The organism is Amycolatopsis sp. NPDC089917 (assembly GCF_040684635.1).
In the GTDB taxonomy this organism is placed as follows: Bacteria; Actinomycetota; Actinomycetes; order Mycobacteriales; family Pseudonocardiaceae; genus Amycolatopsis.
In genome coordinates, this window is sequence record NZ_JBFBGL010000021.1 from 1 (window position 1) to 111,433 (window position 111,433).

At 68.5% G+C, this 111,433-nt stretch carries 109 protein-coding genes, 2 tRNA genes, 1 pseudogene and 1 riboswitch (1 of these 113 cut by a window edge); of the genes and pseudogenes, 58 read left to right on the forward strand and 54 right to left on the reverse strand.

The features are described from left to right. Positions 1–122 precede the first annotated feature (122 nt). From AB0N89_RS17255 to AB0N89_RS17280, 6 genes are read right to left on the reverse strand one after another with little or no spacing between them, the layout of a single operon-like run. Entirely contained in the window at positions 123–695 is a 573-nt protein-coding gene (locus AB0N89_RS17255; RefSeq protein WP_364205408.1) for a hypothetical protein, read from the reverse strand. Further along, the gene (locus tag AB0N89_RS17260) at positions 692–2,065 is read right to left on the reverse strand and encodes a hypothetical protein (protein ID WP_364205410.1); all 1,374 of its coding nucleotides are present in this window, start codon (positions 2,063–2,065) and stop codon (positions 692–694) included. Before AB0N89_RS17260 ends, AB0N89_RS17255 begins: the two co-directional genes overlap by 4 nt. Further along, positions 2,062–2,865 (reverse strand): ABC transporter ATP-binding protein, encoded by an 804-nt coding sequence (locus tag AB0N89_RS17265; RefSeq protein ID WP_364205600.1) that lies wholly within the window; start codon positions 2,863–2,865, stop codon positions 2,062–2,064. The genes AB0N89_RS17260 and AB0N89_RS17265 overlap by 4 nt, the downstream gene beginning before the upstream one ends. An 18-nt stretch (positions 2,866–2,883) precedes the next feature. Continuing rightward, positions 2,884–3,699 carry a zf-HC2 domain-containing protein gene (locus tag AB0N89_RS17270; RefSeq protein WP_364205412.1) on the reverse strand — a complete coding sequence of 272 codons (816 nt, stop codon included), beginning with the start codon at positions 3,697–3,699 and terminating at the stop codon, positions 2,884–2,886. After that, positions 3,696–4,238 (reverse strand): RNA polymerase sigma factor, encoded by a 543-nt coding sequence (locus AB0N89_RS17275; protein WP_364205414.1) that lies wholly within the window; start codon positions 4,236–4,238, stop codon positions 3,696–3,698. The genes AB0N89_RS17270 and AB0N89_RS17275 overlap by 4 nt, the downstream gene beginning before the upstream one ends. Positions 4,239–4,292: 54 nt before the next feature. After that, entirely contained in the window at positions 4,293–4,709 is a 417-nt protein-coding gene (locus AB0N89_RS17280; protein ID WP_364205416.1) for a helix-turn-helix domain-containing protein, read from the reverse strand. A 67-nt stretch (positions 4,710–4,776) separates the two neighbouring features. Between AB0N89_RS17280 and AB0N89_RS17285 the strand changes: the two genes are divergently transcribed. Further along, positions 4,777–5,691 carry an NADP-dependent oxidoreductase gene (locus AB0N89_RS17285; protein WP_364205417.1) on the forward strand — a complete coding sequence of 305 codons (915 nt, stop codon included), beginning with the start codon at positions 4,777–4,779 and terminating at the stop codon, positions 5,689–5,691. Here AB0N89_RS17285 and AB0N89_RS17290 read toward each other — a convergent pair. The 4 genes from AB0N89_RS17290 to AB0N89_RS17305 all read right to left on the reverse strand — a co-directional run bounded on the left by AB0N89_RS17290 (position 5,688) and on the right by AB0N89_RS17305 (position 12,197). Then, the gene (locus AB0N89_RS17290) at positions 5,688–6,608 is read right to left on the reverse strand and encodes a MazG family protein (protein WP_364205419.1); all 921 of its coding nucleotides are present in this window, start codon (positions 6,606–6,608) and stop codon (positions 5,688–5,690) included. The genes AB0N89_RS17285 and AB0N89_RS17290 overlap by 4 nt on opposite strands. Continuing rightward, positions 6,605–7,609: a hypothetical protein gene (locus AB0N89_RS17295; RefSeq protein ID WP_364205420.1), complete on the reverse strand. Its 1,005-nt coding sequence runs from the start codon at positions 7,607–7,609 to the stop codon at positions 6,605–6,607. Before AB0N89_RS17295 ends, AB0N89_RS17290 begins: the two co-directional genes overlap by 4 nt. A gap of 62 nt (positions 7,610–7,671) precedes the next feature. Next, positions 7,672–11,226 carry a transcription-repair coupling factor gene (mfd, locus tag AB0N89_RS17300; protein WP_364205602.1) on the reverse strand — a complete coding sequence of 1,185 codons (3,555 nt, stop codon included), beginning with the start codon at positions 11,224–11,226 and terminating at the stop codon, positions 7,672–7,674. Between the two features lie 56 nt (positions 11,227–11,282). Beyond that, positions 11,283–12,197, reverse strand: a complete 915-nt coding sequence (locus AB0N89_RS17305) for an LLM class flavin-dependent oxidoreductase (RefSeq protein ID WP_364205422.1) — start codon at positions 12,195–12,197, stop codon at positions 11,283–11,285. Between the two features lie 86 nt (positions 12,198–12,283). Between AB0N89_RS17305 and AB0N89_RS17310 the strand changes: the two genes are divergently transcribed. Next, positions 12,284–13,048: a helix-turn-helix transcriptional regulator gene (locus tag AB0N89_RS17310; RefSeq protein ID WP_364205424.1), complete on the forward strand. Its 765-nt coding sequence runs from the start codon at positions 12,284–12,286 to the stop codon at positions 13,046–13,048. A gap of 47 nt (positions 13,049–13,095) precedes the next feature. Then, the gene (locus AB0N89_RS17315; protein WP_364205604.1) at positions 13,096–14,280 is read left to right on the forward strand and encodes a PQQ-dependent sugar dehydrogenase; all 1,185 of its coding nucleotides are present in this window, start codon (positions 13,096–13,098) and stop codon (positions 14,278–14,280) included. On the opposite strand, the gene AB0N89_RS17320 is transcribed toward AB0N89_RS17315, so the two are convergent. Beyond that, positions 14,277–15,002, reverse strand: coding sequence for an SDR family oxidoreductase (locus tag AB0N89_RS17320; protein WP_364205426.1), 726 nt, complete (start codon positions 15,000–15,002; stop codon positions 14,277–14,279). The genes AB0N89_RS17315 and AB0N89_RS17320 overlap by 4 nt on opposite strands. Positions 15,003–15,033: 31 nt before the next feature. Here AB0N89_RS17320 and AB0N89_RS17325 point away from each other — a divergent pair, with 31 nt between their 5' ends. Beyond that, positions 15,034–15,555 (forward strand): isochorismatase family protein, encoded by a 522-nt coding sequence (locus tag AB0N89_RS17325; protein ID WP_364205427.1) that lies wholly within the window; start codon positions 15,034–15,036, stop codon positions 15,553–15,555. Positions 15,556–15,558: 3 nt separating this feature from the next. After that, the gene (locus tag AB0N89_RS17330; RefSeq protein WP_364205429.1) at positions 15,559–15,951 is read left to right on the forward strand and encodes an NUDIX domain-containing protein; all 393 of its coding nucleotides are present in this window, start codon (positions 15,559–15,561) and stop codon (positions 15,949–15,951) included. Positions 15,952–15,954: 3 nt separating this feature from the next. Here AB0N89_RS17330 and AB0N89_RS17335 read toward each other — a convergent pair whose 3' ends face one another. The 3 genes from AB0N89_RS17335 to AB0N89_RS17345 all read right to left on the reverse strand — a co-directional run bounded on the left by AB0N89_RS17335 (position 15,955) and on the right by AB0N89_RS17345 (position 18,318). Beyond that, the gene (locus AB0N89_RS17335) at positions 15,955–16,593 is read right to left on the reverse strand and encodes a hypothetical protein (protein WP_364205431.1); all 639 of its coding nucleotides are present in this window, start codon (positions 16,591–16,593) and stop codon (positions 15,955–15,957) included. A gap of 82 nt (positions 16,594–16,675) precedes the next feature. Further along, positions 16,676–17,269, reverse strand: a complete 594-nt coding sequence (locus tag AB0N89_RS17340) for a TetR/AcrR family transcriptional regulator (protein ID WP_026466989.1) — start codon at positions 17,267–17,269, stop codon at positions 16,676–16,678. A 98-nt stretch (positions 17,270–17,367) separates the two neighbouring features. Continuing rightward, complete coding sequence (locus AB0N89_RS17345; RefSeq protein ID WP_364205433.1) at positions 17,368–18,318, reverse strand: fatty acid desaturase; 951 nt, start codon at positions 18,316–18,318, stop codon at positions 17,368–17,370. 174 nt (positions 18,319–18,492) lie between these two features. Here AB0N89_RS17345 and AB0N89_RS17350 point away from each other — a divergent pair. The 5 genes from AB0N89_RS17350 to AB0N89_RS17370 all read left to right on the forward strand — a co-directional run bounded on the left by AB0N89_RS17350 (position 18,493) and on the right by AB0N89_RS17370 (position 23,863). Next, positions 18,493–18,564: transfer RNA gene (locus AB0N89_RS17350), tRNA-Gln, on the forward strand. A 43-nt stretch (positions 18,565–18,607) separates the two neighbouring features. Next, complete coding sequence (locus tag AB0N89_RS17355) at positions 18,608–20,356, forward strand: GGDEF domain-containing protein (protein WP_364205435.1); 1,749 nt, start codon at positions 18,608–18,610, stop codon at positions 20,354–20,356. Between the two features lie 44 nt (positions 20,357–20,400). Further along, complete coding sequence (gene glmU / locus AB0N89_RS17360; protein ID WP_364205437.1) at positions 20,401–21,888, forward strand: bifunctional UDP-N-acetylglucosamine diphosphorylase/glucosamine-1-phosphate N-acetyltransferase GlmU; 1,488 nt, start codon at positions 20,401–20,403, stop codon at positions 21,886–21,888. Next, positions 21,885–22,865, forward strand: a complete 981-nt coding sequence (locus AB0N89_RS17365; RefSeq protein WP_005155717.1) for a ribose-phosphate diphosphokinase — start codon at positions 21,885–21,887, stop codon at positions 22,863–22,865. Before glmU ends, AB0N89_RS17365 begins: the two co-directional genes overlap by 4 nt. Positions 22,866–22,993: 128 nt before the next feature. Further along, a complete protein-coding gene (locus tag AB0N89_RS17370; RefSeq protein ID WP_364205439.1) occupies positions 22,994–23,863 on the forward strand; it encodes a TIGR03621 family F420-dependent LLM class oxidoreductase in 870 nt (289 codons plus the stop codon). Here AB0N89_RS17370 and AB0N89_RS17375 read toward each other — a convergent pair. Both AB0N89_RS17375 and AB0N89_RS17380 read right to left on the reverse strand, forming a co-directional pair. After that, the gene (locus AB0N89_RS17375) at positions 23,857–24,474 is read right to left on the reverse strand and encodes an NAD(P)H-binding protein (protein WP_364205441.1); all 618 of its coding nucleotides are present in this window, start codon (positions 24,472–24,474) and stop codon (positions 23,857–23,859) included. The two genes, AB0N89_RS17370 and AB0N89_RS17375, sit on opposite strands and share 7 nt — an antisense overlap. Before the next feature lie 96 nt (positions 24,475–24,570). Continuing rightward, positions 24,571–25,692, reverse strand: coding sequence for a hypothetical protein (locus tag AB0N89_RS17380; RefSeq protein WP_364205443.1), 1,122 nt, complete (start codon positions 25,690–25,692; stop codon positions 24,571–24,573). A gap of 340 nt (positions 25,693–26,032) precedes the next feature. Between AB0N89_RS17380 and AB0N89_RS17385 the strand changes: the two genes are divergently transcribed. The 4 genes from AB0N89_RS17385 to AB0N89_RS17400 all read left to right on the forward strand — a co-directional run bounded on the left by AB0N89_RS17385 (position 26,033) and on the right by AB0N89_RS17400 (position 28,099). After that, entirely contained in the window at positions 26,033–26,644 is a 612-nt protein-coding gene (locus AB0N89_RS17385; RefSeq protein ID WP_364205445.1) for a 50S ribosomal protein L25/general stress protein Ctc, read from the forward strand. Between the two features lie 10 nt (positions 26,645–26,654). After that, positions 26,655–27,251 carry an aminoacyl-tRNA hydrolase gene (pth, locus tag AB0N89_RS17390; protein ID WP_364205447.1) on the forward strand — a complete coding sequence of 199 codons (597 nt, stop codon included), beginning with the start codon at positions 26,655–26,657 and terminating at the stop codon, positions 27,249–27,251. Positions 27,252–27,410: 159 nt separating this feature from the next. Then, the gene (locus AB0N89_RS17395; protein ID WP_364205449.1) at positions 27,411–27,770 is read left to right on the forward strand and encodes a DivIVA domain-containing protein; all 360 of its coding nucleotides are present in this window, start codon (positions 27,411–27,413) and stop codon (positions 27,768–27,770) included. Next, positions 27,770–28,099, forward strand: a complete 330-nt coding sequence (locus tag AB0N89_RS17400; RefSeq protein WP_364205451.1) for a DivIVA domain-containing protein — start codon at positions 27,770–27,772, stop codon at positions 28,097–28,099. The genes AB0N89_RS17395 and AB0N89_RS17400 overlap by 1 nt, the downstream gene beginning before the upstream one ends. A gap of 62 nt (positions 28,100–28,161) precedes the next feature. Here the strand turns inward: AB0N89_RS17400 and AB0N89_RS17405 are convergent, their stop codons facing one another. From AB0N89_RS17405 to rsmA, 5 genes are all read right to left on the reverse strand, one after another. Then, positions 28,162–29,853, reverse strand: coding sequence for a fatty acyl-AMP ligase (locus AB0N89_RS17405; protein WP_364205452.1), 1,692 nt, complete (start codon positions 29,851–29,853; stop codon positions 28,162–28,164). A 51-nt stretch (positions 29,854–29,904) separates the two neighbouring features. Beyond that, complete coding sequence (locus tag AB0N89_RS17410; protein WP_364205454.1) at positions 29,905–31,677, reverse strand: ABC-F family ATP-binding cassette domain-containing protein; 1,773 nt, start codon at positions 31,675–31,677, stop codon at positions 29,905–29,907. 68 nt (positions 31,678–31,745) lie between these two features. Then, positions 31,746–32,711, reverse strand: coding sequence for a 4-(cytidine 5'-diphospho)-2-C-methyl-D-erythritol kinase (locus tag AB0N89_RS17415; RefSeq protein ID WP_364205456.1), 966 nt, complete (start codon positions 32,709–32,711; stop codon positions 31,746–31,748). 122 nt (positions 32,712–32,833) lie between these two features. Next, the gene (locus AB0N89_RS17420; protein ID WP_364205458.1) at positions 32,834–33,844 is read right to left on the reverse strand and encodes an ATP-binding cassette domain-containing protein; all 1,011 of its coding nucleotides are present in this window, start codon (positions 33,842–33,844) and stop codon (positions 32,834–32,836) included. A gap of 213 nt (positions 33,845–34,057) precedes the next feature. Beyond that, positions 34,058–34,148: riboswitch (SAM riboswitch) on the reverse strand. A 247-nt stretch (positions 34,149–34,395) separates the two neighbouring features. Further along, positions 34,396–35,232: a 16S rRNA (adenine(1518)-N(6)/adenine(1519)-N(6))-dimethyltransferase RsmA gene (gene rsmA / locus AB0N89_RS17425; protein ID WP_364205460.1), complete on the reverse strand. Its 837-nt coding sequence runs from the start codon at positions 35,230–35,232 to the stop codon at positions 34,396–34,398. 191 nt (positions 35,233–35,423) lie between these two features. Between rsmA and AB0N89_RS17430 the strand changes: the two genes are divergently transcribed. Continuing rightward, on the forward strand, positions 35,424–36,449 hold the full coding sequence (locus AB0N89_RS17430; protein ID WP_364205462.1) for a DUF222 domain-containing protein: 1,026 nt from the start codon (positions 35,424–35,426) through the stop codon (positions 36,447–36,449). A 60-nt stretch (positions 36,450–36,509) separates the two neighbouring features. On the opposite strand, the gene AB0N89_RS17435 is transcribed toward AB0N89_RS17430, so the two are convergent. The 3 genes from AB0N89_RS17435 to metG form a co-directional block, all read right to left on the reverse strand. Next, positions 36,510–37,889: a transglycosylase family protein gene (locus AB0N89_RS17435; protein ID WP_364205606.1), complete on the reverse strand. Its 1,380-nt coding sequence runs from the start codon at positions 37,887–37,889 to the stop codon at positions 36,510–36,512. Positions 37,890–38,302: 413 nt separating this feature from the next. Next, entirely contained in the window at positions 38,303–39,139 is an 837-nt protein-coding gene (locus AB0N89_RS17440) for a TatD family hydrolase (RefSeq protein ID WP_364205463.1), read from the reverse strand. A 7-nt stretch (positions 39,140–39,146) separates the two neighbouring features. Next, positions 39,147–40,940 carry a methionine--tRNA ligase gene (gene metG, locus AB0N89_RS17445; protein WP_364205465.1) on the reverse strand — a complete coding sequence of 598 codons (1,794 nt, stop codon included), beginning with the start codon at positions 40,938–40,940 and terminating at the stop codon, positions 39,147–39,149. A gap of 62 nt (positions 40,941–41,002) precedes the next feature. Here metG and AB0N89_RS17450 point away from each other — a divergent pair, with 62 nt between their 5' ends. From AB0N89_RS17450 to AB0N89_RS17470, 5 genes are all read left to right on the forward strand, one after another. Then, positions 41,003–41,596: a PadR family transcriptional regulator gene (locus AB0N89_RS17450; protein WP_364205467.1), complete on the forward strand. Its 594-nt coding sequence runs from the start codon at positions 41,003–41,005 to the stop codon at positions 41,594–41,596. Positions 41,597–41,684: 88 nt separating this feature from the next. Next, positions 41,685–42,695 carry an ATP-binding cassette domain-containing protein gene (locus tag AB0N89_RS17455; RefSeq protein ID WP_364205468.1) on the forward strand — a complete coding sequence of 337 codons (1,011 nt, stop codon included), beginning with the start codon at positions 41,685–41,687 and terminating at the stop codon, positions 42,693–42,695. Next, a complete protein-coding gene (locus tag AB0N89_RS17460) occupies positions 42,685–43,449 on the forward strand; it encodes an ABC transporter permease (RefSeq protein ID WP_364205470.1) in 765 nt (254 codons plus the stop codon). The genes AB0N89_RS17455 and AB0N89_RS17460 overlap by 11 nt, the downstream gene beginning before the upstream one ends. A gap of 93 nt (positions 43,450–43,542) precedes the next feature. Next, the gene (locus tag AB0N89_RS17465; RefSeq protein ID WP_364205608.1) at positions 43,543–44,157 is read left to right on the forward strand and encodes a GH25 family lysozyme; all 615 of its coding nucleotides are present in this window, start codon (positions 43,543–43,545) and stop codon (positions 44,155–44,157) included. A 108-nt stretch (positions 44,158–44,265) separates the two neighbouring features. Continuing rightward, positions 44,266–45,543: an aminodeoxychorismate synthase component I gene (locus AB0N89_RS17470; RefSeq protein WP_364205472.1), complete on the forward strand. Its 1,278-nt coding sequence runs from the start codon at positions 44,266–44,268 to the stop codon at positions 45,541–45,543. A gap of 2 nt (positions 45,544–45,545) precedes the next feature. Here the strand turns inward: AB0N89_RS17470 and AB0N89_RS17475 are convergent, their stop codons facing one another. Further along, positions 45,546–46,505, reverse strand: a complete 960-nt coding sequence (locus AB0N89_RS17475; RefSeq protein WP_364205474.1) for a zinc-binding dehydrogenase — start codon at positions 46,503–46,505, stop codon at positions 45,546–45,548. Positions 46,506–46,604: 99 nt separating this feature from the next. Here AB0N89_RS17475 and AB0N89_RS17480 point away from each other — a divergent pair, with 99 nt between their 5' ends. Next, on the forward strand, positions 46,605–47,159 hold the full coding sequence (locus AB0N89_RS17480; protein ID WP_364205476.1) for a QsdR family transcriptional regulator: 555 nt from the start codon (positions 46,605–46,607) through the stop codon (positions 47,157–47,159). Here the strand turns inward: AB0N89_RS17480 and rsmI are convergent. Next, positions 47,156–47,992 (reverse strand): 16S rRNA (cytidine(1402)-2'-O)-methyltransferase, encoded by an 837-nt coding sequence (rsmI, locus tag AB0N89_RS17485; RefSeq protein WP_364205478.1) that lies wholly within the window; start codon positions 47,990–47,992, stop codon positions 47,156–47,158. The genes AB0N89_RS17480 and rsmI overlap by 4 nt on opposite strands. Positions 47,993–48,060: 68 nt before the next feature. Between rsmI and AB0N89_RS17490 the strand changes: the two genes are divergently transcribed. Continuing rightward, positions 48,061–49,632: a phospholipid carrier-dependent glycosyltransferase gene (locus AB0N89_RS17490; protein ID WP_364205480.1), complete on the forward strand. Its 1,572-nt coding sequence runs from the start codon at positions 48,061–48,063 to the stop codon at positions 49,630–49,632. Between the two features lie 96 nt (positions 49,633–49,728). Continuing rightward, entirely contained in the window at positions 49,729–50,289 is a 561-nt protein-coding gene (locus tag AB0N89_RS17495; protein WP_364205482.1) for a hypothetical protein, read from the forward strand. A gap of 80 nt (positions 50,290–50,369) precedes the next feature. On the opposite strand, the gene AB0N89_RS17500 is transcribed toward AB0N89_RS17495, so the two are convergent. Next, positions 50,370–52,136 (reverse strand): serine/threonine-protein kinase, encoded by a 1,767-nt coding sequence (locus AB0N89_RS17500; RefSeq protein WP_364205483.1) that lies wholly within the window; start codon positions 52,134–52,136, stop codon positions 50,370–50,372. A 146-nt stretch (positions 52,137–52,282) separates the two neighbouring features. On the opposite strand from AB0N89_RS17500, the gene AB0N89_RS17505 reads away from it, so the two are divergent. Both AB0N89_RS17505 and AB0N89_RS17510 read left to right on the forward strand, forming a co-directional pair. Then, complete coding sequence (locus tag AB0N89_RS17505) at positions 52,283–54,190, forward strand: propionyl-CoA synthetase (RefSeq protein WP_364205485.1); 1,908 nt, start codon at positions 52,283–52,285, stop codon at positions 54,188–54,190. Positions 54,191–54,299: 109 nt separating this feature from the next. Beyond that, entirely contained in the window at positions 54,300–55,880 is a 1,581-nt protein-coding gene (locus AB0N89_RS17510; RefSeq protein ID WP_364205487.1) for a family 20 glycosylhydrolase, read from the forward strand. Here the strand turns inward: AB0N89_RS17510 and AB0N89_RS17515 are convergent. Next, positions 55,862–56,473: a TetR/AcrR family transcriptional regulator gene (locus AB0N89_RS17515; protein WP_364205488.1), complete on the reverse strand. Its 612-nt coding sequence runs from the start codon at positions 56,471–56,473 to the stop codon at positions 55,862–55,864. The genes AB0N89_RS17510 and AB0N89_RS17515 overlap by 19 nt on opposite strands. Further along, positions 56,463–57,158, reverse strand: coding sequence for an MOSC domain-containing protein (locus tag AB0N89_RS17520; protein ID WP_364205492.1), 696 nt, complete (start codon positions 57,156–57,158; stop codon positions 56,463–56,465). The genes AB0N89_RS17515 and AB0N89_RS17520 overlap by 11 nt, the downstream gene beginning before the upstream one ends. Positions 57,159–57,197: 39 nt before the next feature. Here AB0N89_RS17520 and AB0N89_RS17525 point away from each other — a divergent pair, with 39 nt between their 5' ends. Continuing rightward, positions 57,198–57,770 (forward strand): TIGR03086 family metal-binding protein, encoded by a 573-nt coding sequence (locus AB0N89_RS17525; RefSeq protein WP_364205494.1) that lies wholly within the window; start codon positions 57,198–57,200, stop codon positions 57,768–57,770. Here the strand turns inward: AB0N89_RS17525 and AB0N89_RS17530 are convergent. Both AB0N89_RS17530 and AB0N89_RS17535 read right to left on the reverse strand, forming a co-directional pair. Beyond that, the gene (locus AB0N89_RS17530; RefSeq protein ID WP_364205496.1) at positions 57,724–58,107 is read right to left on the reverse strand and encodes a DUF779 domain-containing protein; all 384 of its coding nucleotides are present in this window, start codon (positions 58,105–58,107) and stop codon (positions 57,724–57,726) included. The two genes, AB0N89_RS17525 and AB0N89_RS17530, sit on opposite strands and share 47 nt — an antisense overlap. Continuing rightward, positions 58,107–59,630 (reverse strand): aldehyde dehydrogenase family protein, encoded by a 1,524-nt coding sequence (locus tag AB0N89_RS17535; RefSeq protein WP_364205498.1) that lies wholly within the window; start codon positions 59,628–59,630, stop codon positions 58,107–58,109. Before AB0N89_RS17535 ends, AB0N89_RS17530 begins: the two co-directional genes overlap by 1 nt. A 105-nt stretch (positions 59,631–59,735) precedes the next feature. Here AB0N89_RS17535 and AB0N89_RS17540 point away from each other — a divergent pair, with 105 nt between their 5' ends. From AB0N89_RS17540 to AB0N89_RS17560, 5 genes are all read left to right on the forward strand, one after another. Beyond that, positions 59,736–61,217 carry a GAF domain-containing protein gene (locus AB0N89_RS17540; RefSeq protein ID WP_364205500.1) on the forward strand — a complete coding sequence of 494 codons (1,482 nt, stop codon included), beginning with the start codon at positions 59,736–59,738 and terminating at the stop codon, positions 61,215–61,217. Positions 61,218–61,285: 68 nt separating this feature from the next. Next, entirely contained in the window at positions 61,286–62,086 is an 801-nt protein-coding gene (locus tag AB0N89_RS17545) for an SGNH/GDSL hydrolase family protein (RefSeq protein WP_364205502.1), read from the forward strand. Further along, positions 62,065–62,622 (forward strand): TetR/AcrR family transcriptional regulator, encoded by a 558-nt coding sequence (locus AB0N89_RS17550; protein ID WP_364205504.1) that lies wholly within the window; start codon positions 62,065–62,067, stop codon positions 62,620–62,622. The genes AB0N89_RS17545 and AB0N89_RS17550 overlap by 22 nt, the downstream gene beginning before the upstream one ends. Before the next feature lie 248 nt (positions 62,623–62,870). Continuing rightward, the gene (locus AB0N89_RS17555; RefSeq protein ID WP_364205505.1) at positions 62,871–64,043 is read left to right on the forward strand and encodes a histidine kinase; all 1,173 of its coding nucleotides are present in this window, start codon (positions 62,871–62,873) and stop codon (positions 64,041–64,043) included. Beyond that, positions 64,040–64,705, forward strand: coding sequence for a response regulator transcription factor (locus AB0N89_RS17560; RefSeq protein WP_364205507.1), 666 nt, complete (start codon positions 64,040–64,042; stop codon positions 64,703–64,705). The genes AB0N89_RS17555 and AB0N89_RS17560 overlap by 4 nt, the downstream gene beginning before the upstream one ends. Here the strand turns inward: AB0N89_RS17560 and AB0N89_RS17565 are convergent. Beyond that, positions 64,669–66,132, reverse strand: a complete 1,464-nt coding sequence (locus tag AB0N89_RS17565) for an NAD(P)/FAD-dependent oxidoreductase (protein WP_364205509.1) — start codon at positions 66,130–66,132, stop codon at positions 64,669–64,671. The two genes, AB0N89_RS17560 and AB0N89_RS17565, sit on opposite strands and share 37 nt — an antisense overlap. Positions 66,133–66,225: 93 nt before the next feature. Between AB0N89_RS17565 and AB0N89_RS17570 the strand changes: the two genes are divergently transcribed. From AB0N89_RS17570 to AB0N89_RS17585, 4 genes and pseudogenes are all read left to right on the forward strand, one after another. Beyond that, positions 66,226–66,960 carry a DUF2786 domain-containing protein gene (locus tag AB0N89_RS17570; RefSeq protein ID WP_364205511.1) on the forward strand — a complete coding sequence of 245 codons (735 nt, stop codon included), beginning with the start codon at positions 66,226–66,228 and terminating at the stop codon, positions 66,958–66,960. Positions 66,961–67,014: 54 nt separating this feature from the next. Next, positions 67,015–67,771: pseudogene (locus tag AB0N89_RS17575) on the forward strand (GNAT family N-acetyltransferase). 47 nt (positions 67,772–67,818) lie between these two features. After that, positions 67,819–68,544 carry a class I SAM-dependent methyltransferase gene (locus AB0N89_RS17580; protein WP_364205513.1) on the forward strand — a complete coding sequence of 242 codons (726 nt, stop codon included), beginning with the start codon at positions 67,819–67,821 and terminating at the stop codon, positions 68,542–68,544. A gap of 52 nt (positions 68,545–68,596) precedes the next feature. After that, on the forward strand, positions 68,597–70,054 hold the full coding sequence (locus AB0N89_RS17585; RefSeq protein WP_364205515.1) for an alpha/beta fold hydrolase: 1,458 nt from the start codon (positions 68,597–68,599) through the stop codon (positions 70,052–70,054). A gap of 6 nt (positions 70,055–70,060) precedes the next feature. Here AB0N89_RS17585 and AB0N89_RS17590 read toward each other — a convergent pair whose 3' ends face one another. Further along, complete coding sequence (locus AB0N89_RS17590) at positions 70,061–71,383, reverse strand: UTP--glucose-1-phosphate uridylyltransferase (RefSeq protein WP_364205516.1); 1,323 nt, start codon at positions 71,381–71,383, stop codon at positions 70,061–70,063. Positions 71,384–71,525: 142 nt separating this feature from the next. Here AB0N89_RS17590 and AB0N89_RS17595 point away from each other — a divergent pair, with 142 nt between their 5' ends. From AB0N89_RS17595 to AB0N89_RS17605, 3 genes are read left to right on the forward strand one after another with little or no spacing between them, the layout of a single operon-like run. Further along, a complete protein-coding gene (locus AB0N89_RS17595; RefSeq protein WP_364205518.1) occupies positions 71,526–72,647 on the forward strand; it encodes a radical SAM protein in 1,122 nt (373 codons plus the stop codon). 13 nt (positions 72,648–72,660) lie between these two features. After that, complete coding sequence (locus AB0N89_RS17600; protein ID WP_364205519.1) at positions 72,661–73,047, forward strand: cupin domain-containing protein; 387 nt, start codon at positions 72,661–72,663, stop codon at positions 73,045–73,047. Next, complete coding sequence (locus AB0N89_RS17605; RefSeq protein WP_364205520.1) at positions 73,028–74,017, forward strand: galactokinase family protein; 990 nt, start codon at positions 73,028–73,030, stop codon at positions 74,015–74,017. Before AB0N89_RS17600 ends, AB0N89_RS17605 begins: the two co-directional genes overlap by 20 nt. Here the strand turns inward: AB0N89_RS17605 and AB0N89_RS17610 are convergent. Beyond that, entirely contained in the window at positions 74,014–74,583 is a 570-nt protein-coding gene (locus tag AB0N89_RS17610) for a 5-formyltetrahydrofolate cyclo-ligase (protein ID WP_364205610.1), read from the reverse strand. The genes AB0N89_RS17605 and AB0N89_RS17610 overlap by 4 nt on opposite strands. A 218-nt stretch (positions 74,584–74,801) precedes the next feature. On the opposite strand from AB0N89_RS17610, the gene glp reads away from it, so the two are divergent. The 5 genes from glp (at position 74,802) to AB0N89_RS17635 (ending at position 78,971) form a co-directional block, all read left to right on the forward strand. Further along, complete coding sequence (glp, locus tag AB0N89_RS17615; protein ID WP_364205522.1) at positions 74,802–76,073, forward strand: gephyrin-like molybdotransferase Glp; 1,272 nt, start codon at positions 74,802–74,804, stop codon at positions 76,071–76,073. Continuing rightward, on the forward strand, positions 76,073–76,744 hold the full coding sequence (locus tag AB0N89_RS17620; RefSeq protein ID WP_364205524.1) for a GNAT family protein: 672 nt from the start codon (positions 76,073–76,075) through the stop codon (positions 76,742–76,744). The genes glp and AB0N89_RS17620 overlap by 1 nt, the downstream gene beginning before the upstream one ends. 161 nt (positions 76,745–76,905) lie before the next feature. Beyond that, positions 76,906–77,715 (forward strand): gephyrin-like molybdotransferase receptor GlpR, encoded by an 810-nt coding sequence (glpR, locus tag AB0N89_RS17625; RefSeq protein WP_364205526.1) that lies wholly within the window; start codon positions 76,906–76,908, stop codon positions 77,713–77,715. A 72-nt stretch (positions 77,716–77,787) separates the two neighbouring features. Then, positions 77,788–77,860 (forward strand) — tRNA-Ala (locus AB0N89_RS17630). Positions 77,861–77,999: 139 nt separating this feature from the next. Beyond that, a complete protein-coding gene (locus AB0N89_RS17635; RefSeq protein WP_364205527.1) occupies positions 78,000–78,971 on the forward strand; it encodes a hypothetical protein in 972 nt (323 codons plus the stop codon). Here the strand turns inward: AB0N89_RS17635 and AB0N89_RS17640 are convergent. Genes AB0N89_RS17640 through AB0N89_RS17655 form a run of 4 tightly spaced genes read right to left on the reverse strand, consistent with a single transcriptional unit; the run spans position 78,964 to position 81,835 of the window. After that, positions 78,964–80,193: an MFS transporter gene (locus tag AB0N89_RS17640; RefSeq protein WP_364205529.1), complete on the reverse strand. Its 1,230-nt coding sequence runs from the start codon at positions 80,191–80,193 to the stop codon at positions 78,964–78,966. The genes AB0N89_RS17635 and AB0N89_RS17640 overlap by 8 nt on opposite strands. Then, complete coding sequence (locus AB0N89_RS17645) at positions 80,190–80,537, reverse strand: VOC family protein (protein WP_364205531.1); 348 nt, start codon at positions 80,535–80,537, stop codon at positions 80,190–80,192. The genes AB0N89_RS17640 and AB0N89_RS17645 overlap by 4 nt, the downstream gene beginning before the upstream one ends. Then, positions 80,534–80,692: a CopG family transcriptional regulator gene (locus AB0N89_RS17650; protein ID WP_364205532.1), complete on the reverse strand. Its 159-nt coding sequence runs from the start codon at positions 80,690–80,692 to the stop codon at positions 80,534–80,536. The genes AB0N89_RS17645 and AB0N89_RS17650 overlap by 4 nt, the downstream gene beginning before the upstream one ends. 9 nt (positions 80,693–80,701) lie before the next feature. Beyond that, complete coding sequence (locus tag AB0N89_RS17655; RefSeq protein WP_364205534.1) at positions 80,702–81,835, reverse strand: MFS transporter; 1,134 nt, start codon at positions 81,833–81,835, stop codon at positions 80,702–80,704. Between the two features lie 77 nt (positions 81,836–81,912). Between AB0N89_RS17655 and AB0N89_RS17660 the strand changes: the two genes are divergently transcribed. Further along, positions 81,913–82,470: an XRE family transcriptional regulator gene (locus tag AB0N89_RS17660; protein ID WP_364205536.1), complete on the forward strand. Its 558-nt coding sequence runs from the start codon at positions 81,913–81,915 to the stop codon at positions 82,468–82,470. Positions 82,471–82,472: 2 nt separating this feature from the next. On the opposite strand, the gene AB0N89_RS17665 is transcribed toward AB0N89_RS17660, so the two are convergent. The 6 genes from AB0N89_RS17665 to AB0N89_RS17690 are packed head-to-tail and all read right to left on the reverse strand — an operon-like array spanning position 82,473 to position 87,744. Next, positions 82,473–82,880, reverse strand: a complete 408-nt coding sequence (locus AB0N89_RS17665) for a VOC family protein (protein ID WP_364205538.1) — start codon at positions 82,878–82,880, stop codon at positions 82,473–82,475. A gap of 58 nt (positions 82,881–82,938) precedes the next feature. Further along, positions 82,939–83,085: a hypothetical protein gene (locus AB0N89_RS17670; protein WP_191255514.1), complete on the reverse strand. Its 147-nt coding sequence runs from the start codon at positions 83,083–83,085 to the stop codon at positions 82,939–82,941. Further along, positions 83,082–83,777, reverse strand: a complete 696-nt coding sequence (locus AB0N89_RS17675; protein ID WP_364205540.1) for a TfuA-like protein — start codon at positions 83,775–83,777, stop codon at positions 83,082–83,084. Before AB0N89_RS17675 ends, AB0N89_RS17670 begins: the two co-directional genes overlap by 4 nt. Before the next feature lie 9 nt (positions 83,778–83,786). Further along, complete coding sequence (locus AB0N89_RS17680) at positions 83,787–85,139, reverse strand: YcaO-like family protein (protein WP_364205541.1); 1,353 nt, start codon at positions 85,137–85,139, stop codon at positions 83,787–83,789. Next, positions 85,136–86,116 (reverse strand): selenoneine biosynthesis selenosugar synthase SenB, encoded by a 981-nt coding sequence (gene senB, locus AB0N89_RS17685; RefSeq protein WP_364205543.1) that lies wholly within the window; start codon positions 86,114–86,116, stop codon positions 85,136–85,138. Before senB ends, AB0N89_RS17680 begins: the two co-directional genes overlap by 4 nt. Next, positions 86,113–87,744 carry a hypothetical protein gene (locus AB0N89_RS17690; RefSeq protein ID WP_364205545.1) on the reverse strand — a complete coding sequence of 544 codons (1,632 nt, stop codon included), beginning with the start codon at positions 87,742–87,744 and terminating at the stop codon, positions 86,113–86,115. Before AB0N89_RS17690 ends, senB begins: the two co-directional genes overlap by 4 nt. A gap of 197 nt (positions 87,745–87,941) precedes the next feature. On the opposite strand from AB0N89_RS17690, the gene AB0N89_RS17695 reads away from it, so the two are divergent. Next, positions 87,942–88,361 (forward strand): phosphotyrosine protein phosphatase, encoded by a 420-nt coding sequence (locus tag AB0N89_RS17695; protein ID WP_364205547.1) that lies wholly within the window; start codon positions 87,942–87,944, stop codon positions 88,359–88,361. Here AB0N89_RS17695 and AB0N89_RS17700 read toward each other — a convergent pair. Then, positions 88,351–89,088 (reverse strand): methyltransferase domain-containing protein, encoded by a 738-nt coding sequence (locus AB0N89_RS17700; protein WP_364205549.1) that lies wholly within the window; start codon positions 89,086–89,088, stop codon positions 88,351–88,353. The genes AB0N89_RS17695 and AB0N89_RS17700 overlap by 11 nt on opposite strands. Positions 89,089–89,316: 228 nt before the next feature. Between AB0N89_RS17700 and AB0N89_RS17705 the strand changes: the two genes are divergently transcribed. Genes AB0N89_RS17705 through AB0N89_RS17715 form a run of 3 tightly spaced genes read left to right on the forward strand, consistent with a single transcriptional unit; the run spans position 89,317 to position 91,584 of the window. Then, complete coding sequence (locus AB0N89_RS17705; RefSeq protein WP_364205550.1) at positions 89,317–90,327, forward strand: ATP-binding cassette domain-containing protein; 1,011 nt, start codon at positions 89,317–89,319, stop codon at positions 90,325–90,327. Then, a complete protein-coding gene (locus tag AB0N89_RS17710; RefSeq protein WP_364205552.1) occupies positions 90,324–91,184 on the forward strand; it encodes an ABC transporter permease in 861 nt (286 codons plus the stop codon). Before AB0N89_RS17705 ends, AB0N89_RS17710 begins: the two co-directional genes overlap by 4 nt. A 13-nt stretch (positions 91,185–91,197) precedes the next feature. Beyond that, on the forward strand, positions 91,198–91,584 hold the full coding sequence (locus tag AB0N89_RS17715; RefSeq protein ID WP_364205554.1) for a YciI family protein: 387 nt from the start codon (positions 91,198–91,200) through the stop codon (positions 91,582–91,584). Between the two features lie 57 nt (positions 91,585–91,641). Here AB0N89_RS17715 and AB0N89_RS17720 read toward each other — a convergent pair whose 3' ends face one another. Together AB0N89_RS17720 and AB0N89_RS17725 are read right to left on the reverse strand one after the other, a co-directional pair. Beyond that, entirely contained in the window at positions 91,642–91,929 is a 288-nt protein-coding gene (locus AB0N89_RS17720) for a DUF1905 domain-containing protein (RefSeq protein ID WP_191255523.1), read from the reverse strand. A 21-nt stretch (positions 91,930–91,950) separates the two neighbouring features. After that, positions 91,951–93,498 (reverse strand): GMC family oxidoreductase N-terminal domain-containing protein, encoded by a 1,548-nt coding sequence (locus tag AB0N89_RS17725; RefSeq protein ID WP_364205556.1) that lies wholly within the window; start codon positions 93,496–93,498, stop codon positions 91,951–91,953. 153 nt (positions 93,499–93,651) lie between these two features. Between AB0N89_RS17725 and AB0N89_RS17730 the strand changes: the two genes are divergently transcribed. Genes AB0N89_RS17730 through AB0N89_RS17740 form a run of 3 tightly spaced genes read left to right on the forward strand, consistent with a single transcriptional unit; the run spans position 93,652 to position 97,039 of the window. Continuing rightward, the gene (locus AB0N89_RS17730; RefSeq protein WP_364205558.1) at positions 93,652–95,007 is read left to right on the forward strand and encodes an aspartate aminotransferase family protein; all 1,356 of its coding nucleotides are present in this window, start codon (positions 93,652–93,654) and stop codon (positions 95,005–95,007) included. Continuing rightward, on the forward strand, positions 95,004–96,218 hold the full coding sequence (locus tag AB0N89_RS17735) for an epoxide hydrolase family protein (RefSeq protein ID WP_364205560.1): 1,215 nt from the start codon (positions 95,004–95,006) through the stop codon (positions 96,216–96,218). Before AB0N89_RS17730 ends, AB0N89_RS17735 begins: the two co-directional genes overlap by 4 nt. Then, positions 96,215–97,039 carry an alpha/beta hydrolase gene (locus AB0N89_RS17740; protein WP_364205562.1) on the forward strand — a complete coding sequence of 275 codons (825 nt, stop codon included), beginning with the start codon at positions 96,215–96,217 and terminating at the stop codon, positions 97,037–97,039. The genes AB0N89_RS17735 and AB0N89_RS17740 overlap by 4 nt, the downstream gene beginning before the upstream one ends. Positions 97,040–97,232: 193 nt before the next feature. Here AB0N89_RS17740 and AB0N89_RS17745 read toward each other — a convergent pair whose 3' ends face one another. Further along, entirely contained in the window at positions 97,233–97,628 is a 396-nt protein-coding gene (locus AB0N89_RS17745) for an SgcJ/EcaC family oxidoreductase (protein WP_364205564.1), read from the reverse strand. Further along, positions 97,625–97,963 carry a hypothetical protein gene (locus AB0N89_RS17750; protein WP_364205566.1) on the reverse strand — a complete coding sequence of 113 codons (339 nt, stop codon included), beginning with the start codon at positions 97,961–97,963 and terminating at the stop codon, positions 97,625–97,627. Before AB0N89_RS17750 ends, AB0N89_RS17745 begins: the two co-directional genes overlap by 4 nt. Before the next feature lie 191 nt (positions 97,964–98,154). On the opposite strand from AB0N89_RS17750, the gene AB0N89_RS17755 reads away from it, so the two are divergent. Next, positions 98,155–99,558, forward strand: a complete 1,404-nt coding sequence (locus AB0N89_RS17755; RefSeq protein ID WP_364205567.1) for an FAD-binding monooxygenase — start codon at positions 98,155–98,157, stop codon at positions 99,556–99,558. Positions 99,559–99,587: 29 nt separating this feature from the next. After that, on the forward strand, positions 99,588–101,042 hold the full coding sequence (locus AB0N89_RS17760) for an MFS transporter (RefSeq protein WP_364205569.1): 1,455 nt from the start codon (positions 99,588–99,590) through the stop codon (positions 101,040–101,042). A 57-nt stretch (positions 101,043–101,099) separates the two neighbouring features. Here the strand turns inward: AB0N89_RS17760 and AB0N89_RS17765 are convergent, their stop codons facing one another. Both AB0N89_RS17765 and AB0N89_RS17770 read right to left on the reverse strand, forming a co-directional pair. After that, entirely contained in the window at positions 101,100–102,671 is a 1,572-nt protein-coding gene (locus AB0N89_RS17765) for a tryptophan halogenase family protein (RefSeq protein WP_364205570.1), read from the reverse strand. Between the two features lie 193 nt (positions 102,672–102,864). Further along, the gene (locus AB0N89_RS17770; protein WP_364205572.1) at positions 102,865–103,293 is read right to left on the reverse strand and encodes an enediyne antibiotic chromoprotein; all 429 of its coding nucleotides are present in this window, start codon (positions 103,291–103,293) and stop codon (positions 102,865–102,867) included. Positions 103,294–103,589: 296 nt separating this feature from the next. On the opposite strand from AB0N89_RS17770, the gene AB0N89_RS17775 reads away from it, so the two are divergent. From AB0N89_RS17775 to AB0N89_RS17790, 4 genes are all read left to right on the forward strand, one after another. Next, on the forward strand, positions 103,590–104,432 hold the full coding sequence (locus tag AB0N89_RS17775; protein WP_364205574.1) for an alpha/beta hydrolase: 843 nt from the start codon (positions 103,590–103,592) through the stop codon (positions 104,430–104,432). 35 nt (positions 104,433–104,467) lie between these two features. Then, entirely contained in the window at positions 104,468–105,706 is a 1,239-nt protein-coding gene (locus AB0N89_RS17780) for a cytochrome P450 (RefSeq protein WP_364205576.1), read from the forward strand. Next, complete coding sequence (locus tag AB0N89_RS17785; protein ID WP_364205578.1) at positions 105,703–106,485, forward strand: SDR family NAD(P)-dependent oxidoreductase; 783 nt, start codon at positions 105,703–105,705, stop codon at positions 106,483–106,485. Before AB0N89_RS17780 ends, AB0N89_RS17785 begins: the two co-directional genes overlap by 4 nt. 118 nt (positions 106,486–106,603) lie before the next feature. Further along, positions 106,604–107,401: an alpha/beta hydrolase gene (locus AB0N89_RS17790; protein WP_364205580.1), complete on the forward strand. Its 798-nt coding sequence runs from the start codon at positions 106,604–106,606 to the stop codon at positions 107,399–107,401. 18 nt (positions 107,402–107,419) lie between these two features. Here AB0N89_RS17790 and AB0N89_RS17795 read toward each other — a convergent pair whose 3' ends face one another. The 3 genes from AB0N89_RS17795 to AB0N89_RS17805 are packed head-to-tail and all read right to left on the reverse strand — an operon-like array spanning position 107,420 to position 110,879. After that, the gene (locus AB0N89_RS17795) at positions 107,420–108,691 is read right to left on the reverse strand and encodes an aminotransferase class III-fold pyridoxal phosphate-dependent enzyme (RefSeq protein WP_364205581.1); all 1,272 of its coding nucleotides are present in this window, start codon (positions 108,689–108,691) and stop codon (positions 107,420–107,422) included. 13 nt (positions 108,692–108,704) lie between these two features. Next, on the reverse strand, positions 108,705–109,910 hold the full coding sequence (locus AB0N89_RS17800; protein ID WP_364205583.1) for a cytochrome P450: 1,206 nt from the start codon (positions 109,908–109,910) through the stop codon (positions 108,705–108,707). Between the two features lie 18 nt (positions 109,911–109,928). Then, entirely contained in the window at positions 109,929–110,879 is a 951-nt protein-coding gene (locus tag AB0N89_RS17805; protein WP_364205585.1) for a PDR/VanB family oxidoreductase, read from the reverse strand. 160 nt (positions 110,880–111,039) lie between these two features. Here AB0N89_RS17805 and AB0N89_RS17810 point away from each other — a divergent pair, with 160 nt between their 5' ends. Continuing rightward, positions 111,040–111,433: the 5' portion of a peroxidase-related enzyme gene (locus AB0N89_RS17810; RefSeq protein WP_364205587.1), read on the forward strand. It continues 170 nt past the right edge of the window; 394 of the gene's 564 nt are visible here — the first part of the coding sequence; its start codon is at positions 111,040–111,042; its stop codon lies beyond the right edge, outside the window.

A 111,433-nucleotide genomic window follows, 5' to 3' on the forward strand; every position in this document is an offset into this window, starting at 1 on the left:
CGGACCAGGACCCGCCCCCCATGTCCCGCCCAAAGCGGTCCTTTTGACCCCGGTTTGTCATTATTGGTTCGTTCCTGACGAATTTCGTCAGGAACGACCCTTTCATGACATCCGGCGTGGGGTCAGCGGCGGTTGCCGAAGACCATGTAGGTCCCGAGGCCCGCCACAGCGAGCACCACGGCGGTCCACGTGGCCGCGGCCACGTCGGTGGGCTGGAAGAGCCAGGTGATCACCAGGTGCGTGGTGTCCGTGCCCGACGTGGTGGCCCAGACCACGAACGAGACGACGAACACGAACAGCGGCAACGTCCACCCGAAGGCCCCTCCCACCAGCGCCGCGGCGATCCCGACGAGACCGAGCAGACCGCCCGCGTTCCGCAGGATGATCTCCACCGGGACCCGATCCGCCTCCCACAGCCGCGGCAGCAGCACGGCACCGACGGCGAGGCCGCCGATCAGCAGGAGATGCAGGCCACGACGAGGCACCCAGCGGATCGCGGCGGTCCGGTCGAGATCGACGTCCTGACCGCTGAGGCCGATGGCGGTCACCGCGATCGCCACCAGGAGCGCCAGGGAAACCGGGATCATCGACCAGCGGTCCCGTGCCAGGAACCAGATCACCGCCATGCTCACCGCCAGCGCCGCGAACGACACGGGCATGGCACGCGAGCGGGCGTACAGCACCGCCCATCTCATCGCGCACCGCCGAGCAGGATGTCGAGCTGGTTGCCTTGACAGGTCAGGCCCGCCTGCCGCACCGCGATGATCCGGTCGCGCTGCACATCGGCCGGAAGGGCACGGAAGATCTCCTGCTTCTGGACGACCTCGCTCTTCATCTCGTCGCTCATCCAGGAACGCTCGGGCAGCTTCCACTCGCCGAGGAACCAGCTCGACGTGATCGTCCGCGCGGCGAGTTCGTCCGAGAAGGACCTGTCGACGCCGTGGAGGGAGTAGCAGGTCGGCGTCCCGGCACCGGCGACCAGCGCCCGCGTCACGTCGTCCGGTTGCAAGAGCGAACGGACGGACCAATCCATCAGGTCCACGTAGACGGTGCCAGCGGCACGCGGCGGCACCTCTTCGTAGTCCAGCCGCCGGTCCTGCACCACGACCTTGACCGGCGGATCCGGCAGCGTTCCCATCAGCCGCAACGCTTCCTTGCCGGGCCCGGCGAGCCGGGAGAGTTCGTACTCCATCGCGCCGGGTACACAGACCGGGCCGTCACAGACCATCGCCGTCGCGCGCGAGTCGGCGACCTTGGCTTCGGCCGTGCTGCCGGGAAGAACGGGCAAGGCGATCGCGACCGCCACCAGCGCGGGGATGACCGCGAGAGCCTTCGCCCGAGTGGAGCGAACCGCCAGCAGGAGGAACCCGGTCGCGGCCAGCCCGGCCAACCAGACGCCTTGGCCGAGATCCATCCTGCCCGAAGTGGTCGTGAACGGATCGTTGACGACGTCCATCGCGGGAGCGAGCAAAGCGACCCGGAGCGGAACGGCTCCGAAGATCACGCTGCCTTCCGACCCGCCGATCTGGAACACGAGCATGGTCACGAGAGCGGCGACGGCCACCGCGGGCGCCGTCAGCGGATGCGGCAGCAACCGGCCGATCCCGAGCCCGATCCAGGCACCCGCGAGCATCGCGAGCACACCGACCACGATGATCGGCAACCAGCCGAAACTGAAGAACCCGCCGTTGAAGATCGTCTGGACGGCGCCGGCGGCGAAGACCAGTAAGTAGCCCAGCACCAGCAGGCCACCCAGCGCGCCTGCGAGTTTCGCGGACCGCTGCCACCCGGGACGCGGCATGGTCGTCATGAGTTCGGCCGTGCCGGACCGGCTGTCCCGCATGCCCTGGATGGCACCGGCGCCGATCGCGATCGGCCACAGGAACACCAGCAGGAACCGGCTCCACTGCGCGGCGAGCCCCCAATGCTCGTCCCAGGCCAGCGGTGCCCTCGTCCACGGACCACTGAATGAATACAGGAACCCGAACGCGACGACGAGGATCGCGAGAGCGGCCCACGGGGCGATGGTGCGGCGGAGTTCGATCCGCAGAATCCGCGTGTTCACCAGTTCCCCTTCCCCGGCTCGTGCCCCAGCAGGGCCGAGTACCCGCGCTCGATCGGGCTGTCCCCGACGTGTTCCGTGCTCCCCGCCGCCGCCAACTCGTCCGGAGTCCCCTGGAAGACGAGTTTCCCGCTTTCGAACAAGACGACGTCGGTGCACGCGGTCGCGACGTCCTCGACGAGGTGCGTCGACACGACCACGCAGGCGTCACGCCCCAGTTCCTGCATGAGATCCCGAAAGCGCACCCGCTGCGCCGGATCGAGTCCGGCGGTCGGCTCGTCCAGCAGGAGGACGTCCGGATCGTTCACGATCGCCTGCGCGATCCCGACCCGCCGCACCATGCCGCCGGAGAGCGTCTTCATCTTGTCGTCGGCGCGATCGGCGAGGCCGACCCGCTCGATCGAACGCTGCACCGCCCCCGGGATGTCCTCTTTGGACATTTCCTTGAGCCACGCGATGTACTCGACGAACTCGCGGACGGTGAACCGCTTGTAGTAGCCGAAATTCTGTGGCAGATAGCCGATCCGACGGCGCAGGCGGCGCTGATCGGTGAACCCCCCGACGGACTCACCGAGCAGCGCCAGCCCTCCCTCCGCCGGCCGGAGCACCGTCGCCAGTGCCCGGATCAGCGTGGTCTTCCCGGCCCCGTTCGGGCCGAGCAGACCGTGCACCCCCGTGCCGAGTTCCAGATCGAGCCCGTTCACGGCGAACTTGCGTTTGCCGACCCGGACTTTCAGGCCCTCCGCTTTGATCTGCCACGCGTAGGTCGTCGGCGCGACCTCCGCGGCCCCGACAGCTCGCATCATGTTCTCCCCTTCGTTCTATCGTTCGGTTCCGCTGAGCAGGCCGAAGGAGCTCCGCCGGAGCACCACCACGACCGCGGTCAGCGCGAAGATCACGCCCCACACCGGAAGCAAGTGAGGATCGAGTGCGGTGGCGCGTCCCCGCGAAGCCACCGCGGGCGCCAGGACCACCGCCATCCAGACCCCTGCCAGGACGTACGCCGCCCGGGTCACGCCGATCAGCCCGCCGAGCGCGAGCGTCCCGGTGGTGAAGGCCAGGCTCGGCAGGAGCCCGAGCCCGAATCCGCCGCCCGCGATCCAGCCCGCGAGGGCCTGTATCGGCAGGACGACGGCGAGGACCGCCGTCGTCCTGCGCAACACCAGGTAGAACCCGCCCCTCGGCGCGGAAGTGACCAGTTCGTAGGCGGGATCGAGCCCCTTGGACCAGGACACCGCGACCCCGAGCACCGGCAGCACCGGCGAGAAGAGCTGGACGAACGAGTAGTGCCCGCTCCAGACGAAGCCGTCCCCGTCCAGCAGGAAGCCGATCGCCGGAATCAGGATGATCATCACCAGCCATGGCAGCATCACCGGTGTCACCCAGGTGTGCAGCCGCCCGGCCCACCGGCTTCGCGACCGCCCCGGTCCCGTTTCGGCCAGTTTCGGCCCCAGCCCCGCCCAGACGTCGTTCACCAGCGCCGACACCGTCGGCGGGCTGACCACGGACAGCCTCCCCCGGCATTCCGCGCACGATTCGAGATGGGCTTCGACCGCCCAGACCTCGTCGCCCGTCAAACCGTCGTCTCCGCGGACGTAGCCGGCGAGGAGCCGCTCCGACACGTGTTCCTTGTTCACGACAGCGCCTCCCGCATCGCGATCCGAGCCCGCCTGGCGCGGGTCTTGACGGTTCCTTCCGGCAGGCCGAGCAGGACCGCGGTCTCCCGGACGGTCAGTCCGTTGAGCACCATGGCCTGCAGAACCTGCCGCAGTTCGGGAGCGAGCCGGCGCAGCGCGTCGCCGACGTGGTCGCCGACCGCTCCGGCCAGCGCCTCGTCCTCGGCCGCCGGTGAGACGGCCGCTTCCGCGACCGGCAGCGGCTGAGCGTGCTTCGCCCGGCGGCGGAAGGCGTCGACCAGCCGCCGCGCGGCGATCGTCCACAACCAGCCGACGGCGCTCCCGCCGACGGCCGAACCGGCGAACGCCCCGGCCGCGCGCCAGACCGCGAGGTACGTCTCCTGCATCACCTCGGCGACGATCTGCTCGTCGGCGCAGCGACGACGCAGGCGTACGGCCAGCCACGGCGACGTGCGGCGGTAGAGCTCCTCGAAAGCCGCGCGGTCACCTTTGGCCGTGCGGCGGACGAGCTGCTCTTCGTCCGGTTCCGTTCCCTTCACACCCGGCAAGACGTCGAGGTCGCGGAATCGGTTCTCACCTGATTGTGTTCCGCATCACAGCGGCTGCGCGGGCGTGGCCGCTTTCTCGTCGAACGCGGAGCGGGCGGCGAAGATCTGGTCGACGTTTTCGACGGCCCATTCGGCCACGGCGTTCGTCAGCTTGCCGACGTCGACGCCGAGCGGGGTGAGTCCGTACTCGACCCGCGGCGGGACGGTGGGATAGACGTCCCGGCGGATCAGTCCGTCCCGTTCCAGGGCGCGGAGTGTCTGGGTCAGCATCTTCTGCGTGATGCCGTCGAGCAGACGGCGAAGTTCGCTGAACCGCATCGGCCGCTCATAGCGCCGGATCGCGCCGAGGACGTAGAGCGCCCACTTGTTCGCGAGCACCTCGATGACCGTCCTGGATGGGCAGTCGCGGCCGTGCACGGCCACCCATTCCTCGAACAACCGCCGCTCATCGTTGGTACCCATGAGGTACCTAGATATCAGGAGAGTGCCTACTTCACAACGGGTACCGAACGCCGACATGCTTTTTCCCATGCGAAAGATCCAGCAGAACTCGTTCGGCGGGCCCGGCGTTCTTCGGCTCACCGAATCGGAAAAGCCCGTTCCGGGCGAGGGTCAGGTCCTGGTGCGTGTCCACGCCGCCGGGGTGAATCCCGCCGATTGGAAGATCCGGAACGGGCTGGTCGCCGTCGACCCGCCGCTGACCGTCGGACTCGACTTCTCGGGCGTGGTCGACTCGGCCGGGACGCGGTTCCGGCCCGGCGACGAGGTCTACGGCGTCACGTTCCCGCCGAACGGCTCGTACGCCGAGTACGTCGCGGTCGGCGAAGACGCACTCGCGCTGAAACCGAAAAGTCTCGATCACGTCGAGGCGGCCGCGCTCCCGATCGCGGCGCTGACCGCGTGGCAGCCGTTCACCAGGGTGTTCCCGGTCGGGCCGGGACACCGGGTGCTCGTCCACGCCGCGGCGGGCGGGGTCGGCCACCTCGCCGTCCAGATCGCGAAGGCCCGGGGCGCGTACGTCATCGGGACCGCCCGGGAGACGAAGCACGCGTTCCTGCGGGATCTCGGCGCGGACGAACTGATCGACTACACGACCTGCGATTTTTCAAAATCGCAGGTCATCGATGTCGTGCTGGACCCGATCTCCGGCGATTACGGCCCCCGGTCCCTGGACACGCTGAAACCGGGAGGTTCGCTGATCGACATCGTCGGGCACGGTCCGGACCGGACGGAGGTCCGGCGGAAGGCCGAAGACCTCGGCTTCCGTTTCACCGAGTTCTACGTGACGCCATCCGGATCGGATCTCGCCGAAATCGCCACTTTGGCCGACGCCGGTTCGCTACGGGTTTCGATCTCCGACGTCCTCCCTCTCGAACAGGCGGCGAAGGCGCACGAACTGAGCGAGTCCGGACGCGTCCGGGGCAAGCTCGTGCTGACGATCTAGTTCGGCCAGAACTTGCGCCAGCCGTCGGCCTCCAGCGTCGTCGGTTCGAGACCGGCGTCGCGGGCGGCCTGCTCGGCGGCGCGGATGTCCTGTGCGAACCGCTTCGCCACGGCGCGGAGCTCGCCTTCGGGATCGATGCCCGCCCGGCGAGCGGTCGCCGCCACCCGGAACAGCTGGGCCGCCGCTTCGGAGCCTTCGGGGAACAGGTCGAGCGGGATCCCGGCGCGACCGCTGCGCTGGCCGAGCTTCCCGGCCAGCGCCACGGCGGGCTGCCCGAGCGCGACGCCGTCCACGATGGATTTCCGGCTCTTCTCGGCCTGCTTCAGTTCTTCCCATTTGAGGTTCTGGTCGCCGACGGTCTCGACCCGCGGGGCATCGGCGAACACGTGCGGATGACGACCGACGAGTTTCGCGACCAGTTCGGACGCGACCTCGTCGATCCCGAACGGGTCGTTCACGTCCTCGATGGCGACGCGCGCGTGGAACAGCACCTGGAGCAGGACGTCGCCGAGCTCCTCGCGCAACGCGGCCCTGTCACCTTCTTCGATCGCGTCGAGCAGCTCGTAGGTCTCCTCGACCAGGTACTGACGCAGCGACTCGTGGGTCTGGACGGCGTCCCACGGGCACCCGCCCGGCGAACGCAGGCGGTCCATCACCTCGGCGGCCTCGACCAGCGGCGGAACGAGTGCTTCGAGCACTCGCGCGCCTGAGCTGATCAGCGCCGCGGCCGTCGGTTCCCGGCGCGAACCGGCGATGAGCACGACGTCGCGCGCCTGTGCGTCGCCGAGCGAAGGCACCCCGAAAACGTCAGGATCGACGTCGGAAGCCGCGTACACGGCATGACTGCTTCGCAAGATCGAAAGTGCCTCGGCGGGCAGTGTCGCCCCGCGGGCGATCACGACGACGGCAGCGGTCACGGGTTTTGCGGGGCGGCACCGTGCACAGGCAGCACGATGCCCTTCTTCGAAGCTTCGTTGGGCGCGAGGTCCATGCCGACAACATCCCACACGCCGTAGCGCGGGTTGACCTTGAGGTCGACCTGCTCGAGGTACGGCTGCAGGAGCCGGATACCCACTCCGGCCAGCTGCTGAGCGCTGGGCTGGGTGGCCTGATCCGACGCGACGGGCTTGTCGGCGGCCCGTTCACGCACCACGACCACGACCCACAGCGGCTGCTGCGGAGTCGGCTGGAAAGCGGCGACGGTGTTGGGTTCGAGACCGAAGAGGACGGTGGCCGCGGTCGCGGGCGACTGCAGCGCCGGCAGCTTCTGGCCGGTGCCCGCCTGCGTGTCGGAGGCTTGCTGGTCCTGCGCGATCAGTTCGGCGGCCGCGTTCGGCGAGGCGGCGAACTTCCGGGCCTTCTCGATCGCCTGCTCGCGCAGCTTGTCCGCGTCGGAGCCGGTGGCGTCGGTCGAAGAGACCGAGCTGAAATCGAAGGTGACGGTGAGCTTGTCCAGGTACTTCATCGCGAGCTGGGTCTGCAGCGCGGCGTCGACCAGGGAATCGCGGTGGTCCCGCACGCGCGCCACGAGCTGCTGGACGCTGATCGCGGGATCGTTCTGCTGGTTGGCCTCCATCGGCTTCGCCAGCGGATCGTTCTGCAACGCGTTCACGACGAGGGTTTCGTCGACCCGGATGCCTTCCCGCTGAGCGGCACGCTCGGTGAGGTCGTGGAGGATCTCCTGGCGCACGATCTCGCGGCCGACTAGGTCGAGCTTGTGCTCCTTGGCGAGCTGCTGCCCGTACGGGTGCTCGCGGACGGCCTTGTCGATCATCTGCTGCACGTGATCCACCGAAACGGTCTTGCCGTCGACGATCACCGCCGCGCCGACCTGCCCGGGTCCGGCGTTGCAGCCGGCGAGAAGGAGAGAACCGGCAAGAACCCCGACCAGCGCGCGACGGCGCCCCATGATCCGCATCACAGCGCCTACCCTCTCATACCGATCCGGCGGAGAGAACCAGGTCGTGAGTCGCGATTCGCTCACGCGACGGGTGCCGGTGACTTCATCAGATTCGTCAGCAGCTTCGCGCACCAGTCGAGAAGTTCCTCGTCCCGCAACGCCGGAGCGCCGATGCGGCCGCCTGCCGGACCTTCGGTCGGTTTCGGCACGGAAACCGTGTTCGTCACCGCCTTGTAGAGAGCCTTGGGGTACAAGCGCTTCAGCCGGACCATCTGCGAATCCGCCAGCGGCAGCGGCGCGAACCGGATCGACGTGCCCTGGACGGCGACCTCGGTGACCCCCGCCGCGCGGCAGGTGTGCCGGAACGCGGCGACGGCGAGCAGCCGCCGCACCGGGGCGGGCGGCTGGCCGTATCGGTCGATCAGTTCCTCGCGTACGGCGTCGAGCCCGGTCTGGTCCGGCGCGGCCGCGATCTTGCGGTACGCCTCCAGCCGCAGCCGCTCGCCCGGGACGTAGTCGTGCGGGATGTGCGCGTCCACTGGAAGATCCACGCGAACCTCGGCGAGCTCCTCTTCCTCCGACGTCTCCGCTCCGGCGTGCCGCCGGAACGCGTCGACCGCTTCGCCGACGAGCCGCACGTACAGATCGAAACCGACGCCCGCGATGTGCCCGGACTGCTCCGCGCCGAGGATGTTGCCCGCGCCGCGGATCTCCAGGTCCTTCATCGCGACGGCCATGCCCGCGCCCAGTTCGGTGTTCTGCGCGATGGTCGCGAGCCGGTCGTGCGCCGTCTCGGTGAGCGGGGACTCCGGCGGGTACAGGAAGTACGCGTACCCGCGCTCGCGTCCGCGCCCGACCCGGCCGCGCAGCTGGTGCAGCTGCGCCAGCCCCAGCAGGTCACCGCGTTCCACCAACAGCGTGTTGGCGTTCGAGATGTCCAGCCCGGTCTCGACGATCGTGGTGCAGACGAGCACGTCGTACTCGTTCTCCCAGAACCCCTGGATGATCTTCTCGAGTTTCTCCTCGTTCATCTGCCCGTGCGCGGTGACGACGCGCGCCTCCGGCACCAGCTCGCGAATGCGCTTCGCGGCCTTCTCGATCGAGGAAACCCTGTTGTGCACATAGAAGACCTGACCGTCGCGCAGCAGCTCGCGGCGGATCGCGGCGCCGACCTGCTTGTCGTCGTACGCGCCGACGTAGGTCAGGATCGGGTGCCTGTCCTCGGGTGGGGTCAGGATCGTGGACATCTCGCGGATCCCGGCGAGCGACATCTCCAGCGTGCGCGGGATCGGGGTCGCCGACATCGTGAGGACGTCGACGTGCGTCCGCAGCGCCTTGATGTGCTCCTTGTGCTCGACGCCGAACCGCTGCTCCTCGTCGACGATCACCAGGCCGAGGTCCTTGTACCGGATCCCGGTCTGCAGCAGGCGGTGCGTGCCGATCACGATGTCGACGTCGCCGGAGGCGAGCTGTTCGAGGATCGCGTCCGACTCGGGCCTCGAGGTGAACCGCGAAAGTCCCTTGATCTTCACCGGGAACGAACTCATCCGTTCGGTGAAGGTGTTGAGGTGCTGCTGCGCGAGCAGCGTCGTGGGCACCAGCACCGCGACCTGCTTGCCGTCCTGCACCGCCTTGAACGCCGCGCGCACCGCGATCTCCGTCTTGCCGTAGCCGACGTCGCCGCAGATGACGCGGTCCATCGGGACACCGCGTTCCATGTCCGACTTGACCTCGTCGATCGCGGCGAGCTGATCGTTGGTCTCGGTGAACTGGAAGGCGTCCTCCAGCTCGCCCTGCCACGGGGTGTCCTGCGCGAACGCGTGCCCCGGCGCGGCCTGCCGCGCGGCGTAGAGCTGCACGAGTTCGGCGGCGATCTCCTTGACCGCTTTCTTCGCCTTGGCCTTGGTGTTCTTCCAGTCCGACCCGCCGAGCTTGTTCAGCGTCGGCAGCTCTCCACCGACGTAGCGGGAGACCTCGTCGAGCTGGTCGGTCGGGACGAACAGCCGGTCTCCCGGATGCCCGCGCTTGGAGGAGGCGTACTCCAGCAGCAGGTACTCGCGCGTCGCGCCGGCGACGGTGCGCTGCACCATCTCGACGAACCGCCCGATGCCGTGCTGATCGTGCACGACGTAGTCGCCCGCCTTGAGGGCCAGCGGGTCCACGGCGTTGCGGCGCCGCGACGGCATCTTGGTACTGAAGTCCTTTGTGGACGTTCCGGCGCCGGAGCCCCGGCCGGTCAGGTCCGACTCGGACAGCACGACGAGCGCGCGCTCCGGCGAGACGAAACCGTCCGAAAGACCGCCGCACGTCACCGTCACGACGCCGGGCGTCAGCGGTCCGGTGATGCCTTCCGCGAGCGACGCGGGGACCTCGCCCGCCGACAGCTGCTCGACGGCGCGGGTCGCGGTGCCGTGCCCAGCCACGACGAGCACGGCCGTCCCGCCCGCGGCCGTGTGCGCGCGCAGGTCGGTCGTCGCGCGCTCGACCTCGCCGCGATAGTTCGGCGCGGCCTCGACCGAGACGCGATAGACGTCCGGATCGTCGCTGGCCAGCTGTGTCAGCGTCCACCAGGGGCGCTTCGTCTCTTGAGCGTGCTTCGCGATCTCCGCGAGGTCCCGGTACGCGGACGCGCCGAGGTCGATCGGCGCCTGGCCCCCCGCGGCGGCCGTGGTCCAGGAGGCTTCGAGGAACTCCTGCCCGGTGCGGACCAGGTCGGCCGCGCGGGCGCGGATCTTCTCCGGATCGGCCAGCAGGACGTGCGTGCCCTGCGGCATCGCGTCGGTCAGCAGGTCGAGCTCGCCCTCGCACAGCACGGGGATGAGCGCCTCCATGCCCTCGACGGGGATCCCGCCGGACAGCTTGGTGAGCATCTCGGTGAGCTGCGCGTCCGCCTCGTACGTCGTCGCCAGCTCGGCGGCCTTCGCGCGGACCGGGTCCGTGAGCAGCAGCTCACGGCACGGCGGCGCGCTGACGTGCCGGATCTCGCCCGGCAGCGACCGCTGGTCGGACACCGCGAACGCGCGGATCTCGCTGACCTCATCGCCCCAGAACTCGACCCGGACCGGATGCTGCGCCGTCGGCCCGAACAGGTCGAGGATGCCGCCGCGCACGGCGAACTCGCCGCGCTTCTCGACCATGTCCACCCGCGTGTACGCGAGCTCGACCAGCCTGTCCAGCAGCCCTTCGAAACTCTGCTCCTCGCCGACGACCAGGTCGATCGGCGCGAGCGAACCGAGTCCCGGAGCCATCGGCTGGATGAGGCTGCGGACGGTCGCGACGACGACCCGCAGACCGTCCTTGCCCGTCTCGAGCCGGTGCAGCACCTCCAGCCGCCGCCCGACGGTGTCCGCCCGCGGAGACAGCCGCTCGTGCGGCAGCGTCTCCCAGGACGGGAAGTCGACGACGGCGTCTTCGCCGAGGAACGACTTCAGTGAAGCTGTCAGCTCGTCGGCCTCGCGGCCGGTGGCGGTCACCGCGAGCACGGGGCGGCCGGCGCCCTCGTCCGCGGCGAGGGCGCCCGCGACCAGCTGGCGGGTGGCGATCGCGCCCTGGAGTTCGAGCACCGGGGCACCGGCCCGCTCGACGACCCCGCGAAGGGCCGGATCGGGAAGGATGGAATGAAGGAGTCCGGACAATGGAGCGTTTGTCACCGTCCCAGCCTACGTGGGGGCACCGACAGTCCGCCGCGCGATTACCCGGGCAGGGCGTCGACCACCCTCGGGAGCTGCTCGTCGAACTCGGCCGGTTCCTGCGTCGCGATGCGGATCAGCACGTGCTCGGCGCCCGCTTCCCCGTATTCGCGGAGCCTTTCGGCGACCTCGTCCCGGCTGCCCGCGATCTGCACCTGGATCTTCTCGACGAAGTCCAGCGGGACGCCGTAATTCCGCCGCGCGTAGTCCTCCAGGCGCTCGCGTGCCCGGATCGGGTCGTCTTCGATGAGCACCGTCGCGAACAGCGCGGGTGTCACAGGGCGTACGGCGGCTTCGCGGATCTTCGCGAGTCCGTCGACGTAGTCCGCGACGTCGGGCGGATACGGCAGCCAGCCGTCGTATGACCGTCCCACTCGCTTCAACGCACCGGGGGTGAACGCGGCCAGCCATACCGGCGGACCACCGGGACGGTACGGCTCCGGGTACTCCGGAAGGGTGTCGTAGTGCAGCACTTCGCCGTGGAACGGACCGCTCTTCCCGCTCCAGACGTGCCGCCACAGCGCGACGATGTCGTCGAGCCGGGCGCGGCGGCGTTCCCACGGGACGCGGGTGAAGGCGAATTCGGGTTCGCTGCGGCCCGCGAACCCCGCGCCGACGCCGAGCGTGATCCGGCCCTGGCTGAGCAGGTCGAGCGAGAGGATCGCGTTCGCGGAAAGGACCGGATCACGCAGGGCCGGGAGCAGCGCCGCAGTGCCGAGCGTGACCCGCTCGGTTCTGGCGGCAAACGCGCCGAGCACGGTCAACGGATCGATGGGCGCCTTCGCGAGCGTGTCGCCGACCCAGACCGAATCGAGGCCGAGACGTTCGGCTTCGACCGCGACGGCGACCATTCCCGGAGCGGTGCGCCCGGCGTCGAGGATGGACCGATAAGTGGGAACGACCAGACCGAATTTCATGTCGTGAGCTTCTCCGCGGCGGGGAATGGCTTCAATTCCTTCGAGGGAATAGCGGCGCCGAACGCGGCTCCGCCAAGATGACGACCATGGTTTCCGGATTCGGCCCCGCGCTCCGGGGCTGGCGCGAACGGCGGCGGCTGTCCCAGCTGGAACTGGCGATCCGGGCCGGAACCACCCAACGGCATGTGAGCTTCCTGGAGGGCGGCCGGTCGATCCCCGGCCGCGGCCTGGTGCTGCGGGTCGCCGAATCGCTCGAACTCCCGCTCCGGGAACGCAACGGCCTGCTGCTCGCGGCCGGGTTCGCGCCCGGTTTCCCCGAAACGGAACTGGGCGACCCGAAGCTGAAGCCGGTCCTCGACGGGATGCGCCGGCTGCTCGACGGGCACCGGCCCTATCCGGCCATCGTGGTCGACCGCTACGGCGTGCTCGTCGCCCGCAACGACGCGCTCGACCTGCTCTTCGAGGACGTGGCGCCGGAACTGCTGGAGGAACCGGTCAACACCCTGCGGCTCGCCCTGCATCCGCGGGGGATGGCGCCGCGGGTGCGGAACCTCGCGGATTGGGCGCGGCACATCCTGGAACGGTTGACGCAGGAGATCGCGCACGCCCCGGACGAGCGGCTCACGGCGCTGCTGGCCGAACTCGAAAGCTACGTTCCGGCGCCGGGACCGCCCGGCCCGGACCATCTCGGGTTCGCCGTGCCGATGCGCCTGTCCACTTCGGCGGGTGAACTGCGGCTGATCACGGCCATCACGACGTTCGCGACCGCCGCCGACGTCACGGTGTCGGAACTGAAGCTGGAGACCTTCCTGCCCGCCGACGCCGAAACCGCCGCGATCCTCACCGGATGACCGGTTCGTTCCTCGCGGGCGATTCGCGAGGCTGGCATGCTGATGCCATGCGCACTACCGCCGTCGTCGCGTTCGCCTCAGTGTTCTCGCTGGTCACGGCCTGTTCCGGGGCGTCGAGCGAATCGGTGCAGAGCGCACCGCCCGTCACCTCGAAGCCCGCCGTGTCGAAGCTGAAGGTCGAGCAGGTGACGGCCGGACTCGAACACGGCTGGGACGTCGGCTTCCTCCCGGACGGCAAGATCCTCGTCACCCAGCGGCCCGGCAAGCTCGCCCTGGTCGACGGCGGCACGAAACGCGACGTCACCGCCGATTTCTCCGACGTCCTCGTGCGTGGCGAAGGCGGTCTGATGGGGATGGTGATCAGCAAGGACTTCGCGACGTCGCGCGAGTTCATCACCTGCCAGACCCACAAGGAAGGCGACAACGCCGTCGACATCCGGCTGGTCACGTGGCAGCTTTCGGAGGACGACGCGAGCGCCACGAAGGTCAAGGACCTGCTGACCGGGCTGCCGGTGAACCCCAGCGGCAGGCATTCGGGCTGCCGTCCCACGTTCGGCGCGGACGGCGCGCTGCTCGTCGGGACCGGCGACACCGCCCGTCCGCAGCATCCGCAGGACCGCACGAGCCTCGGCGGCAAGGTGCTGCGGATCGACGCGAAGACCGGGAACCCGTTGCCGGACAACCCGTTCATCACGTCGGCGAATCCGAACGAACAGCGCGTGTTCACCTACGGGCATCGCAACGTCCAGGGCGTCACGGTCCGGCCGGGCACCGGGCAGGTGTTCACCGCCGAGCACGGGCCGACCATCGACGACGAGGTCAACCTGGAACGTGCCGGCGCGAACTACGGCTGGGACCCGTCCAAGGGCGGCACCGAGACGAGTTACGACGAAAGCGTCCCGATGACCGACAAGCAACGCTTCCCGGACACGGTCGGTCCTTTGTGGACAACCGGCGAGATCACCGAGGCGATCTGCGGTGCGGAGTTCCTCACCGGATCGCGGTGGGGCGCACTCGAAGGTTCGCTCGCCGTGACCGCGTTGAAGGGACAGAAACTCCTGCTGTTCCGTCTCGACAACACCGGCAAGGTCACCGAAGTGACCTTGCCGCCCGAGTTCGACGACAAGTTCGGCAGGCTGCGCGCCGTCCGGAACGGACCGGACGGCGCCCTCTACATCACGACTTCGGAAGGCGAGGACGACAAACTGCTGCGCGTCACCCTGGGCGCCTAGCGGCCCAGGTACGCGCCGCCGTTGACGTGGACGACCTGGCCGGTGACGTGCCGCGCGGCCGGGCTCGCCAGGAAGGCCACCACTTCGGCGACATCCACGGGCTCGCCGGCGCGTTTGGTCAGCGTGTTGCCGACGAGCCACGCCCGGCGCTCGTCGGACAGCTTGCCGTCGAAGAACTCGGTGTCCCCGACCAGACCGGGCGCGACGATGTTCGCGGTGATCCCGCGCGGCCCGAATTCCCTTGCCACGTCGACGTTCCACGCCTCCAGCGCGGCCTTCGCGGCACCGTAGGAACCGGCTCCGGTGCGCGCGGCGATGGAGCCGATGGTGACGATCCGCGCGCCGTCGGCGAACCGTTCCCGCAGGGCACGGGTGACCAGCACGGCACTGAACACGTTCGCGTCCAGATTGGCCTGCCAGTTCGCGGCGAACGACTTCAGGTCTTCGGCGGATCCGTTCCGGAAATCGGTGTTCCCGCCCGCGTTGTTGACCAGGACGTCGACCCGCTCCGGCAGTTCGGCCAGCGCGCGCTCCACCGCGTCCGGATCGGCCGCGTCGAACGGGACCGGGTTCGCGCCGAGCAACGTCGCGGCCTCGGTGAGGACCTGTTCGCGACGGCCGGTGATCGTCACCCGGTCGCCCTGCGCGGCGAACGCCGCCGCGACCGCGTAACCGATTCCCGTTCCGCCGCCGGTGATCACTACTTCCCTGTACTGCCCCATGCGATCAGCATAGGCACACTAGGCTCCCCTCATGACGAAGATCGACCCCGCGACGACTGCGCTCGTCCTGATCGACCTCCAGACACGGATCGTCGCCTTGGAGACCACGCCGCTCGAAGGCACCGAGGTCGTCGCGAACGCCGTTCTGCTGCGGGACGCCTTCAGCGCGGCCGGCTCACCGATCGTCCACGTGCGGGCGCACCGGCCGGGCGTCGACGAGCAGCCGCCCGGCAGCGAACTGGTCGCCGAGCTGACGCCCCGCGAAGGCGAGCACCTGATCACCAAGAACACGATCGGCGCGTTCTACGGCACCGGCCTGGACGAGCTCCTGCGCGGGCTCGGCGTGAAGACCCTGGTGCTCGGCGGGATCGCCACCGAGTACGGCGTCGAGTCGACGCTGCGGGCCGCCGTCGACCACGCCTACGAGACCATCGCCGTTTCGGACGCGATGACCGGGATCGCCGCGATCTCGCACGAATCGGCGATCACGAAGGTCTTCCCTCGGCTGGGCGAAGTGCTCACGACCGCCGAGACCGCCGCGGCACTGGGCTGAGCCGTGATCGACAAAATCGCTTGGCTGCACTTGGTGGACGGCCGGATCCTGAGCACTCGCTCGCGCGGCAAGTCCGTCTTCTACCTGCCCGGCGGGAAACGCGAACCCGGCGAAAGCGACACCGAGACGCTGGTCCGGGAGATCCGCGAGGAACTGACCGTGGAGATCACCCCGGCGACCGTCGCGTCCGCCGGGGTCTTCGAAGCGCAGGCCGACGGGCACTCGGCGGGGCTCGTGGTCCGCATGACCTGCTACACCGCCGAATTCAGCGGGACACTCGCGGCCAGCAGCGAGATCGAGGAAGTCGCGTGGCTGGGCTACGAGGACAGGGACCGGATCTCCGCGGTGGACAAGATCATCTTCGACCACCTGCGGGAGACCGGCCTCCTGCGCTGACCGCTACTTCTTGAGGTCGTCCAGGCACAGCACCCGCGTCTGCGGAAGCGTGCCGCCCGACCGCTGCCACTGGACCTTCTCGTCGGTCGACGGCACCTGGGTGCACACCGTGCTGCCGTCGACGAGGAAGGTCGCGCTCTTTTCGATGGCGAGGACCTTGTACCGCGCTGTCGCGCAGTCCGCCTTCGTGAGTTTCTTCGCCTCGACCACCCCGTCGGGCAGGCAATCGCCGACGACCGGCGCCCGCTCGCCCGGGTTCTTCAGGTCCTCCAGGCAGAGCAGGGTGCCGTCACTGGCGCCCTTCCTTCCCTGGAAGAAGTAAGCGTCGGTCGTCGGGTAGTCGTCGCATTCGGATCCGCCCGAAAGCCGAAGTCCGATTTCCGACTTGTTGTCCTGTTTTCCGACGACCTTGAAGTTCGCGTCGGGCTTTCCGCATTCGGTGTTCTTGACGCTGTCCGCCTTGTCGACGCTGCCCGTGAGACAGGCGCCGATCTCGGTGCTCGACGCCGTGAACGGATTCGCGATGAAGAACGCGACCACGGCGATGACGGCGAAGATGCCCAGGCGGATGACGGGCTTCAGCCACGTTCTCTTCTTCTGTGGCAGCAGCGGTTCCACGGCGGGCGCGGGATAGTTCTCCACGGTGTTTCCCCCAGTCGGATGATCTCTTTGGGGGACCTAGCGCTCATCGCCGGGGAAACGTTACTGCAGCGCGACGCAGATCTCAGTGCAGTCGCAGCTTGGGCTTGTGCTCCAAATTGGACAGCCCGTTCCAGGCGAGGTTGACCAGATGCGCGGCGACCTCGTCCCGCTTCGGTTTGCGGGCGTCGAGCCACCATTGCCCGGTCAGCGCGACCATCCCGACGAGCGCCTGCGCGTACAACGCGGCCAGCTTCTCGTCGTAGCCCCGCGCGGCGAACTGCTGCGCGAGGATGTGCTCGACCTGGCTGGCGATGTCGTTCAAAACCGTAGAGAACGTGCCCGTCGAACTCGCGACGGGCGAATCCCGCACCAGGATGCGGAAGCCGTCGTGCGAGTCCTCGACGTAGGAGAGCAGCGCGATCGCCGCCTGCTCCAGCATCACTCTCGGGTGTCCACCGTGGAGGGTGGACACCATCCTGTCGAGCAGGAGCTGGGTCTCGCGGTCGACGACGACGGCGTAGATGCCTTCTTTGCCGCCGAAGTGCTCATACACCACCGGTTTGGAGACGTTCGCGCGATGCGCGATCTCCTCGATGGAAGTGCCTTCGAAACCCTTCTCCGCGAAAAGGGCCCTGGCGACGTTGAGCAACTGCTGCCTGCGCTCGCTCCCCGTCATCCGCACCCGGGCCACCGGAGCGACCGGACGCGCCCCGGTGACCGCTTCACGTTTGGTTCGCCGTCTCCCCGCCATTGCAGAAGACTAACGTGACCTCGCTATTTGCTTTCGGTGGCGATACGCGCGAGACGCTGCGGGGTCGGCCAGCGCACGTCATAGGCCCAGCCGAACTTCTCGAAGATCCAGATGAGCCGCGCGGAAAGGTCGATCTGGCCGCGCTGCACGCCGTGCCGCGCCGAAGTCGGGTCGGCGTGGTGCAGGTTGTGCCACGACTCACCGAAGGAGAAGATCGCCAGCGGCCAGAAGTTGGCCGACTTGTCGCGGGCGGCGAACGGGCGCTCGCCGATCATGTGGCAGACCGAGTTGACCGACCAGGTCACGTGGTGCAGCACGCAGACGCGCACCAGCCCGGCCCAGAAGAACGCGGTCACCGCGCCCCAGAACGACCAGGTGATCAGCCCGCCCAGGATCGCGGGCAGCACCAGGGTGAGCAGGCTCCACAGCCAGAACAGGTCGTCGACCTTCTTGATGGCCGGATCCTTCAGCAGGTCCGGCGCGAACCGTTCGGCGTTGCTCTGGTCGCGGTCGAACAGCCAGCCCATGTGCGCGTGCCAGAAACCCTTGGCGATGGCGAGCGGCGAGGTGCCGAACAGCCACGGCGAATGCGGGTCGCCGTCGCGGTCGGAGAAGGCGTGGTGGCGCCGGTGGTCGGCGACCCAGGTGATCACGGGACCCTGGACGGCCATGCTGCCGGCGATCGCCATCACGACGCGCAGCCACGGCTTGGCCTTGAACGAGCCGTGCGTGAAGTACCGGTGGTACGAGACGGTGATTCCGAGTCCGCTGATCGCGTAGAAGACCACGAACAGGCCGACGTCGACCCAGGTCAGTCCCCAGCCCCAGGCGAACGGAACAGCCGCGAGCAGGGCGGCGAGCGGGAAGATGACCCCGAGGTAGACCGACAGCTGCACGGCGCTCGATCGCTGTCCGTCGGTTACCGGCTTGGGGCCCTTCGCGGGCTTCTGGGACTGGTCCAGGGTAGCCGTCATGCAGTCACTTCTTTTCTACGCGCGACCCTCGAGGGATTCCCTAAGGGTGACCTTACCTACGATGCCGTAAGTTACGGTACAGGAGGTTTCGCCCCCTGTGGAGTGCCCGCGACCGCGAGGCAACCCCCGGGCGCACGCGGAGGTCCCCGGCATGGCTATCCTGACCAGGATCGATCCGCCGTAGTGTAATCGGCAGCACTTCAGATTTTGGTTCTGACAGTTCAGGTTCGAATCCTGGCGGCGGAGCAGACGAACAGATGACCAGCGGCGTTTTCAACGGTGGGGGTGTGTGCGGCTGACCGAGGACGCGACGACCAGTGGCAGGCGGCCGGCGCTTGCGGAGATGTCCGACGCCTGGCTCTACGGTCGCGCGCGTGAACTCGGGGCGGCCATACAGCGCGTCAGCTTCGCCGAACAGCTGGACATCGTCACCAGCCTCGACGAACTCCTCGACGAGACGCAGCGCCGCGGCGAACCGCTGCTGGTCGCCCAGCTGCTGCGGTACTCCGCGATGGCCCGGCTGGTCACCCGCGGTCTCGCCGCCGAAGCCGAACCCAGGCTCGACGAGATGCTCGCGCACACCAGGCGGCACGGTCTCGCGCTGATGCGGGCCGACGCGCACGCCATGCGCGGCCGTCGCCTGGTGATCGCCAAGCAGGAGGACGCCGCCCTCACCGAGATCGCCAGGGCGCTGGCCATCCTCGACGACTCCGCCGTCCCGGACCGGCAGGTCGGCAGGCGCAACTGGGACAGGATGCTGTCCACGACCCTTGTCGACTGCTGGCTGGTGCTGAACCAGCTGGGCGTCTACGAAGCGGCCGAGGAGGCCATCGCCCGCGCCGCGCAGGCGATCCGCGACAGCGCGAGCCCGCACGAGATCGCGCTCCAGCTGATCAACCGGGTCAAGATGCTACTGGGCTGGGGCCTGCGGCTCGAACGCATCGAGCGCTACGACGAGGGAGCGGACAAGTTCCGCACCGCGGCTTCGATGGCGCAGGCCGCCGAAGGCCCGTTCACCGAGTCGCTGTTCCCGCGCAAGGCCAACCTGCCCGCGGTCGACCAGGTCGGCGTGCTCGCCGCGGCGGCCGCGCTGGCCTCGCCCGATTCGTCGCATATCGACCGGCTGAACTCGCTGCTGAACCCGGAACTGGTGTTCCCGCACGAACGCGAGATCATCGCCATCGCGCTGGCGCGATGCCTGGACAACGACGGCCGCCGCGAGGACGCGCTGCAGGTGCTCAAAGAGGTCCGCGAAGACAATGAGGACAACTCGCTGCCTTCGATGCGGTTGAACCTCGCCCGCGAGCTGGCCAGGCTCGACACCACCCCGGACTACGCGTCCGGGGCGAGCCAGTCGCTGATCGACTACGCGACCATCCTGGAAACGGAGATGTGGTCGCTGCGGGAATCGCAGATCGCCACGCTCAACGCGCGCCGGGAGCACGAACGTCTGTCCGCCGAACACGGCGCGATCACCCAGCAGGCCCTGCAGGACCCGCTCACCGGGCTGCCGAACCGGCGCGCGCTCGACGAAAAGCTCCGTTCGCTGGCGTCATCCGCGGACGCCCAGCCGCTCGCGGTCGCGCTCGTCGACCTCGACGGTTTCAAGGACGTCAACGACAAGCAGTCGCACGCCGAGGGCGACAACGTGCTCCGTGTCATCGCGAGCACGCTGCGCGACGCCCTGCGCGGCGACGACGTCGTCGCCCGATACGGCGGAGACGAGTTCATCGTGCTTCTACCTGGGGCTCCGGCATCGGCGGCGAAACAGGCGCTGGGTCGTTCTGTGAATGCCGTCGCATCTCTGCCGCACCATCTTTCGCACGGCGTCACCCTCTCCGTGGGTCTCGTCTCGCTCCGTCCGCAGGAGCGCGCGGAACAGGTCCTGGCACGCGCCGACGCGGCCATGTACCAGGCGAAACGCGGCGGCGGGAACCAGGTTTCGTCGGTGAACTCGATGGCCATCGATCCGGTGACCGGATGGCCTGGCGAGGATGCTCCGACCGACCCCGCGTGGGACTCCGAGCAGCCCACGTAGGATCAATGCCCGACAACCACCGTTGGTGAAATGTTGGGAGTGCCGTGACCGGCCCGCTGAGCACGTTGATCCTCGCCGCGGGTGAGGGCACCCGTATGCGCTCGTCCACCCCGAAGGTGCTGCACCCGATCGCCGGCCGTCCCTTGGTCGAGCACGCGGTCCGGGCGGCCGCGGGGCTGAGCCCGGAACACCTGGTCGTGGTGATCGGCCACGGCCGCGACTCGGTCGGCGCGCGGCTGGCGAAGGTCGGGGAAGCTCTCGAGCGCGAGGTCGTCACGGCGGTCCAAGAGGAACAGAAGGGCACCGGGCACGCGGTGTCGTGCGCGCTTTCGGCGCTGCCCGACGGGCTGACCGGCACCGTCGTCGTCAGCTACGGCGACGTCCCGCTGCTCGACACCGAAACGCTCGCTTCCCTGGTCGCCGAGCACACCTCCACCGGCAACGCGGTCACCGTGCTGACGGCGGTCGTCGAGAATCCGACCGGTTACGGCCGGATCATCCGCGACGAAAACGGCGTCGTCACCTCGATCGTCGAGCAGAAGGACGCCACCCCCGAACAGCACGAAATCGCCGAAATCAACTCCGGCGTCTACGCCTTCGACGCTTCCGTGCTGGTCGACGGGCTTTCGAAGCTTTCGACCGACAACGCGCAAGGCGAGCTCTACCTCACCGACGTCCTGGGCATCGCCCGCGGCGACGGCAAGGGCGTCGGCGCGCTGGTCATCGACGACCCTTGGGTGACCGAGGGTGTCAACGACCGTGTCCAGCTCTCCGTCCTCGGCGCCGAACTGAACCGCCGGATCGTCCGCGGCTGGCAGCGGGCGGGCGTCACCGTCGTCGATCCAGCGAGCACCTGGATCGACGCGGGCGTGACCTTGTCGCGCGACGTCGTCATCGAGCCCGGCGTGCAGCTGAAGGGTTCGACGTCGGTCGGCGAGGGCGCGCAGGTCGGCCCGGACAGCACGTTGGAGAACGTCTCCGTCGGCGCGGGCGCGTCGGTGGTGCGGACGCACGGTTCCGATTCAGAACTGGGCGACGGCGTGAAGGTCGGCCCGTTCACCTACCTGCGTCCCGGAACGAAGCTGGGGACCAAGGGCAAGCTCGGCGCTTTCGTCGAGACGAAGAACGCGGACATCGGCGCCGGGACGAAGGTTCCGCACCTCACCTACGTCGGTGACGCGACCATCGGCGAGAACAGCAACATCGGCTGCTCCAGCGTCTTCGTCAACTACGACGGCGTGAACAAGCACCACACCACGATCGGCTCCCATGTGCGGCTCGGCGCGGACAACACGTTCGTCGCCCCGGTGATCATCGGCGACGGCGCCTACAGTGGGGCAGGCACCGTGATCAGGCAAGACGTGCCTCCGGGCGCGCTCGCCGTGTCCACCGGGCCGCAGCGCAACATCGAAGACTGGGTGACCCGGCGCAGGCCGGGAACACCCGCGGCGGAAGCAGCTTCCGCCGCGAAGCAGGACACCACCGTTGTGTCCGATTCAGCCAAGGGAAACGACGGGGAGTCGCCAGCATGAGCTCGAAGTCCGGAACACCGAAGAAGAACCTGATGCTCTTCTCCGGGCGCGCCCACCCGGAACTCGCGGAGGAGGTGGCCAAGCACCTCAACGTGTCGGTGGTCCCGCAGACCGCGCACAACTTCGCCAACGGGGAGATCTTCGTCCGGTTCAACGAGTCGGTGCGCGGGACCGACGCGTTCGTGATCCAGAGCCACCCGGCGCCCATCAACGAGTGGGTGATGGAGCAGCTGATCATGGTGGACGCGCTCAAGCGCGCGAGCGCCAAGCGGATCACCGTGATCATGCCGTTCTACCCGTACGCGCGGCAGGACAAGAAGCACAAGGGCCGCGAGCCGATCTCCGCGCGGCTGATCGCGGACCTGTTCAAGACCGCGGGCGCCGACCGGATCATGACGGTCGACCTGCACACCGCGCAGATCCAGGGCTTCTTCGACGGTCCCGTCGACCACCTGCTCGCGCAGAACGTGCTGGCCGCGCACATCAACAAGACCTACCAGGACGAGAACATCACCGTCGTCTCGCCGGACTCGGGCCGCGTGCGGCTGGCCGAGAAGTGGGCGGCGCAGCTGGGTGACCGGCCGATCGCCTTCATCCACAAGACCCGCGACCCGGACAAGCCGAACCAGGCCGTCGCCAACCGCGTCGTCGGCAAGGTCCGCGGTCAGCTGTGCGTGCTGATCGACGACATGATCGACACCGGCGGCACGATCGTGAAGGCCACCGAGGCCCTGCTCGACGAAGGCGCGTCCGACGTCGTCATCGCCTCGACGCACGGCATCCTGTCCGACCCCGCCACCGAGCGGCTGTCGAACTGCAAGGCGCGCGAGGTGATCGTCACCAACACGCTGCCGATCCCCGAGGAGAAGCGGTTCCCCGGGCTGACCGTGCTGTCCATCGCGCCGCTGCTGGCGCAGGCTATCCAGCAGGTCTTCGAGGACGGGTCGGTCACGTCCCTCTTCGACGGCAACGCCTGATCTCAGCGAAGCAAGGGACCTTTGCTGTCACTCTCTCTCGGAGAGTGGCAGCAAAGGTCCCTTGCTTCGTTTTCGGCTGCCCGCGAAACAGCGCGCGCCGGGTCACCCGGCGTGGCTAGGTTCCGTTCATGGGGAAATTCAAGTTCGGCGTGAACCTGTGGGGCGCCGAGAACCGCGAAGACTGGGTCGCGAAATGTCTCCGTGTCGAGGCCCTCGGCTACGACGTCATTTCCGTTCCCGACCATCTCGGGACAGGACGGAACGCGCCCTTTCCGGCACTGACCATGGCCGCCGCCGTGACCCGGCGGCCGCGCGTCGGGACTCTCGTCTCCAACGTGCCCTTCTACAACTTCGCGCTCTTCGCACGCGAGGTCGCCACGACGGTGAAGATGACGGGCGACCGGCTGGACCTCGGCCTCGGCTCCGGCCACATGAAATCGGAATTCGACGAGGCCGGCCTGCCGTGGACCCCGGCCGAGAAGCGCATCGAGTACCTCGCCAAGAGCCTTGATCACCTGCGCGAACATTTAGCGGACGAAGGGATCACGCCTCCGCCGTTGCTCCTCGCGGGCAACAGCGACGGCGTGCTCTCCCTCGCCGCCCGGAAAGCCGACATCACCGGCTTCTCGGGCCTTCGCCAGGCGCCGGGGAAGTCTCCGGGCACGTTTCAGCTCGACGACGCCGAGCGCATGGACGAACGCGTGGCCTTCTTCCGCTCACAGGCGAACGGCCGGGATCCCGAATCGAACATGCTCGTCCAGCGGGTCGTCGTCACGGACGACCGGCGCGCGGCCGCCGCGGCCTGGCATGAGGAGGATCCGGACGGCCTCGACGTGGACAAATTGCTCGAAACGCCGCAGTTGCTTTTCGGAACCGTCGACGAGATCGTCCGCCAACTCCAGGAACGCCGCGAACGGTACGGCTTCTCCTACATCACCGTGTTCCAGCCGATGCTGGAAACGTTCGCGCCGATCGTGAAGGAACTGTCCGGTCAGTAAGCGACGCAGAAACGCCGGCGGCGGCGCTCCGGCTTGTCGATCTCGTCGACGAACGCGATCGCGTAGTCGGCGCCGCTGATCTTCGATCCACCGTTCTCGTCGGTCAGGAGCACGTCACCGCCGAGCCGGAACTCACCGGTCCGCTCCCCCTCGGCCCACGCGCCGAACTCGGCGGCAGGGCTGAGGTAGAACCAGTCGACGTCCTCGGGAAGCTTCCGGAACGCTTCCAGCACCTCGGCGTGCGCTCCCGCCTCACCCTTGTACTCATCCGGGAATCCGGGGGTGTCGATCAGCCGCGGGCCGTCCTCGGCCACGCGCAGGCTGCCCGCGCCGCCGACCACGCCGATCCGCGCGCCGTTGTCCTTCGCGACCCGGGCGATCGAGGGCACCGCGTCGAGCAGACCGCTCTGCCCGTGAACGGCGATGACCAGGACGTCGGCGCCCTTGGCGGCCTCGGCGAGGAAGGCCTCGTCGTAGAGCGACCCCGCTTTGGTCCCCTCGCCTTCTGCGTTCCTCGACACCGCCAGGACCTCGTGACCACGGCTACGCGCTTCCGCGGCGATCTTCCCGCCCGCGTACCCGGTTCCTCCGAACACAACCAACTTAGCCATCACGTTCTCCCTTGTTCATCGGCGACGACACCGATGCTAGGAACGCAAGATCGACTACTTCAACGTATGTAACGCACCCGTGGGTGAGCGTGCAGGTCAGCCACCCAGCGTGGCGAACTCGGACTTGAGCTTTTCGCGGAGGCCGTTCACGTCGACCGGGACCCGGACCTCGCCACGGGCCACCGGCTTCGCCTGCACCTGGTAGCTGGCGTTCCGATTCGGCAGTTTGAACTTGACCTCGCAGGACATGCTCGTCGTGGTGTCCGGCGCCGCGTTCGCGTCCGCCGTGCAGCTCTGCGCTCCGAGCGATTGGGCGGAGAAGTCGACGGTCAGCGTCAGGTGCACGGGTGTCCCGTTCACCCCGCCGATGACGGTGTTGGCGACGTCGATGGTCGCCCGGCAGGTCCCGACGAAGTCCGTGCAGTCCAGTTTGTCGCCGACCACGCTGACACTGACCTGGGTGAGCGCGTCGAACGGCTGCCCGACCCCGCCGACCGCCCCGTCCAGATCGGTCTGGAGTTTCTTGAGCGAGTCCCCGGCGAGTGGTTCGACCCGCATTTCGGCGCCGAGCGTCTTGCCGCCGGCCGCGTCGACGAGGGCAGGCGCGAAACTGACGACGCGGTGAGGCGCCGCCGTGGTCACCCGCAGCGTCCCAAGTCCGCTGCCGACGTCGTAGACCTCGGTCCCGTCCGGCAGCTTCGACCGGACCGGATCGGTCAGCCGGTTCATCGCGGACACCGCGGTCCGGAGGGTCGACGCGGCCTTGCGCGGGTTGAGCACCTCGACGGCGTTCACCGGCAGGTCCGAGCTGTCGGTGCGGACCCAGTTGGTGCCGTACTGCTCGCTGTTGCCGAGCCCGTGCGCCTTCCAGTACTCCGGCGTCGCCGAGAGGTACAGCTGCTTGTCGGCCGAAATGATCTGGATGGTCTGGCCGTCGACCGGCAGGGCGCCCTGCGCGCTGCCGTTACGGGTGATCCGGAACTGCAATTCGGAGGGGTTGCCGGAGGCATCCTTGATTGTCGACTTGTAGACAACGGCGGGAGCCTGCTCAAGCTCCTTCAACGCGCTCTCGACAGCGCCTCGCTGTTCATCGCGCCGATCCACCCGCTGCTGCTCGGCGGGCGAGATCCCCGCCGCCCCGTCGATCTCGACATCGCAACCGGCCACAAGGCAGCACAGGGCGGCGATCGCGCCGATCCTCAACCGTCGTGCCGGCATGCCGCCCCCTTCGTCTCGCGTGCGAGGAGATCACACCTTAGAAAAGGGGTCGCGCACCACCGCATCCGCGGGTCCCCGAAGCAGCTGTCACCGACTTGTCACCTGAACGAGCCACCCGGCGGGACCCTCGCGCGACCCGTTGGTCTACACTTTCCCGGTCTCGGCGAGGCGGGTTCCGTGAGCACCTGGTGCCCGACGTGATCGACGCGGCGGCTTGAGTGGCCACACGCTGTCGAGCACGCCTGTGGAATTCGCCGCCGAACACCAGAACCGCCCCGAACCATCCCCACCTCAGCATGCTTTCGCTGAACATGTTGGTGAATTGAAGGAGTGCTACACCGTGTCCGAGGTAAGCCTGTCCGTCGAGCCCCGCACCGAATTCGGCAAGGGTGCCGCGCGCCGCACGCGTCGCGCGGGCAAGATCCCCGCGGTGCTGTACGGGCACGGCTCGGACCCGCGCCACTACGCCCTGCCCGCCATCGAGTTCGCCCGCGTCGTGCGTGAGAACGGCAGCAACGCCGTCATCAGCCTCGACCTCGACGGCAAGAGCGAGCTGGCGCTGACGAAGACCATCGTCGTGCACCCGCTGAAGAACTACATCGAGCACGTCGACCTGCTGGTCGTCCGCCGCGGCGAGAAGGTCACCGTCGACGTCCCGGTCGTCGTCACCGGCACCGCCGGCCCGGGCACCCTGGTCACCACCGACCTGGACTCCCTCCAGGTCGAGGTCGAGGCGCTGCACATCCCGGAGCAGGTCGAGGTCTCGGTCGAGGGCGTCGAAGCCGGCACCCAGATCCTCGCCTCGCAGGTCACCCTGCCGAAGGGCGCCACCCTGGTCACCGACGCCGAGGCGCTGGTCGTCGCCGTCAACGAGGCGCCGTCCGAGGCTTCGCTCGAGGGTGAAGAGGGCGCTGACGAGGCGGCTGAGGCCCCCGCCGAGGACGCCGAATAAAGTCACTCGTGTGACTGAAGCAGTACTTCCCGGGGCCGGCGAGCAGATCCTGCTCGCCGGCCTCGGCAATCCAGGCCCCCAGTACGCGGGCAACCGGCACAACGTCGGCTTCATGGTGCTCGACGAACTCGCCGACCGCGTCGGCGGCAAGTTCAAGGCCCACAAGAGCGGCGCCGAAGTCCTCGAAGGCAGGCTCGCGGGACAGCGGGTGGTCCTGGTCAAACCGCGCTCGTACATGAACCTCTCGGGCGGTCCGGTCGTGGGCGCGGCCCGGTTCTACAAGATCCCTCCGGCCGGTGTCGTGGTCGTCCACGACGAGCTGGACGTCGATTTCGGCGCGCTCAAGATGAAACTGGGCGGCGGCGACAACGGCCACAACGGTCTCCGCTCGATCACCAAATCCCTGGGCACGAAGGACTACTACCGTGTCCGTTTCGGCGTCGGCCGCCCTCCGGGACGGCAGGACCCGGCGGATTTCGTGCTGAAAGATTTCTCGACGGTCGAACGCAAAGAGCTCGCTTTCGAGATCGATCGTTGCGCCGACGCCGTTGAAGCGCTTATCAGCACCGGCCTCGCCGCAGCTCAGAACACCTTCCACGCTGGGTGAACCCGCTCACATGGCGGTGCGTTACAGCTCGTCACTCGAAGGCGTTCCACCACGCCCCTGATCGAGTCGTGGAATAGCGCGAGCTCTTCCGGGGAACTCTCAAACCCGTTAGGACGGAATGCGGAGATCGCATTCCCCACCGAAACCGGAGAGAGTTTCATGTCGTTTACGGCCGAAGACATCACCGGCGCCACTTTCCCGAACGCCCCGATCGGGCGACGCGGATACGCCAAGCACGAGGTCGACGCGTTCCTGGAACGGATCGCGGACACGATCGCGGACCGGGACGACCTGACGGCCGCCGAGGTCCACCACGTCATGTTCTCGCGTCCGCTGATCGGGAAGCGCGGCTACGACGAACGCGAAGTCGACGAGTTCCTCGACAAGATAGAAGAGCAGCTTGCCCACCGGACCGGCCAGCAGGTGCTCAGCGTGCCCGGCGCGCGTGAAGAGGACCAGGCGACCGCCGAGCGCTCCGTTCCGGACCGCGCTCCCGTCGATTTCCTGCGGGAGCGCTAGTGCCGATCACCGCGTTCGAAGCGAGAACCCGGCAGTTCGACCGGGCACCGATCGGTGCCCGGGGCTATCACGAGCCCGCGGTCGACGCCTTCCTCGAACGGGTGGCCGCGACCCTCGACGGCGACGACGACCTGTCCGTTTCGGACGTCCACAACATCGCTTTCGCCAAGGCACCGCTCTCGAAGCGAGGCTACGACCCGGCAGCCGTCGACGCTTTCCTCCGGGACGTGGAGGGCACGCTGGCCGGGCTCTCCACGTCCGCCGACTACTACATCGCGCCCGCTTTGGAACACACCCACACCCGTAAGCCGCTCTGGCGACGCCGCTGACCCACGGGAGGTGCCGCGAAAAGTGCCGGGCCCGCGTTACCAGCGGGCCCGGCACTTTCGTATCAGCTGTTCGCCGCGTTCTTGGCGATCTTGTCCGCGAACTGGGTGGCGGTCGCGGCCCGCTTCACCTTGCCCGAGGGCGTCTTGGGCAGGCTTCCCGCCGGGAGCACCACCACCGCGAAAGGCCGCATGTCGACCGCGCCGCGCACCTTGGCCGCGACCTCTTTCGCCAGCGCTTTCTCCGTTTCCGGATCCCCGGCGAGTTTGGATTCGACGACGACGGCGAACCGTTCCCGGCGGCTGCCGGCGTCGATTCGCACGGCCACGGCGTTCCCCGCCCGGACGCCCTCGACCGAGGTGGCCGCCCGTTCGATATCGGTCGGGTACAGGTTCCGGCCGCCCATGATGATGACGTCCTTGCGACGGCCACAGATCACGATCATGCCGTCCACCAGGTAACCGAGGTCTCCGGTGAGCAGCCAGCCGTTCTCGTCCTGCGTCGCGAGCGGGCCGTCCATGGTCAAGTACCCCGGCGTCACGGCCTCGCCGCGCAACCGGATCTCCCCGACCTCACGCTCTCCGAGCACCGTGCCCTTGTCGTCGACGATCTCCGCTTCGAGCCCGTCGAGCGGCGGTCCGAGCACCGCGAAGGACCGGACTTCGTCGGTTCCGCGCCGCGGGTCGTCCTCGGGGACCGGCACCGCGCGGTTGTCCGCCTCCAGTGCGTCGGCTTCGACGACGTCCAGGGTCAGCCCGGTGAACAACGGCGCGAACGAAACCGCGAGCGTCGCCTCCGCCATTCCGTAAGCCGGGAAGACGCATTCGGCGGGCATCTTGAACCGTGACCCGGCCTCGACGAAAGTCTGCACGGCCGTTTCGTCGATCGGCTCGGCGCCGTTCAGCGCGATCCGCAGCTTCGAGAGGTCGTACGCCTCGTCGTCCTCGACACGGGCCATCCGCCTGCCCACGATCGCGTACGCGAAGTTCGGCGCGGCCGTGGTCGTGCCGTTGTACTTGCTGATCAGCTGCGGCCAGATCAACGGTCCCGACAGGAACTCGAGCGGCGTGATCTTGACGAGTTCGACGCCGAACGTCATCGGGACCGTCAGGAAGCCGACCATCCCCATGTCGTGGAAGGTGGGCAGCCACGAAACCATCACGTCGACGTCGAAATCGAACTCGGCGCGTTCGACCATCGCCTTGACGTTCGAATACAGGTTGCCGTAGGTGATCCGCACGGCCTTCGGATCGGCTGTCGACCCACTGGTCAGCTGCAGGAGCGCGGTGTCGGCCTCGGCCGTCGGCACGGGCTCGGCCAGCGGCTCGGCCTCGAGCAGTTCGGTGATCACCTGGAAGGCGATGCCGTGCTCGGTGAGCACCGGCCCCAGCTGGTCGAAAGGCTCACCGAGCAGGACCAGACCGGATCCGATCATCCGCAGCACGCGAACGGTGTCCTCAGCCCATTCGGCGAGGTCGGTGCGCTGGGTCGGCTGGTGCAGCATCGTCACGCTGCCACCGGCGAGCCACACCGCCTGCACCGTCGGCGCGATCAGCGACGGCGCCGCCGCCAAGACCGCCACGGCCTTGCCGGGCTCGAGCCCGGCCGTCACCAGGCCTCCGGCGACCTGCTTCGCCTGCTCGTGAATCTCGGCCCAGGTACGCCGAACCGGCTCCTTGGGCTCCCCGGTGACCATTCCCCGCTGCTGACCTCGCCCCGCCGCGGTGGCGACGAGCGTGTCCACGAACCGACTCATGCGCGTCACATTACTGTCCGCGCTGAAAGATCCGCTCGCCGTCGAGTGAACTCATTCGATCGCTTCGGAGGTCTCAAGCCATTGGGCCTCGACCTCCTCCTTCTCCGTCTCGACGGCCTTCAGCTCGGTGTTGAGCTCGATGAGCTTCGTCGGGTCGGTCGCCGCGGCGAGCAGCGCCGCGTGCAGCGTCTCTTCCTTGGCGTGCAGCTGGTCGAGCTTGCGTTCAAGACGGGACAGTTCCTTCTGCGCCGCCCGCTGTTCCGCGGCGCTCTTCTTGGGCGCCGAGGCCTGCCCGCCAGCCGGCTTCCGGTCTCCACCAGCCTTCTCGAGGCTCTTGGCGCGCCGATCCAGGTATTCGTCGATGCCGCCCGGCAGATGGGTCACCTGCCCGTCCCCGAACAAGGCGACGATGGTGTCGCAGACGCGTTCCACCAGGTACCGGTCGTGCGAAACGACGACGAGGCTGCCCGGCCACGAATCGAGCAGATCCTCCAGCTGCTGCAAGGTGTCGATGTCGAGGTCGTTCGTCGGTTCGTCGAGCAGCAGCACGTTGGGCTCGGCCATCAGGAGTCGGCACAGCTGCAGACGGCGTCGCTCACCACCGGAAAGATCCTCGACCGGCGTCCACTGCCTCGCCTGGGGGAACCCGAGCTTTTCAGCCAGCTGCGAAGCGGAAAGCTCCTGCTTGCCGAACACGACCCGTCCCGAGACCTCTTCGATCGCCTGGAGCACGCGTAGGTCACCCGGCAGATCATCGAGCTCCTGCCGCAGATGCGCGAGGCTGACCGTCTTGCCCTGGATGCGTCGTCCCGTCTCGGGGTCCTTGTCTCCGCCGAGCAGCTTGAGCAGCGTCGTCTTGCCCGACCCGTTTACGCCGACCAGGCCGATCCGGTCACCGGGTCCGATCCGCCAGGTGACGTGATCGAGCAGGGTGCGGTCGCCGACGGTCAACGTGGCGTCTTCGACCTCCAGCACGGTCTTGCCCAGCCGCCGACGGGCGAACGCCTGCAGTTCGACCGAATCACGCGGCTCCGGCACGTCGGAGATCAAGGCCTCCGCAGCCTCGACGCGGTAGCGCGGCTTCGATGTCCTGGCCTGCGGACCGCGACGCAGCCACGCGAGTTCCTTGCGCGCCAGGTTCTGTCGCTTCTCTTCGGCTGTAGCCGCCAGCCGCGCTCGCTCGGCCCGCGCGAAGATCCAGTCCGCGTAGCCACCTTCGTACTGCTCGACACGACCGTTGGTCACTTCCCAGGTCAAACTCGCGACCGTGTCGAGGAACCACCGGTCGTGGGTGACGACCACGACCGCGATCTTGCGGTTGAGCAGGTGATCCGCGAGCCAGCGCACACCTTCGACGTCGAGATGGTTGGTCGGCTCGTCGAGGACCACGAGGTCCAGCTCACCGGTGAGAGCGGCCGCCAGCGCCACCCGGCGGCGTTCGCCACCGGACAGGTTCGCCGTCGCCTTGTCGAGGCCCAGAGCAGTGACCCCCAGGCCGTCCATAATGGACCTGACACGCGCGTCAGCGGCCCACTCGTGCTCCGCGCCGTAGCGCTCCAGCACGACATCGCCCACCGTGCTGCCGTCCGGGAGCTCGGTCCGCTGAGTGACGACGGCCATCCGCAAACCACGGACTTGACTCACTCGGCCCGTATCGGGCTCGCTGATCCCAGCGAGGACCTCCAGCAGCGTCGTCTTCCCGCCCCCGTTGAGACCGACGACGCCGATGCGCTGCCCCTCCGCCACACCGAGCGAAACACCGTCGAGCAGCGGGCGCACCCCGAAGGACTTGCTCACCGACTCCAGGTTGACCAAGTTGGCCATGCCTCAGCCGATCCTTTCCCAAAAAGCTTGCACCACAACGAATTGGTCGATGTCCTTTTCGGACACCCTCACGCGTGCACCCGAGGCGGCGCCGGGCGCGGCGTGTCGTCCCCGCCTACCAGCCGAGCCCCGGGAACGGGCCCGTGCGCGACGCGAACCGTGCGACAGACCCCCGCCCCGGACAACTCCGCGGCGACCTCGACGGCCGACTGGGCGTCCGCGCACAGGAAGGCGCAGGTCGGCCCGGACCCGGACACGGCGCCGGCGAGCGCACCCGCGTTGACTCCCGCTCGCAACGTGCGTCGCAGTCCCGGACGCAACGAAACAGCGGCCGCCTGCAGGTCGTTGCCGAGTAGCAGCGCCAGCTGGCGCGGGTCACCGGACGCCAGCGCCTCGACCACCGGAGTGTGCGAACCGATCCGCGGCGGATCGCCCTCTTCCCGCAATCTGTCCAGTTCCCCGAACACCCGCGGCGTCGAAAGACCACGCTGATCGAAGGCGAGAACCCAATGGAACGTGTGCCGCGACAGGACCGGGACGAGCTGCTCGCCCCGACCGGTGCCCAACGCGGTCCCACCGTAGAGCGCGAAAGGAACGTCACTGCCGAGCTTCGCGGCGATACCCGCCAGTTCGTCCCGGGAGATGTCGAGTTTCCAAAGCGACGCGAGTCCTACCAGCGTCGCGGCCGCGTCCGCACTGCCACCGGCCATCCCGCCCGCTACCGGGATGCCCTTGCGAAGCACCACCCGGACCTTGGACTCACCGTCCGCCTTGCCGACGTGGGCCGCCAGGGCCTGTGCCGCCCTCCAGGCGAGATTGTTGGCCCCTGTCGGCACGGAGCCTTCGCCCTCGCCATAGACCTCGACACCGGGGTCTTCGGTGGCCGCGACGGTCACCTCATCGGTCAGGGAAAGCGCCTGGAACACGGTCACCAGCTCGTGGTAGCCGTCCGGGCGTACGTCACCGACCGCCAAGTGCAAGTTGACCTTGGCGGGAACCCGGACGGTTACTGGGGGCGGTACGACGGCGAGCACGACTCAAGCCTACGTGGCCGCTCCACTTACGCTGTCACCAGGAGAAAAGAGAACAGGTCGAGTCAGACACGAACGGGCCGCCCCGGACGGATTTCGTCCTGAGCGGCCCATTCTCGGAGAAATCAGGCTGCGACGCCCTGCGGTCCGCGGACCGGGTGGGTCACGTGGCCGCCGCGTTCGGCGATCCAGGCGAGGGCGGCGTCCGCGCGCTCACCACGCACACCGAGGCGGAACCGGCCGACCGGCGTGTCGCCGATCCGGGTCAGGCCGCCCCCGATGGTGGCGAGTTCGACGTCGAAGCGACCGGCTGCCTCGGGCAGCAGCGCGCCGACCGAAGCGAAACCGACGAGCACGACGTCCACCGCGCGGTCGTACTTCGAGGCCTGCGCCCGGCCGGTCTCGATCGTGGGCAGCAGCGCCTGCGCGGTCCGGCTGTTCGGGTCGGAGATCAGGTCGAGCACCGATCCGCGTTCGATGACCGCCCCGGCCTCGAGGACCGCGACGTCGTCGCACACACGACGGACGACGCCGGCGTCGGGAGTGGTGAGCAGCACGGTGACCCCGAGCTCGGCACGCGCCCGGTCGAGCACGGTCAGGACCGCGCCGGACTCTTCGGGCTGCACACCCGAGGTCGGGTCGTCGGCCAAAAGCACGGACGGCCCGGCGGCCAAGGCCTTGGCGATGGCCACTCGGCGCAGCTGCCCCTCGGACAGTTCGCCCGGTCGCTGCCCGGCTCGTGGGGTGAGCCCGACCAGGTCGAGCAGGTTGCCGACCCGGTTGCGGCGCTGCGGTCCGTCGAGGCCGAGCTGCTCGAGCGGCGACGCGATGTTGCCGGCGATGGTGCGCTCGGCGAGCAGCTCCGGCTTGGTGCTCACGACACCGACCTGGCGGCGGATCTCGCGCAGACGGCGACCGTCGAGGGTTCCGGTGTTGAGGCCGTCGAGGCGGACGACACCCCGGTCGGGGCGCTCCTGGAGCCCGATGCAACGAGCGAGGGTCGACTTGCCCGAGCCGGCCGGACCGACGACTCCGAACAGCGAGCCCGCCTGGATGTCCACGCTCACGTCGCGCAGGGCGACGACGGGATTTCCGTTGAGGGGAAAGGACTTGGACAGGTTTTCGACAGTGATCACGAAAGGCTCCATGCAAATGGGGCGCTGCTTCTTTCGAGCGCGCCAACCGTCACCGAGTGACCGTCCTGAGCGGACGGGTTTCAGAGGTAAGGGAAAAGAGACTCAGGCAGTAACGGTGGAGCGTCGACACGCACTTACCGTGCGGCGACCTTCATCGACGACACGTCGCCTGGTCAGCAGGAGCGGGTGGGTGACCCTGTTCATTAGGCACAGCCTCCATCGGTCCTGGCTGTAGCACCTGCCCTGTGGAGGGTGGTTGCTGCGACTTCGGCGAGCCAGGTCTCTCAGTCGCTCGGGATGGCTCACTGAGTAAAACCGATCCCACTGGATGAAAGCAAGCGCGTAGGCGCAGATCACACGTCTGGTCGCGTCCATCATACAGGATGAGCTGTCCATATTTTGAGACAAAGGCGGACGCATTCGTGCTACGGCGAGGCCGCTGCCTGCGAAGACAGATGTGGATCATGCAGATCCAGGAGAGGGTTACGCAGTCGTGCTGACATCCACCGGCACCGCGCTCACGCGGCGCCGGTCACACCTGCGACAGATGGTCAGCCTGCCGCGGCGGCGATCCGGGCGAACTGATGGACATCCAACTGCTCTCCACGGGTTTTGGGGTCGATACCCGCCTTTTCGAGCAACTCCCCCGCCCGTTCGGCGGAACCCGCCCATGACGCCAACGCCGCACGCAGAGTCTTCCGACGCTGCGAGAAGGCGGCATCGACCACCGCGAACAACCGCTCGCGCTCCACGGACGACACCACGTCGCCACGCTCGAAAGCGACCAGCGCGGAATCCACGTTCGGAACAGGCCAGAAGACCGCACGGGGCACCGCGGCGACCTTGCGCGCCTTGCCGTACCACGCCAGCTTGACGCTGGGCACGCCATAAGTCCGGCTTCCCGGGCCGGCCGCCATACGGTCCGCGACCTCGGTCTGGACCATTACGAGACCGCTGGTCAGCGACGGCAACTCGGCCAGCAGGTGAAGCACGACGGGCACGGCGACGTTGTACGGCAGGTTCGCGACGAGCGCGGTCGGCTGCGAGGGCAAGTCGTCCGCCGTGATCCGCAGAGCGTCCGCCCCGACGACCGTGAGCCTTTCGGCCCCGCCTCGTTCGGCCGCGGTGTTCGGCAGCCGTCCGGCCAGCACGAGATCGATTTCGACCGCGACGACCTCGGCTCCGGTCGCGAGCATCCCGAGGGTCAGCGAGCCGAGACCCGGCCCGACTTCCAGCACGACGTCACCTTCACCGATCCCCGAAAGGTCGACGATGCGGCGCACCGTATTGGGGTCGTGCACGAAATTCTGGCCGAGCTTCTTGGTCGGACGCACGTCCAGCTCGGCCGCCAGCGCCCTGATCTCCGCAGGCCCGAGCAGTTCAGTCACCCGACGATCGTAGCCAGGCCCCTCGGGCCTCGGCTGGCGGCCGCGATTCGCCCCCGTCATCCTTCCGGCGAACCCGATCCGCATCCGTTCCACTCACGGGTGATGGGCGCGGATTCGAGCCGCCGGAGCGTAATGATCATTCACCTGATCGATACCGTGCACTAGTTCGAATCTGGCCCGACAATCGAGGGATGACCAGCACAAACACCCCCAAGACCTTCCCGCTCAATCTGCCGGAAGGTGACGCCGATCTGCTTCTCGACGAATTGCAGACCCGGCTACGCGAAGGGCGGCGTCTCGCCGCCGAAGTCGGCCAGATCCTGGCCGAGATCGAGTCACGTGGTGTCCGGGAGCTCTACGGATACAACTCGACCGCCGTCTTCTACGAGCATGTGGCTCGAGTTCCCAGAGCGGAGGCGCAGAAGGTGACCAGCCGGGCGCTGGCGCTCAACTCGAGACGTGCGCGCGACGGAACATCGACTCAACCCGTCGCGCCTTTGACCGGAGTCACAGCCGCCACCGGCGTGCTGGCCGAAGCCGGCATCGACCGGATCGTCACCGTCATGAGGAGGCTGCCCGATCACGTCGCCGTGGAAGCACGGCTCGAGGCCGAGAAGGACCTCGTCGATCTCGCCAGCGTCGCGAGACCGCGCGACATCACCGTGGCCGGAACAGACCTGCTCGCACAGCACGACCCGGATGGCAGCGCCGGCGAGGACCCCGCTCCGAAACGCGAGCGAAGCGAATTCTGGTTGCGCCAGAAACGAACCGGCCGTTGGGATATGCGCGGCAACCTCGATCCGGAGACAGGCGCCCGCCTGAACGCGCTTCTGGTGCCACGGGCCTACCCATCCCTGAACGGGGAAGCCGACGTGCGCACACCGGCGGAGAGACGCGGTGACGCCTTCACCGAGATCGTCGATCTCGCGGAGAGCGGACCGGACGTCCCCTTGCCCCGCCAGGCCCCGGAACAGGGCTCGGAGCGGCCTCAGTCCACACAGCCGGTCAAGAAACCCGAAGGCGGCCCCAAGACCACCCCAGTGCGGCCGAAGAGCCACCCACGCCCGCGCAGCGGCGATGACGGCGTTCGAGAGACCGCCGTGGCCGGGCAATCCCAGAACGTGGCCCGCAGGCGGCCCACACGCTGGTGGGCGCGGCTGTCCAAACCGAGAGCCGAGACCCACGCCCAACGACCTCAGAAGCCCTTAACGGCCTGAAGGCCACCATGCGGGCGGAACCCACACGATGACCTTCAGGAAAGGAGGACTTAGCCGACGTCAGGCCTTCTTGCCGCAGTGCGGCCAAGCGCCGTAGCCACCACGGGAGTCGCGGACCTTCTCGGCGACGGCGATCTGCTGGGCCTTGCTGGCCTGGTGCGGGTACGCGGCGTACTGGTCGCCGCCGTAGGCGTCCCAGGTGCTCTTGTTGAACTGCAGGCCACCGTAGTAGCCGTTGCCGGTGTTGGCGGCCCAGTTGCCGGTCGACTCGCACTGCGCGATCCGGTCCCAGGCGCCGGCGTCACCGATGACCGGGTCGGCGGGCTTCTTCGTGCCGACCTTGGTGATCTTGGGCTTGGCCTCGGTGATGACCTCTTCCGAGACCTTCTCGCGGCCGACCTCTTTGCCGTTGCGCTTGGTGACCTTGTAGGTCACGGTCTTCTGGCCCGGGGTGCCCGGGTCCTCGACCTTGGTCTTGCCCTTTTCGAGGTCCGGGTCGTCGACCTTCTGCTCAGGCGGAGCGATTTCCTCGTTCTGCTTGACCATGGTGACGCCGGTCCGGCTGATGTGGACCTCGGCGCCGTCGACCAGCTTGACGTCGAGGCCACCGACGGCCTCGTCGTCCGGGCCGAGGGTCATCCGGAGCTCACCGAGGAATTCCTTGGTGGTGACCGAGTTGGTCTGAACCTTGTGCGGTTCGTTCGCGCCGTCGAAGACGGTGACGTTCTTGAGGGTCTTGACCTCGACGGTGGTGCCGTCGAGCGGGAGCTCGCCGTTCTGCGGCATCGAGGTCCAGGTGCCGGACTTCGCGAGATCGGAACGGCCGAGCTGGTTCAGGGCCTCGCCGAGGTTGGTGGCGCGGACCCAGGACTCCTGCTGCGGCGCGCCGTCGACGATCAGGTTCAGCTTGCGACCGCGCTCCAGCTTGATGACGCCGCCGTCGCCGACCTCGGCCTGCGGCGAGGGCGAGAGCGAGTCGTGCGCGCCGACCGAGAGGCCGGCGTCCTCGAGGACCTCGCCGACCGTGTCGCCGAAGCTGTGGACGGTCTGCTGCTTGCCGTCGATGTCGAGCGTGACGCTCTTGTTCATCGCCATCGCGGCCGCGCCGCCGCCACCGAGGGTGAGCAGCACCGCCATGACGGTTCCCTTGAGGAACCGCTTCTTCCAGACGCGGGTCGCGCTGGAGATGACCTCGTCCTTGGTCGCGGCCTTCATCGGCGCGCCCGCGGTGCGGTCCTCGGCCATCTCGTCCGGAATGACGATCGGCGGGAGCATGGTGGTCTCGGCGCTGATGAGGCGGATCAGCTCGTCGACGTCGACGTCGATCTCGGCCATCAGGGTGTCGGCGTCGGGGCCGAGCGCGGCGAGGACGTCCTGCTGCGTGATGCGCGGGTCGTCGGAGTAGTCCAGCTCGCCGTACTGAGTGTCGCGGTCGAGCACGGCAACCGAACCGGCGGAAGCGAAGGTGTTCGTCTCTGCGCCGAGGCGCGAGCCATCCTGCCTACTGCTACCAGTCACTGGGTCGTTCCCTTTCCCAAGACGTCGAAGAGCTCGACTACCGCTCCACTACGTCCTTCGTCTCGATGCGCACTTCGGCACACCTCTAGAAGTCCGACACCCGCAGCCAGCGCCATCGTCACGGTTCCAGGCCGTACCGCTCCCGGTTCCGCTTCCCCGACGTGCACTGACGTGACTGTGGGCGTAACAGCCGGAGACCGTATGAACGGGCACCGACCGGCACGATCACGGGACAGTAACGAACCTCGCCGGGTTGCGCAAACACCCCCCGGAGTGTCGTGACGTTGGTCACTCATCAGAGTGGACCATTGATGATCACTAATGTCGCAGTCCGTTCAACCGGCGGTGACTGTCGGCAAACGGAAGACCCGCTCAGCGGTCACTCGCACCGCTTCCGCCACCTCGTGGACCGCCTCGCCTCTGAGCGAGGCGATGTGACGAACGGTGTAGGCGGCGCAGTAGGGCTCGTTGGGGCGCCCACGGAACGGGTGCGGAGTCAGGAAGGGCGCGTCCGTTTCGACGAGGTATTGGTCCGCCGGAACGAGCCTGGCCGCTTCGTGGAGACCGCGGGCGTTGCGGAAACTGACCGTCCCGGCGAACGAAAGCACGTATCCCGCGTCGATGCAGCGACGGGCGACGAGTTCGTCCCCCGAGAAACAGTGGAAGACGACCTGTTCGGGCGCGCCTTCTTCTTCGAGGATCCGGAGAACGTCATCGTGGGCGTCTCGATCGTGGATCATCAATGGCTTCCCGATCCGCTTGGCGAGATCGATGTGCCACCGGAAGGCGTCCTGCTGGGCGTCGTGGGGCGAGTAGTCCCAGTAGTAGTCGAGACCGGTCTCGCCGACAGCGACCACTCTGGACTCCTTCGCGAGACTCTCCACTTCGGATTTCTCGTCCTCGCCGAAATCCTTGGTGCGTGTGGGATGGATCGCGACGGCGGCCCAGACCCGCGGGTCCCAAGTGGACGCTTGCGCGGCCCAGCGGGCGGCCGTGAGATCGTCCGCGACGGTGATCACCCGGGAAACACCGGCGCGTTCGGCGCGATCGACCATGGCTGTCACATCAGCCGCGGTGACCGCGCCGCACGCGTCGAGGTGGGTGTGCGCGTCCACCACCGAAACCGGAAGCCTGTCCGGGATCGGCGGCGGTTCCTTCTTCTCCGCACCCATCAGCTGATCATTTCGAGATCGGCGCCCATTCGGGACCGGTCTCGCCGAGTTCCGGGTCCAGCTTGGCGAACAGCGGGGTCGGCTTCTCCAGCGGCTTGCCGACCTCGATCGGCACGGACTTCCAGCGCGCCTTCTCGGTCTCGTAGTCCCCGGTGATGATGGGGTTGATCCGGCCGGGGATGTCGAGGTCTTCGACTTCCTTCAGCTCGGGCTGGGCCGCCCAGACGCCGGTGCCGCCGAGCGCCTCGTGCACCTTCTGCGCCGAGTGGGGCAGGAAGGGGGTCAGCAGCGTGTTGGCGTCCGACACGACCTGGAGAGCGGTGTGCAGAACGCTGTCGCGGCGGGCGGGGTCGTCCTTGAGCTTCCAGGGCTCCTGATCCGAGAGATACCGGTTCGCGGCGGTGACGACGCGCATGGCCTCGCTCGCCGCCGCCTTGAACCGGGACCGCTGCAGGTGGGCGCCGGCGGTGTCGAACGCCTTGCGGGAAAGCTCCTTGAGCTCCTCGTCCGCGGCCATGGGGGCGTCGGGCCGCGGGATGGCGCCGACGTTCTTGTGGGCCATCGAGATGGACCGGTTGACGAGGTTGCCCCACTCGTTGGCCAGCTCGAAGTTGGTCCGGCGGACGAACTCGTCCCAGGTGAAGTCGGTGTCCTGGGTTTCGGGACCCGCGACCGAGATAAAGTACCGCAGGGTGTCCGGGCCGAACTCGCGAAGGAAGTCGTGGACGTAGATGACCGTTCCGCGCGAAGTCGAGAACTTCGAGCCGCTCATGGTGAGGAACTCGCTGGAAACGATCTCGTCGGGCAGGTGCAGCTTGCCGTACTTGCCGGGCACGCCGCCTCGGTCACCCTCGCCGTTGTGGCCGAACAGCAGGGCGGGCCAGATCTGGGCGTGGAAGGTGATGTTGTCCTTGCCCATGAAGTAGTAGGAGCGGGCGTCCGGGTTGTTCCACCACTCCTGCCAGGCTTCCGGGTTACCGGAGCGGCGTGCCCACTCGACGCTCGCCGAGAAGTAACCGATGACCGCGTCGAACCAGACGTAGAAGCGCTTGAGCGGCTGATCGCGCCAGCCGTCCAGCGGGATCTTCACGCCCCAGTCGAGGTCGCGGGTGATCGGCCGCGGCCGCATGTCGTCGATCAGGTTCTTCGTGAAGTTGAGGACGTTCGGGCGCCAGTCGGTCTTGCTGGACAGCCATTTGCCCAGGGTCCCGACGAACGCGGTCAGGTCGAGGAAATAGTGCTCGGTCTCGACGAATTTCGGCGTTTCACCGTTGATCCGGGACTTCGGGTTGATCAGCTCGGCCGCGTCGAGCTGATTGCCGCAGTTGTCGCACTGGTCGCCGCGCGCGCCGTCGTAGCCGCAGATCGGGCACGTGCCCTCGATGTACCGGTCAGGCAGCGTGCGGCCGGTCGAGGGGCTGATCGCGCCCCGGGTCGTCTTGGGGACGACGTAGCCGTTGCGGTGCAGCGCGAGGAAGATCTGCTGCGTGACGTCGGCGTGGTTACCCGTGGTGGTGCGGGTGAACAGGTCGTAGGTGAGACCGAGTCCCTGCAGGTCCTGGCCGATCTGACGGGTGTACTTGTCGGCCGTCTGCTGGGAGGTGAGGCCTTCGTTGTCGGCCTGGACGGTGATCGGGGTGCCGTGTTCGTCGGTACCGGACACCATGAGCACCCGGTTGCCGGCCATTCGCTGGTAGCGGGAGAAGACGTCGGACGGGACGCCGAATCCGGACACGTGGCCGATGTGGCGGGGGCCGTTGGCGTAGGGCCAGGCCACCGCAGTCAACACTGGGGTGCTCATGCTTGTTTAGCCTACGGACGTCGTCCAAGGCATTGTTGTCCGGGAGAGGAACGGAGGCCTCGGTGTCCGCCACGCGTCTGCTGGTACTGGGTGTCGTGCGCATGTACGGGAAGGCCCACGGCTACCAGGTCCGGCGCGAGCTTCTCTCGTGGGCGGCCGACAAGTGGGGCAACGTCCAGCCGGGTTCGATCTATCACGCGTTGAAGAAGATGACGGCCGAAGGCCTTCTCGAACAGGTCGAGGACGCCGAAACGGGCAGCGGGCCAGACAGGACCGCGTACAGGCTGACCGAGGACGGTGAGACCGAGTTCGTCGTGCAGCTCGGCAGGGCGTTGTCGAGCGACGACGCGACCGGGTACTCGCTGTCGGCGGCGGTCACTTTCATGCCGACCCTGCCTCGCCCGCAGGTGCTGTCCCTGCTGAAACAGCAGTTGGCGAATATGGAAGCGCACGCCCAGTCGACCCACTACGCGCGCGAACACGCCGTCGATCTGGGGAAGCCGCCGCATGTGAGCGAGCTGTACCGACTATGGAGCGCGCACGCGGACGCCAACGTGTCGTGGATGCGGGATCTGATCGGCCGCCTCGAAGCAGGCGAGTACGTGATGGCGGGCGAAAGCGACGACGAAGCGGTGTTCGGCGCACCGCCCAAGTAATCAAATTTGACTACGGAACGACTCCTAGGGCACAGTGCGTCCAGCCAACTAGTCAAGTTTGAATAGTTGGCCACGGAAAGGAGTAGACATGATCAAGGCACGCGGCCTTGAGCGGCGCTTCCGCCGCAAGGGCCGCAACGGGGGCGAGGTCCACGCCGTCAAGGGCGTCGACCTCGACGTGTCGGCCGGGGAACTGGTCGGCTTCCTGGGACCGAACGGCGCGGGGAAGACCACGACCCTGCGCATGCTGACGACGCTGCTCAAGCCCACCGCCGGTGAAGCGACGGTCGGCGGCTGCGACCTGCTCGCCGACCCGCTGGGGGTGCGCCGGCGAATCGGCTACGTCGCACAGGGCGGCGGCACCGCGCCGGCGAGCAAAGTCGTCGAGGAGATCGAGTTCCAGGGACGGCTGTACCGGATGAGCAAGGCGGACGCGCTCGCGCGTGGGGCCGTCCTCGCCGAACAGCTGGATCTCGCCGGGCTCGACCAGCGGACGACGGCGACCCTGTCGGGCGGGCAGCGCCGGCGGCTCGACATCGCGCTCGGGCTGATCCATTCGCCCGGGCTCGTCTTCCTGGACGAGCCGTCGACGGGACTCGATCCGCAGAGCCGGGCGAACCTGTGGGACCACATCCGCAGGCTGCGTGACGAGCAGGGAGTCACGGTCTTCTTGACCACGCACTACCTCGACGAGGCCGACGCGCTCTCCGATCGGCTGATCGTCATCGACGACGGGAAGATCGTCGCCGAAGGCACGCCGGATTCGCTGAAGGCGAGGGTTTCCGGCGACAGCGTCGTCATCGGGGTCTCACCGGAATCCGCGGCGGAGACCGCGGAGGTCGCGGGCCGCCTCGAAGGGGCGCACGAGATGACCGTCACCGACGGCACGGTGCGGTTCCGCGTGCCGCGTGGGGACACCGCGATGCCCGAACTGCTGAGGGCGCTCGACGCACGGGACATCGCGATGACGTCCATGCAGGTGCACCGGCCGACGCTCGACGACGTTTTCCTGACCCTGACGGGCCGCAGCCTGCGCGATGCCGAAGAGGGCGCGCCTGTCGACGGCGCGACGGAGAAGGAGGCCACGCATGTTGCATGACACTTGGTTGACCTTCCGCCGGGACATGCTCGCGGCGTTGCGCAACCCGACGTGGCTCGCGATCGGCATCATGCAGCCGTTGCTGTACTTGTTCTTCTTCGGGCCGCTTCTGGTGAAGGCGCTCAACGCCCAAGGGATGTCCGATGTGGACGGCTGGATGATCTTCACTCCGGCGATCATCGCCCAGCTCGCGCTGTTCGGCAGTTCCTTCGTCGGGTTCGGGCTCCTCGCGGAGTTCCGCGCGGGCGTGGTCGAGCGGATGCGGGTCACGCCGGTGAGCCGCGTGGCGCTGTTGCTGGGCAAGGTGCTCGCCAACGCGTTGCAGACCGTCGTCCAGGCGTTGATCATCATCGCGCTGGCGTATCTGGTCTTCGACCTGAACGCGCCGTTCGGTGGTGTCGTGCTCAGCCTGGTGATCGTCTTCCTTCTGTCGATCACGTTGGCGTCGTGCTCGTACGCGCTGGCGCTGATGCTCAAGAGCGAGGACGCCTTCCCGGCTTTGCTCAACGCGGTTCTCATGCCGTTGCTGCTGCTGTCCGGAATCCTGATCCCGATCACCGCGGGCTCGGCGCCGGATTGGCTGTACACGATTTCCCGGATCAATCCGTTCCGGCATGTGGTGGATGTCGAGCGGAACAGTTTCCGCGGTGACTTCTCGATGGACGCGCTGTTCACCGGGAGCGTCGTGGTGCTGGTCATGGCGATCCTGGCCATCTGGTGGGGTTCGCGGACCTTCCAGCGCGAAAACGCCTGAGACACGCTGAACCGAAAGGTCGCCTTATGCCCGCCTCGCGGACGTAAGGTGACCTTTCGGGCGTGCTGGGGCGATATTCGAGGACAGGTGACTTTGATCGATCCGGAAGGTGAGCACGGCGTCACCCTGTCCCACCGCGAGACGGTGACGGACTGGGCGGCGGTGCGTGGCGCCGACATCCGGTTCGCCTCGGTCACGGTCAGCGAGAACACCAACTGGCGGGACGCCGCCGCGGAACGCAATCTGGCCGGCGCGCAGCATGTCGGTATCCATACCGGCGCACGGCATTACGCGCGCCCGGGCGCGGTCCACGACCAGGCCGACCATTTCGTGCGGACGGCGAGCGCGCTCGGCGCCTTCGCACCCGGTTCGCTCGCGCCCGCGCTCGAAGTGGAGGCGCCCAGCGTCGACGACCGGTTCATCAAGGCGTGGATCAAACATGTCCGGCACGCGGCGCGCGTCGAACGTGTCCTGGTGTACGCGGGGCTCGACTGCTGGACGGATCGCCTGCACCCGGACAAGTGGGCGGACAGCGAAGTCGTGCTCTGGCTGGTCCGGCACAACGAAATCCCGGGAAGGCCGGGCTGGTTCCACTCGCGGCTGGGCTTGCACCAGCACGGTTTCGGTACCGGACTGCCCGGTGTGGACGGTCCGATCGCCCAAGACGCCGTCGTCTATCCCTTCGCTCTCTCGGACGTGCTTCTGTAGTACTCGCTCTGTGACGACGGGTGTGCGCGAAGTCACCGTGTGGTCGCGGATCTCACTTTCCGCCGGGCGCGGTTGCGTTCGCGCCCATCCGGACGGAGACAATGTCGCGTGCGGTTGATGTGCCGGAGGCTGCGTACGGACGTCGGGCCCGAACGGGCGCTGGCGGCTCTTGGGGTACGCGCCGAGGCGCTCGGGCTCGCGCCACCGGCGGCGCTTTGCGGGGACTGGTTTTCCTCGCGCGCGGTCATCGCGTTGAACGCTCACTTGACTCCTGTACAGGACGTCTCCGAGGCGTTCGCGATTCCCACGCGGATGCCTGTCGTTCGTGACGCCGTGCCGGGCGCCGTCGGAGGTGGCTGGTTCGGTTACCTGGGTTACGACCTGACCGATCCCTCAGGCCGTTCCGGCGCTCTTCCTCCGGCCGCCTGGGGCTGGGTCGACCGGGTGCTGCGGCTGGACGCGGACGGTTCGTGGTGGTTCGAAGCCCTGGTTCCCGACGACGCCCCGGATCCGGTCGACGAGGTGTCCGCGACGGAATCCGCGCTCGCCGAGCTCCCTGAGGCGACGGCTTGGAATTCCGGCCCGCTGTCGCGGCCGCTTCCGTCGGAGCACTACGACGCGGTCAAGGCGTGTGTGCACGCGATCGAAGCCGGCGAGCTGTTCCAAGCGAACATCTGCACTCGCTTCAGCGGCGGATTCGCAGGCGATCCGATCGCGTTGTTCGCCGAAGGCACACGTCGCCTGCGGGCCCGCCGGGCGGCGTTCCTCGCCGGCGACTGGGGCTCGATCGTGTCGTTCTCCCCCGAACTTTTCCTTGCCCGGAATGGGCGCCACGTGCGTTCGACACCGATCAAGGGCACCCTGCCGCGGCGGAACGCGGCCGACGACCATCTCGCGCGACGACTGCGGGAATCCACCAAGGACGTCGCCGAGAACGTGATGATCACCGATCTCGTCCGCAACGACCTCGGCCGAGTGTGCGCCACCGGCAGTGTGCGCGTCCCCGAGCTTCTCGCGGTCCGGCCCGCTCCCGGGGTCTGGCATCTGGAGTCCACTGTGGAGGGATCGCTCGCCGAGGGCGTCGACGACGCGGCCCTGCTCGCGGCCACGTTCCCGCCGGGTTCGGTGACGGGCGCGCCGAAGATCCGGGCGCTGGATCTGATCGCCGAACTGGAGCCCACGGCGCGTGGTGTCTACACAGGCGCGATCGGGCTCGCGTCGCCGATCTCGGGGCTGGAACTGAACGTCGCGATCAGAACCTTCGAAATCCACGACGGCGAGATCGCACTGGGAGTCGGCGGCGGGATCACCGCCGACTCCGACAGCGAAGCGGAATGGCAGGAATGCCTGCACAAATCCGCTCCGCTGGAGCGTCTGCTCGGCTGAAGTTACTTGGTGGGATCCAGCAGGAGCTTGCCCATCGTGCCGCGCGAACGCAGGGCCTCGTGGGCGGCGCGCGCGTCGGAAAGCGCGTACTCGCCGCCGGCGACGGCGCGGACCCGACCGGCGAGCGCCAGTTCGAAAAGCTCGTCGAGCGTACGGCCGAAGACGTTTCCGGGGAGTTTGAAGGCGTGCGGCAGCCACATCCCGGCCACGGTGGTGCTGTGCCCGAGGATGTTGCGGGCTTCGATCGGCTTCGGCTGCTCGCGGCTGGCCATGCCGTAGAACGCGAGGCGGCCGAACGGCGCGAGCGCCGCGATGCTCTGGTCGGTGACGGTGCCGCCGGTCATGTCGAGCACGATGTCGACGCGCTTTCCGCCGTTCGCCTCGCGAAGCGCGTCGGTCATGTTCTCGGCGCGCGAATCGATGGCCACGTCGGCGCCGAGTTCGAGGGCGAGCGCACGCTTCTCGTCGCTGCTGGCGGTCGCGATGACCCGGCCTGCTCCCCATGCCTTGGCGAGCTGGACGGCGATGGAGCCGACTCCGCCCGCCGCCGCGTGCACGACGACGGTTTCGCCGGCTTCGAGGTGGGCGCTCTTGCGCAGCAGGAGCGAGGCGGTGGTGCCCTGGACGATGAAGGAGAGCGCGGTCAGGTCGTCGACACCGTCGGGCACGGCGAAGCTGGTGACCTCGTTCGCCACCGCGCGCTCGGCGTAGCCACCACCGCCGTTGAGCAGCGAAACGACCCGCTTGCCGTCCGCGGTGCGGCCGACGACCTCGCCGCCGGGCACGAGCGGGAGCTTGCTCGGCGCGAGATAGGAGTTCTCGGCCTGGTGGGTGTCGGCGTAGTTGATGCCGATCCGGTCGACCTCCACCAGCAGCTGACCCGGTCCGGGGACGGGATCGGGCAGGTCGACGAGGTTGAGCACCTCGGGTCCGCCGAATTCGGTCACCTGTACTGCGCGCATCCGCATCCTCCTCATCGAGATGAGACATTCTTGCATATGTCTCATCCGTGAGACGTCGCGTGATATGTTTCACTTATCGAAACCGCACTCGAACGCCAGTTGACTTCGCCGCGCCCGGACGCCGTGCGCGCGTTCACGATCGCGCGCGCCTGGTTCCTCGAAGGGCGCCGAGTGGAGATGGGCGATCTCGCGGGCGAGCTCGGGATCAGCCGGGCCACGCTGCACCGCTGGGTCGGCGGACGGGATCAGCTGCTCGGCGAGATCCTGTGGTCGATGACCGTCGAGGTCTTCGAAGCGAGGGCTTCCGGCAAGCTCGGACGCGGCGCGGAGGGGATCGCCGAACTCGTCGGCACCTTCGTCCGGACCGTGAACGACTCGACACCGTTCCGGGAGTTCCTGCGCAACGAGCCCGAGCGGGCGCTGCGGATCCTGACGACGAAGGCCAGCGTCGTGCAGAGCCGCGCGATCGCGAAGATGCGCGAGTTCCTGGACGAGGAGGTCGCGGCGGGACGACTCGCGCCGCCCCTGCCGGTCGAGGACCTGGCCTATCTGCTGGTCCGGATCGGCGAGTCCTTCATCTACACCGACGTCATCACCGGCGCCGAGCCCGACGCCGCGAAGGCGTACGCCGCCGCGACGGCCTTGCTGTCCTAGCTCTTGCGGGACGCGAGCACGGCGTCGTAGAGCTCCTTCTTCGACACCCCGGCGGCCTCGGCGACTTCGGCGGCGGCGGATTTGAGGCGTTCGCCTGCCTCGACGCGCGACGAGACCTCCGAAACCAGGTCCGCGACACTCACCGAACGCGGCGGCGCGCCCGCCAGGACGACCGTGATCTCGCCCTTGACCCCTTCGGCGGCCCAGGCGGCCAGATCCGGCAGGTTGCCGCGTTTGACCTCTTCATAGGTTTTGGTCAGTTCGCGGCACACGGCGGCGCGACGGTCGGCTCCCAGGACGTCGGCGGCGTCGGCGAGGGTGCTCGCGAGGCGATGCGGAGATTCGAAGAACACGGCCGTACGGGGCTCGTCCTTCAGCGAACCGAGCCACTTCGCGCGTTCACCGGGTTTGCGCGGGGCGAATCCTTCGAAACAGAAACGGTCGCAAGGGAGGCCGGACAGCGCCAACGCCGTGGTCACCGCCGACGGGCCGGGAAGACAGGTCACCGGCACGTCGGCCTCGACGCAGGCCGCCACCAGGCGGAATCCGGGATCGGAGACACTCGGCATCCCCGCGTCGGTCACGAGGACCACCGTTTCGCCTGTTTGAAGCGATTCGAGCAGTTTCGGCAGGCGAGCCGTCTCGACGTCCTCGTAGAAACTGACGACGCGCCCGACCGGCGAGACGTCGAGCGCGGTGGTGAGGGAGCGCAGGCGCCGGGTGTCTTCGGCGGCGATCACATCGGCGGTCGCGAGGGCTTCGGACAGGCGCGGCGAAGCGTCACGGACGTCTCCGAGCGGGGTGGCTGCCAGCACGAGGCGTCCTTCGGTCATTCCCGAAGGTTAACCGGTTCGCACATCCGGACACCGAGTTCACTCTTCCGCCCGTAGGATCATGCCCCGTGACCGCACTGCTGACCCGGGACAACGAGAGCGTGCGGCCGGATCCGGTCGACGCGCTCCGGCCACCGAACGACCGGGAGGCCACCCTCCTCGGCCGCGGCATGCCGACCGACCGCCTGCGCGGCTGGGTCGTCACGCTGGTGCTGACGCTCATCGGCGGCATAGTCCGGATCCAGAACCTGGGCACGCCCACCGACAAGGGCACCCCTGTCTTCGACGAGAAGCACTACGTCCCGCAGGCGTGGCAGATGCTGCGCAACGGCGGTTACGAAGACAACTACGGCTACGAGCTGATCGTGCACCCGCCCCTGGCGAAGCACCTCATCGCGATCGGCGAGTGGCTGTTCGGCTACAACGCCTGGGGCTGGCGGATCATGCCCGCGCTGGCGGGCACGCTGATCGTGTTCCTCACCATCCGGATCGCGCGGCGGCTCACCCGTTCGACGCTGCTCGGCGCGGTCGCCGGGATCCTGGTGATCAGCGACGGCGTCCTGCACCTGCAGTCGCGGATGGGCATGCTCGACATCTTCATCGCGTTGTTCGTGCTCGCCGCCTTCGCCTGCGTGCTGTGCGACCGCGACCAGGTCCGGCAACGGCTCGCCGTGGCCGTCCGCGAAGGCTGGATCGACGAGTCCCGGTTCGGCCCGAAGCTGGGTTTCCGGTGGTGGAGGTTCGCCGGCGGCCTGATGATCGGGCTGACCTTCGGCGTCAAGTGGTCGGCGCTGTACTACATCGCCGCGTTCGGCCTGCTCACGGTCTTCTTCGACGTGGCCGCGCGCCGCGCCGCCGGGGTGCAGCGACCTTGGGTCGGCACGCTGCGCCGCGACGTGCTGCCCGCGCTGTGGGCGATCGTCGTCATCCCGATCCTGGTGTACCTCGCCTGCTACTGGGCCTGGTTCGCGAGCGAGACCGCGACCGACCGCAACTACGTGGCGATCAAGGACATCGATCCCGGCTTCTGGGCCTGGATGCCGCCCGCGTTGCGGTCGCTGGGCAACTACTCGATGAACGTCCTCGACTTCCACGCGAACCTGGTGACGCCCAAGGACAAGCCGCATCCGTGGGAGTCGAAGCCGTGGACGTGGCCGATGGGGCTGCGGCCGATGCTGTACGCGTACGCGGGCGGCACCGAGGCGACCGGCTGCGGCGAGTCGACCTGCGTGCGGGCGACGATGCTGATCGGCACGCCGGCGATGTGGTGGCTGGCCCTGCCGATGCTCGGCTGGAGCGCGTGGCGGTCGTTCTTCCGCGCGGACTGGCGCTACGCCGCCGTGCTCGTCGGCTACCTCGCCGGGTACCTGCCCTGGTTCACCAACCTCGACCGCCAGATGTACTACTTCTACGCGACGCCGCTGGCGCCGTTCCTGGCTCTCGGGTTGACGCTGATCCTCGGCCAGATCCTCGGCAGCGCGAAACGCGGATTCGAACGGCGGGGCACCGGCATGCTCGTCGTCGCCCTCTACCTGGGTCTCGTCGTGGCCAACTTCGCCTGGCTGTGGCCGATCCTCAACGGCAACGCGATCACCAACGACCACTGGAACGCCGAGCTGTGGCTTCCGTCCTGGAAGTGACCCCGATCGGACGTCCGGATTTCCCGTTTCAAGTGTGACACTTGGACGAGAGTTGTTACTCTCCCCTGGTCAACAGCAGTTCGACCAGGGGGCACCATGACGATCCGACCGCTCGGAGCGGCCTGCGCGGCCGCGGCGTTGTTCTTGATCGCGGGCTGCGAGGACCAGACGCCGGGAACAGCGTCGCCGCAGACTTCGGCCGTTCCGAGCACTTCGGAAGCGCCGGCCAGCAGCTCGGCTCAAGCCAGCGCTTCGCGGCCGACGGCGACCGCTGCGACGGTTTCCGAGGCGACCACGCCCGCCACCGGTGGCGCGGTGGCGCACAGTCCGGACGGGGCGGCGAGCGTGATGGAGGAGTACTTCCACGCCCTGGGCGCCAAGGACCTCGAAACGGTCTGCCGGATCACCGGTCCGGCGTTCGACGGCGGGATGAAGGAATGCCGCACTCTCACCCCGATGCAGTTCGGGATGTTCTCGGACGATGACCTCAAGAAGCTGAAGGACATCCGCGTCGACCGGGCGAAGCTGCAGAGCAAGGGACCGGACAAGGTCGTCGTCCCGCCGGCCTCGATCTCGCCGCAGATCGCGATGATGCAGGCCGAGCCCAAGACGTTCACCATGGGGTGGCGCGGCGGGACCTGGGTCGTCGTCGACTGAGGGAGAGCAAGGGACCTTTGCTCACGTTCGTTAGCACACTAACCAACGTGAGCAAAGGTCCCTTGCTCTCTTTTCGCAGGTCAGCGCGGGTGGCGCTGGGGCTGCGGCTGCTGGTGGGGCTGCTGCTGCGGAGGGCGGCGCGGCACGATCTGGGTCACCGGGCCGTCCGGCGACTTGCCTGCCCGCGCGAGCCAGCCCTCGACGTCGCGCCGGACGGCGGTGAGCGTCGGGCGGCGGCGGGGCTCCTGGTCGAGCGACGCGATGAGGATCCGGGCGTGCGCGCTGCGGTTCGGCAGCTTCGAGACCGGTTCGGCGCGGGCGGCGGCCATCAGCGCGGCCATCGGGGTCTCCCGGGTGCCGCGCGGAGGCTGGCCCGACAGCGCGTAGCTGACCGTCGCGGCGAGCTGCCAGGCGTCCGACGCCGGGCTCGCCTGGGAGCCCATCGCCTGCTCGGGCGCGACGAAGTCCGGCGTGCCGATCATCATCCCGGTCGCGGTCATCTTCGAGTCGCCCTGGCTGCGGGCGATGCCGAAGTCGATCAGGTGGGCGAGCCCGTTGCGGTCGAGGATGATGTTCGACGGCTTCAGGTCGCGGTGCAACACACCCTTCTCGTGCGCCGCGGCGAGCGCGCCCGCCATGGTCGACCAGAGCCGTCCGGCGGCGATGTCGTCGAGCGGGCCCTGCGAGTCGACGATCTCGGCCAGCGACCGTCCTTCGAGGTACTCCATGACCAGCGCGAGCCCGTCGGGTTCCTCGACGAGGTCGTACACCTTGACGCAGTTGGGGTGGTTCACCACGGCCAGTGCCCTGGCCTCGCGCTGCATGCGCTCCTCGGTGTCCCGGTCCGGCGCGTGCGCGATCTTCAGCGCGACCGTGCGGTTGAGCTGCGTGTCGACCGCTTCCCAAACGGTGCCGAAGCCACCGTGGCCGAGCCGCCGGACCCGCTTGTAGCGACTGCCACCGGAGTTGCGGGAACCCGGGGGTGCCGGGACGGGGCCGGGTACGGCGGCCAACGCGGGAGGTTCGGGCGCCTGCGCCAGCGCGGTCGCCGGGTACTGCTTCTGCGGCGGGGGCGGCAGCTGCTGCTGCGGCTTCGGGGCGGGCGGCTCCGGGCGGTACGGCTCGACCTTCTGCCGGGGCTGCGGCTCCGGCCGGTTGATCACCGACCATGGTGGCGGCCCGACCAGCGCGACCGGGATCAGGCCCAGCACGCTGAGCGGCAGGAACCCGAGCCAGAAGTGCACGGCGGTGTTCGCGCCCATGCCGACGCTGGCGAGCACCATCAGCACGAACGGGATCCAGAAGAACCGCGAGGGCCACTTCGGACCGCGGCGGAACGCGGTCCGCGCCTGCAGCATGACGAACAGCAGGGACAGCGCGGGCAGGCCGACCAGCAGGATCAGGTAGAAGATGTAGCTCAGCTGCATCCCGCTCGGATAGAACAACACCTCGTACACGTTCTGGCCGCGTCCGAGGTACTCGCTCTGCTTGCCGATCAGCGGGCTGTAGTCGGTGTTGAAGGCCGCCAGGTCACTGCCGGAGAAGCCGGATTGCCCGCCCGATTTCGACGAGGCGGCTTCCTGGTAGGTCTGCGAAACACCGGTGGCCAGCAACCACGGCAGCAGGAAGACCGCGACGACGCCGATCCCGCCGAAGACGGACAGGGTCACCACGTCGTAGCGGTTGCCGGTGCCTTTGCGGATGATCGCGACGACCATCGCGCCCAGCGCGGGCAGCAGCGCGACCAGCGCTCCCGCGGTGCTCGTCGCCCACACCCAGTCCCCGGGCCAGATCCCCGGTCCGAACAGGCTGTGCGCGAACGACAGCAGCGCGCTCGCTAGTCCCATGGACCCTGCTCCCCTAGCTTGTCGAGGCCGTTTCCGGCGGTTTTCTCCTGGTTCAGCTTAGGACGCCTCATGCCCTCACGGGGTTGCCGGGTTGTCGCGGCCGTCTCTCCGCCGTTACCACCCGGCATGAGCTCGGCCGGAAGTCCATGATGGTCCGGTACCCGAGCGCGAAGGAGCATTCGATGTACGCCGAGACGTACCAGCGGAGCCTTGAAGACCCGGAGGGTTTTTGGCTCGAAGCCGCCCGGGCGATCGACTGGACCCGGCCGCCGGCGCGAGCCCTCGACGCGGCGAAGGCGCCCTTCTACCGCTGGTTCCCGGACGGGGAGCTCAACACGGCGTTCAACGCGCTCGACAGGCACGTGCGGGACGGTCGCGGCGAGCAGACCGCGCTGATCTGGGATTCGCCCGTCACCGATTCGGTACGGCGGTTCACCTACGCGGAACTGCTGGACGACGTCGCGCGCTTCGCCGGCGCGCTCGCCGCTCTCGGTGTCGGGAAGGGCGACCGCGTCATCGTGTACATGCCGATGGTCCCCGAAGCCGCGATCGCGATGCTCGCGTGTGCCCGGCTCGGCGCGGTGCACTCGGTGGTGTTCGGCGGGTTTGCCCCGAAGGAGCTCGCTGCGCGGATCGAAGACGCGAAACCCAAGGTCATCGTGGCCGCGTCGTGCGGGATCGAGCCGGCTCGGGTCGTCGAGTACAAGCCGATCATCGACGACGCGCTCGCGGGCACCGTCCATCAGCCGGACAAGGTCGTGGTGCTGCAGCGGGAGCGCGCCCGCGCCGAATTGGGTGAGCGCGACGCGGACTGGGCCGAGCTGGTCGCGAAGGCCTCTCCCGCCGATCCGGTGCCGGTCGCCGCCACCGATCCTCTGTACATCCTCTACACCTCCGGCACCACGGGGAAGCCGAAGGGCGTCGTGCGCGACACCGGCGGGCACGCGGTCGCGCTGGCCTGGTCGATGGGCGCGATCTACGACATCCAGCCGGGCGACGTGTGGTGGACGGCTTCCGACGTCGGCTGGGTCGTCGGCCATTCCTACATCGTCTACGCGCCGCTCCTCATCGGAGCCACGAGTGTCATGTACGAGGGCAAGCCGGTCGGGACGCCCGACGCGGGCGCGTTCTGGCGCGTCATCGCCGACCACGGGGTCAAGGCGCTGTTCACCGCGCCGACCGCGTTGCGCGCGATCAAAAAGGTCGACCCGGACGCGACCGAAATCGAAAAATACCAGCTCAGCGAGTTTCAGACGTTGTTCATGGCGGGGGAACGACTCGATCCGGAGACGTATCACTGGGCGCACGGGAAGCTCGGCGTCCCGGTGATCGACCACTGGTGGCAGACCGAGACCGGCTGGCCGATCGCGGCGAATCCGCGCGGGCTGGAACCGATGCCGGTCAAACCCGGTTCCGCGACGAAACCGGTGCCGGGCTGGGACGTGCGGATCCTGGACCAGTCGGGCGACCCGCTCCCCGCCGGCCGGGAAGGCGCCATCGCGATCAAGCTGCCGCTCCCGCCGGGATCGCTGCCGACGCTGTGGGAGGACGACGAGCGGTATCGCGAGGCGTATCTTTCGCGGTACGATGGGTACTACCTGACGGGCGACTCCGGATACGTCGACGAAGACGGCTATCTGTTCGTCATGGGCCGCACCGACGACGTCATCAACGTCGCGGGCCACCGGCTTTCGACCGGTTCGATGGAGGCCGTCCTGGCGTCCCACGCCGCCGTCGCCGAATGCGCGGTGATCGGCGTCCGGGATCAGCTCAAGGGACAGCTCCCGCGCGGCTTCGTGGTGCTGAAATCGGGGGTCGACGCCGACGCGGAAACGCTCAAGGCCGAATTGGTCGCACTGGTGCGGCGTGACATCGGGCCGGTCGCCGCGTTCCGCGACGTGTCCATTGTGGACGCGCTGCCGAAGACGCGGTCGGGGAAGATCCTGCGCAAGACCATGCGCGGCATCGCCGACGGCCGCGACGAGCAGGTGCCGTCGACGATCGAAGACGCGAGTGTCCTCGACGCGCTGAAAGCCGTTCTGCGCGGCGAGTGAACCAATGACCGGTACGTATTCCTAGTCCGATCGGGTGTTGTCCCCTTTGCCCTATTGGTCTATACCTCTAGGAGCAGAGAGTCTCCAGTTCCCCGACCGGAGGTGCTCCATGAGTAAACGCCTGTCCACGACCGTGCTCGGCGTGGCAGTCCTGAGTCTCGTGACGTTCGGCCTGCCCGCGACGGCGAGCGCGGCGCAGCACACGAAGACCGAGCGGACCGTCACCGACGTCATCCCCGCACCCGTCGACGCGAAACCCGACCCTCGCGCGAACTTCCGGCTCAGCCCCGCGACCGTCATCCGCACCGACCGCGACGGCAGACAAGTCGGCGAATACCTGGCCGGCCTGCTCCGGCCCGCTACCGGCTACCGGCTGCCCGTCGTCGGCGACCACCGCGGCGGCGGCCCCGCCATCTCGCTCGAAACCGGTCACTCGAGCGACCGCGTCGGCGCCGAGGGCTACCAGCTCAAGGTGTCGTCCTCCGGCGTGCGCTTGCGGGCGAACACCGACAAGGGCCTGTTCTCCGGCGTCCAGACTCTGCGCCAGCTGTTCCCGTCGGCGATCGAGGCGACCACCGTCCAGAAGCGTTCGTGGGTGGTCTCGGGCGGCACGGTGCTCGACTACCCGCGCTTCGGCTACCGCAGCGCGATGCTCGACGTCGCCCGGCATTTCTTCACGCCGGCGCAGGTCAAGCTCTACATCGACCAGATCGCGCAGTACAAGATCAACACGCTCCACCTGCACCTGAGCGACGACCAGGGCTGGCGGATCGAGATCAAGAGCTGGCCGAAGCTGGCGACCGTGGGCGGGCTGACCGCCGTCGGCGGCGGCCCCGGCGGGTACTACACGCAAGAGCAGTACACGGACCTCGTGCGCTACGCGGCTTCGCGGCACATCACGGTCGTCCCCGAGATCGACATGCCGGGACACACCAACGCGGCCCAGCACTCCTACGCCGAACTGAACTGTGACGGCAAGCCGATTCCGGCGCGCACGGACATCGAGGTCGGCTACAGCTCGCTGTGCATCAACAAGGACATCACCTACACGTTCATCGACGACGTCCTGCGCGAACTGGCGGCGCTCACCCCCGGGAAGTACCTCAACATCGGTGGCGACGAGGCACACGCGACCACCCCGGAGGATTACCAGACCTTCGCCAAGAAGGTGCAGCCGATCGTCGCGAAGTACGGTAAGCAGATCACCGGCTGGCACGACATCGCCAAGACCAATCCGCCGGTTTCGGCCGTCCCGCAGTTCTGGGGCACGACCGGCACGGACGCCAACGTCGCCGCGGCCGCGGCCAGGGGCAACAAGATCCTCATGTCGCCCGCGAACAAGGCATACATGGACATGAAGTACCACCCGCAGACCCCGCTCGGCCTGAGCTGGGCCGGGCTGATCGAGGTCAAGACCGGCTACGACTGGGATCCGGCCACGTACCTGCAGGGCGTGACGGAGCAGAACGTCATCGGCGTCGAGGCGCCACTGTGGTCGGAAACGCTCGTGACCAGTGAGCACATCGAGTTCATGGCGTTCCCGAGGTTGCCGGGCTATGCCGAGATCGGCTGGTCGCCGAAGGATTCCCAGACCTGGGACGCCTACCGGCTCCGGCTGGCGAAGCAGAGCCCGCGCTGGGTTCAGCAGGGCATCGACTTCTACCGGTCCACTCAGGTCGACTGGCAGTAGTCGAGACGTTCGGTGATGGCGGCACGGGCCAGCGCGTAGGGCTCCGTGCCGCCGAACATCACCGAATCGGCGTTCGCGGCCCGGCCGAGGGCGTGCAGTTCGAAGGCCAGCCGCTCCACGTCGACGGCCGCGCGGAGGTGTCCCAGCTTCCGCGCTTCGACGGCGGTGGAGCGGATGAACTGGGCGAAAGCCCGGCTCACCTTCGCGACCGCGTCGTGGACCCGGCCGGTCCGCGCGTCGAATTCGGCACCGGTGTTGAAGAAGAAACAGCCGCCGGGGAACACCCGGCGTTCCGAGTAGTCCAGCCAGTTCGCGCACAGCGCGCGCAGCCGGTCGATTCCCGGCTCGGCCTTCAAGGTCGGCTCGACGACGTTTTCCGCGAAGATCGCGCTCGCCGTCTCGACCGCCGCGAGTTGCAGTTCCTCTTTGGAGCCGAACAGCGCGAACACCCCGGATTTGCTCAGTTCCAGTTCGGCGGCGAGCCTGCCGAGGGACAGCCCGTCGAGCCCTTCGACGGACGCGATGTCGACGGCGCGCCGGAGCACGATCCGCCTCGTCGCGTCGCCTCGGGCAACCCGGCCGTCAACCGGCATTCCGTTCCTCTTTCCGCCGTTTCGCCGATTCCAGGCCGTCACGGTACTGCCGGGAAAGCGACGGCGTCGCGAGCACCCGGTCCAGCAGCGCCCCGTACGCGGCCCGCCGATCGTCGTCCAGCTGGACGACGTTGGTGAACGACGCGACGTACACCTCGGCGATCGTCGGATTCACCGGATCGCGCTGTTCGAGCGTCATGCGTCCCGACGTCGGGACCCGCCCCGGCCGGAGGACCCGCAGGTACCAGCCGCTGCGCCCGGAATCGATCATCGCCGGGATGACGTCCTTGCGCCCGGTCTTCATCGCGAGCTTGAAACACGGCGTCCGCGGCTGCGAGACCTGCACCAGCGCGTCTCCCCAGGACCAGACGTCCCCGATCCGCACCTCGAACTCGTCCGCGCCCTCGACCGACAGGTTCTCCCCGAAATCACCGGCGACCGACTGGAAACCCTGCTCCGACCAGGCCTGGTAATGCGCGGCCGGATAGACGTAGACCGCTTTGTCGACCCCGCCGTGGACCGTGCGGTCCGCCTGGTCGTCCCCGGTCAGATTGATCTCGCCGAGGTCCAGGAAGGGCGCCTCCACCCGCGCCTTCGAGATCGCGCTGTACACCGGAACGTCGCGTTTCGTCCCCAGCACGGACGGCCGCCCCACGAAGACTTCGTTCAGTTCGAGTCCGCTCACACCTAGAAAATAGCACGACCGTTCGTATATGTTGCCGGGATGGACTTCCTCGCGTTGACGACACGAGCACATCAGGCGACAGGCGAGACGATCGCCGGGATCGGCAAGGACGACTGGGACCGCTCGACCCCCTGCGCCGAGTGGGCCGTCCGTGACGTCGTGAAACACCTGATCGACAACAACGAGCACCGCGCCGCGCAGGCGTCCGGCCTTCCCCGGAAGACCCGGCCGACGACGGACGACGACCTCGCCAGGTCCTACGAAGAGAGTTCCGCCGAGTTCCTCGCGGCTTTCGACGACCAGGCCCTGGACAAGACCTTCGACTTCGGCACCTTCGGGCCGCTCCCGGGGAAGAACGCCCTGGCCGTGCTGTTCGTCGACAACCTCGTCCACGACTGGGACCTCGACGCCGCCCTGGGCCGTGAACACCACTGGGACGACGAGCTCGCGACGGCCGCGTTACGCGTGGCGAGCCGCTACCCCGACGTGATGCCGGTGCGCGGGCCCGGCGGCGCCTTCGACCACGCTGTCGAGGAACCGCCGGGCGCCGGACCGGGAGAGGCGCTCATCGCGTTGCTGGGCCGTTCAATTCCGCCGACTCCTCGTCGCTGAACAACCGGGAGCGGACCAGGAAGCGGACTCCTTCGGGCGCCTCCAAGGAGAATCCGCTTCCCCGCCCCGGGACGACGTCGATGGTCAGATGCGTGTGCTTCCAGTACTCGAACTGCGGCCCGGACATCCACACCGGGACGTCCTCGATCCCTTCGACGACGAGGTCGCCGAGATGGACGTCGGACACCCCGGTGCGGAATTCGCCCGCCGGGTAGCACATCGGCGCGCTTCCGTCACAGCATCCGCCGGACTGGTGGAACATCACCGGCCCGTGGAGCGACACCAGCCGCCGCAGCAGCTCCGCGGCGGCCGGTGTCAAGCCGACCCGCTCGGCCATCAGAAGAACCCGAGCGCACTGTCCGAATAGGACACCAGCATGTTCTTGGTCTGCTGGTAGTGATCCAGCATCATCTTGTGGTTCTCGCGCCCGATCCCGGACGCCTTGTACCCGCCGAAGGCCGCGTGCGCCGGGTACGCGTGGTAGTTGTTGACCCACACCCGGCCGGCCTGGATGTCGCGGCCGGCGCGGTAGGCGGTGTTGCCGTCGCGCGACCAGACACCGGCGCCGAGGCCGTACAGCGTGTCGTTGGCGATCTTCAGCGCGTCGGCGTAGTCGTCGAACTTCGCCACCGAAACCACCGGGCCGAAGATCTCCTCCTGGAAGATCCGCATCTTGTTGTCGCCCTCGAAGACCGTCGGCTGCACGTAGTACCCGCCGGACAGTTCGCCGCCGAGGTCGCTGCGCTCGCCGCCGGTGAGGATCTTCGCGCCTTCCTTCTGGCCGATGTCGATGTAGGAGAGGATCTTCTCCAGCTGGTCGTTGGAGGCCTGCGCGCCGATCTGCGTCTCGGTGTCGAGCGGGTGGCCCTGCTTGATCTTCTTGACACGCTCGACGGCGTCGCCGAGGAATCGGTCGTAGATGCCGGACTGGATCAGCGCCCGCGACGGGCAGGTGCAGACCTCGCCCTGGTTCAGCGCGAAGAGCGCGAAGCCCTCCTGTGCCTTGTCGTAGAAGGCGTCGTTGGCCGCGGCGACGTCGTCGAAGAAGATGTTCGGGCTCTTGCCGCCGAGTTCGACGGTGACCGGGATGATGTTCTCGCTGGCGTACTGCAGGATCAGCCGTCCGGTGGTGGTCTCGCCGGTGAACGCGACCTTCCGCACGCGGTTGCTCGACGCGAGCGGTTTGCCCGCCTCGACACCGAAACCGTTGACGATGTTCAGCACGCCCGGCGGGACCAGGTCGCCGATGAGCGACATCAGCAGGTGGATCGACGCCGGGGTCTGCTCGGCCGGTTTGAGCACGATCGCGTTGCCCGCGGCGAGCGCGGGCGCGAGCTTCCAGACCGCCATCAGCAGCGGGAAGTTCCACGGGATGATCTGGCCGACGACGCCGAGCGGCTCGTGGAAGTGGTAGGCGACGGTGTTGTCGTCGATCTGGGAGATGCCGCCCTCCTGGGCGCGCAGGGCGCCGGCGAAGTAGCGGAAGTGGTCGATCGCCAGGGGGATGTCGGCGGCGAGGGTCTCGCGGACCGGTTTGCCGTTCTCCCACGATTCGGCGACGGCGATCGCCTCGAGGTTCTGTTCCATCCGGTCGGCGATCTTGAGCAGCACGTTCGACCGCTCGTCCACCGACGTCCGGCCCCAGGCCGCGGCCGCGCCTTCGGCCGCGTCGAGCGCGCGGTCGACGTCGGCGGCCGTGCCGCGGGCGATCTCGGTGAAGGTCTGGCCGGTCACCGGGGTCGGGTTCTCGAAGTACTGGCCGCTCGCGGGCGGTACGTACTCGCCGCCGATGTAGTGGTCGTAGCGCGACTCGTAGCTGACGACGCTGCCTTCGGTGTTCGGTGCCGCGTACTTGGCCATCTTTCCTGCCTCATCGCTAGGGGTGGCGGATGGCGGCGAAGGTAGGCCGGGTGAGGTTGCACGCACGTTGCAACGAAGTGAGCCCGGTCACCTATCCTCGGAAACGTGGCGGAGCTGCCCGGAGGTGAAGCGTCGCCGCGTGACCCTCAGGCGTACGCGCGGCTGCTGAAGGACGTCCACGACGCCGTCCTCTCCGGTGTTCCCGCGCCGCGTTCACCCAGGTCGATCGTGTCGGCGTCGTGGGATCGCTCGCTCGCCGCGCACGTCGACCCGGACACGGGCGTCGCCCCGCTGGTCTACGACTCCGGCGAGCTGAGCGGCCTGCGGGACGAGCATCCGCTGGCGCCGGTGCTGCCGATCCTGCGGCAGACGCTGGTGAGCATCGCCGACGACGCCGAGCACATGATGATCGTGACCGACGCGGCCGGGCACATCCTGTGGCGCGAAGGCGCGGCCGGGGTGCTGCGGCGCGCGGACGGCGTGATGCTCGCCGAGGGGACGCGCTGGAGCGAGGACGTCATCGGCACGAACGCGATGGGCACCACGCTCGCCACCGGGGAGCCGGTGCAGATCTACTCCGCCGAGCATCTCGTACGGACCTATCACGGCTGGACCTGCGCGGCGGCGCCCGTACGCGATCCGGAGACCGGGGCGCTGCTCGGGTCGATCGACGTCAGCGGTCCGCTGCGGACGGTCCATCCGGCGATGCTGGCGCTGGTCACGGCGGCCGCCCAGCTCGCCGAAGGCCAGTTGCGGGCCCGGCTCGCCATGCGCGACGAGCGGTTACGGGTCCTGAACATGACTCACCTGGAAGCGTTGCGCGGCTCACCGGGTGCCTTGCTTTCGGCGAAGGGACGCGTGCTCGCGGCCGACTCCTGCGGCGATCTTCCCGCCACCGTGGACATCCGGCGCGGCGGCGGCGCGGTCACCCTGCCCGACGGACGGCTCGGCACGGTGGAGCCGTTGAACGAGGGCTATCTGCTGCGGCTGGGGAACCGGGGTCCGTCGAGACGTCCGCGGCTCGCTCTGGAGTTCCTCACCGACGGCCCGCCATCGACCACGGTGGATGGTCGTGAGGTGCCGTTCACCTTGCGGCACGCCGAAATCCTCACCCTGCTCGCCCTGCATCCCGGCGGCCTGTCGGCGGAACGGCTGGCCCTGCTGCTCTACGGCGAGAGCGGCAATCCGGTGACGGTGCGCGCGGAGATCCACCGGCTGCGCACGCAACTCGGGTCGGACATCGTGCGGACCCGGCCGTACCGGCTCTCCGCCGAGGTGGACGCCGACTTCCTGCGGGTCCGCACGGCGCTCAAACGGGGCGACGTCGCCGGTGCCGCGAACGCGTTCCGCGGTCCGCTGCTGGCCGAATCGGAGTCGCCCGCCATCCGCGAGGAACGCGAGTCGGTCACCGCCTCGGTCCGGCGGGTCGCGCTCGGCAGCGGGGACGCGGCGGCGCTGTGGTCGTACTGGGAGACGCCCTGTGGTGCCGACGACGTGGAGATCGTCGACGCGCTGTGCCGAGTGCTCCCGGCCGGCGACCCGCGGCGCGCCGTCGCCTTCACCCATCGGGCTCGTCTGGGCCGCTGAGTAGACAGCGTCTACATCGGTTTGATAGACAGTGTCTACAAGGTGAACTCGCGGTTACGGAGATCTGGATGGGCTACCAACGATTCGTCGCGCTCGGCGACAGCTGCGCCGAAGGGCTGGCCGATCCGCATCCGTCGGGTGGCTTCTACCGCGGCTGGGCCGACTTCGTCGCGGCACGCCTCGCCGAGGAAGAGCCCGGTTTCCGCTACGCCAACCTCGCGGTCCGCGGGCGCAGGCTCGACCAGATCCACGCCGAGCAGACCCCGGCGGCGAGCGGGCTGCGGCCGGATCTGATCGCGCTGTTCGGCGGCGGCAACGACGTGATGAGCCGCGGCTGGGACGCGCGCACGGTCGCCCGCCGCGTCGACGCCACCATCCGCGCCTGCACCGAGATCGCACCGGACGTCGTCACCTTCACCCTCAGCGACATCTCCCACCGGATGCCGATGGGTCACCGCATGCGCCCGCGCATCGTCGCGCTGAACGACGCCGTCCGCGAAGCGTCCGTCAGCTACGGCGCGACGCTCGTCGACCTCTGGCCGGACGACGCCGCGCACGATTCCCGCTACTTCGGCCCGGACCGGCTGCACCTGTCCGAACAGGGCCACCGGCGCCTGGCCGGGCACGTGCTCGGCAAGCTCGGCATCACCCACGACCCGGCCTGGCTCGCCCCGCTCCCCGGTTCGGCCGGACGTCCCGGTCTGCGCGCGGACATGCGCTGGCTGACGCGGGAGGTCCTCCCGGTCGCGGTCAGCCGGTTCCGCAACCGGCTCATCGGCCGCCAGCCGGGTGACGGCTTCCTGCCGAAGCGCCCCGACCTCCTTCCCGTCCTCGAGGAGACCCGGTCGTGGGCGCCCGAACCCGCCTGATCGACACCGCGGCGAACCTGCTGGCCGAAGAGGGTGTCGGCGCGGTGACCCTGCGCGGGATCGCCAAGGCCGCCGGCGTCTCGCACGGCGCGCCGCTGCGGCATTTCTCCGGACGCGCGGCCCTGCTCTCGGCGGTCGCGACCCGCGGCTACACCGAACTGCTCGACCGCGGCACCGGCCTGCCGGACGGGACGCCGCGCGAACGGCTCATCGCGGCCTGCCACGGCTATCTCGACTTCGCGCTGGCCAATCCCGCGATGTTCGAGCTGATGTTCCGGCGCGACCTCATCGATCCGGACGACGCCGAACTCACGCGAGTGAGCAGCGCGGTCTTCGACTTCTTCGCCGCGCTCGTGGGCGCGCTCCAGGACGGGGACTGGCACCCCGGGACCGATCCGCGGCTGCTCGCGTCCTCGCTGTGGGCGTCGCTGCACGGTCTCGCCCAGTTGTGGCTCTGGGGCGGTTTGGCGGGGGCGAGCTTCGCGCCGTCACCGGAAAGCGCGCTGGCCGTCACGCTGGACGCTTATCTGGGCTGAGGCTCGGCGAAGAGGCGGCCAGCTCCGGATATCCCCTCCCGAAGGCCCTCTTACCCGGAGGAGGTCGACCTCTTCGCCGAGTTGGGGGAATGGAATATCCATCCTGCTCCGACGTTATCCGGACGGATCACCGGGCGGAATCACCACGAGTCGGAAGCCCGGGTAAACCTTCGCGGTATATAGCCGGGTGAATACCGCGAAAGTTGCAGGAATTGGGCGGCCCGACGTTCCGGCGGTAACTTTCGGAAGTGCCGTCCCTCGCTCAGCCCTTTCAGCTCCTCCGCGCACGGCCGGCCCTCATCGATTTTCTGATCACGGCGGCCTCGGCCACTCTCCTGGCGCTGGGCGCGGCACCCCGCGGCGGCGCGTTCGGCGATCCGGTCGAGGCCGGGGCCGTCGCCCTCGCGGTGCTCGTCGCGCTCCCGCTGCTGATGCGCCGCCGCTACCCGATCGCGGTCCTGCTCACCTCGGTCTCGATCATGACCGTGTACACCGCTTTGGGTTACCGGGCCACCTTGGGCGAACCCTCGGCCTTCATCGCGGCGTACACGGTGTGGGCGCGCTATCCGCCCGCGAAGGCCCTGGCACCGACGATCGCGTGGGTCGTGCTGTTCGAAGTGGGGCTCGTCCTCGGGGAAGTGCCGTCGTTCGTGGCCGACACGACGCGCCTGGTCGCGCAGTGCCTGGGCACGATCATCGTCGGACGGCTCGGTTTCCTGCGCGCGGACCGGCTGGTGGAACGCGCCGTCCGCGCGGAACGCGAGATCCGGCTCGAAGCGGAACAGGCCGTCGTCGAGGAGCGCATCCGCATCGCGCACGAGTTGCACGACGTCGTGTCGCACCACATCTCGGTGATCGCGGTGCAGGCGAACCTCGCGCGGTACGTCTTCGAATCCTCGCCGGGCACCGCGCGCACCGCGCTGGACACCATCACCGGCACGACGACGGAAGCGCTCGACGAACTCCGGCGTCTGCTCGGGGTGCTGCGCCCACCGCACCGCGAACCTCACGCGTACCGCCCTCAGCCCGGTCTCGCCGACCTTCCCGCGCTGGTCACCCGCGTGCGCGAAGCCGGTCTCACGGTGAAGACGCGGACCGTCGGCGAACCGCGGCGGCTCGCTCCCGGGCAGCAACTGTGCACCTACCGAATAGCCCAGGAAGCGCTTACGAACGTACTCAAACACGCGGAGAAGGCGTGCGCGGAACTCGTCCTCGAATACGGCGAGGAAGCGCTCGTGCTGAGTGTCCGCAATTCGGCTTCCGAAGACACGCCGCCGCCGAATCCGGCCGGGCAAGGCCTCATCGGAATGCGCGAACGGGCGAGAATGTACGGTGGTTCCCTCGAAATGGGACCGGCCGGATCCGGTGGTTTCGCGATCGTGCTGACCCTTCCCTATCTGCCGCAGGAGCGAGCCCGGTGACCAGTGTGCTGGTGGTCGACGACCAGGACCTCGTCCGCGCGGGTTTCGTCGCCCTGCTCGACGCGGTTCCCGATGTGCACGTCGCGGGCGAAGCGCGGAACGGGCTCGAAGCCGTCCAGAAGGCCCTCGAACTGCGTCCCGACGTGATCCTGATGGACATCCGGCTGCCCGAACTCGACGGCGTCAAGGCGACCGAGCGGATCCTGGCGCAGGCGGGGCCGGAGAAACCGAACGTGCTCATGCTGACGGTGTTCGACCTCGACGAGTACGTCTACACCGCGTTGCGCGCGGGGGCGGCGGGGTTCCTGCTCAAGGACTGCCCGCCGGAGACGCTGATCGCCGGGATCCACGCCGTCGCGCGCGGCGACATGCTGTTCGGCCCCACCATCACCCGGCGGCTGGTCGAGGCCTTCACCCAGGGCCCGCCGGAAAAACCGGCGGCCCCGCCCTCGCTCACCGGACTGACCGAACGCGAACTGGAGGTGCTGCGGTTCGTCGGCACCGGCGTGCCGAACTCCGATATCGCGCGAAGCCTGCTGGTCAGCGAAGCGACGGTGAAGACGCATCTGAACCGCTTGATGACGAAACTCGGGATCTCCAGCCGGGCCCAGGCCGTGGTGGTCGCCTACGAAACAGGCCTCGTGCGGCCTCGCGGTTCTTGAATAACGCGGTCGAAGTCCTTTCCCAATACGGATTTCGCGGCATGCCACCCGCCCATTCCGTGCACACCGGGTCCCGGCGCCGTCGCGGCCGAACACAGGTACACACCACCGAGCGGGGTGCGATGCGTATTCCACCGCGCGACCGGCCGTCCGAGCACCTGACGCAGATTCACCGCGCCGGCGGCGACGTCGCCACCGGGGTAGTTCGCGTTGTAGGCCTCCAGTTCCGGCGCGGCGAGGCAACGGCTCGCCAGGATCGTGTCGGAGAACCCGGGCGCGAACCGTTCGATCCGCCGCCGGACGAGCTCGGTGGCGTCTCGCGGATCCCCGTGCCGCACATGGCAATACGCCCACACCGGCCGTTTGCCCGGCAGTCCGCGGGACGGGTCGATCGCCATCGGATCGGAGACGAGCACGAAACGGTCCTCCGGATCTCCCCCGCGCACGACGGCGTTCTCGGCGGCGTACACCTCGTCCCTCGTGCCTCCGAGATGGACGGTGCCCGCCTTGCCGACCTCCGGGACCGCCCACGGGATCGGTTCGGAAATCAGGAAATCCACCTTCGCCGCGCCGGGCCCGTAGCGATAGGACTCCAGTGCTTTCCGGTAGCGCGGCGGCATCAGGTCGCGCGCGACGTCGAGGAAACCGCGCGGGGCGATGTCGAGGATCACCGTCCGCGAACCCGCCAAGCTCCGCAGATCGGTGATCCGGCTTCCAGAGTGGATCAGGCCGCCGTGCGCGCGGACGTCGGCGGCGAGCGCCTCGGTGATGGTCTGGCTGCCGCCGCGGGCGATCGGCCAGCCGGTCGAATGCGCGAGATGGCCGAGCAGGAGGGTCGCGCCCGCCGCGGCGAGCGAGGGCTGGCGGCTCATCACGTGCGCGGAGACGCCGGAAAGCAGCGCGGGCGCTTCCGGACCGGTGAACAGCCGGCGCTCCAGGCCGGAAGCGAGCAGCGCGATCCGGGCGGGGAGAAGGGCGGCGGCACGCGGGTCGCGGGGCGGATGCCGGAGGTCGCCGAGCAGGAGATCGGCCAGCTCGCGGCTGTGCGCGGCCAGCGGTCCCAGCAGGCGGCGCCATCGCGGGCCGTCCGTACCAAGGGCATCACAGGTCCGGTCGAGATCTTCATAGGCGAGTCCGGCCCGGCTACGGTCGATCGGGTGCGCGTACGCGATCTCCGGCCGAAGGAGGTCGACTCCGTGCCCGGCGAGGTCGAACCAGCGGAAGAAAGGGGACGCCGCGGCCATCGGATGCCCGGTGGCGCAGATGTCGTGCCGGACGTCGTCGTCGAACAGCGGGGCCGTGCGCGTCCCGCCGCCGATCTCGTCCGCCGCCTCGTGCACTTCGACCGACAGACCCGCTCTGGCCAGCAACACGGCCGCCGCGAGCCCGTTCGGACCGGAACCGACCACCGAAACGTCGATCGCCATACCGCCCCCTTGCCGGGATCCGAACATCCGTCCGAATATTGTCGGACCTCTCTCCTAGATTGACCCGCTCCAACCCAATCAGGAAGGAGGGCCATGCCCGACCATGACACGCTGCTCGCGCGCGTCCGGAAACTCCTCGCGAAGGCGGAGGACCCGGCGGTCACCGAGGCCGAAGCCGAGTCGTACAACACCAAGGCCGCCGAACTGATCGCCCGGTACGGCATCGACCAGGCGTTGCTGGCCGCCTCCGGGGCGACCGCCGACGAGATCACCCAGATCATGATCCCGCTCGAAAACCCGTACAGCCGGGACAAGGCGGGGCTGCTCACGAACATCGCGCATCCGCTGCGCTGCCGGGCCCTGCTGCACCGGCTCGGCCAGTCCGTCACCGCGGTGACGGTGTTCGGCTTCCGGTCCGATCTGGAGCGGACGGAACTGCTGTACACGAGCCTGCTGCTGCAGGCGACCACCCAGCTGACCAGGGTCCGCCCGGAGAACCGGGTGTTCGCGGGCGAATCGCTGGCCGCGTACCGGCGCACCTGGCTGCACGGGTTCTCCGGTGCCGTCTACGAAAGGCTCCGCAACAGCGAGGACACCGCGGCTCGCACCCACACCACGTCGGCGGGCAACCGCTCCGCGGAACTGGTGATCCAGGACCGGACGGCGATGGTCAAACAGGCGTACGATGAGCAATACGGGGACCTGCGCTCGGCCCCGCCGAGGCGGTTGTCCGGCAGCGGCTACCTCGACGGACACTCCGCCGGCGAGCGGGCCAACCTCAACACCACCGGTCTCACCGGACGGCGGCGCGCGCTGCCGGTTCGCTAGACCACCGTGAAAACCACCTCGTGAGAAACGCGTGTCCTCGGGTCTACTGAGGACATGATCGTGATCGAAGACCTGGCCACCCGGCCTGAGCTGCGTGAGCCCGCGCTCGGCCTCGGCGGTGTCGGCGGCGAATTCCTCCAGCACGACCTGCCTGGCCTGCTGGCGAAGTCGTCCCATCTGGCCGCCCGCTGGCCGGAATACTTCCTCGTGCTGCTGGAAGACGGCGTCCCGGTGGCGAGAGCGGCCGCCGTCCCGGTGGGATTCCCGACGGCCGAACGTCCGGAGCTGCCGGACCACGGCTGGGACGCCGCCCTGATCTGGGCCGCGGAAGACCTGCTGAGCGCCTGTGAGACGAATACGCTGATCGCCCTGGAAGTGATGGGTCGCGCCAGGCCGCCGTGGCGGCGGCCTGGCCACGAAAGCGTTGGAAGCCTTGAGAAAACGCGCCTCGGAAACGGGGCTGCGCAACCTCGTCGTGCCGGTCCGCCCGGCCGGGAAGGAGCACGAACCCGGACTGTCCTTTGAGGACTATGTCGCCCGCCGTCGCCCGGACGGCCTGCCCGAAGATCCGTGGCTGCGCACGCACGAGCGGCTCGGCGCCCGGTTCGTGAAGGTGGCGCCGTTCGCGATGACGGTCACCGGCACCTTCGCCCAGTGGAAGGCGTGGACCGGCGTCGAACTCCAGGACGGCTTGACGGCCGTTCCGGGCGGGATAGCGCCGGTGCTCGCCTCCTCGACCCTGGACGTCGGCGTCTACGTGGAGCCGAACGTCTGGATGGAGCACCTGGTAGATCGAGGCGGCATCCCGTGACCGTAAATCCGTGGCCCCCGAACGCGTCCCGGAACTATCGTCGCGGAATGCCTGACGCGCTCTTCGCCCACGCCCGGCTCGCACCGATCTACGACGCCTTCGACGGCGCTCGCGACGATCTGGACCACTATCTGGCCATCATCGGCGAACTCGGGGCGAGGAGGGTGCTCGACGTCGGCTGCGGCACCGGCTGCCTGGCCGTTCTCCTGGCCGAGCGCGGGATCGAGGTCGTGGGGGTCGATCCGGCCGGAGCGTCGCTGGAGATCGCGAAGGCCAAAGACCCGGAAGGGAAGATCACCTGGATCCACGGTGACGCGAAGGCGGCGGGCGAGGCAGGCGCCGATCTCGCCGTGATGACCGGCAACGTGGCCCAGGTCTTCCTCACCGACGACGAATGGCGCCGGACTCTCGAAGGCGTCCGCACGGCACTGAAGCCGGGTGGTCATCTGGTGTTCGAGATCCGGCGCCCGGGCCGCCGCGTCTGGGAGGACTGGGCCGCCGACACCGCGCACGACGTCATCGACGTCCCGGGCGTCGGCGAGGTCGAGCAATGGCGTGAGGTCACCGAGGTGAACCTCCCGTTCGTCTCGTTCCGGTACAGCTACCGGTTCCCCGACGGCGAGATCGTCACCTCGGACTCGACGCTCTGGTTCCGTGAACGCGAAGACCTGGAAGCCTTGCTGGCGGAACACGGTTTCCGCGTCCTGGACGTCCGGGACGCCCCCGACCGTCCAGGACGCGAGTACGTGTTCATCTCCCAGCGCACGACCTGAAAGGAGCGCGCGGCCCGGGTATCGTGTGATCTCACGGCCTGAGGAGATCATCGTGGCGAAGTCCCTGGCGCTGTTCGTACATGGTCTGTTTTCCACCGAAGCGACTTGGAACGCCTTACGCGGTCTACTCGCGACGGACACGGAACTCAGCGAAGACTACGACTTCGACACTTTCGGCTACTCCACGCCGAAGCTGCGCATGAACCCGGCGCGCCGCATCCCCGATTTCAACGTCCTCGCCGACAGGCTGGCGAGCCTTCTCGAAACCAAACACGCCGACGCGCCGCGCGTGGTCCTGGTGGCGCACAGTCAAGGCGGGCTGATCGTGCTGCGTTTCCTCATGCGGCAACTCGCCGAAGGCAACGGTGTCAGGCTGAGCCGCATCCGGCGGATCGTGCTGTTCGCCTGTCCCAACAACGGCTCCGAGTTCATGCTGACCCTGCGGCGCTCGCTGCTCGGCTGGCACACCCAGGAAAGGGAACTGCGGCCGCTCGCGGAGACGGTGGTCGAAACCCAGCGCCGGGTACTGGCCGACGTCGTCTACGCGCCGCACCTCGACGAACACCGGTGCCCGATACCGGTCGTCTGCTACGCCGGGGACACCGACAACATCGTCTGGGCCTCCTCGGCCAAAAGCGTGTTCCCGACGGTCGGGGTGTTACAGGGCGACCACTCCTCGATCATCCAGCCGGACGGCGTGACCCACCCGACCTACCTGGTGGTCCGCGATTCGCTGCGCACCGCGCTCACCGAGCCGATGCCCTCCCCCGCGAAACGCAAGACCGGCATGGCTTCGTCGGAGAGCGACGACTACCACGCCGAAATGACCCTGCACGGTCCCATCATGGTCGACATCGGGGGCGCCTCGAAGAGGCCCGTCGCCGTGGCCGTCCGGTCCGGGCCGGTCGACCAGATCGCCGGCGTGGACATCGTCTGCACGTCCGAGAACATCTACATGCAGATGGCGATGACCTTCAAACCGTCGGTTTCGGGACGCCTGCGGCGCGCGGCCGCCAAGAAGGGACCGGCGGGCGAGATCATCGAAGACACCGCCGCCGCCGAACTGGACGCCTGGATGAGGGAGAACGGCCGGTTCGGCCTGCCCGTCGAACCGGGAACGGTCGCCGCCACCTCGTCGGGCGATCTGATCCGGCGTGACGTCCGCCGGATCTACCACGCCGCGATCGGCATACCCGTCCCCGGCACCGACCGTTTCGAAGTGAGCCCGGTTTCGGTCGCGCAGGCCGTGCACAACGTCTTCGACCTCGCCCGCCGCGAACGGGACGAGGACGGCCTCCCGCTCCGTTCGGTGCTCATGCCGTTGTTCGGCGCCGGGCTCGGCGGGCTCGACCCGGCCATCTGCTTCGAATGGATGTGGCGGGCCCTCGAACAGGAACTGCGCAAGGACGACGCCTGGGAAGTGCACATCTCGACCTGGACGAAGGCCGAGACCGAGATCATCCTCGCCGGGGTGCAGTCCCACGCCCACCAAGCGGACGTGACTTCCTGACCCCGGTCACAGCACCTCGCCGTCCGGCACGGTCTTCGGTCCGACGATCTTGACCGCGCCCCGGATCACCACGTTCTTCCCGAACGTGACATCCCCTTCCACGTCGAGACTGGTGCACTCCCGCAGCGACGGCGCGTCCGGGATCCGGGCGTCGAAATCGTTCAACAGCTTGAAGTGTTCCTTGCTCAGCGACACCACCGGCGGGGCGGTGAACTGCGGCACCATCTCGCCGCTGTCGTCGAGCCGGTAGGCGTCGGACCGCACGACGAGCAGGTCGTCGGTGGTCTTGACCGGCGCGAACCGGGACCGCGGGATCTCGATGGCCTGGGCGCCCTCGACCGAGGCGATCGCCGCGCCCATCGCCGTTTCGAGCTGGATGACCGGGGTGCTCGCGGAGTCGGTCGGGTCGACGGTCTTGCGGTTCACGATGAGCGGGAGCTCCGGCGCGGCCGGGTCGGCGTCCTGCAGTTCCTTCAGGCGCTCCAGGTCGAACCAGATGTTGTTCGTGTTGAAGTACCGCCACTTGTCGACGTCGCCGAAGGAGTCGTCACCGGCCGGGACCTGCGCGGACTCGCGCAGCACGATCCGGCCGTCCCGCCGCGCCAGGTGCCCGCCCTTGCGGTCGGCGGGCGTGCCGAGCACGGTCTCCATCGCGAACGGGATGTCGTTCTCCGCGAGCCACGCGGCGATCCGCGCGTCCGGCACGGCGCCGACGTTGTCCGCGTTGGACACGAAAACCCAGCGGATATCTTCGGCCAGCAGCAGATCGAGCATGCCGCTCACGGCCAGGGCGATGTAGATGTCGCCGTGGCCGGGCGGACACCATTCGAGCTCGGGGTCGGCGGGCCACTCGACCGGGACGTGCCCGTCCGCGGTGATCTTCGGTTCGCGGCCCTGCAGGAAGTCGGCCGGGATGACCGGGTCGGCGAGCGTGGGGTAGTTCTTCAGCAGCGCGAGGGAGGGCTCACGGGTGCCCGCCGAGTTCATCAGGATGAGCGGCAGCCGGGCGCCGTAGGCCGCGCGGGTGTCGAGCACCCGCATCGCGATGACGTCGAGGAACGTCTTGCCCGGTTTGATCTCCAGCAGTGATTTCGGACCGGACAGGCCCATGCTCGTGCCGAGACCGCCGTTGAGTTTGAGTACCGCCGTCCGGTCCAATACCCGCCGCGCCGTTTCGGCATCCGGCTCAGGCAGATCCACCAGGCGGCTGATGTCCTCCAGCGGTTCGAGTTCCGAACCCGGCAATTCACCGGCGCCGGTTTCGGAAAGCTGCTCGAGCCGTCGTCGCAGCGCGGCCACTTCCTGGGCGTGCGCCCCAGCGGAACGCATTTTCGACAACGTTTCGGTGAAACGATCAGGCACGCTCATTGTGACCTTTCTGGACACTTCCCAAGGCGTTAGTATATCCGACCCGGGCGAAGGCTTGCCCGGCCCGTCGCGGTATGAGGCCGCGAAGACCGGAGGGGCGCGGATGGCGGCGGACTCGCAGGGCGGACCACTCGATCTCACCTCGAAGCTTTACCAGGAATTCACCCGCACACAGGTTTCACTGGCCGCGAACGGGGTACAACCCGCCGCGCCCGTCGTCGTCGAACTGGATCCGACGTCGTTCTGCGACCTCGCGTGCCCCGAATGCATCAGCGGAGGCCTGCTGAACGAGGGGAGGTTCACCACCGAGCGGCTGACCGGGCTCGCCGTCGAACTCGTCGAAGCGGGCGTCGAGGCGGTGATCCTCATCGGCGGCGGCGAACCGTTGTTGCATTCGGCGATCGGCGAGGTGATCACCACCCTGCACGCCGGTGGGACTAGTATCGGCATCACCACGAACGGCACCATGATTCACCGGCATATCGACGTATTGGCCGGGAAGGTGGAGTGGACCCGGGTTTCGGTCGACGCGGCGACCGCGGAAACCTATGGCGTGTTCCGGCCGGGACGCGGCGGCCGGAACCGGTTCGCCGAAGTGATAGCGAACATGGAACTGCTCGGTTCGCGCAAAAGCGGAAAACTCGGCTATTCGTTTCTCGTGATGGGCCGTCGCGCCGCCGACGGTTCGCTCACGGAAACCAACGCGGGCGAGATCGCCGCGGCCGCCGAACTGGCGAAAAGGATCGGCTGCGACTACTTCGAAGTGAAACCCGAGTACGACATGGAGCATTACATCCGGGGTCAGGACCCGAAGCTGCTCGACACGCTTTCCAGCCAGCTTTCCCGGCTTCGGGAACTGGAGGACGACGGTTTCACCGTGGTGAGTCCCGGCACGCTCGACGTGGTCGGCGGCGCGGGCGACGCGGCGCAGGAGGTCAAGGACTACACCACCTGCCCTGTGGCCGATCTCCGCACTTTGCTGACCTCGTCCGGAGCCTACTTCTGCCCGTATCATCGCGGGAATCCCGCGGCGCGGTACGGGGATCCCGCCACCGAGCCGTTTTCGGCGATGTGGAACGGTGAACGCCGTCGGCGGGTCCGGGACGGCGTCCGGCCCGACAGGCACTGCCGGTTCCACTGCATCCGCCACCGCTCCAACCTGGCCTTGTTCGAGATGCGCGAGGAGCCCCGCGAAACGATCCCCGACTACGACCCTTTCCTGTGACGGAGTCCCGATTGTGCGTACGACAACCCCGCTGATCTCCCGCGCGGCCGACGGCAAGGAGACCGTCAAACCGGACGGCACCGCTGTCCGGTACCACCTGTTCGACGAATACGAGATCCACTGGAACGAACTGCCCGACGGGGTCACCCAGCAGTGGCATCACCACGACACCATCGAAGAGACCGTCTACGTGGTGGCGGGCCGCATGCTGCTGCACTGGCGCGCGGACGGCGCGCAGTACACCGAGGAACTGGGACCCGGCGACGTCGCGCGGCTGGGCACCGCGCCGCACACGTGGGAGAACAAGTCCGGCGAGCCGGTCCGGTTCATCGTCTTCAAGCTGGTGCTCGACGGGGTCGGCAAACGAGAGATCTTCCGGAATGACAAACAGCTCGACTGAACCGCCGAGATCCGCGCCCGGCCGGATCTGTCTCGCGGGCGAGGACCTCGACTGGCTGGGCGGAGCGCCGATCCAGGCCGCACTCGATCTCCGGATCCGGTGCGCGCTCTCCCTTTCCCCGCGCGCGACCGCGTTCGAGGTGCGGGCCGCGGGCACACTCATCGGCCGGGCCAGGGCCGTGGACGTGTGGACCGCGGGCGACCGGCCCTGGGCCGAACTGGCCCGGATCGCGGTGACCTTCCACCACGATCGCGGTGACGAACTCTGGCCGAGCGCGCTGGACATCGTGTCCGAGGTCCCGCCGGGCGCGGGATTGGCCAGCAGCGCCGCGCTGTGCGTCGCCGCGCTGGCCGTTTCGGCGGATGCTTCTTCTTCCGAGGACCGGATCGCCGAGGGCCTCGTGGTGGAGCGGCGGCTCGCCGGCCGCGATGTCGGCCCCATGGACTACGTGCCGTGCGTGGTCGGCGGGGTCGTACAGGTCGCCTGCGACGACGGCGCGATCCGGTCGATCGACCGGCTCGGGTGGCCGGAGGGCCTGGCGGTCGTCGTCCTCGACACCCGGCGTGCCAGGGACACCAGCGAGGTCATCCGCTGGAAGCGGGCACGGAGCCAGGCCGGGGACCCGGCGATCGCGGCCTATGTCCGGCGGACCTCCGAAGTGGTCGACGCGCTCTCCGTACTGCTGTCCTCCGGCGCACCGGACGTCGCCGCGATCGGCGAACTCCTCGACATGGCCCAAAGTTCCCTGCGGGACGACATGGGTGTCAGCGACGACGTGACCGACAGCTGCGTCGACGCGCTGAAACGGCACGGCGCTCTCGGCGCGAAGATCACGGGGACGGGAAAGGGCGGCTGCGTGTTCGGCGTCTTCCGTGAAGCCGACGCAGAAGAGGCGGTCCGCCGCATGCTCGCCGAAGGTTTCGCGGCGACCCGGACCACTGTGTCCGAAGCCGGGGTCCTGCCGGGTTAACCCACCGGGCGCGGCGCCAGGCCCTGCCCCGGTGTCAGTACCCCGGTCATGCGGACGTCATGCGGTTCCGCGGGCAGGGCGCGCACGAGTTCGGCGTCCCGGACGACGGCGATCAGCGCGGCGCCGGGCGCGGCGAAGGAGAGCGACCGGTCGTAGTACCCGGCGCCCCTGCCGAGCCGGACGCCTTCGTCGTCGACGGCGAGCGCCGGGATGAGCACCAGATCGGCCGTCCCCAGCGTGTCGGGACCGAGCCGGCGGCCGGTCGGTTCGAGCAGTCCGCGCAGACGGCCGGGCCCGAGGCTCGGCGAGCCTTCGTAGGCGGCCCACCCGAGCGGCCCCGGCTCGTCCGGGACGATCGGCAGCAGCACCCGTTTGCCCTGGTCCAGAAGTCGATCAAGGAGCGACGTCGAGCCCGGTTCGGTCCCGAACGGGACGTACGCGCACACGACCTCGCCAGGCAGCCGAGCGGCCATCGCCGCCAGTGCCGCGGCCTCCCGCGCCCACTCTTCCGTCACCTGTGAACGACGTTCGACGGTTATCCGAGAACGCCACTCCGCTTTGCTCAGGTGTTCATTGCCGGGCTCGCACACGAGGTCAGGTTAGGCTTCGCGCCTATGACAGGCGCAGCGACCACCCCGGCGGCACGGACCTCGGGGGACTTGCCCGATCGGGCGATTTCCACGGCTTCGGACCGCATCACTCCTGGTAACGGTGGTGAACTTCAGTTCACCGACGGGCCTTCATCGCGTGCCTGGTCGCGAGAACGGATCGAGATCCCCCAGTCATGACGGAGCCCATCGCCGAAGCGGCCGAGACCGAAGACGCGGGACAGTTCCGTTCCGTCGAGGATCAGATCGCGCTGACCCTGGACGCCGCGGTACGCCCGCGCCCGGTCCGGGTCGCCATCTCCGAGGCCCAAGGCCTCCTGTGCGCCGAAGAGGTCGTCGCCGAACACGCGCTGCCCGGTTTCGACCAGGCCGCCGTCGACGGCTACGCGGTACGAAGCGTCGACGTCCGCACCGCGGGCCAGGAGCCGGTGCAGCTGCCGGTGGTCGGCGAGATCGCCGCCGGTTCACGCCAGCCGCGGCGGCTCCAGCCGGGCCAGGCCGTGCGGGTCGACACCGGCGCGCCGCTGCCCACGCTCGCCGACGCCGTCGTCCCGACCGCCTACACCGACGGCCACCAGGCCAAGGTCACCGTGCACAAGTCGGTCCCGTCGGCGGGCTACGTGCGCCGGACCGGCGAGGACGTGCAGATCGGCGACGTCGCCGTGCGCAAGGGCGACACCATCGGCTCGGCCCAGGTCGGCCTGCTCGCCGCGGTCGGCCGGGCGAAGGTGCTGGTCTACCCGCGGCCCCGGGTTTCGATCGTGTCCGTCGGCGACGAACTGGTCGACATCGACCGCACCCCCTCGGTCGGGCAGGTCTACGACGTCAACTCCTACGCGCTGTCCGCGGCCGCGCGGGACGCGGGCGCCGAGGTGAGCCGCGTGGGCATCGTCCCCGGCGATCCGAAACGGCTGCGGGAGATCGTCGAAGGCCGCCTGCTGATGTCGGAGATCGTCGTCGTCGCGGGCGGCGCCGGCGGCAGCGCGGGCGACGAGGTGCACGCGGCGCTGTCCGACCTCGGCAACATCGACATGACCCGCGTCGCCATGCACCCCGGTTCGGTGCAGGGCTTCGGCAGGCTCGGCCCCGACTCGGTGCCGACGTTCCTGATCCCCGGCAACCCGATGAGCGCGCTGGTCGTGTTCGAGGTCCTGGTCCGCCCGCTGATCCGCGCCGCGCGCGGCACCCGCAACCCGCACCGCCGGATCGTCGGCGCGCGGCTGCTGTCGCCGATCACCTCGACCAAGGGACGCAAAGGCTTCCTGCGCGGGCAGCTGCTGCGCGACGAGGGCAACGGCGAGTACCTGGTGCAGCCGCTCGGCACCTCCGGCGCGCATCTGCTGGCGTCGCTGGCCGAGGCGAACTGCCTGATCAACATCGACGAAGACCTCACCGAGGTCGCCGCGGGCGAGCAGGTCAAGGTGACCTTCCTGGCCCAGCGGGCGTAATGGGCGCACCGATTTCCGGCGTCGCGTATCCGATCGAGACCCGGCATCCGGGCTGGCCCGCGAAGCTCGGGCCGCTCCGGGTGCCCGCCGGTGTCCTCGCCGTCCGGCCGGTCCGGCTGCGGGACGCCGGCGAGTGGAGCCGGATCCGGCTGCGCGACCGCGCGCATCTGGAGATGTGGGAACCGACCGGTATCGGGCCGTGGCCGGAACGCAACGCGTTCTGGTCGTGGCCGTCGCAATGGCTGGCCCTGCGCGGCCTCGCCCGGCGCGGCCAGTGCCTCCCGTTCACCATCACGGTGGACGGACGCTTCGCCGGGCAGATCACTGTGGGTAACGTCATCCGGGCGTCGCTCCGATCGGCCTGGATCGGCTACTGGGTGTCGTCGGACATCGTCCGCGGCGGCGTCGCGACCGGCGCCGTCGCCCTCGTCACCGACCACGTCTTCGATTTCGGCGGGCTGCACCGGCTCGAAGCGACCGTCCGCCCCGAAAACACCCCCAGCCTGCGGGTTCTCGGCAAAGCGGGGTACCGGCAAGAGGGCCTTTTCGAGCGCTATCTCGATGTCGCGGGCGGCTGGCGGGACCATTTCTGCTACGCGATCACCAAGGAGGAGACCGGTGACGGGCTGGTCTCCAGGCTCGTCGCGAAGGGCCTCGCGGAGCGCGTTTGACCCCATCACGGGCCCGTTCCCGTGATTGCGTTACCACAAACTGTGAGATTCACCTAATTTGGTGATGCATTTTCCGTGATCGAAACCGGCGAGTCTGCGCGGCGTGTGTGACTGTTGTGGCTAGCGTGACTACAGCAGTGGATCGGGGGAGGTGACGGGAGATGCCCAGTTCGGTGATCATCGTCGCGCTCGCAGCGGCATGGCTCGTCGTTCTCGTGCCCATGGTCGCCCGCAAGCGCCAGCAGGTCGCACGGACGACGGACTCGGCCATGGCGGCGCGGGTCGTGCGGAGCGGGAGCACACGCCACGAGGGACCGGAGGAGTTCGCCATGGCGGAGAACACGGAACCATCGGTAGAAGACGACCTGGCCGAGCTCGAGGCGGAACTCGACGCCGACCTCGAAGACGAGGAGCCGGAAGCCGAACCGCTACCCCAGCCCTCGCACGCGTCCCACAACGAAAGGGAACGCCAGGGCACCGGCTACCGGCCGGGCCGCGGCGGTTTCGACCCCGAGGCCGCCGACATCGCCGCGCGCGCCAAATACGCGTTCCGGCAGCGGATCGTCATCGCGCTCCTCGTCCTGGTGGTCACCACCGCGGCCGTCGCCGGCTTCCTGACCCCGACGGTCTGGTGGGCCAACGGTGTCGTCGACGCCGTCCTCATCGGCTACCTCGTGTACCTGCGCCGCCAGGTCCGCATCGAAAACGAGATCCGGCAGCGCCGCCAGGCCCGCTTCAACAACACCCGCGCCCCGCGCCGCTCCGTCGCCGACGACTCCGAGTCCCACGAACCCCGTGAGGACATCGAGGTCGTCGCCACCGAACGCCCGGCCGTCGTGGAGCGCAAACCGTCCCCGATGTCCCGCCTCCGGCGCCAAGCCGTCGTCGTCGACCTCGACGACGAGGACCCGGCCTTCCACGAGCTCGACGAGCCCGGGACCAGGCCATTCCGCCGGGCCGCCGGAGAGTGACCCCCGCGTTTCGGGGCTCCGTGAGCCACTGATAGGCTCATGGAGCTCCAAACGAAGGGGCAAGTTTCACCAGGGGCTGTAGCGCAGTTGGTAGCGCGTCTCGTTCGCATCGAGAAGGTCAGGGGTTCGATTCCCCTCAGCTCCACAGACAAGGCTCGCACTCACGAAGAGTGCGAGCTTTTTTGTGCTTTCGGGCAAGGTCCCCGATTTTCCACAACCCTCCCGGACCCGCTGCGTCTGTCCGAGGGCGAGGGCTCACCGAAGAGTCGAGGGAGATCAGAGACATGCCTTATGCGATGGAGAAGCCACGTCGCCGGGGAATTCTGGCGGCAGTACTGGTGGTCGCGCTGGCGGGAGTCGGGTTCGTCGGTGTCACCGCGTCCGCGGCGGCGGCCGGGAAGCGGCCGGTGTACGCGATCGCGCATCGCGTGGACACGCTGGACGGGATCGACGCGGCGATCAAGCACGGGGCCAACGGGATCGAGGTGGACCTGTGCGGCTGGGCGAGGCCGGATCAGTGGCGGGTGCATCACGATTGCCCGGACAAGGGCGGCAGCCCGGAAGGTCCCGGTCTGGACAGCTGGATCGACCGTGCCATCGACCGGTCCGGCAAGGATCACAAGCTGAGCCTGGTCTGGCTGGACATCAAGGATCCTGATTATTGCGGGGAAAAGGAGAACCGCGTGTGCAGTGTCGCCGGGTTGCACGACAAGGCCCAGCGTCTCGTCAGGGCCGGAATCCAGGTCATGTACGGCTTCTACGGCTATCACGCCGGGGAGAAGGGCGGACGTGGATGGCAGAGCCTGCAAGGGACGCTCGGCCCGCTCGAAGGCATCACGGTGACCGGATCGCTCGGGTCCGTCAAGGACACTTACGCCAAGTACGGCAAGGGAATTCCCGTGCAGAAGCGGGCTTTGGACTACGGCGACTCCGACATCCGGAAGGGCTTCGGGACCTGCGCCGAGGTGAGCCGGACGACCTGCACGGAACTGAAGTACGCGGCGATCTCGCGTGACCGGCACAAGCTCGCCGCGACGTTCTCCTGGACCACCGACCACACCGACGGGCCGTACGTGGAGAAGCTGCTCGACGTCGGGAAGGTCGACGGCATCATCGTCGGCTGGGCCAAAGATCAGGTGACCGAATACAACGACGGCAAGGAATGCGCCGAATCCGTGGCGCTCGTCCGGCACTGGGTGGCCAAGCACGGCGGCACCCATCGGATGGCGAACGGGAACGACAGGCTGTTCAGCTAGACCGGGCGGCGATCGCGGCCGCCGCCAAGGCGGCCGCGAAAAGCGCGTATGAGGCGAGCAGGCCGGGGCCGGAGGAGCTCAGAGAGCCACCGACGGCCCGGCCGAGCAGCTGTCCGACGCATTCCGCGGTGATGACGGCGGTCGCCAGTTCCGCGGCGGTCAAACCGGTCGAGTTGGCGGTCGTGGCTCTGATGTAGAGGCTCGGATAGGCCAAGCCGACGCCGATTCCCGCGACGGCCCAGGCGACGAGGGCCACGGGGAACGAGCCGCCGAAAGCGACGACGGCGGTGCCGGCGGCGGTCAGGCTCAGGCCCACGGCGGGGAAGCTGAACTTGGTGGCCACGAGGCTGGTCACGGCCCACCCCAGCGGGGCGGCGCTCAGGACGATCGCGGCCTGGCCGAGGCTCACCTGGTATTCGCTCGTCAGGAGGACCGTGATCAGGCTGTCCGCGCCGAAATAGCCGATCGCGAACAGCACCATCGCACCGAGCGCGGCGGGTGTGCCGGGGCGCAGACGGGCGGTGCCGGCGGGCAGGATCGCGATCATTCCGACGACGGTGATCGCCGCCCCGGCGAGCGCGACCGGCCAGTGGCCCATGCTGAACACGACGCATGCCGCGCCCAGCGGCACCGTCAAAGTCCGTAGCAACGGACGCGGCGCGTCTTCGGCAGACAGTGAGCCGCGGGCGGCGCGCACCACCAGCAACCGTCCGAAAAGGACGAACGGCACCGGCAGCAGCAGCGTCCACCGCCAGCCCACGAGGTGTTCCAGGCCGAGGGTGACGGCCGGGCCGACCAGCGCGGGCACGATCCACATCGCCGAGGACGCGGCGACGACGCGGATCCGCAGGCGGTCGTCGAGATGCCGGATCGCCGAGCTGATCCCGAAAACCGCCAGGAGTCCACTCGCGAGCCCGGCGGAGAACTGGCCGAGCGCGAACGTCCACGCCGTCCGTGACAGCGCGGCCAGGAGCAGGCCGCCGAGGTAGGCGGTCATTCCGGCGGCCAGCGTGCCGCGCGGGCCTATACGGGCGAGAACCCGGCTCGCCAGGGGAAGCGCGACGAACAGGCCCAAGGTCGACCCGGCGATCAGGAGACCGAGGTCGTCCCTCGCGTCGAGATCGGCGGCGACGACGGGCAGCAGGGTGGAGGCGACGAAACCGGTGACCGCGGCCGCGAACTCGAGCGCGACGATGCCGACCGCCAGCCGGATCCCCGTCATGTGTAGAGGTCTCGCTCGTACAGGTTGAGCTGGACCCAGACACCGTCGGGATCCTGGACGCGCATCGAGTACCCGTGGTTCTCGTCCATCGGCGGTCCCGGCTCGAATCCGGCCGCCCGCAGGCGTTCCGCGACGTCCTCCAGCGGTTCGCCGACCTCGAACGCCAGTTCACAGCGGCCCACGTCCTCGCCCGACGCCTCGTGGACGGCCAGCATCCCGCCCTCGGCGGGCAGTTCGACCCAGCCGCCGGGGCGCGACACCGAACCGACCCGCAGGCCGAGCGCCTCGTAGAACCGCGTCATCGCCGCGACATCGGAGCTGTACCGGATCGGCATGACCTTCATCGTTCGCGTTCCTCACTGGTCCGCAGGTACTCCTCCAGCACCCGTTCGACGAACGACGAGAGCGACTCGTCGGCGTCGACGGACGCGTGCTTCACCCGCTTGATGAGGTCGGGCGGCAGATAGACGTTGAATTGCCGTTTCTCGACCTGAGCCATGCTCGCATGCTAGCAAATGAGCACAAGCGGGATCGTGACCAGCGCCAGGGCCGCGCCGATCCACGGGATGGCGGTCAGCGAAGCGCCCAGGTTCAGCGCCCCGGCGGCGAAGGCCGGCGTGAGGCTGATGCCGAGTTGAAAGGCCGAGACGGTGGTCGCGCCGGCGAGGGTCGGGGCGTCCGACGCGATCGTGAACACCCGGCCGTAGAGCGCCGGATTGATCACGAAGGCCGCGACACCCAGCAGGAACACCAGCGGCACGACGACCCACGCGGTGTCCGCGAAGACGGCGAGCAGCGCGGAGAAGACCGCTATGCCGATGACCCCGCCGAGCAGCGCGTGGCGCGGGCGCCGGTCCGAGATCCGGCCGCCGACGGACAGTCCGGCGAAGGCGCCGATCCCGAACAACGCGAGCACAGCGGGGATCCAAACCAGGGGAACGACGTCCGCAAGCATCGCCGACAGGTAGTTGAACGACACCATGTACGCGGCGGTGCTCAGGATCGTGACGGCGTAGACACCCCACAGGCGCCAAGAACGCAGGGCGCTCAATTCCCCCGAAAGGCTCGGGGCGGCGGACGCGGTGGCGGGCAGGCCGGCGGCGCAGGCGACCACACCCACGGCCGTGAGCGCGACGACACCCCAGAACCCGCCGGTCCAGTCCGTGAGGTTGCTGAGCAGCGTGCCCGCGGGTCCCCCGGCCACCATCGCGACGCTGAGGCCGGTGACGACGACGCCGGACGCGCGGGCGTTGCGGTCCGGGGTCACCAGGCTGATCGCGGTCACGGCCGCGACGGCGAAGAACCCGGCGTAGGCGAGACCGGCCACGAACCGGGTGACCAGCAGGATCCAGTAGTCGTCGGCGAGCAGGCCGGTCGCGATGGCGGCGGCGAAGACGGCCTGCGTGACCATCAGCGCCGTCCGCCGGGGCCACTTCAGGCTGAGCACGGCGAACGGCGGCCCGCCCAGGACGACGCCGAGCGCGAACGCGGTGATGAGCACGCCCGCGGACGACAGGGAGACGCCGAGATCTTCAGCGGCCGAAGGCAGGACCCCGGCCATCAGGAACTCCGCACTGCCCATCGCGAACAGGCTGAAGGCGAGGAGATAGACCCCGGTGGGGAGCCGTTTCGTTTCGATCATGGCGCCAGCGTCGGCGCCTTCTGGCTGTTTCGGCAAAGAACTTTGCCGGAATCGGGACGAGCTGGTGTGCTGGCGGCATGGAGAGCGAACCCGCCGTCACCGCGGCGATCGAGCTGATCGCGCCCCGCCTGCGCCGTGCCCGGGAGAAGAAGGGCACGACGCTGGTGGAGCTCAGCCGCGCCACCGGCATCTCCACCAGCACCCTGTCCCGCCTCGAATCCGGGCAGCGCAAGCCGAGCCTCGAACTGGTGCTGCCGGTCATCGCCGCGCTGGGCGTGCGCGTCGACGAGATCGTCTCGTCACCGAGAGTGCTCGAAGCGCCCGAGGACGGCCGCGTTCTCATCCCGCTCACGCGGCATGAGAACGGGCCCCGCGCCTACAAGATGACGATCCCGGACGGCGACGACGAACCCCGCCCGCGCACGCACACCGGCCGCGAATGGCTTTACGTGCTGCGCGGCAGGCTCCGGCTCGTGCTCGGCGACCAGGACGTCGTCCTCGGCCCCGGCGAGGCGGCCGAATTCGACTGCCGGACGCCGCACTGGTTCGGCGCCACCGGCCGCGGGCGGGTCGAGGTGCTCAGCCTGTTCGGCAGGCGGGGCGAGCGGGTCCACGTCCGCGCCCGCACCCGGTGACGTCAGACGCGCTGCTGGATACGGATCAGGTTCCCGGCCGGGTCGCGGACGGCGCCGTCGCGCAGGCCGTACGGCTGGTCGGTCGGCTCCTGGATGATCTCGGCGTTCCCCTCGGCGAGGTGCTTGAAGAGGCCGTCGAGGTCGTCGGACGAGAACAGGATGCTCGCGTAGGTGCCCTTGGCCATCATCTCGCCGATGACGCGGCGCTCGTCCTCGGTGATGCCGGGATCGACGGCCGGCGGGTGCAGCACGATCGAAACGGGCTGCCCCGGCGGGCCGACGGTGATCCAGCGCATCCCCTCGTACCCGACGTCGTTGCGCACCTCGAAGCCGAGGAGGTCGCGGTAGAACGCGATGGCGGCTTCGGGGTCGTTCTGCGGGAGGAAGCTCCCGTGAATGGCGATGTCCATGCCGATCACGCTAGGTGAGACCGCTTTGCGGCGCTTCTCGATTCCTGATCGCCTCGGGTCACTCGATCGACGTCATGATCGTCATGGTCAGGGACTCCAGGGTGCCCTGGACGCCGTCAGACGACGTCCGCACGGCCTCCAGGAACCGTTCGAGCTGCTCGGGGCTGAATCCGGCCAGCGGGGCGAGCGACGGGTCGACGTTCACAGCGCACCTCGGTCTTCGACGGGTTTGATCTGCGGTTTGGCGGCCGGGTCCAGGTGCTCCCGCATCGCCGCGAGGAGCAGCAGCGCGTCCTCGCGTTTCGTGTCGGGGGCGCCGGCGGCGAAGAACGCGGCGATCCTGGCGTACTCGTCCTCCGGGAGCTCCCGGCGCAGGAGCATGAGCACGGTCCGGTTGACGCGTTGCGGGAAGTACAGCTCCTTGGCGATCTCCAGGAACCGCTCCCCCGTTTCGGGGGCGAACGCGCCCTGTTCGACGCCGGCGGCGATGGCGAACCGCATGTTCACCATCGGCTCCGACAACGCCGAGAGGTTCTCCTCGTCGTAGGTGACGGCGACCTCGTCGTCGGCGTCGATCCGCCCGGAGAAGTACTCCTCGTAGATCTTGCCGACGCCGACCATGCCGAACGGAGAGCATTCCGCCGCGCGCAAGGCGCCCATGCTCGACGAACCGAACATCGTGACGCCGCGGTCCATCGCTTCGAGCACCTCCTTCGGCGAGATGCACAGGCTCTGCAGGAACCGGCCGTCGACGATGCCGATGGCCTCCGGCGGCTCGGGCCGGGCCAGCAGTTCGGCGAGGTCGCCCCGTTTGACCGGCGGCAGGAACTCGACGTCGAGTTCGGCCGAGGCCGATTCGAGGTCGATGCTCGGGCCGATGAAAACCACTGCGCGCATGACGATCTCCTAGGCGGGCTTGGAAAGTTCGGCTGCCCGGATGCGGGCGGAGAGTTCCAGCAGCGTGTCGTTCCAGACCGCCGCGCCTCGCGGGCCGATCTTGCAGTGGTCGACGGCCCACGATTCGAGCCGCGGCACGATCACCCGGACGACGCTCACCGGGATCCCTGGCGGCGAGAGATCGACAGCGAGGGCGCGGTCGATGCCGGCGGCGCGGATCCGGTCCAGGATCAGCTTGATGTCGGTCATCACGTCGTCGGTGGTCCACGACGGGATCTCGTCGAACGCGACCTGTTTGCGCATCGGCTGCCAGGCCCACGCGCCCTTGTCGATCGTCGCCGACCGCTGGACGTGGTTCTGGTACTTGGACACGTTCTCGGTCGGGAGCCGGATGTCCTCGCGCATCGCCTGGATGTCGACCGCGCGGCCCTGCGCGCATTCGGTGATGGCGCGGATGAGCGCGACGTTCGCGTCGGGATGCGTGCCGAACCCGCCGTGCCCCTGCGACGTCGTCGGGCCGAGGTCTTCGGAGGTCGCGGCGAGGAAGCTCGGGATCTCCAGATCCGAGGTGATGTGCACGATCCGCATCTTCAGCCCGGCGTCGTGGAACTTGTCCACGAGGGATTTCGCCAGCGGCGGCAGCGTTTCGAGGTCCACGTGCGGATGCAGCTCACGCAGGTACGACGTGATGTGCTCCGGCTGCGGTTCGACGAAGATGCCCTTCTCCAGCACCTGCGCGAGCTGGCTGCTCACGAGTTCGGCGTTGGTCATCGAATCGCGTTCGATCAGCTCGGTGAGCGCGTGGCAGATGGCCTCTTCGAGGCTGTTGCCGGACGCCAGGCCGTTGGTCGAAAGCACCTTGTAGCAAGGAGGTTCGTGGAACTTCAGCCCGTAGACGGCGGACGCCTGCGGGATGAGGATCGACTCTTCGTTCATCAGGTCGTACGCCTCGACCCACGAGATCGGGAGGTCGTCACGGTAGTGCGCGGAAAGCTCCGCGTTGTTCTCACGCGGGTCCAGCACCGTGCGGCCTTCGGCGACCAGTTCCTCGTAGGACGCGATGACCTGCGGCCGCACGGGAAGCGCGGCCGAGAACCGCTCGATCGCCTCCATCGCCGCGGACGTCCTGGCGTCGATGTTCGTCAGGCCCTTGCCGTTGTAGACCGAGATGATGTCGTTGGAGCGCGGCGCGATGGCGTTGTAGACCGGGATGCCGACCCGGTCGAGCCAGGTGATCTCCGCGACCCGGGTCACCCCGGCGCGCCGCAGGTGCGGCTCGATCCGCGCGTAGGTCTGTTCGGCGGTGAACTCCCGGTGCACCCCGCCGCCCCCGACCTTCGGAACGCTCTTCCTGAGTTTCATCGCACTCCCTCGTATCCGGCGTTCGCTGGAACCGCTTCGGCGAGCAATCGTTCCCATGCCTCGGTTTCGCGCTCCGGATCCGCCGAAGCGCGGCGCGCGGCGCATTGCCACCGCATTTGTGTGAAGAGCCCGTCCCGGTCGTGCTCGGCGGCGTCGAGCACGGCGGCGAGCGCCGCCGTGTCACCGACCGGGAAATACCCGGCGTAGTCCTCGCCGAGCAGCCCGACCGAACCCGGGATGCGGGTGGACACGATCGGGACGCTCGCCGCGAGCGCTTCGGTGACGACGTTCGCGCCGCCCTCGTGCAACGACGTGAGCACCAGCAGGCGGCTGCGGGCGAGGACGGCGAGCGCTTCCGGCCTCGGCAACGGGCCGAGCCAGGTGTAGCGCGGGTTCTCCGCCGACTCGGCGCGCAGCCGGTCGCCGATGTCGTCCTCGCGCACGCCGCCGACGTGCGTCACGGTGATCCGCGACGACGACGGCAGCAGGCGCACCGCCTCGCTCAGCCGCAGTGGATCCTTGACCGGTCTGGCGTGCGCGAGGAACGCGATCTCGAACCGGTCCGGAGCGGGCGGCTCGCCCGAGATCGGCGGCATCGACTGGGTGATCACCCTGGTCCGGCTCCGCAGCCCGGGCGGGACCTGCAGAACTCCTTGGGACTGCAGGACGACGATCCGCGCGGCGCGTTCGAGCAGGGCCAGGTCGACGCCGGCGGTGGCCAGGTCCGGGTAGAGATCCGTACCGGTCAACGCGATCACGACGGGCGACTCCGGGCACGCGGCGGTGAAGGCGCGGATGGCGGCCTCGCTTTTGCGTGCGTGCAACGCGATCAGCAGGTCGTGGTGCCCGCCGTCGTAGTCCTGCACGACGCGGACCTCGTGGCCGAGGTCGCGCAGCAGATGCGCCCAGCGGCGCGCGGTGACGCCGTTGCCGTAGTCGCTGGCTTCGGGGACGGGTCCCGCGACGAGGATCCTCATCGGACGCGGTCCGTGTCGTAGGCGAGCCATTTCCCGAAGGCGCGCACGGCTTCGTCGGCCGGGATCGTGGCCGTCCAGCCGAGTTCCGCGGCGGCGAGGCCCAGTTTCAGCACAGGTGTCTCCGTCGTCGAAGTGACGTATTCCGTCGGTACGGAACGGACCGAGGCGCAGACGACCTTCGCCAGCTCGTTGCCAGTGAGCGTCGCCGTCGCGATGTCGTACACCGGCGCGACCGGGTCGCCGGTCAGCACCGCGTCGATCGCGCTCGCCAGGTCGCGCACGTCGGTGAACTGGTGGACGCGATCGGGGTCGACAGGCAGGGCCCGCCGGGTCCAGGCGAGCTCGATCCACCGCGCCACCAGGGAATCCGCCGGGGTGTGCGGGCCGATCGGTGTCGCGAACCGCAGAACGTGCTCGCGAGGGCCGGTGTCGACGATCGCGCAGAAGACGTCGCCGGGATCCGCCAGGTCGCCGAGGTGGACGAGTCGCGTTTCCCCGGACGCCCTCGCGCTGTCGACGACGTCGTGGCCGAATTCGGCCAGCAGGCTCGCGAGATGTTCGGCGAGGGTGCCCCCGGGGCCGGTGATCGCGACCTGGATACCGCTTCCGCGACGCGGACGGCGAGGGCGGGAAGCTCGGTCGCGCCCGGCGGCGAAGGCGTGTACGGCCACATCGTGATGCGAGGGCGTGATCGCCTCGATTTCGGAAGCGATGAGCTGATCGCAGAGACCGCCCGGCCCGATCGTCGCGAGCGCCTGGTCCAGAGCCGCACCGCTGTGTTCCACAGTGGACAGACCCATCGTGTACGCGGTCAGCCAGGTCTGCCAGGCGGCTTCGGACCGGTCCGAAGCCCGCTCGAATTCGGCCCGGCACTCCTGCGGCGAAATCCCCGATCGCCGCAGGAGCCGTTCCGTGCCGAGGTACTCCCAGTACCCGTCGCCGCGCACGGCGCATTCGGAGGTCAGGTGTTTGTGGAAAGGGATCACTTCGTGCTCGGCGATGACGCTTCCGGCTCTCGCGGGAGCGACGCCGGAGAAACACGCGGAACGCCGCAGACCGTGCGCGTCGTTCCCGGCGACACTGGGCAGACCGGAATGCTCGACGGTGTTCGGCACCGCGACGCGGACCGGCACTTCCAGCGCTTTGAGATAACGGAACATCAGCACGTCACACGGCCAGCCGTCGCCGTCGCGGACCGCGTATCCGGCATAACCGCGGGCGATTTCGGCGGGCAGCATCAGCGCGAGACAAGGAGCGTATTCGTTGACCGCCGTCGCCCAGTCCGCTCCCGAGGCCGCGGCCATCCGCACGGCCGCGCCGTTGCGGGAGTTCCAATTGGCGTAGAAGGCGATCGCGTCGTCCGGCAGCAGCTCGGCGGCTTTCCTGGCGTGCTCGAAGAAACCGTCCGCGAGCTCGATGTCGTCCTGCAGGACGAGGAAATGCGTCGCCTCGTCGGGAACGCTGCTCCAGGCCAGTTTCGTGGTGCGCGCGGCCGTCGGCGGGCCGTCCGGATCGGGATCCAGCACCACTTTCGTCGCGCCGGCGGGATCGAGTCGCGCGAGCGCTTCCGCCTCCGCCCGGCGCCGGGGGTGCGCCATGACGGCGCCGCACACCCGAATCTCGACCATCGCAACCCCCAGCGTCATTTTCTCGCGGACCGGGAAAGTGTGGCAGCGCACCCCGGCCCGCCTCTTCTCCCATGCTGCGAATGGGACGCCACCGGTGAGGTTCTCCTCGATTGCCGCTCTTTTCCTCATGCGATTCCGATGAGGATTTCACGGGTAGCCTCATGAGCAAGTACCGATACGGACGGAATGGGCGGGCGATGACGGATATCCTCTTCGTATGCGTGCACAACGCGAGCCGATCGCAGATGGCCGCCGCGCTGTTGAAGCATCACGGATTCGGCCGGGTGACCGTGCGGTCGGCGGGCTGCGAACCGGCGGACGAGATCAATCCGCTCGTGGCGGGCGCGCTCGCGGAATGGGACGTCGACATCTCGGGCGAGGTGCCGAGCCAGGTCACCTACGAGGACGTGGCCGCGGCCGACGTCGTGATCACCATGGGCTGCAAGACCTACCCGGTCGCCGAGGGGCCGCGGTACGTCGAGTGGGTCGTCCCCAACCCGGAACACGAAGGGATCACCGGGATCCGGCCGCTGCGGGACGACATGGACCGCCGCGTGCGCGAGCTCCTTTCGTCCCTTGTGGACGAAAGGAGCCCGCGGACGGCGGTCAGGCTTTGACGCCCTGCACGATGAGCCGCTTGGCGCGCTTGTCGTAGGGAGCGCCGTCGAAACCGCCGTAGGCCTCGACGTCGGTGAAGCCGGCGTCCTCGAACAGGCGGCGCAGTTCCGCCGCGCTGTAGATGAACGACTGGATGTGCGCCGAACGCGCGACGTCGCCGTCGACCAGCGTCCAGTCGGTGCGCAGCTTGGTCCAGTCCTCGAGAACGCTGTGCCGCATGTACGCGATGCCTTCCGGCTGCGGGAAAGCGTGCGTGCGGCCGATGTTCTTCGCGACGATCTCCTTGCCGAACACCTCCAGCAGCAGCTTGCCACCGGGCGCCAGGCTGGTGTGCGCGTTGCGCAGCACCTGGAGGTTCTTCTCGGCCTCGTCGAAATAGCCGAACGAGGTGTACATGTTCAGCACGACGTCGAAACCGCCGGGGCGCACGAATTCGAGCATGTCGCCCTGGACGAGTTCCGCGGAAACGCCGGCGTCGGCCGCGGCCTGCTTGGCGCGGTCCAGGACGGGCGCGTTGAGGTCGACGCCGGTCACCTGGTAACCCTTGCGGGCGAGGGGAACGACGAACCGGCCCGGCCCGCAGCACAGGTCGAGCACCCGGGAACCCGACGGGAAGGCCAGCAACGGCGACTCACGCACGAGTTCGTCGGCCTCGACGGTCAGGTACTGCGGCCACATCAACTCGGAGAAACCCGACCACAGGCCATCGTCGGAGTACCAGGTCATTTTCGTCCTCCCTAGGGCGCCATCAGGCAGTGACCCGATTCTCTGCCGTGCCGTCCGCGGGACATCTCCTCGACTGCGGGCGATGCGCGGGACAGCACGACGGGAGAAGCATTCGCGCCCGTGATCGGCGACCATGAACTCTTCACATCGCGGTCGTGCCCTGATCACTGTTCGTGATGATCCGGCGGCGACAGAATGCAAGGTAAACGGAACCAGAAGGGTTCAATCATGGCAAAGGACCGCGACGGGGATCCCGCGATCGAAGCGTCCGGGTTGACGAAGATCTACGGCGAGAAACGAGCACTCGACGGGCTCGACCTCACCGTTCCCGCGGGAACGGTGTACGGCGTTCTCGGCCCCAACGGGGCGGGCAAGACCACTTCGGTGAAGGTGCTGGCGACGCTGCTGCGTCCCGACGGAGGACAGGCCAAGGTCTTCGGTCACGACGTCGTGCGCGAGGCGGACGCCGTCCGTGCGCGAGTGAGTCTCACGGGTCAGTACGCCTCGGTGGACGACGACCTGACCGGGGTGGAGAACCTCATCCTGCTGTGCCGCCTGCTCGGCCACGGCAAGTCCGCCGCGAAGGCGCGCACCGAACAGCTCCTCAACGCGTTCGGGCTGACCGAGGCGGCCGGTCGTCAGGTGAAGAACTACTCCGGCGGTATGCGGCGGCGGCTCGACATCGCGGCCAGCATCGTCAACACGCCGGATCTGCTCTTCCTCGACGAGCCGACCACCGGTCTCGACCCGCGCAGCCGCAACCAGGTCTGGGACATCGTGCGCGCGGTCGTCAAACGCGGCACCACCGTGCTGCTGACCACCCAGTACCTCGACGAGGCCGACCAGCTCGCCAGCCGCATCGCTGTCGTCGACCACGGCAAGGTCATCGCCGAGGGCACCCCCGGCCAGCTGAAGGCGTCGATCGGCGTCGGTGCGATCCACCTGCGGCTGCGGCACTCGAACCAGCGGACCGACGCGCAGAACGTGCTCGCCAAGTTCCTGGAGCAGCCCACGCTTTCCGAGCATGACGAGGTCCTGGTCAGCGCCCGGATCCCGGGTGTGGAAGGCGACGCCGGCATGGCCGAGTGGGCTTCCAAGGCCCTGCACGAACTTTCGCTGCGGGACATCGTCGTCGACGAGTTCTCGCTCGGGCAGCCGAGCCTCGACGAAGTGTTCCTGGCGCTCACCGACCGGCCCGCGACGCCGGAGACCGCCGCTAAGGAGGGGGCGAACCGATGACTTCCACCATCAAGCCGACCGAAACGACCGAAGAGGCCGAGGAGACCCGGCCCGCCGACGTCGACGCGCTCGACGCGGTTCTCGCGTCGGTCGACCGGCCCAAGCGCCCCAGCGCGCTCTCCGCCTCGCTGACCTTCGGCTGGCGGGCCGCGCTGAAGATCAAGCACCTGCCCGAGCAGCTGTTCGACGTCACGGGCTTCCCGATCATCATGACCGTGATGTTCACGTACCTCTTCGGTGGCGCCATCGGCGGTTCGACCGAGGCGTACCTGGACTACCTGCTCCCGGGCATCCTCGCCATCACCGTCGTGATGATCACGATGTACACCGGTGTCGCGGTGAACAGCGACATCGCCAAGGGTGTCTTCGACCGTTTCCGGACGCTGCCGATCTGGCGCCCCGCCACGATCGTCGGCTACCTGCTCGGCGACTTCCTGCGCTACCTCATCGGCTGCGTCGTCATCATCGCCGTCGGCCTGATCATGGGTTACAACCTGGGCAGTGTCGCCGGCACGGTCGGCGCCGTAGCCCTGCTGCTGGTGTTCTCGTTCTCGCTCTCCTGGATCTGGACGTTCCTCGGCCTGTCCATGCGGTCCGAGAAGACCGTGATGAGCGTGAGCATGGTGGCGCTGTTCCCGCTGACGTTCCTGTCCAACGTGTTCGTGCAGCCGTCCACGATGCCCGGCTGGCTCGAAGCCGCGGTCAGCTGGAACCCGATCACCCACCTGGTCACCGCGATGCGGGGCCTGATGAGCGGCAGCCCGAACGCCGGCGAGATCATCTGGGTGCTGGTCGCGAGCGTCGTCTTGATCGCGGGCTTCGGCTCCGCCACGATGGCCGCCTACAAGCGGAAGTAAGAAGGGGAAAAGAATGAAGTACATGGTCCTGCTCTACTCGCACCCCGAGCCGTGGGGACATCCGGTGGAGGAATTCACCCCGGAGTTCTCGAACCTTTCCGCGGACGAGCGCAAGAAGCACTTCGAAGCATTCGAGGCGCTGCTCGGCCGTTTGCACGAAAACGGTGAGCTGGTCGGCGGGGAAGCGCTCGGAGACCCGGCGAAGGCGAGCCTTTACGAGGTCGGTTCCGACGGTTCGAAGAAGAAGAGCGAAGGCCCGTATTCGTCGACGAAGGACCACCTCGCCGGCTTCTTCCTGATCGAGGCCAAGGACCAGGCCCGTGCCGACGAGATCGCCGAGGAGTTCGCCGCTCCCGGACAGAGCGTCGAGCTGCGGCCGATCTGGACCGGCGGCGAATAGGCCCCAGGCGAAAGGGCCGGACCGGGGATTCCCCGGTCCGGCCCTTTCGGTGCGCCGCTAGGAGATTCGCTTGGTCAGGTGCACGGTGACCTTGTCGCCGATCTCCTTCTGGATGACCTTGCGGAACGGCTTGCGCAGCGGCAGCATGTGCACGCCGCCGCCGATCGGGAGCATGCTCGCCTCGTAGTCGTGGCCGTCCACGGTGCCACTGACCTTGACGGCCTTCCCGGTGCCGAAGAACTCCGCGGAGTCCGGCATGTTCACGCACGGCCAGCCGCTGTTGCCGTCGGGAATGACTTCGGCCTCGAAGGTGATGTCGATCGCTTGCGGTGTCTTGTCAGCCATACTCTCAGATCTTCCTCGTCGTCAGTTTGCGCTATCGGGGTGGAGAATCGAATCCGCGGCCTTTTCGGCGATGGCGATGACCGGGGCGTTGGTATTGCCCCGCACGATCGTCGGCATGACGGAAGCGTCCACGACACGAAGTGATTCTATTCCAAGAACCCGCAATTGCGCATCCACGACGCGGCCCATTCCACAGGTCCCCACCGGATGGTGGCCGGTGAGCACGTTCCGTCGCGTGAACTCGGCCAGATCCGCGTCCGTGCCGGAGGCGGGAGCGGCGATGGCGTCGAGCGTGTACGGCTTGAGCGCGACCTGCCGGGAGAGTTCCAGGCTGATCCGCACCCCTTCGATCGCCATCGCGAGGTCGGCGGGGTCGGAGAGGTAGTTCTGCACGATCTTCGGCTTGGCCGTCGGTTCGGAACTGAACAGGGTCACGTTCCCGCGCGTGCGCGGCTTCGCCACCGACGCGCCGAACGAGATCGCGTGCCGCGACGGCGGCGAGAGGAAGCCGTCGGAGATCATCAACGGCATGCAGATGAACTGAAGATCCGGCGCGTCACCGTCGATCGTCACGAACCCGCCGGTCTCCGGGCCGCCCGAGGTGAGGAAGCCGGTCGCGTCGCGTTCGTACGCCTCGGCGTGTTCGGGGTCGCCGGCGGCGAGGAGGCTCACCGGTTTGTCGTGCCCGAAGCTCAGCCAGACATGCGGATGGTCCTGCAGCCGCTGCCCGACGTCGGGCAGGTCGACGACGACGTCGATGCCGAACGCGCGCAAGTGGTCCGCCGGGCCGATTCCCGAGTGCATCAGGATCTTCGGCGAGTTGTAGGTGCCGGCGCTGATGACGACCTCGCGTTCGGCGCGGATCTCGACGAGCTCGTCGAGCCGGTTGCCGACGATCCCGACCGCACGGCCGTTTTCGACGAGGACCCGGTGCACCTCGAGATCGGTCTCGACGGTGAGGTTCGGCCGGTCCAGCACGGGCCGCAGGAACTCCGACGCGGTGCTGGCCCGGCGGCCGTCCCGCTGCGTGACCTGGAACGCGCCGAACCCTTCCTGCGTGGCGCCGTTGAAGTCGGTGTTGTGGTGGTAGCCCGCTTCGAGCGCGGCCGCGATGAACGCGGCCGAACTGGGGTTCCCCGCCCGGCCGTCGCTGACCCGCAGCGGGCCCCCGACGCCGTGGAACTCGTCCTCGCCGCGTTCGTTGTCCTCCGAACGCCGGAAATACGGGAGTATCCCGGTGAAATCCCAACCGGGCTGACCCCACTCGTCGAAGTCCGCGCGATTGCCGCGCACGTACGCGCCGCCGTTCACCGAACTCCCGCCACCGACCACCCGCGCCTGCGGCAGGTAGACCCGCCGCCCTTCGCAGTGCGGCTCCTGATGGGTGTCGAAGTCCCAGTCGTACCGGGTCTTGAAGAATTTCCCACCGGCGACGGGGACCACGAAGTTCGGATGATCGTCGGACGGTCCCGCTTCGACCAGAACGACGGAGACGGAGGGATCCGCGCTCAATCGGTTAGCGAGGACGCAACCGGACGCACCGGCCCCAACCACGACAAAATCGGCCATACCGGGAATTTAGCAAGATCGACAGGGGCCGGGTTTCTTCTCGGTTGCGGCAAGAATTCCTGATTCCTGCGGCAATCAGCGAGAAGACCGCTTTGCCCGTCTCCCCTAGCGTGGTTCGTGTCCGATGCCGGAATCCGCGGAGGGAAAGCAGAAATGACCAACGCCAGCGAGGCGCCAGGGAGCGCGGAGTACGCGGCAGCGCTTCAGGCTCTGGACCGCAAGCACCTCATCCACCCGCATCAGAACCCGACCCGGACCGAACGCAACATCTTCGTGCGTGGCAAGGGATCCGTGGTGTGGGACGCGGCGGACGTCCCGTTCATCGACGGGATGGCGGGCGGCAACTGGGTGGTCGCCGTCGGCCACGGCCGCGCCGAACTCGCCGAGGTCGCGGCGTCGCAGGCGGAGAAGCTGGAGTACTTCTCGCTGTGGCGCGAGTACTCGAACGAGCCGGCGATCCGGCTCGGCGCCCGCCTCGCGGAGCTCGCCCCGGCGGGGATGAGCAAGATCCACTTCACCAGCGGCGGTTCGGACGGCACGGAGGCGGCGCTCAAGATCGCGCGGCGGTACCACTTCGAACGCGGCGAGACCGAGCGGACCTGGATCATCGGACGGCAGTTCGGTTACCACGGAACGACCCTGGCCGGCGGTTCGGTCAGCGGCATGGACGACATGCACTTCGGTGCCGGGCCGACCATGCCGCACGTCACCAAGGTCAGCCCGCCCATGCTCTCCCACCCGGAGATGTTCGGCGGCCAGGACCCGACCGACTTCCTCCTGCGGGAACTGGAAACCGAGATCCTCCGCGTCGGCCCGGAGAAGATCGCCGCGATGATCGGCGAGCCGGTGATGGGCGGCGGCGGCGTCATCGTCCCGCCGGAGGACTACTGGCCGCGGATCCGCACGCTGCTGAGCAAGTACGGCATCCTGCTGATCGCCGACGAGGTCATCACCGGCTTCGGCCGCACCGGCGACTGGTTCGCCTCGGCGCACTACAGCCCGGACATCATCGTCACCGCCAAGGGGATCTCCAGCGGCTACGCGCCGCTCGGCGCCGTCCTCATGCGCGACGAGATCGGCGAGGTCATGGTCGGCAACCCGGAGAAGTTCTTCTTCCACGGGCTGACCTACTCGGGACACCCGGTCGCCTGCGCGCTCGCGCTGACGAACCTCGACATCATCGAGCGGGAGAACATCCTCGGCCAGGCCAAGAAGATCGAGAGCTGGTTCGTCGAGGGCCTCGAAGGCGTCCGGGACCTCCCGATCGTCCACGACGTCCGCGTGCACGGCGCGATGGTCGGCATCGAACTGACCGCGGACCCGAACACCGGCGAGCCGATGCCGTTCGACCGCATGGTCGCCATCATCGACGACCTGCGCGGCGAGCACCGCGTCCTCGCCCGCGACTACGGGCCCACCCTCGTCGTCGGCCCGCCGCTCGTGCTGGAGCAGGAGCAGGCCGCGGACATCTCCACCGCCATCACCGACGTACTAAGGAACCGGTCATGACCTCGTTCAAAGTGGACATCCCGCAGGAAGCCATCGACGACCTGCGCAGACGGCTCGCCGACACCCGCTGGCCCGCCGAGACCCCCGACGTCGGCTGGACCCGCGGTGTCCCGCAGTCGTACCTGAAGGAGCTCGTCGAGTACTGGCGCACCGAGTACGACTGGCGCGCGACGGAAGCCAAGATCAACCAGTTCCCCCAGGTGGTCACGAACATCGACGGGGCGAACATCCACTACCTGCACGTGCGGTCGCCGGAGCCGGACGCCACGCCGATGGTGATGACCACCGGCTGGCCCAGCTCGATCATCGAGTACCTGGACCTCATCGGGCCGCTGACCGACCCGCGTTCGCACGGCGGCGACCCGAAGGACGCCTACCACCTGGTCATCCCGACGTTGCCGGGCTTCGGTTTCTCCACGCCGCTGACGCAGCACGGCTGGCTGGTCCCGAAGATGTCGGAGATCTGGGGCAAGCTCATGGCCGAGATCGGCTATGACCGCTACATCGTGCAGGGCGCGGACTGGGGTTCGTTCATCTCCATCATCCTCGCCGCGATGAAGCCGGAGAACGTCCTCGCCGCGCACGTGAACTTCCTGGTGACCCAGCCCGCCGACGCGAGCGACCTCGAAGGATTGAGCCAGGAAGAGCTCGAACTGCTCGACCCGTACATGCTCCCCGCGCCCGGGTACATGGTCGAGCACGCGACGCGGCCGCAGACGCTGAGCTACAGCCTCGCCGACTCCCCGGTCGGGCAACTCGCCTGGTACATCGAAAAGTTCCACGCGTGGTCGGGCGCCGTCGACTCGCCCGAAGAGGTCTTCGACCGCGATGACCTGCTCGCCACCGTGACGCTGTACTGGCTCACCGGGTCGGCAGGCAACGCGGCGCACTTCTACTGCGACAACGCGGCCTTCACCCGGACCTCGGCGACGCCGCATCCCGAACTGGCCGTCGCGCACCCGCGGTTCGAGGAGTACAAGACGTTCGTCGCTCCCCTGCCGCCGATCTCCACGCCGATCGGTGTCGCCGCCTACAAGTACGACATCATGGAACCGATCCGCACCTACGCGGACCGCGCGTTCTCCGACATCGTGCAGTGGCGGCGGCTCGACCGGGGCGGTCACTTCCCGGGCCTGGAAGCGCCGGACCTCTTCCTCGACGACCTCCGGAAGTTCAAGCAGGCCTTGCGCGCGAGGGGCACGGACAAGTGACTGAAGCCAACATCGAGAACCTCGACTACGGCAACCGCGATCTCCCGATCGAGAAGGTGACGTCCGCCGACGGCACCACCATCGCCTACGAGAAGTCGGGCACCGGGCCGCCGGTGATCATCATCGGCGGCGGCCTGAACGAGAAGGCGATGCACGCCGAACTCGCCGAAGGCCTGTCCGAGAACTTCACCGTGTACAACTACGATCGCCGGGCCCGTGGCGACAGCGACGACAAGCGCGTCGGACCGTACACAGTGGACCGTGAGATCGAGGACCTGGTCGCGGTGATCGAAGCCGCGGGCGGCACCGCCCACGTCTTCGCGAACTGCACCGGTTCGATGATCGCCGTCCCGGCGGCCGCGCGCGGCGTCCCGATGATCAAGCTGGCCATGTACGAACCCCCGTACAGCGGCCCGAAGGTCCCGCCGGGCTACACCGAGCAGCTCAGGGAACTGCTCGAACAGGACCGGATCAAGGACGCCGTCTCCCTGTTCCTGAAGTGGGACGCGCTGTTCACCGACGACGAGATCGAGTTCTTCTCGACGCATCCGATCTGGCCGGCGTTCGAGGCGATGGCGCACTCGATGCCGTACGACTCGATCCTGTCCGACGACGCGGACCGCGTCCCGGTCGAGGAGCTGTCCGCGATCACGGTGCCGAGCCTCGTGCTCGGCGGGAACAAGAGTCCACAGTGGATGAAGGACATGTGCCAGGCCGTCGCCGACGGGATCCCGCGGGGTGAGTACGTCACCATGGACACCGCGGGGCACCTGATGGACGACACGCTGGGCGCGGAGCTGCTGACGAAGTTCTTCCGCTGAGATAGGCGGCGTGACTCACGTGATCAGACGCGTGACTCACGTGATCAGAGACGGAACTCGCGTGATCACGCGAGTTCCGTCTTCAAGCACACGAGACACGTCTCTGATCACGTGAGTCACGTCTTCAAGCACAAGCGACGAAAGCCGCTTCGCAACCCTCAAGGTCGCGAAGCGGCTTTCGTGTGCGGGAGCGTCAGTCCCGCGGGGTGTTCTGGTAGGCGGCCAGCTTCCACTCGCCGTCCCGCAGGACGGCGGTCCACGAAGCGCGCACCTTGGCGTTGTCGGCGACCTCGGTGTCGCCGGCCTGGATCACGCCGCCTTCGGTGTACAGCACGACGACGCCGGGCGCGATCTCCCGGGCGTCGAACGGGGTGCCGGTGACCTGGGAGCCCTGGTAGGCGGTGGCGAACGCGCCCGCCATGAACTTCGCGATGTTGTCACGGCCCTTGACGTGGACGCCGGGAAGGATCATCGTGCCGTCCTCGACGAACACGTCGGCGAAGGCCTCCGCGTCGTGGCGGGCCCAGGCGGCGACGATCTGGCCGGGCAGGGCGGCGACGCCGGTGGCGGTGTCGGCGGTAGCGGTCATCGGTCTGTCTCCTCGTTTCGTTTTCCGTTTTCAGCGGTGGAGAAGCCATAGGAGCCGATGAGCGTGGCCCCACTGGGTACCGGTCCTTCGGGGGCCCGCTCGCGGATGCCCTTCTGGAACTCGTGGAACGCGGTCGACGCGGCGAGGGGGTTCCCGTCGCCCTCGACGACACCGACGTGGACGAAACTGACCCCGTCGTCGAGTTTGAACGACGCGTAGCTCAGCCCGCCGGGCCGGTCACGCGCCAGTTCCGCGAAGACGTCCTCCACCAGTTTTTCGTTCTCACCGGCGGTTTCCGGGGTCGTCTGATAACGGACGACGAACGCCGAACCCATTCGTGCTCCTTCCTCGTGACGCGGAGGTCCGCCACCGAAATTACGCGTTCGCGGGGCGCCGCAATACCACCGCGGGACAAGCTCGCAACCCCGGAGAAGCGCTACGCAAAGCGGGAGAAGAGCGCCACGGCGGACCGGCATAGCGTTTTTCGTAATCGTCCACTCACCTGATCACCGAAAGGCACACGACAATGGGAACGAAGATCGGCGATCACGCCGTCGTGCTCGGGGGCAGCATCGCCGGGATGCTCGCCGCCCGCGTGCTTTCCGACGCCTACCGCCAGGTGACCGTCATCGAACGCGACGATCTCACCGCCGCCGGGACGAATCTGCGCCCGGCGATCTCGTGGGCGATCCACATCCACGCCCTGCTCGAACGGGGCCGGATCATCATCGAGGACCTGTTCCCCGGGTTCGTCGACGACATGATCGCGGCCGGTGTCCCGGTCGGCGACTACGGGTCGACCTGCCACTACTACTTCAACGGCGACATGTTCGCCGTCACCGACACCGGGATGGCCTGTGTGGCCGCGAACCGGCCGGTGATCGAGCACTTCCTGCGGTCGCGCACGCTGCCGCGTCCCGGTGTCGTCCTGCGTGAGCGCACCGACATCGTCGGCCTGGTCGCGAGCGAGGGCAACGAGCGCATCACCGGTGTCCGCGTGCAGAGCCGCGACGGCGGTCCCGAGGAGATCATCAGCGGCGACCTGATCGTCGACGCCTCCGGCCGCGGCTCGCGGTCCCCGCGCTGGCTCGAAGAGCTCGGCTACGAGAAGGCGCCGGAGGAGAAGGTCCAGATGGACCTGACCTACACGACGATGGACTTCGTCGGCCCGCTGCCCGTCGACCCGCTCGGCGAGGACATCGCGCTGGTCCCGACGGCGACCCCGGGTTTCCCGCGCGGCGGCATCTTCGCGCGGCTGGCCGACCGGTACGCGCTCACCCTCACCGGCATCGCGGGCGACCGCGCGCCGACCGACCACGAAGGCTTCCTGGCCTACGCCAAGACGTTGCCGGTCAAGGAGGTCTACAACGCCATCGAGAACGCGGAGCAGCGCGCGCCGGCCGGTTCGTTCCGGTTCCCGGCCAGTGTCCGCCGTCACTACGAGAAGCTGACCCGCTTCCCCACCGGATACCTGATCCTCGGTGACGCCGCCTGCATCTTCAACCCCGTCTACGCCCAGGGCATGACGGTCGCCGCGATGGGCGCGAACGTCCTGCGCAAGCACCTGGAGAAGGGCGTCGAGCCGACGTACCGCGGGTTCTTCCGCGACCTGGCGAAGGAAACCGACTCGCCGTGGATGATGTCCGCCTCCGCCGACCTCGGCTACGAGACGGTCCGCGGCAAGCGCACCTTCGCGACCAGGATGGGCAACGCCTACATGTCGAAGGTGATGGCGGCGGCCGCGAACGACCCCGTGGTGGCGCGCGGCTTCATGCGCACCATCTCGCTGATCGACCCGCCGCAGGCGCTGATGAAGCCGTCGATGATGCGCCGCGTGCTGTTCTCCGGCGGTGGCAAGAAGACCGCCACCGTGACCCCGCTCCCCTCCGCCAAGACGGACACCGGCGAGGCCGAGCGTCCCGCGGCCTGATCCTTTCGCTACGAGCACGAGGAGTTCCGGTGAGTAATCTCCAGGCCGTCCGCTTCCGCTGGGCCGCGCTGGTCCTGTTGTGCGCGGCCAACTTCGCGGTCCTGCTGGATTCGCAGAGCGTCATCCTGGCGCTGCCGTCGCTGGCGCCCGACCTCGGGATGTCGCCCGCCGACGCGCAGTGGGTGCTGAGCGCGAAGCTCATCACCTTCGGCGGACTGCTCATCCTCGGCGGCCGGGCGGCCGACCACTTCGGCAGGCGCCGGGTGTTCGTGATCGGCACGGCGTTGTTCCTCGTCGGCTCCGTCCTTTGTGGTCTGGCGTGGAGCCCGGCGGTGATCATCGCGGCGCGGGCGCTGAGCGGGATCGCGGCGGCGCTGATGGTGCCGACGGCGTTGTCGATCCTCATGAACACCTTCCCCGAGGGCAAGAGCCGCAACACCGCGCTGGCCGGCTGGTCCGGCATCGGCGGGATCGGCGCGACGGCGGGCCTGCTCGTCGGCGGGCTGCTCACCCAGACCCTGGGCTGGCAGTGGGTGTTCTACGTCAACGTGCCGCTCGCGGTGCTGGTCATCCTGCTCGCGCCGGTGCTGCTGCAGGAGAGCCGCGACTCGGGCAAGCGCCGCAGCCAGGACGTCGCGGGAGCCGTCGTCAGCACACTCGCGCTCGTCGCGATCATCCTCGCCGTCGTCCAGGCGCCGGTGTGGGGCTGGACCAGCGCGCCGACGCTGATCCTGTTCGCGGTCGCCGCCGGGTTGCTCGCGTTGTTCGTGGTGGTGGAGAAGCGTTCGTCGGCGCCGCTGGTGCCGCTGGCGTTGATCAAGCGCCCGGCGCTCGCGGGCGGAAACCTCGTCACGGTGGCGATGGGCATGGCGGCCTTCGGGCTTTCGGTCACCATCTCGATGTACGGCCAGGTCGTCCTCGGCTACAGCCCGCTGGAGTTCGGGGTCCTGCAGTCGGTCATGCCGACGCTGGCGTTCGTCGGCGCGTACGTCGGCCAGGCCGTGGTCACCAGGCTGGGTGTCCGTCCGGTCGTCGCGGCCTGCCTCGTGCTGCTCGGCGCCGGCTGCCTCCTGCTGGCGCAGGTGCCGGTGAACGGCAGCTACGGCGCCGACATCCTGTGGGGCCTGGTCGTCTTCGGCCCGGGTCTCGGCGCGGGCATGGCGGCCGCGTCGGTGGCCGCGCTGTCCAAGGTGCCGCAGGCGGACAGCGGCGCGGCGTCGGGGATCAACGTCGCGTCGTTCCAGATCGGTGGCGCGCTCGGTGTCGCCGTGGTGACGTCGGTGTCGACGTCGTTCACCGCCGCGCCGGGCGGGCCCGCGGAGTTCACCGCCGGGCTTCAGGCGTCGTTCGTGGCTTGCGTGATCTTCGCGGTCATCGGGCTCGTCGTGACGGTGACCCTGCTGAAGGGCACCAAGAAGCGGCACCTGCGCAGCGTCGACGGCCAGAACCGCGGCGACCGGGACGACCTCCCGCTCGCGGGCTGACCCGGAACCACGAGAAGGCCCCCTCTCCGAACCGGGAGAGGGGGCCTTCTCGTGTGGTCAGAGTCCTCGGGCCAGGGCCTCGATGTACTCGCGGTGGCTCGGCAGACTGGCGGAGTACATCTCCCGCTCCTTGTCGATCTGCTCGAACATCTCCCACGCGGCGGCGTCGTTCATCAGGTCGACCGACGGCGGGGCCTTCTTGAAGTCGAAGTCCATTCCGGACAGGATCGCCCAGAGACTGCGGGTCTCGAACAGCCGCAGCTGGCTGCCGTCTGGGATGATGACGCTTTCCGCGTACTCGGTGAGCTTCTCCTCCAGGCTGGCCGGGATCGGCGCCTCCCGGACGGCCCGCCAGAACTCGGTGTCGTCGCGGTCGGTGAGGGTGTAGTGCATGACGATGAAGTCGCGCAGGTCCTCGAAGGCGCTGACCATGAGCTCGTTGTAGCGGGCCTTGCGGCGCTCGTCGAAGTCCGAGTCCGGGAAGTGCAGCACCAGCAACGCGAGCTGGTACTCGATGAGCGCGATCGTGGTGGACTCCAGCGGCTCGACGAAGCAGCTCGACAGGCCGACCGCGACGCAGTTGTTCACCCACGAACGCCGGTTGTGCCCGACGCGCATCTTGATGTGGTTGCCCGCGGTGTCGTAGTCGCGGCCGCCGAGGTGCTCGCGCAGCTTCTGTTCGGCCTTCTCCGGCGAGATGAACGCGCTGGAGTACACGAAACCGGTACCGTCGCGGTCGGCGAGCGGGATCTCCCAGATCCAGCCGTCCGGCTTCGCGGTGGCGGAGGTGTACGGCCGCAGCCCGCCTTCCTGGTGGTCGGCCGGGAGCGCGACGGCGGAGTCGCACAGCAGGACGTCGTTGGCGCTGACGAACGGCTCGTTCAGCGTCTTGTTGATCAGCAGGCCCCGGAATCCCGTGCAGTCCAGGAAAAGATCGCCTTCGATCTCGCCGGCGGTGTCCGTGACGACCTTCTCGATCACGCCGCGCGGGTCGACGCTCACCGACGTCACGTCCGCCGAAACGAACTTGACGCCGCGGCCGGTCGCCAGGTCACGGAGGTACTTGGCGATCAGCGCGGCGTCGAAGTGGTACGCGTAGCGGTAGTGCGGATCCGGCGCGTCGCTGCCGGGCAACGGTTTCGGCGCCTTGTCGAGTTCGCAGAGCCGCTGCAGCGCCATTCCCGCGTCACCGAAGGTCTCGCGCACGCGCGTGTCCCCCGCCAGTCTTTGCTTGAGCCAGAAGTGCGCGAGCGAGACACCGCGGCCGAAGCGCTTGTGGAACGGCTTCTCGTAGTTCCGCACCGCGGGTTCGGGGACGTCGAAGAACGGGTGGTAGTACGTGTGGCTGTCGCGGCCCTCGTGTGGTTTGCGCCAGTCGTTGAACCGGACGGCGGACTTGAAGACCGCGTTGGTCTTCGGCATCCAGTCCTCTTCTTTCATACCCAGGAAGGAAAAGGTGGTCCGCAGCGTCGGAACCGTGGCCTCCCCCACCCCGATCCGCGGGATCCTCGGCGATTCGACGAGGGTGATGTCGACCTTTCTGCCGAAGGCGCGATTCAGGTACGCGGCGGACAGCCAGCCCGCCGTCCCGCCGCCGACGATCACGATCTTCTGTATTGGACGTGCCACGGAAATGCTCCTTTGCGGTCCAGAAACCCCCACCAAGCTGCGCAAACGAGCCTAGGTTCCGATCGCACGATCGGGCAGGTTCCGGTTCATCCCTTCCCAGTGAGTTACACCGTCTCGATCATGAGCTTCGCCTCAAGCGGACATAAGGGCACGGATCGCCGCGCGACGATCCGTGCCCTCAGGGGTCACGCCACTACTGGAAAGAAATGGCGACGCCGGCCGGTCCGTTACCCGCGGCGTCCGCCAGACCGATCACACAGGTGACCGCCGCGCAATCGACGGTACCGTACGAAGTTCCGTCGAAAAGAATTCCCTCGAAGCTCTTCTTCACGGTCAGCGGAGTGGAAAGTGTTCCGTCGCCCGCGGCCGTCACGTCGACCCGGCCCGAGGCGTTGCAGGCGAGCACGCCGGACGACACTTCGGCGCACTCGCCGACGGTGTAGGCCGTCCCCGCCGTCAGACCCGACGCACCCACCTGGACCACGGCGTTGTCGGCCAACCCGGACGACGGGGTCACCGTGGCCGAAGGGGCGTCGGCCGACGCGGGCGCCTGGAAGCCGACAAGCATGCCGAGAGCGGCGGCGGCACCGGCGACGGTCTTCGCGACAACACTTTTGCGCATGATTGTTTACTCCTTCATCGGGGGTGGAATGGAACGCATTGCGAGGGATATTTTCGAAGTGTTCCCCAGCGCTTCCGGTAATGAATTTACGGATCTTCGAGGTTGCTTGTCAACGAATTCTGTTCGCAACCGAGGAGAAGCGGAGCGATCTTGAAGGCGGATACCCTTTGCGCACTATGTCGGGTTCGCCCACCCCGGGTGACCCGGTCGCGAAGCATGCGGGCAAGCAGGGAGATGGCATGGAGGTGAGCGCGACCTAGCGTGGGAAGCGGGTTTCGACAGGCGGGAGATTCGTGATGGCGAACCAGGAAACCGCGGCCAGTCTGGACAACATCGGGTTCGGGACACGGGGTCTCGTGCTCGAACACGTGACATCGGCGGACGGGACGCGGATCGCTTTCGAGAAGTCCGGGGAAGGTCCGCCGGTGATCATCCTCGGCGGCGGGCTCAACGAGAAGGCGATGTTCGCCGATCTCGCCGAACTGCTCTCGGAGGATTTCACCGTCTACAACTACGATCGCCGCGGCCGCGGGAACAGCGAGGACAACGGCGGCCTGTCGGGGTACACCATCGACCGCGAGGTCGAGGACCTGGCGGCGGTCCTGGCGGCGACGGGCCCCGAGGCGGCGATCTTCGCCAACTGCACCGGCGGCCTGATCGCCATGCGGGCGGCGGCGAAAGGCGTCCCGATGGGCAAAATGGCGCTGTACGAACCCACCTACGGCGGCCATCAGCTCCCCGAGTCCTATATGGACGATCTGGAGCGCTTGGTGGCCGCCGATCACCGCACCGACGCGGTCGCGCTGTTCCTGAAGGAGAACGTCAGGTTCAGCTCGGAAACCATCGAGGGATTCAAATCCCTTCCCATCTGGCCGTCGTTCGAGGCCATGGCCCCGACGACGCTGTACGACTCCATCCTCGACGCGAACCACGAGTCCGTCCCGTTCGACCAACTGCCCGGGATCGGGGTGCCGACCCTGGTCATCGGCGGCCGGGAAAGCCCTTCCTGGCTGATCGACAACTGCCACGCCCTCGCCGAAGGGCTTCCCAACGGCCAGTACGTGTGCATGAACGAGGGGCATCTGTTCAACCAGAAGGCGGGTGCCCCGCTGCTCACGGTGTTCTTCCGGTCCCAGTAAGCACAACCCTTTTCGAGCGTTGAGGAGAAGATCCGATGGAAAGCCGCTGCCCTTACACCTTGGACATCGCGGGTACGGACATTCACGCGGAGAGCGAGGCTCTCCGCGCCCGGGGGCCGATCACCCAGGTCGAACTGCCCGGCGGGGTGATCGGGTGGTCCGTGACCGGCTACCAGGCGGCGCGCCAGGTGCTGGCCGACAACCGGTTCGCCAAGGACCCCCAGAAGTGGACCAAGTACACCGAGGGCGAGATCCCGTCGAACTGGCCGCTGATCGGCTGGCTCCTGATGGACAACATGACCACGAACGACGGCGAGGACCACCAGCGCCTGCGCAAGCTGGTCTCCCGCGGCTTCACGCCGAAGCAGGTCGAGCTGACCCGCCCGCTGATCCAGAAGATCGTCGACGACCTCCTCGACGGCCTCTCCGGCGCCGGCCCGGACGAGGTCATCGACCTCAAGGGCCGCTTCGCCACCCCGCTGCCCGCGCGCGTCATCTGCGACATGTTCGGCGTGCCGGAGTCGGCCCGCGCGTCCGCGCTGCGCGGCGCCGGCGTGAACGTCACCACGACCACCACCGGTGACGAGGCCGAGGCGAACGTCGAGCTGTGGCACCAGGAACTGACCGACCTCGCCGAGTTCAAGCGCGAGAACCCGGGCGACGACCTGACCAGTCTCCTGCTCGCCGCGCGTGAGGAGGACGGCAGCAGGCTCACCGACGAGGAGATGGTCGGCACCCTGCACCTCATGCTGGGCGCCGGGTCCGAGACGCTGATGAACGCGCTCAGCGCCGCCGTCGTCGCGCTGCTGAGCCAGCCCGAGCAGAAGGCGCTGCTGGACTCCGGCCAGGTCTCCTGGGACGACGTCATCGAAGAGGCCCTGCGGGTCAACGCCCCGGTCGCGCAGCTGCCGCTGCGGTACGCGACCGAGGACGTCGAGGTCGCCGGGGTCACCATCCGCAAGGGCGACCCGGTGCTGATGGGCTTCACCGCCATCGGCCGCGACCCGGAGAACCACGGCGAGACCGCAGGGGAGTTCGACGCCACCCGCGCCGACAAGACCCACCTGTCGTTCGGGCACGGCGCGCACTTCTGCCTCGGCGCCCCGCTGGCCCGCCTCGAGCTGCGGATCGCGCTGCCGGCGCTGTTCGCCCGCTACCCGGACCTTCAGCTGGCCGTCGGCGTCGACGAGCTGGAAGGCCAGGGGACGTTCATCATGAACGGCCACAAGGAGGTCCCGGTGCGGCTGGGCGAGCCTTCGCTGGTGCGGTCGTGACCGGCGGATCGGTGCACGACGCACCCCTGGCCGTCGTCACCGGCGCGTCGTCGGGCATCGGCGCGGAGTTCACCCGGGTGCTGCGGGACCGCGGCTACCGCGTGCTCGCCGTCGCCCGCCGCGCCGACCGGCTCGACGAGCTGGCCAAGGGGTCGAACGGCTTCATCGTCCCCTTCGTCCGCGACGTCACCTCCGAGGGCGCGGCCGAGGCCATCCTCGGCCGCGCCGAAGAACTCGGCGGCGCGGATCTCGTCGTCTGCAACGCGGGCCGCGGCTCGCGGGGCCGGATCCACGAATCGGATCCGGCCGACGCGCTCGGCATGATCCGGCTCAACGTGACCGCGAACGTCAGCCTCGTCACGCAGGCCGTCCCCAAGATGGTCGCGCGCGGCTCGGGCGGCATCATCGTCGTCGCGTCCAACCTGGGCTTCTTCTCCACCCCGAACATGGGCGTCTACGGCGCCACGAAGGCCTTCCTGCTGTCCTTCACCGAGTCCCTCTCGGCGGAGCTGGCGGGGACCGGCGTGCGGGCCATGGCACTGTGCCCCGGGGCGACCTCCACCGAGTTCGGCGACGTCGCCGGGCTGGGTGACACGGTCGAGAAGACCCCTGGCTTCACGACCCCGGAAGAGGTCGTCAGGGGCGGCCTGAAGGCCTGGGACAAGGGACGCACGATCACCGTGCCCGGGACCGTCGCGCGCCTGCTCACGGCGTTCTTGGCCTACTCCCCGCGGGCGCTGTCCCGCCGGATCATGGGCAAGATCTTCACCGCGGGATGACCACTATCGGGTGAATGTCCGAAATCGCCGGGCGCGAGCGATGAGTTCGCGCCCGGCTCGGAGTCCAACCTACGACGCCGCCACCCGACGGGCGGCAGATCGAGGAAGGACGACCGAGATGACCAGCACGAACGAGATCACCATCCCCGGCGGACGGCTGCACTACGAGATCCGCGGCGACGGGCCACTGCTGCTGGCCATGGGCTCCCCTATGGCGGCGGACGCCTTCGCCCCGCTGGCCGACGCGCTGGCGAGCCGGTTCACCGTGGTGACCCACGACCCCCGGGGCATCTCCCAGAGCCCCCTGGACGACCCGGACGAGGATTCGAGCCCGGAGAAGCGCGCCGAAGACGTCATCACGCTCCTGGATCACCTCGGCGCCGAAACGGCCGACGTCTTCGGCTCCAGCGGCGGCGCGATGACCACGCTCGCGCTGGCCGCCCGCCACCCCGGCCGGATCCGGACGGTCGTCGCGCACGAGCCGCCCGCGCTGACCCTGCTGCCCGACGCGGCCGAGCAGCACGCCGAGGTCGACGAAATCGTGAAGGCGTTCGAGACCGACGGCCTCGAAGCGGCCTGGACGAAGTTCCTCGGCACTTCGGGCTTCGAGGAGGACGAGGCCGGCCCGCCGCCGAGCGACTCCCCCGAGCAGGACAAGGAGGACGGCCGCCGGTTCTTCGTCCACGAGCTGCGGACGACCACGCGATACGTCCCCGAGCTCGACGCGCTGCGGGACGGGCCGTTCCGGGTCGTGGTCGGCCTCGGCGCCGACTCGGGCGAGCTGCTCACCCGGCGGACTTGCGCCGCGCTCGCCGAAGAACTCGGCGTCGAGGTGGTCGAGTTCCCCGGCGATCACGGCGGTTTCATCTGGGACCCGGAAGGCTTCGCCAAGCTCCTGGGCGACATCCTGCTCTGACCCCCGGCGGGGCCGCCCTCAGAATTCGACGAGGGCGGCCTTGCCCGCGGCGTCGAGCAGCTCGCGCGAGATCCGGTCCGCCTGCTCGGCGGTGAGGATCAGCGGCGGCGCGAGCACGACGTTCTTGACCGTGCGCCGGACCAGGACCCCGTTGTCGCGCATGAGCTTCCGGACGTGGGCGGCGCGGCGGGACCGGTCCATCTCGACGGCGATCATCAGGCCCCTGCCGCGGATGTCGGTCACGCAGTCCAGCGCCCGCAACGGTTCCAGCGCGGCGAGCAGCTGGGCGCCCCGGGCCTGGACGTTCGCGAGGAGCCGTTCCTTCTCGATGTGGTCGATCACGGCGAGCCCGGCGGCGCACGCGGTGGCGTGCCCGGAATGCGTGTGCCCGTGCACGAACCCGGCCATCTTCTTGTTGCTGTCGAAGACCTCGAAGACGTGCTGGGTGGTGGTGACGGCGCCGAGCGAGATGTAGCCCGCCGCCAGTCCCTTGCTGGTGGCCAGGATGTCCGGCTGGACGCCGGCGTGCTGGTAGCCGAACATCAGCCCGGTGCGGCCGAATCCGGTCGTCACCTCGTCGAGGACCAGCAGGATCCCGTGCTCGTCGCACAGTTCCCGCACGCCGCGCAGGTAGTCCTCCGGCATGACGTAGGCGCCTCGCGACTGGACCGGCTCGACGAGCACGGCCGCGGTGCGCTTTCCGTGGTCCGCGAGGAAGCCCTTCAGCGCGCCGATGCCTTCCTCCGGCCCGGGGACGGTGATGAACCCACCGGGGGTCAGGTCGTCGGAAATCGGCGACGGCGCCCCGGCGGTCGCGGCCCCGGCCATCGTGGCGCCGTGGTAGCCGTTGTGCAGCGAGACGATCAGGCCGCGGTCGGGTGAGCCGAGTACGGCCTGGTAGAACCGCGCGATGCGGATCGCGGCCTCCATCGCCTCGGAACCGCTGTTGCAGAAGAAGGTCCGGGTCAGCGCGGGGCCGGCGAGTTCGCCGATCCGTTGCGCCAGGCGGATCGCCGGGATGTTGGCGCCCTCGCCCATGTCGTAGGTCATCAGCTTCGCGACCTGCGTGGCGATGGCGTCCACGACCGGCCGGCAGGCGTAGCCCAGCGTCGCGTTGAAGCCGGACGACTTCGCGTCCAGGTACGTGCGGCCGTCGGCGTCGGTGACCTCGCAGCCCTTTCCGGACACCGCGACGAGCGTGTCGGGGCTGACCCGGCTCGGTGACCACGGGTGCCACAGGTACTCGGCGTCGATCGCGAGCAGTTCGGCCTGCCCCTCGGTTTCGCTCATTTCCGCTTGCCTCTCAGTTCGCGAGCCGGGCTCGGACCGGGATCGAATGCCAGGCCCGCAAGGTGTTGTTGAGGCGGCGTTCCCCCGGTGCCGCCAGTTCCAGCGTCTCCACGCGTTCCGCGAGCGCGGTGAGGAGGCATTCGGCTTCGAGCCGGGCGAGGTTCTGCCCGACGCACTGGTGCAGCCCGAACCCGAAACCGACGTGCCCGGACGGGTCGCGGGAGAGGTCGAACTTCTCCGGATCGGTCCAGCGCCGGGGATCGCGGTTGGCCGCGCCCAGGAACATCAGCACCTTCGCGCCGTCGGGCACCACGTGGTCGCCGACCGGGACGTCGCCCACCGCGGTGCGGAAGAACGTCTGCACCGGGGACGCCCAGCGCACGGCCTCGTCGAACGCGATCCGCGCCAGCGACGGCTCGGCGCGCAAGCGGGCCCACTGCTCGGGATGCGTGACCAGCGCGTGCATGACGGCCGCGAGCGCGTGCACGGTGGTGTTGAACCCGGCGGCGAACAGCGACCGCACGACACCCGGCGCCTGCTCGTGGGTGATCTCGCCGCGGTCGGCGGCCGCCCAGATCTGCCCGCCGAGACCGTCTTCGGTGAGGGCGTCACGCTGGCAGTGCTCCATGACCCACGTCGTCAGGAACTTCGCGTGGGGCGCGCCGGCCGCCACGAGTTCGTTGCGCGGGCCGAAGGCGTTGAGGAGGAAGTCGGAGAAGGGCAACAGGTTCTCGCGGCCTTCTTCGGGCAGGCCGAGCGCGTCGCCGACCGCGCGCGGCGGGAACTTCTCCGCGATCGCCGTCACCGCGTCGAACTCGACCGTGCTGCCCGGGGCCGCGTCGAGGACCTGGCCGACCATCTTGTGCGCCTTGGCCATCCACTCGGCGCGGAGCCTGCGCTGCGCGCGCGGGCCGAGCAGATTCGCGAGGACTCTGCGCGGCGCGTCGTGGTGCGGCGGGTCTGCCTCGACGACGATGCTCAGCTGCCGCCAGGGTTTCTCGGTCCGGAAGTTGGAGAGCCCGACCCCGGCGCCGGACTGGAACCCTTGCCAGTCGCGCAAAGCCGCGTACACCGCGTCGTACCGGGCGACGGCGTAGATGTCGTGCGCGCTCAGGTAGGAAAGCGGCCCGGCGTCGAGCAGCGCGTGCTCGAGCGGGTACGGATCCGTCAGCACCTCGGTGCCGAACGGGTCGATGTCGATGACGGGCAACGACGACATGGTCACGGCCTCCGGGGCTTACAGGTCCAGTACGAGCCGGTCGGTGCACGAACGTGAGACGCAGGGGAACATGCAGTCCCCCGCCGCGCGGTCCTCGGCGGTGAGCAGGGCGTCACGGTGGTCGACGACGCCGTCGAGGACCGTGGTCTCGCAGGTGCCGCAGACACCCTCCATGCAGGACGAAAGCAGGTCGACGCCGACCGTGCGCATCGCGTCGATCACGGTCATGTCCTGGGTGACGGTGACCGTCGCGCCGCGGCGCGCCAGCACGATGTCGAACGGCTCGTCGCGCACCGGCGCGCCCTGCTCCGGTGCCGAAAACCGCTCGACCCACAAGGTGTGCGCGGGCCAAGGGGCGCAAGCGTTCTCGACGGCTTTGAGCAGCCCTTCCGGGCCACAGCAGTAAACGCGGAGGCCGTCACGGACCTCGCCGAGCCAGGACTGGAGATCCGGGCGGCCCTGCTCGTCCTCGGGGACGATGTGGACCTTGTCGCCGTACGCGGCGAGGTCGTCCGTGAACGCCATGGAGCTCCTGGTCCGGCCGCCGTAGACGAGGTTCCAGTCCGCGCCGGTGAGTTCCGCCTGATGGATCATGGGGAGCAACGGGGTGATCCCGATCCCGCCCGCGATGAAGAGGTAGTTCTTCGAGGGCACCAAAGGGAAGTTGTTGCGAGGACGGCTCACGCCGACGGTGTCACCTGTTTCGAGCTCGTCGTGCACGTACGCGGAACCGCCTCGGCCGTCGGTCTCGCGCAGGATCCCGACGCGGTATTCGTAGGCGTTCCAACGATCTCCGCACAGGGAGTACTGCCGGGTCAGCCCGCCGGGCAGCACCAGGTCGATATGCGAACCGGGGGTCCAGTCGGGCAGGCGCGCCCCGTCCGCGGCCTTGAGGACCAGCGAGACGACCCCTTCGGCGACGACGTCCTTGGCCGCGACGCGCAACGTCGTCTGCACCAGCGCCTGCATCGTGACCCCGCCCTCCGCTGAAGTTCGTGCTCTCCACGGTTCCACGGCGGGCGGCGGCGTACGTCTCCCTGAATGCTCGGGTGCTTGAGCAATCGGGAATATTGTTCGGCGGGGTGCGCGGGGCGGACCATCGGGTTCTACGTCGATCCATGGAGGACGCATGTCGCATATCACGGTGGATCCCACCAAGCCCGGAATCATCGGCCTGTTCGCTTTCCGCCCTGAGACCGCGAAACCGCTCGGCGAACTGGTCGAGACCCTGCTGCGCGGCCCGAGCTCGCTGACCACCGGCGAGCGCGAGCTGATCGGCGCCGTCGTGTCCAAGGAGAACGACTGCTACTTCTGCGCCGAGGCGCACGGCGCCTTCTCCGCCGCGCAGATCGAGGGCGGCGCCGCCACCGTCGACTCGGCCAAGCAGGACATCGACGCCGCGCCGATCTCGGACAAGCTGCGCGCGCTGCTGAAGGTCGCGCTGGCCACGCGCGAGAGCGGCCACTCGGTCACTTCCGCCCTGGTCGACAACGCCAAGGCCGCCGGCGCTTCGGAAGCCGACA

What these genes read in the sequence shown, in the direction of transcription:
- AB0N89_RS17255 (WP_364205408.1), bottom strand. Translation starts at nt 695, where the DNA reads ATGAGATGGGCGGTGCTGTACGCCCGCTCGCGTGCCATGCCCGTGTCG.
- AB0N89_RS17265 (WP_364205600.1), bottom strand. Translation starts at nt 2,865, where the DNA reads ATGCGAGCTGTCGGGGCCGCGGAGGTCGCGCCGACGACCTACGCGTGG.
- AB0N89_RS17280 (WP_364205416.1), bottom strand. Translation starts at nt 4,709, where the DNA reads ATGGGTACCAACGATGAGCGGCGGTTGTTCGAGGAATGGGTGGCCGTG.
- AB0N89_RS17285 (WP_364205417.1), top strand. Translation starts at nt 4,777, where the DNA reads ATGCGAAAGATCCAGCAGAACTCGTTCGGCGGGCCCGGCGTTCTTCGG.
- AB0N89_RS17295 (WP_364205420.1), bottom strand. Translation starts at nt 7,609, where the DNA reads ATGCGGATCATGGGGCGCCGTCGCGCGCTGGTCGGGGTTCTTGCCGGT.
- AB0N89_RS17305 (WP_364205422.1), bottom strand. Translation starts at nt 12,197, where the DNA reads ATGAAATTCGGTCTGGTCGTTCCCACTTATCGGTCCATCCTCGACGCC.
- AB0N89_RS17310 (WP_364205424.1), top strand. Translation starts at nt 12,284, where the DNA reads ATGGTTTCCGGATTCGGCCCCGCGCTCCGGGGCTGGCGCGAACGGCGG.
- AB0N89_RS17315 (WP_364205604.1), top strand. Translation starts at nt 13,096, where the DNA reads ATGCGCACTACCGCCGTCGTCGCGTTCGCCTCAGTGTTCTCGCTGGTC.
- AB0N89_RS17320 (WP_364205426.1), bottom strand. Translation starts at nt 15,002, where the DNA reads ATGGGGCAGTACAGGGAAGTAGTGATCACCGGCGGCGGAACGGGAATC.
- AB0N89_RS17325 (WP_364205427.1), top strand. Translation starts at nt 15,034, where the DNA reads ATGACGAAGATCGACCCCGCGACGACTGCGCTCGTCCTGATCGACCTC.
- AB0N89_RS17340 (WP_026466989.1), bottom strand. Translation starts at nt 17,269, where the DNA reads ATGACGGGGAGCGAGCGCAGGCAGCAGTTGCTCAACGTCGCCAGGGCC.
- AB0N89_RS17345 (WP_364205433.1), bottom strand. Translation starts at nt 18,318, where the DNA reads ATGACGGCTACCCTGGACCAGTCCCAGAAGCCCGCGAAGGGCCCCAAG.
- AB0N89_RS17365 (WP_005155717.1), top strand. Translation starts at nt 21,885, where the DNA reads ATGAGCTCGAAGTCCGGAACACCGAAGAAGAACCTGATGCTCTTCTCC.
- AB0N89_RS17370 (WP_364205439.1), top strand. Translation starts at nt 22,994, where the DNA reads ATGGGGAAATTCAAGTTCGGCGTGAACCTGTGGGGCGCCGAGAACCGC.
- AB0N89_RS17375 (WP_364205441.1), bottom strand. Translation starts at nt 24,474, where the DNA reads ATGGCTAAGTTGGTTGTGTTCGGAGGAACCGGGTACGCGGGCGGGAAG.
- AB0N89_RS17380 (WP_364205443.1), bottom strand. Translation starts at nt 25,692, where the DNA reads ATGCCGGCACGACGGTTGAGGATCGGCGCGATCGCCGCCCTGTGCTGC.
- AB0N89_RS17395 (WP_364205449.1), top strand. Translation starts at nt 27,411, where the DNA reads ATGTCGTTTACGGCCGAAGACATCACCGGCGCCACTTTCCCGAACGCC.
- AB0N89_RS17405 (WP_364205452.1), bottom strand. Translation starts at nt 29,853, where the DNA reads ATGAGTCGGTTCGTGGACACGCTCGTCGCCACCGCGGCGGGGCGAGGT.
- AB0N89_RS17410 (WP_364205454.1), bottom strand. Translation starts at nt 31,677, where the DNA reads ATGGCCAACTTGGTCAACCTGGAGTCGGTGAGCAAGTCCTTCGGGGTG.
- AB0N89_RS17430 (WP_364205462.1), top strand. Translation starts at nt 35,424, where the DNA reads ATGACCAGCACAAACACCCCCAAGACCTTCCCGCTCAATCTGCCGGAA.
- AB0N89_RS17440 (WP_364205463.1), bottom strand. Translation starts at nt 39,139, where the DNA reads ATGGGTGCGGAGAAGAAGGAACCGCCGCCGATCCCGGACAGGCTTCCG.
- metG (WP_364205465.1), bottom strand. Translation starts at nt 40,940, where the DNA reads ATGAGCACCCCAGTGTTGACTGCGGTGGCCTGGCCCTACGCCAACGGC.
- AB0N89_RS17455 (WP_364205468.1), top strand. Translation starts at nt 41,685, where the DNA reads ATGATCAAGGCACGCGGCCTTGAGCGGCGCTTCCGCCGCAAGGGCCGC.
- AB0N89_RS17460 (WP_364205470.1), top strand. Translation starts at nt 42,685, where the DNA reads ATGTTGCATGACACTTGGTTGACCTTCCGCCGGGACATGCTCGCGGCG.
- AB0N89_RS17475 (WP_364205474.1), bottom strand. Translation starts at nt 46,505, where the DNA reads ATGCGCGCAGTACAGGTGACCGAATTCGGCGGACCCGAGGTGCTCAAC.
- rsmI (WP_364205478.1), bottom strand. Translation starts at nt 47,992, where the DNA reads ATGACCGAAGGACGCCTCGTGCTGGCAGCCACCCCGCTCGGAGACGTC.
- AB0N89_RS17495 (WP_364205482.1), top strand. Translation starts at nt 49,729, where the DNA reads ATGACGATCCGACCGCTCGGAGCGGCCTGCGCGGCCGCGGCGTTGTTC.
- AB0N89_RS17500 (WP_364205483.1), bottom strand. Translation starts at nt 52,136, where the DNA reads ATGGGACTAGCGAGCGCGCTGCTGTCGTTCGCGCACAGCCTGTTCGGA.
- AB0N89_RS17505 (WP_364205485.1), top strand. Translation starts at nt 52,283, where the DNA reads ATGATGGTCCGGTACCCGAGCGCGAAGGAGCATTCGATGTACGCCGAG.
- AB0N89_RS17510 (WP_364205487.1), top strand. Translation starts at nt 54,300, where the DNA reads ATGAGTAAACGCCTGTCCACGACCGTGCTCGGCGTGGCAGTCCTGAGT.
- AB0N89_RS17515 (WP_364205488.1), bottom strand. Translation starts at nt 56,473, where the DNA reads ATGCCGGTTGACGGCCGGGTTGCCCGAGGCGACGCGACGAGGCGGATC.
- AB0N89_RS17525 (WP_364205494.1), top strand. Translation starts at nt 57,198, where the DNA reads ATGGACTTCCTCGCGTTGACGACACGAGCACATCAGGCGACAGGCGAG.
- AB0N89_RS17530 (WP_364205496.1), bottom strand. Translation starts at nt 58,107, where the DNA reads ATGGCCGAGCGGGTCGGCTTGACACCGGCCGCCGCGGAGCTGCTGCGG.
- AB0N89_RS17535 (WP_364205498.1), bottom strand. Translation starts at nt 59,630, where the DNA reads ATGGCCAAGTACGCGGCACCGAACACCGAAGGCAGCGTCGTCAGCTAC.
- AB0N89_RS17545 (WP_364205502.1), top strand. Translation starts at nt 61,286, where the DNA reads ATGGGCTACCAACGATTCGTCGCGCTCGGCGACAGCTGCGCCGAAGGG.
- AB0N89_RS17565 (WP_364205509.1), bottom strand. Translation starts at nt 66,132, where the DNA reads ATGGCGATCGACGTTTCGGTGGTCGGTTCCGGTCCGAACGGGCTCGCG.
- AB0N89_RS17570 (WP_364205511.1), top strand. Translation starts at nt 66,226, where the DNA reads ATGCCCGACCATGACACGCTGCTCGCGCGCGTCCGGAAACTCCTCGCG.
- AB0N89_RS17580 (WP_364205513.1), top strand. Translation starts at nt 67,819, where the DNA reads ATGCCTGACGCGCTCTTCGCCCACGCCCGGCTCGCACCGATCTACGAC.
- AB0N89_RS17590 (WP_364205516.1), bottom strand. Translation starts at nt 71,383, where the DNA reads ATGCGTTCCGCTGGGGCGCACGCCCAGGAAGTGGCCGCGCTGCGACGA.
- AB0N89_RS17595 (WP_364205518.1), top strand. Translation starts at nt 71,526, where the DNA reads ATGGCGGCGGACTCGCAGGGCGGACCACTCGATCTCACCTCGAAGCTT.
- AB0N89_RS17605 (WP_364205520.1), top strand. Translation starts at nt 73,028, where the DNA reads ATGACAAACAGCTCGACTGAACCGCCGAGATCCGCGCCCGGCCGGATC.
- glp (WP_364205522.1), top strand. Translation starts at nt 74,802, where the DNA reads ATGACGGAGCCCATCGCCGAAGCGGCCGAGACCGAAGACGCGGGACAG.
- AB0N89_RS17620 (WP_364205524.1), top strand. Translation starts at nt 76,073, where the DNA reads ATGGGCGCACCGATTTCCGGCGTCGCGTATCCGATCGAGACCCGGCAT.
- glpR (WP_364205526.1), top strand. Translation starts at nt 76,906, where the DNA reads ATGCCCAGTTCGGTGATCATCGTCGCGCTCGCAGCGGCATGGCTCGTC.
- AB0N89_RS17635 (WP_364205527.1), top strand. Translation starts at nt 78,000, where the DNA reads ATGCCTTATGCGATGGAGAAGCCACGTCGCCGGGGAATTCTGGCGGCA.
- AB0N89_RS17640 (WP_364205529.1), bottom strand. Translation starts at nt 80,193, where the DNA reads ATGACGGGGATCCGGCTGGCGGTCGGCATCGTCGCGCTCGAGTTCGCG.
- AB0N89_RS17645 (WP_364205531.1), bottom strand. Translation starts at nt 80,537, where the DNA reads ATGAAGGTCATGCCGATCCGGTACAGCTCCGATGTCGCGGCGATGACG.
- AB0N89_RS17650 (WP_364205532.1), bottom strand. Translation starts at nt 80,692, where the DNA reads ATGGCTCAGGTCGAGAAACGGCAATTCAACGTCTATCTGCCGCCCGAC.
- AB0N89_RS17655 (WP_364205534.1), bottom strand. Translation starts at nt 81,835, where the DNA reads ATGATCGAAACGAAACGGCTCCCCACCGGGGTCTATCTCCTCGCCTTC.
- AB0N89_RS17660 (WP_364205536.1), top strand. Translation starts at nt 81,913, where the DNA reads ATGGAGAGCGAACCCGCCGTCACCGCGGCGATCGAGCTGATCGCGCCC.
- AB0N89_RS17665 (WP_364205538.1), bottom strand. Translation starts at nt 82,880, where the DNA reads ATGGACATCGCCATTCACGGGAGCTTCCTCCCGCAGAACGACCCCGAA.
- AB0N89_RS17675 (WP_364205540.1), bottom strand. Translation starts at nt 83,777, where the DNA reads ATGCGCGCAGTGGTTTTCATCGGCCCGAGCATCGACCTCGAATCGGCC.
- AB0N89_RS17680 (WP_364205541.1), bottom strand. Translation starts at nt 85,139, where the DNA reads ATGAAACTCAGGAAGAGCGTTCCGAAGGTCGGGGGCGGCGGGGTGCAC.
- senB (WP_364205543.1), bottom strand. Translation starts at nt 86,116, where the DNA reads ATGAGGATCCTCGTCGCGGGACCCGTCCCCGAAGCCAGCGACTACGGC.
- AB0N89_RS17690 (WP_364205545.1), bottom strand. Translation starts at nt 87,744, where the DNA reads ATGGTCGAGATTCGGGTGTGCGGCGCCGTCATGGCGCACCCCCGGCGC.
- AB0N89_RS17695 (WP_364205547.1), top strand. Translation starts at nt 87,942, where the DNA reads ATGACGGATATCCTCTTCGTATGCGTGCACAACGCGAGCCGATCGCAG.
- AB0N89_RS17700 (WP_364205549.1), bottom strand. Translation starts at nt 89,088, where the DNA reads ATGACCTGGTACTCCGACGATGGCCTGTGGTCGGGTTTCTCCGAGTTG.
- AB0N89_RS17705 (WP_364205550.1), top strand. Translation starts at nt 89,317, where the DNA reads ATGGCAAAGGACCGCGACGGGGATCCCGCGATCGAAGCGTCCGGGTTG.
- AB0N89_RS17710 (WP_364205552.1), top strand. Translation starts at nt 90,324, where the DNA reads ATGACTTCCACCATCAAGCCGACCGAAACGACCGAAGAGGCCGAGGAG.
- AB0N89_RS17715 (WP_364205554.1), top strand. Translation starts at nt 91,198, where the DNA reads ATGAAGTACATGGTCCTGCTCTACTCGCACCCCGAGCCGTGGGGACAT.
- AB0N89_RS17720 (WP_191255523.1), bottom strand. Translation starts at nt 91,929, where the DNA reads ATGGCTGACAAGACACCGCAAGCGATCGACATCACCTTCGAGGCCGAA.
- AB0N89_RS17725 (WP_364205556.1), bottom strand. Translation starts at nt 93,498, where the DNA reads ATGGCCGATTTTGTCGTGGTTGGGGCCGGTGCGTCCGGTTGCGTCCTC.
- AB0N89_RS17730 (WP_364205558.1), top strand. Translation starts at nt 93,652, where the DNA reads ATGACCAACGCCAGCGAGGCGCCAGGGAGCGCGGAGTACGCGGCAGCG.
- AB0N89_RS17735 (WP_364205560.1), top strand. Translation starts at nt 95,004, where the DNA reads ATGACCTCGTTCAAAGTGGACATCCCGCAGGAAGCCATCGACGACCTG.
- AB0N89_RS17745 (WP_364205564.1), bottom strand. Translation starts at nt 97,628, where the DNA reads ATGACCGCTACCGCCGACACCGCCACCGGCGTCGCCGCCCTGCCCGGC.
- AB0N89_RS17750 (WP_364205566.1), bottom strand. Translation starts at nt 97,963, where the DNA reads ATGGGTTCGGCGTTCGTCGTCCGTTATCAGACGACCCCGGAAACCGCC.
- AB0N89_RS17755 (WP_364205567.1), top strand. Translation starts at nt 98,155, where the DNA reads ATGGGAACGAAGATCGGCGATCACGCCGTCGTGCTCGGGGGCAGCATC.
- AB0N89_RS17770 (WP_364205572.1), bottom strand. Translation starts at nt 103,293, where the DNA reads ATGCGCAAAAGTGTTGTCGCGAAGACCGTCGCCGGTGCCGCCGCCGCT.
- AB0N89_RS17775 (WP_364205574.1), top strand. Translation starts at nt 103,590, where the DNA reads ATGGCGAACCAGGAAACCGCGGCCAGTCTGGACAACATCGGGTTCGGG.
- AB0N89_RS17780 (WP_364205576.1), top strand. Translation starts at nt 104,468, where the DNA reads ATGGAAAGCCGCTGCCCTTACACCTTGGACATCGCGGGTACGGACATT.
- AB0N89_RS17790 (WP_364205580.1), top strand. Translation starts at nt 106,604, where the DNA reads ATGACCAGCACGAACGAGATCACCATCCCCGGCGGACGGCTGCACTAC.
- AB0N89_RS17795 (WP_364205581.1), bottom strand. Translation starts at nt 108,691, where the DNA reads ATGAGCGAAACCGAGGGGCAGGCCGAACTGCTCGCGATCGACGCCGAG.
- AB0N89_RS17800 (WP_364205583.1), bottom strand. Translation starts at nt 109,910, where the DNA reads ATGTCGTCGTTGCCCGTCATCGACATCGACCCGTTCGGCACCGAGGTG.
- AB0N89_RS17805 (WP_364205585.1), bottom strand. Translation starts at nt 110,879, where the DNA reads ATGCAGGCGCTGGTGCAGACGACGTTGCGCGTCGCGGCCAAGGACGTC.